Origin of the sequence: Corynebacterium faecale, assembly GCF_030408735.1 — a bacterium.
Lineage (GTDB): Bacteria > Actinomycetota > Actinomycetes > Mycobacteriales > Mycobacteriaceae > Corynebacterium > Corynebacterium faecale.
The window spans coordinates 2,708,590-2,823,932 of the sequence record NZ_CP047204.1 but is presented as its reverse complement, the minus strand read 5'-3'; the positions used below and the strand labels follow the sequence as shown (position 1 = coordinate 2,823,932).

General features: G+C 60.5%; 97 protein-coding genes and 1 pseudogene (2 of these 98 only partly in view). 49 read left to right on the top strand and 49 right to left on the bottom strand.

What is annotated here, in order from left to right; all coding sequences use genetic code 11:
* A protein-coding gene (locus tag CFAEC_RS12770; protein ID WP_435384289.1) for a TM0106 family RecB-like putative nuclease crosses the window boundary here: on the top strand, positions 1-504 show its end. Its footprint begins 912 nt before the window's first position; 504 of the gene's 1,416 nt are visible here — the last part of the coding sequence; the start codon falls outside the window, past its left edge; it ends in the stop codon at positions 502-504.
* 74 nt (positions 505-578) lie between these two features.
* On the opposite strand, the gene CFAEC_RS12765 is transcribed toward CFAEC_RS12770, so the two are convergent.
* The 5 genes from CFAEC_RS12765 to CFAEC_RS12745 form a co-directional block, all read right to left on the bottom strand.
* Positions 579-872 carry a hypothetical protein gene (locus tag CFAEC_RS12765; RefSeq protein ID WP_290277406.1) on the bottom strand — a complete coding sequence of 98 codons (294 nt, stop codon included), beginning with the start codon at positions 870-872 and terminating at the stop codon, positions 579-581.
* A 145-nt stretch (positions 873-1,017) separates the two neighbouring features.
* Positions 1,018-1,818 carry a nucleotidyl transferase AbiEii/AbiGii toxin family protein gene (locus CFAEC_RS12760; protein ID WP_290277405.1) on the bottom strand — a complete coding sequence of 267 codons (801 nt, stop codon included), beginning with the start codon at positions 1,816-1,818 and terminating at the stop codon, positions 1,018-1,020.
* Positions 1,805-2,926, bottom strand: a complete 1,122-nt coding sequence (locus CFAEC_RS12755; RefSeq protein ID WP_290277404.1) for a type IV toxin-antitoxin system AbiEi family antitoxin — start codon at positions 2,924-2,926, stop codon at positions 1,805-1,807. The genes CFAEC_RS12760 and CFAEC_RS12755 overlap by 14 nt, the downstream gene beginning before the upstream one ends.
* A 71-nt stretch (positions 2,927-2,997) precedes the next feature.
* Positions 2,998-4,578, bottom strand: a complete 1,581-nt coding sequence (locus CFAEC_RS12750; RefSeq protein ID WP_353960133.1) for a cupredoxin domain-containing protein — start codon at positions 4,576-4,578, stop codon at positions 2,998-3,000.
* A gap of 236 nt (positions 4,579-4,814) precedes the next feature.
* Positions 4,815-6,050, bottom strand: coding sequence for an MFS transporter (locus CFAEC_RS12745; RefSeq protein WP_435384237.1), 1,236 nt, complete (start codon positions 6,048-6,050; stop codon positions 4,815-4,817).
* Between the two features lie 86 nt (positions 6,051-6,136).
* Between CFAEC_RS12745 and CFAEC_RS12740 the strand changes: the two genes are divergently transcribed.
* Both CFAEC_RS12740 and CFAEC_RS12735 read left to right on the top strand, forming a co-directional pair.
* Positions 6,137-7,051, top strand: coding sequence for a LysR family transcriptional regulator (locus CFAEC_RS12740; RefSeq protein WP_290277399.1), 915 nt, complete (start codon positions 6,137-6,139; stop codon positions 7,049-7,051).
* A gap of 269 nt (positions 7,052-7,320) precedes the next feature.
* Positions 7,321-9,300, top strand: a complete 1,980-nt coding sequence (locus CFAEC_RS12735) for a BCCT family transporter (protein ID WP_290277397.1) — start codon at positions 7,321-7,323, stop codon at positions 9,298-9,300.
* Positions 9,301-9,405: 105 nt separating this feature from the next.
* On the opposite strand, the gene CFAEC_RS12730 is transcribed toward CFAEC_RS12735, so the two are convergent.
* Positions 9,406-10,008 carry a superoxide dismutase gene (locus CFAEC_RS12730; RefSeq protein WP_290277395.1) on the bottom strand — a complete coding sequence of 201 codons (603 nt, stop codon included), beginning with the start codon at positions 10,006-10,008 and terminating at the stop codon, positions 9,406-9,408.
* Positions 10,009-10,262: 254 nt separating this feature from the next.
* On the opposite strand from CFAEC_RS12730, the gene msrA reads away from it, so the two are divergent.
* Positions 10,263-10,916, top strand: coding sequence for a peptide-methionine (S)-S-oxide reductase MsrA (msrA, locus tag CFAEC_RS12725; protein WP_290277393.1), 654 nt, complete (start codon positions 10,263-10,265; stop codon positions 10,914-10,916).
* 129 nt (positions 10,917-11,045) lie between these two features.
* Here the strand turns inward: msrA and CFAEC_RS12720 are convergent, their stop codons facing one another.
* A complete protein-coding gene (locus CFAEC_RS12720) occupies positions 11,046-11,981 on the bottom strand; it encodes a LysR family transcriptional regulator (RefSeq protein ID WP_290277392.1) in 936 nt (311 codons plus the stop codon).
* A 176-nt stretch (positions 11,982-12,157) separates the two neighbouring features.
* Between CFAEC_RS12720 and CFAEC_RS12715 the strand changes: the two genes are divergently transcribed.
* Genes CFAEC_RS12715 through CFAEC_RS12700 form a run of 4 tightly spaced genes read left to right on the top strand, consistent with a single transcriptional unit; the run spans position 12,158 to position 16,428 of the window.
* A complete protein-coding gene (locus CFAEC_RS12715) occupies positions 12,158-13,366 on the top strand; it encodes a cytochrome P450 (protein ID WP_290277390.1) in 1,209 nt (402 codons plus the stop codon).
* A 59-nt stretch (positions 13,367-13,425) separates the two neighbouring features.
* On the top strand, positions 13,426-13,755 hold the full coding sequence (locus CFAEC_RS12710) for a 2Fe-2S iron-sulfur cluster-binding protein (RefSeq protein WP_290277389.1): 330 nt from the start codon (positions 13,426-13,428) through the stop codon (positions 13,753-13,755).
* 14 nt (positions 13,756-13,769) lie between these two features.
* The gene (locus CFAEC_RS12705; protein WP_290277388.1) at positions 13,770-15,023 is read left to right on the top strand and encodes an NAD(P)/FAD-dependent oxidoreductase; all 1,254 of its coding nucleotides are present in this window, start codon (positions 13,770-13,772) and stop codon (positions 15,021-15,023) included.
* A gap of 13 nt (positions 15,024-15,036) precedes the next feature.
* Positions 15,037-16,428 carry an MFS transporter gene (locus CFAEC_RS12700; protein ID WP_290277386.1) on the top strand — a complete coding sequence of 464 codons (1,392 nt, stop codon included), beginning with the start codon at positions 15,037-15,039 and terminating at the stop codon, positions 16,426-16,428.
* A gap of 89 nt (positions 16,429-16,517) precedes the next feature.
* Here CFAEC_RS12700 and CFAEC_RS12695 read toward each other — a convergent pair whose 3' ends face one another.
* The 6 genes from CFAEC_RS12695 to CFAEC_RS12670 all read right to left on the bottom strand — a co-directional run bounded on the left by CFAEC_RS12695 (position 16,518) and on the right by CFAEC_RS12670 (position 23,156).
* Complete coding sequence (locus CFAEC_RS12695) at positions 16,518-17,780, bottom strand: alpha-hydroxy acid oxidase (RefSeq protein WP_290277385.1); 1,263 nt, start codon at positions 17,778-17,780, stop codon at positions 16,518-16,520.
* A gap of 474 nt (positions 17,781-18,254) precedes the next feature.
* On the bottom strand, positions 18,255-19,043 hold the full coding sequence (locus CFAEC_RS12690) for a metallophosphoesterase family protein (protein WP_290277383.1): 789 nt from the start codon (positions 19,041-19,043) through the stop codon (positions 18,255-18,257).
* Positions 19,044-19,050: 7 nt separating this feature from the next.
* Positions 19,051-19,731: a FadR/GntR family transcriptional regulator gene (locus CFAEC_RS12685; RefSeq protein ID WP_290277381.1), complete on the bottom strand. Its 681-nt coding sequence runs from the start codon at positions 19,729-19,731 to the stop codon at positions 19,051-19,053.
* A 43-nt stretch (positions 19,732-19,774) separates the two neighbouring features.
* Positions 19,775-20,320 carry an NADPH-dependent FMN reductase gene (locus CFAEC_RS12680; protein ID WP_290277379.1) on the bottom strand — a complete coding sequence of 182 codons (546 nt, stop codon included), beginning with the start codon at positions 20,318-20,320 and terminating at the stop codon, positions 19,775-19,777.
* Between the two features lie 72 nt (positions 20,321-20,392).
* Positions 20,393-21,037, bottom strand: a complete 645-nt coding sequence (locus CFAEC_RS12675; protein WP_290277377.1) for an HAD family hydrolase — start codon at positions 21,035-21,037, stop codon at positions 20,393-20,395.
* A gap of 256 nt (positions 21,038-21,293) precedes the next feature.
* Positions 21,294-23,156 carry an alpha/beta-hydrolase family protein gene (locus CFAEC_RS12670; RefSeq protein ID WP_290277374.1) on the bottom strand — a complete coding sequence of 621 codons (1,863 nt, stop codon included), beginning with the start codon at positions 23,154-23,156 and terminating at the stop codon, positions 21,294-21,296.
* Positions 23,157-23,378: 222 nt separating this feature from the next.
* Here CFAEC_RS12670 and CFAEC_RS12665 point away from each other — a divergent pair, with 222 nt between their 5' ends.
* The 5 genes from CFAEC_RS12665 to CFAEC_RS12645 all read left to right on the top strand — a co-directional run bounded on the left by CFAEC_RS12665 (position 23,379) and on the right by CFAEC_RS12645 (position 29,912).
* Entirely contained in the window at positions 23,379-24,332 is a 954-nt protein-coding gene (locus CFAEC_RS12665) for an L-lactate dehydrogenase (RefSeq protein ID WP_290277373.1), read from the top strand.
* A gap of 122 nt (positions 24,333-24,454) precedes the next feature.
* Positions 24,455-26,341, top strand: coding sequence for a pyruvate kinase (locus CFAEC_RS12660; RefSeq protein WP_290277371.1), 1,887 nt, complete (start codon positions 24,455-24,457; stop codon positions 26,339-26,341).
* 509 nt (positions 26,342-26,850) lie between these two features.
* Entirely contained in the window at positions 26,851-27,915 is a 1,065-nt protein-coding gene (locus tag CFAEC_RS12655) for a GmrSD restriction endonuclease domain-containing protein (RefSeq protein WP_290277370.1), read from the top strand.
* 337 nt (positions 27,916-28,252) lie between these two features.
* Entirely contained in the window at positions 28,253-29,014 is a 762-nt protein-coding gene (locus tag CFAEC_RS12650; RefSeq protein WP_290277367.1) for a glycerophosphodiester phosphodiesterase, read from the top strand.
* Positions 28,998-29,912 carry a DUF5926 family protein gene (locus CFAEC_RS12645; protein ID WP_290277365.1) on the top strand — a complete coding sequence of 305 codons (915 nt, stop codon included), beginning with the start codon at positions 28,998-29,000 and terminating at the stop codon, positions 29,910-29,912. Before CFAEC_RS12650 ends, CFAEC_RS12645 begins: the two co-directional genes overlap by 17 nt.
* Before the next feature lie 82 nt (positions 29,913-29,994).
* Here CFAEC_RS12645 and CFAEC_RS12640 read toward each other — a convergent pair whose 3' ends face one another.
* The 3 genes from CFAEC_RS12640 to CFAEC_RS12630 form a co-directional block, all read right to left on the bottom strand.
* Positions 29,995-31,233, bottom strand: a complete 1,239-nt coding sequence (locus CFAEC_RS12640) for an LCP family protein (RefSeq protein ID WP_290277363.1) — start codon at positions 31,231-31,233, stop codon at positions 29,995-29,997.
* 86 nt (positions 31,234-31,319) lie between these two features.
* Positions 31,320-32,048 carry a CPBP family intramembrane glutamic endopeptidase gene (locus tag CFAEC_RS12635; RefSeq protein ID WP_290277362.1) on the bottom strand — a complete coding sequence of 243 codons (729 nt, stop codon included), beginning with the start codon at positions 32,046-32,048 and terminating at the stop codon, positions 31,320-31,322.
* The gene (locus tag CFAEC_RS12630; protein ID WP_290277360.1) at positions 32,045-33,202 is read right to left on the bottom strand and encodes an amidase family protein; all 1,158 of its coding nucleotides are present in this window, start codon (positions 33,200-33,202) and stop codon (positions 32,045-32,047) included. Before CFAEC_RS12630 ends, CFAEC_RS12635 begins: the two co-directional genes overlap by 4 nt.
* Positions 33,203-33,242: 40 nt before the next feature.
* On the opposite strand from CFAEC_RS12630, the gene pheA reads away from it, so the two are divergent.
* The 3 genes from pheA (at position 33,243) to CFAEC_RS12615 (ending at position 36,587) form a co-directional block, all read left to right on the top strand.
* Positions 33,243-34,190 (top strand): prephenate dehydratase, encoded by a 948-nt coding sequence (gene pheA / locus CFAEC_RS12625; protein ID WP_290277358.1) that lies wholly within the window; start codon positions 33,243-33,245, stop codon positions 34,188-34,190.
* A gap of 4 nt (positions 34,191-34,194) precedes the next feature.
* Positions 34,195-34,875 (top strand): histidine phosphatase family protein, encoded by a 681-nt coding sequence (locus CFAEC_RS12620; protein WP_290277357.1) that lies wholly within the window; start codon positions 34,195-34,197, stop codon positions 34,873-34,875.
* Positions 34,876-35,153: 278 nt separating this feature from the next.
* Entirely contained in the window at positions 35,154-36,587 is a 1,434-nt protein-coding gene (locus CFAEC_RS12615; protein WP_290277356.1) for a YeeE/YedE thiosulfate transporter family protein, read from the top strand.
* 101 nt (positions 36,588-36,688) lie between these two features.
* Here CFAEC_RS12615 and CFAEC_RS12610 read toward each other — a convergent pair whose 3' ends face one another.
* From CFAEC_RS12610 to CFAEC_RS12600, 3 genes are read right to left on the bottom strand one after another with little or no spacing between them, the layout of a single operon-like run.
* Positions 36,689-37,033, bottom strand: a complete 345-nt coding sequence (locus tag CFAEC_RS12610; RefSeq protein ID WP_290279927.1) for a metallopeptidase family protein — start codon at positions 37,031-37,033, stop codon at positions 36,689-36,691.
* A gap of 25 nt (positions 37,034-37,058) precedes the next feature.
* Positions 37,059-38,123: a septum formation family protein gene (locus CFAEC_RS12605; protein ID WP_290277353.1), complete on the bottom strand. Its 1,065-nt coding sequence runs from the start codon at positions 38,121-38,123 to the stop codon at positions 37,059-37,061.
* 20 nt (positions 38,124-38,143) lie between these two features.
* Positions 38,144-38,914: a GntR family transcriptional regulator gene (locus CFAEC_RS12600; RefSeq protein ID WP_290277351.1), complete on the bottom strand. Its 771-nt coding sequence runs from the start codon at positions 38,912-38,914 to the stop codon at positions 38,144-38,146.
* Between the two features lie 132 nt (positions 38,915-39,046).
* Here CFAEC_RS12600 and serS point away from each other — a divergent pair, with 132 nt between their 5' ends.
* The 4 genes from serS (at position 39,047) to glpK (ending at position 43,870) form a co-directional block, all read left to right on the top strand.
* Positions 39,047-40,306: a serine--tRNA ligase gene (gene serS, locus CFAEC_RS12595; RefSeq protein ID WP_290277350.1), complete on the top strand. Its 1,260-nt coding sequence runs from the start codon at positions 39,047-39,049 to the stop codon at positions 40,304-40,306.
* 11 nt (positions 40,307-40,317) lie between these two features.
* Positions 40,318-41,250 (top strand): lysophospholipid acyltransferase family protein, encoded by a 933-nt coding sequence (locus tag CFAEC_RS12590; protein WP_290279924.1) that lies wholly within the window; start codon positions 40,318-40,320, stop codon positions 41,248-41,250.
* A 5-nt stretch (positions 41,251-41,255) separates the two neighbouring features.
* Positions 41,256-42,095: an HAD family hydrolase gene (locus tag CFAEC_RS12585; RefSeq protein WP_290277347.1), complete on the top strand. Its 840-nt coding sequence runs from the start codon at positions 41,256-41,258 to the stop codon at positions 42,093-42,095.
* A gap of 248 nt (positions 42,096-42,343) precedes the next feature.
* Entirely contained in the window at positions 42,344-43,870 is a 1,527-nt protein-coding gene (gene glpK, locus CFAEC_RS12580) for a glycerol kinase GlpK (protein ID WP_290277345.1), read from the top strand.
* A gap of 433 nt (positions 43,871-44,303) precedes the next feature.
* On the opposite strand, the gene CFAEC_RS12575 is transcribed toward glpK, so the two are convergent.
* The 7 genes from CFAEC_RS12575 to chcC1 all read right to left on the bottom strand — a co-directional run bounded on the left by CFAEC_RS12575 (position 44,304) and on the right by chcC1 (position 51,709).
* Positions 44,304-44,615, bottom strand: a complete 312-nt coding sequence (locus CFAEC_RS12575) for a hypothetical protein (RefSeq protein ID WP_290277343.1) — start codon at positions 44,613-44,615, stop codon at positions 44,304-44,306.
* A gap of 406 nt (positions 44,616-45,021) precedes the next feature.
* Positions 45,022-45,348 carry a 2Fe-2S iron-sulfur cluster-binding protein gene (locus CFAEC_RS12570; RefSeq protein ID WP_290277341.1) on the bottom strand — a complete coding sequence of 109 codons (327 nt, stop codon included), beginning with the start codon at positions 45,346-45,348 and terminating at the stop codon, positions 45,022-45,024.
* A 20-nt stretch (positions 45,349-45,368) separates the two neighbouring features.
* Positions 45,369-46,607, bottom strand: coding sequence for an NAD(P)/FAD-dependent oxidoreductase (locus tag CFAEC_RS12565; protein WP_290277337.1), 1,239 nt, complete (start codon positions 46,605-46,607; stop codon positions 45,369-45,371).
* 13 nt (positions 46,608-46,620) lie between these two features.
* Positions 46,621-47,874 carry a cytochrome P450 gene (locus CFAEC_RS12560; protein ID WP_290277335.1) on the bottom strand — a complete coding sequence of 418 codons (1,254 nt, stop codon included), beginning with the start codon at positions 47,872-47,874 and terminating at the stop codon, positions 46,621-46,623.
* Between the two features lie 49 nt (positions 47,875-47,923).
* Positions 47,924-49,672: a 4-oxocyclohex-2-ene-1-carboxylate 5-dehydrogenase gene (gene chcC2, locus CFAEC_RS12555; RefSeq protein ID WP_290277332.1), complete on the bottom strand. Its 1,749-nt coding sequence runs from the start codon at positions 49,670-49,672 to the stop codon at positions 47,924-47,926.
* A gap of 79 nt (positions 49,673-49,751) precedes the next feature.
* Positions 49,752-50,057 (bottom strand): Dabb family protein, encoded by a 306-nt coding sequence (locus CFAEC_RS12550; protein WP_290277330.1) that lies wholly within the window; start codon positions 50,055-50,057, stop codon positions 49,752-49,754.
* Complete coding sequence (gene chcC1, locus CFAEC_RS12545; RefSeq protein WP_290277328.1) at positions 50,054-51,709, bottom strand: 4-oxocyclohexanecarboxylate 2-dehydrogenase; 1,656 nt, start codon at positions 51,707-51,709, stop codon at positions 50,054-50,056. Before chcC1 ends, CFAEC_RS12550 begins: the two co-directional genes overlap by 4 nt.
* A 273-nt stretch (positions 51,710-51,982) precedes the next feature.
* On the opposite strand from chcC1, the gene chcB1 reads away from it, so the two are divergent.
* The gene (gene chcB1, locus CFAEC_RS12540; RefSeq protein ID WP_290277325.1) at positions 51,983-52,741 is read left to right on the top strand and encodes a trans-4-hydroxycyclohexanecarboxylate dehydrogenase; all 759 of its coding nucleotides are present in this window, start codon (positions 51,983-51,985) and stop codon (positions 52,739-52,741) included.
* Between the two features lie 24 nt (positions 52,742-52,765).
* On the opposite strand, the gene CFAEC_RS12535 is transcribed toward chcB1, so the two are convergent.
* Together CFAEC_RS12535 and CFAEC_RS12530 are read right to left on the bottom strand one after the other, a co-directional pair.
* Positions 52,766-53,566, bottom strand: coding sequence for an IclR family transcriptional regulator (locus CFAEC_RS12535; protein WP_290277322.1), 801 nt, complete (start codon positions 53,564-53,566; stop codon positions 52,766-52,768).
* A gap of 451 nt (positions 53,567-54,017) precedes the next feature.
* Positions 54,018-56,282 carry an N-acetylmuramoyl-L-alanine amidase gene (locus tag CFAEC_RS12530; protein WP_290277319.1) on the bottom strand — a complete coding sequence of 755 codons (2,265 nt, stop codon included), beginning with the start codon at positions 56,280-56,282 and terminating at the stop codon, positions 54,018-54,020.
* 323 nt (positions 56,283-56,605) lie between these two features.
* Between CFAEC_RS12530 and glf the strand changes: the two genes are divergently transcribed.
* Complete coding sequence (gene glf, locus CFAEC_RS12525) at positions 56,606-57,811, top strand: UDP-galactopyranose mutase (RefSeq protein WP_290277316.1); 1,206 nt, start codon at positions 56,606-56,608, stop codon at positions 57,809-57,811.
* Between the two features lie 9 nt (positions 57,812-57,820).
* On the opposite strand, the gene CFAEC_RS12520 is transcribed toward glf, so the two are convergent.
* Positions 57,821-58,210: a hypothetical protein gene (locus CFAEC_RS12520; protein WP_290277314.1), complete on the bottom strand. Its 390-nt coding sequence runs from the start codon at positions 58,208-58,210 to the stop codon at positions 57,821-57,823.
* Between the two features lie 25 nt (positions 58,211-58,235).
* Here CFAEC_RS12520 and CFAEC_RS12515 point away from each other — a divergent pair, with 25 nt between their 5' ends.
* The 3 genes and pseudogenes from CFAEC_RS12515 to CFAEC_RS12505 form a co-directional block, all read left to right on the top strand.
* A complete protein-coding gene (locus CFAEC_RS12515; protein WP_290277313.1) occupies positions 58,236-58,805 on the top strand; it encodes a phosphoesterase in 570 nt (189 codons plus the stop codon).
* Positions 58,802-59,311, top strand: coding sequence for a phosphatase PAP2 family protein (locus CFAEC_RS12510; protein WP_290277312.1), 510 nt, complete (start codon positions 58,802-58,804; stop codon positions 59,309-59,311). The genes CFAEC_RS12515 and CFAEC_RS12510 overlap by 4 nt, the downstream gene beginning before the upstream one ends.
* A 57-nt stretch (positions 59,312-59,368) precedes the next feature.
* Positions 59,369-59,464 (top strand): annotated as a pseudogene (locus tag CFAEC_RS12505) (F0F1 ATP synthase subunit B); the annotation flags it as partial.
* Between the two features lie 126 nt (positions 59,465-59,590).
* On the opposite strand, the gene CFAEC_RS12500 reads toward CFAEC_RS12505, so the two are convergent.
* Both CFAEC_RS12500 and CFAEC_RS12495 read right to left on the bottom strand, forming a co-directional pair.
* Positions 59,591-60,970, bottom strand: coding sequence for a DUF5129 domain-containing protein (locus CFAEC_RS12500; protein ID WP_290277310.1), 1,380 nt, complete (start codon positions 60,968-60,970; stop codon positions 59,591-59,593).
* A 54-nt stretch (positions 60,971-61,024) separates the two neighbouring features.
* Positions 61,025-62,353: an MFS transporter gene (locus CFAEC_RS12495; protein WP_290277308.1), complete on the bottom strand. Its 1,329-nt coding sequence runs from the start codon at positions 62,351-62,353 to the stop codon at positions 61,025-61,027.
* 335 nt (positions 62,354-62,688) lie between these two features.
* Between CFAEC_RS12495 and CFAEC_RS12490 the strand changes: the two genes are divergently transcribed.
* The 5 genes from CFAEC_RS12490 (at position 62,689) to CFAEC_RS12470 (ending at position 69,872) form a co-directional block, all read left to right on the top strand.
* Positions 62,689-64,659 carry a glycosyltransferase gene (locus CFAEC_RS12490; RefSeq protein ID WP_290277307.1) on the top strand — a complete coding sequence of 657 codons (1,971 nt, stop codon included), beginning with the start codon at positions 62,689-62,691 and terminating at the stop codon, positions 64,657-64,659.
* The gene (locus CFAEC_RS12485; RefSeq protein ID WP_290277305.1) at positions 64,649-65,155 is read left to right on the top strand and encodes a phosphatase PAP2 family protein; all 507 of its coding nucleotides are present in this window, start codon (positions 64,649-64,651) and stop codon (positions 65,153-65,155) included. The genes CFAEC_RS12490 and CFAEC_RS12485 overlap by 11 nt, the downstream gene beginning before the upstream one ends.
* On the top strand, positions 65,152-66,153 hold the full coding sequence (locus CFAEC_RS12480; protein ID WP_290277303.1) for a decaprenyl-phosphate phosphoribosyltransferase: 1,002 nt from the start codon (positions 65,152-65,154) through the stop codon (positions 66,151-66,153). Before CFAEC_RS12485 ends, CFAEC_RS12480 begins: the two co-directional genes overlap by 4 nt.
* A 554-nt stretch (positions 66,154-66,707) precedes the next feature.
* The gene (locus tag CFAEC_RS12475; protein ID WP_290277302.1) at positions 66,708-68,699 is read left to right on the top strand and encodes an arabinofuranosyltransferase AftB family protein; all 1,992 of its coding nucleotides are present in this window, start codon (positions 66,708-66,710) and stop codon (positions 68,697-68,699) included.
* Positions 68,700-68,846: 147 nt separating this feature from the next.
* A complete protein-coding gene (locus CFAEC_RS12470; protein ID WP_290277301.1) occupies positions 68,847-69,872 on the top strand; it encodes an alpha/beta hydrolase in 1,026 nt (341 codons plus the stop codon).
* Positions 69,873-69,968: 96 nt separating this feature from the next.
* On the opposite strand, the gene gntP is transcribed toward CFAEC_RS12470, so the two are convergent.
* On the bottom strand, positions 69,969-71,312 hold the full coding sequence (gene gntP, locus CFAEC_RS12465) for a gluconate permease GntP (protein WP_290277299.1): 1,344 nt from the start codon (positions 71,310-71,312) through the stop codon (positions 69,969-69,971).
* A gap of 577 nt (positions 71,313-71,889) precedes the next feature.
* Between gntP and CFAEC_RS12460 the strand changes: the two genes are divergently transcribed.
* The 3 genes from CFAEC_RS12460 to CFAEC_RS12450 are packed head-to-tail and all read left to right on the top strand — an operon-like array spanning position 71,890 to position 75,308.
* Entirely contained in the window at positions 71,890-73,851 is a 1,962-nt protein-coding gene (locus CFAEC_RS12460; RefSeq protein ID WP_290277297.1) for an alpha/beta hydrolase-fold protein, read from the top strand.
* A 2-nt stretch (positions 73,852-73,853) separates the two neighbouring features.
* Positions 73,854-74,384 (top strand): hypothetical protein, encoded by a 531-nt coding sequence (locus CFAEC_RS12455; RefSeq protein ID WP_290277296.1) that lies wholly within the window; start codon positions 73,854-73,856, stop codon positions 74,382-74,384.
* Positions 74,385-74,387: 3 nt separating this feature from the next.
* A complete protein-coding gene (locus CFAEC_RS12450; RefSeq protein WP_290277295.1) occupies positions 74,388-75,308 on the top strand; it encodes a cutinase family protein in 921 nt (306 codons plus the stop codon).
* A 499-nt stretch (positions 75,309-75,807) separates the two neighbouring features.
* Here CFAEC_RS12450 and CFAEC_RS12445 read toward each other — a convergent pair whose 3' ends face one another.
* Positions 75,808-76,089: a hypothetical protein gene (locus tag CFAEC_RS12445; RefSeq protein ID WP_290277294.1), complete on the bottom strand. Its 282-nt coding sequence runs from the start codon at positions 76,087-76,089 to the stop codon at positions 75,808-75,810.
* Positions 76,090-76,134: 45 nt separating this feature from the next.
* Here CFAEC_RS12445 and CFAEC_RS12440 point away from each other — a divergent pair, with 45 nt between their 5' ends.
* From CFAEC_RS12440 to CFAEC_RS12420, 5 genes are all read left to right on the top strand, one after another.
* Positions 76,135-78,408, top strand: coding sequence for a leucine-rich repeat domain-containing protein (locus CFAEC_RS12440; protein ID WP_290277292.1), 2,274 nt, complete (start codon positions 76,135-76,137; stop codon positions 78,406-78,408).
* 1,046 nt (positions 78,409-79,454) lie between these two features.
* Positions 79,455-81,308 (top strand): FadD32-like long-chain-fatty-acid--AMP ligase, encoded by a 1,854-nt coding sequence (locus tag CFAEC_RS12435; RefSeq protein ID WP_290277290.1) that lies wholly within the window; start codon positions 79,455-79,457, stop codon positions 81,306-81,308.
* A gap of 361 nt (positions 81,309-81,669) precedes the next feature.
* Complete coding sequence (gene pks13 / locus CFAEC_RS12430) at positions 81,670-86,577, top strand: polyketide synthase Pks13 (protein WP_290277289.1); 4,908 nt, start codon at positions 81,670-81,672, stop codon at positions 86,575-86,577.
* Between the two features lie 17 nt (positions 86,578-86,594).
* Complete coding sequence (locus CFAEC_RS12425) at positions 86,595-88,148, top strand: acyl-CoA carboxylase subunit beta (protein WP_290277287.1); 1,554 nt, start codon at positions 86,595-86,597, stop codon at positions 88,146-88,148.
* A 121-nt stretch (positions 88,149-88,269) separates the two neighbouring features.
* Positions 88,270-88,674, top strand: a complete 405-nt coding sequence (locus tag CFAEC_RS12420; RefSeq protein ID WP_290277285.1) for an META domain-containing protein — start codon at positions 88,270-88,272, stop codon at positions 88,672-88,674.
* A 399-nt stretch (positions 88,675-89,073) separates the two neighbouring features.
* Here CFAEC_RS12420 and CFAEC_RS12415 read toward each other — a convergent pair whose 3' ends face one another.
* From CFAEC_RS12415 to CFAEC_RS12390, 6 genes are all read right to left on the bottom strand, one after another.
* The gene (locus CFAEC_RS12415; protein WP_290277282.1) at positions 89,074-89,439 is read right to left on the bottom strand and encodes a DUF3054 domain-containing protein; all 366 of its coding nucleotides are present in this window, start codon (positions 89,437-89,439) and stop codon (positions 89,074-89,076) included.
* Positions 89,436-90,599 carry a lysylphosphatidylglycerol synthase transmembrane domain-containing protein gene (locus tag CFAEC_RS12410; RefSeq protein WP_290277279.1) on the bottom strand — a complete coding sequence of 388 codons (1,164 nt, stop codon included), beginning with the start codon at positions 90,597-90,599 and terminating at the stop codon, positions 89,436-89,438. Before CFAEC_RS12410 ends, CFAEC_RS12415 begins: the two co-directional genes overlap by 4 nt.
* Positions 90,600-90,607: 8 nt before the next feature.
* Positions 90,608-92,920: an MMPL family transporter gene (locus CFAEC_RS12405; protein WP_290277276.1), complete on the bottom strand. Its 2,313-nt coding sequence runs from the start codon at positions 92,918-92,920 to the stop codon at positions 90,608-90,610.
* 6 nt (positions 92,921-92,926) lie between these two features.
* Positions 92,927-93,613: an NYN domain-containing protein gene (locus CFAEC_RS12400; RefSeq protein WP_290277273.1), complete on the bottom strand. Its 687-nt coding sequence runs from the start codon at positions 93,611-93,613 to the stop codon at positions 92,927-92,929.
* Positions 93,613-94,377, bottom strand: coding sequence for a tRNA (guanosine(46)-N7)-methyltransferase TrmB (gene trmB / locus CFAEC_RS12395; RefSeq protein WP_290277271.1), 765 nt, complete (start codon positions 94,375-94,377; stop codon positions 93,613-93,615). Before trmB ends, CFAEC_RS12400 begins: the two co-directional genes overlap by 1 nt.
* An 85-nt stretch (positions 94,378-94,462) precedes the next feature.
* The gene (locus tag CFAEC_RS12390) at positions 94,463-95,551 is read right to left on the bottom strand and encodes a TDT family transporter (RefSeq protein ID WP_290277269.1); all 1,089 of its coding nucleotides are present in this window, start codon (positions 95,549-95,551) and stop codon (positions 94,463-94,465) included.
* Between the two features lie 148 nt (positions 95,552-95,699).
* On the opposite strand from CFAEC_RS12390, the gene CFAEC_RS12385 reads away from it, so the two are divergent.
* The 4 genes from CFAEC_RS12385 (at position 95,700) to CFAEC_RS12370 (ending at position 100,666) form a co-directional block, all read left to right on the top strand.
* Positions 95,700-96,860 (top strand): hypothetical protein, encoded by a 1,161-nt coding sequence (locus CFAEC_RS12385; RefSeq protein WP_290277253.1) that lies wholly within the window; start codon positions 95,700-95,702, stop codon positions 96,858-96,860.
* Positions 96,857-97,258, top strand: a complete 402-nt coding sequence (locus tag CFAEC_RS12380; RefSeq protein ID WP_290277252.1) for a hypothetical protein — start codon at positions 96,857-96,859, stop codon at positions 97,256-97,258. Before CFAEC_RS12385 ends, CFAEC_RS12380 begins: the two co-directional genes overlap by 4 nt.
* Positions 97,259-97,374: 116 nt before the next feature.
* On the top strand, positions 97,375-99,210 hold the full coding sequence (locus tag CFAEC_RS12375; protein ID WP_290277251.1) for a phosphoenolpyruvate carboxykinase (GTP): 1,836 nt from the start codon (positions 97,375-97,377) through the stop codon (positions 99,208-99,210).
* A gap of 496 nt (positions 99,211-99,706) precedes the next feature.
* Positions 99,707-100,666 carry a DUF2382 domain-containing protein gene (locus tag CFAEC_RS12370; protein WP_290277249.1) on the top strand — a complete coding sequence of 320 codons (960 nt, stop codon included), beginning with the start codon at positions 99,707-99,709 and terminating at the stop codon, positions 100,664-100,666.
* 63 nt (positions 100,667-100,729) lie between these two features.
* Here CFAEC_RS12370 and CFAEC_RS12365 read toward each other — a convergent pair whose 3' ends face one another.
* Positions 100,730-101,503 (bottom strand): class I SAM-dependent methyltransferase, encoded by a 774-nt coding sequence (locus CFAEC_RS12365; protein WP_290277248.1) that lies wholly within the window; start codon positions 101,501-101,503, stop codon positions 100,730-100,732.
* Positions 101,500-102,126: a hypothetical protein gene (locus CFAEC_RS12360; protein WP_290277247.1), complete on the bottom strand. Its 627-nt coding sequence runs from the start codon at positions 102,124-102,126 to the stop codon at positions 101,500-101,502. The genes CFAEC_RS12365 and CFAEC_RS12360 overlap by 4 nt, the downstream gene beginning before the upstream one ends.
* A 213-nt stretch (positions 102,127-102,339) precedes the next feature.
* Between CFAEC_RS12360 and CFAEC_RS12355 the strand changes: the two genes are divergently transcribed.
* Both CFAEC_RS12355 and CFAEC_RS12350 read left to right on the top strand, forming a co-directional pair.
* Positions 102,340-102,729, top strand: a complete 390-nt coding sequence (locus tag CFAEC_RS12355) for a hypothetical protein (RefSeq protein ID WP_290277246.1) — start codon at positions 102,340-102,342, stop codon at positions 102,727-102,729.
* Positions 102,730-103,229: 500 nt separating this feature from the next.
* Entirely contained in the window at positions 103,230-104,348 is a 1,119-nt protein-coding gene (locus CFAEC_RS12350; protein ID WP_290277245.1) for a glycosyltransferase family 4 protein, read from the top strand.
* A gap of 86 nt (positions 104,349-104,434) precedes the next feature.
* On the opposite strand, the gene CFAEC_RS12345 is transcribed toward CFAEC_RS12350, so the two are convergent.
* Both CFAEC_RS12345 and CFAEC_RS12340 read right to left on the bottom strand, forming a co-directional pair.
* Entirely contained in the window at positions 104,435-105,874 is a 1,440-nt protein-coding gene (locus CFAEC_RS12345; protein ID WP_290277244.1) for an MmpA family trehalose lipid delivery protein, read from the bottom strand.
* 2 nt (positions 105,875-105,876) lie between these two features.
* Positions 105,877-106,635: a porin PorA family protein gene (locus tag CFAEC_RS12340; protein ID WP_435384236.1), complete on the bottom strand. Its 759-nt coding sequence runs from the start codon at positions 106,633-106,635 to the stop codon at positions 105,877-105,879.
* Positions 106,636-106,724: 89 nt separating this feature from the next.
* Between CFAEC_RS12340 and CFAEC_RS12335 the strand changes: the two genes are divergently transcribed.
* Together CFAEC_RS12335 and CFAEC_RS12330 are read left to right on the top strand one after the other, a co-directional pair.
* A complete protein-coding gene (locus CFAEC_RS12335; RefSeq protein ID WP_290277240.1) occupies positions 106,725-107,795 on the top strand; it encodes an acyltransferase family protein in 1,071 nt (356 codons plus the stop codon).
* Positions 107,796-107,869: 74 nt separating this feature from the next.
* A complete protein-coding gene (locus CFAEC_RS12330) occupies positions 107,870-108,361 on the top strand; it encodes a Gmad2 immunoglobulin-like domain-containing protein (RefSeq protein WP_290277238.1) in 492 nt (163 codons plus the stop codon).
* A 29-nt stretch (positions 108,362-108,390) separates the two neighbouring features.
* Here CFAEC_RS12330 and CFAEC_RS12325 read toward each other — a convergent pair whose 3' ends face one another.
* Complete coding sequence (locus CFAEC_RS12325; RefSeq protein WP_290277236.1) at positions 108,391-108,705, bottom strand: ArsR/SmtB family transcription factor; 315 nt, start codon at positions 108,703-108,705, stop codon at positions 108,391-108,393.
* A gap of 104 nt (positions 108,706-108,809) precedes the next feature.
* Here CFAEC_RS12325 and CFAEC_RS12320 point away from each other — a divergent pair, with 104 nt between their 5' ends.
* From CFAEC_RS12320 to CFAEC_RS12310, 3 genes are all read left to right on the top strand, one after another.
* Positions 108,810-109,883: a FecCD family ABC transporter permease gene (locus CFAEC_RS12320; protein WP_290277235.1), complete on the top strand. Its 1,074-nt coding sequence runs from the start codon at positions 108,810-108,812 to the stop codon at positions 109,881-109,883.
* Between the two features lie 68 nt (positions 109,884-109,951).
* On the top strand, positions 109,952-110,965 hold the full coding sequence (locus tag CFAEC_RS12315; RefSeq protein WP_290277234.1) for an ABC transporter substrate-binding protein: 1,014 nt from the start codon (positions 109,952-109,954) through the stop codon (positions 110,963-110,965).
* On the top strand, positions 110,962-111,765 hold the full coding sequence (locus tag CFAEC_RS12310) for an ABC transporter ATP-binding protein (RefSeq protein ID WP_290277232.1): 804 nt from the start codon (positions 110,962-110,964) through the stop codon (positions 111,763-111,765). The genes CFAEC_RS12315 and CFAEC_RS12310 overlap by 4 nt, the downstream gene beginning before the upstream one ends.
* 102 nt (positions 111,766-111,867) lie before the next feature.
* On the opposite strand, the gene CFAEC_RS12305 is transcribed toward CFAEC_RS12310, so the two are convergent.
* From CFAEC_RS12305 to ureE, 5 genes are all read right to left on the bottom strand, one after another.
* The gene (locus tag CFAEC_RS12305; RefSeq protein WP_290277229.1) at positions 111,868-112,344 is read right to left on the bottom strand and encodes a GNAT family N-acetyltransferase; all 477 of its coding nucleotides are present in this window, start codon (positions 112,342-112,344) and stop codon (positions 111,868-111,870) included.
* 330 nt (positions 112,345-112,674) lie between these two features.
* On the bottom strand, positions 112,675-113,577 hold the full coding sequence (locus CFAEC_RS12300; RefSeq protein WP_290277227.1) for an urease accessory protein UreD: 903 nt from the start codon (positions 113,575-113,577) through the stop codon (positions 112,675-112,677).
* Positions 113,578-114,192, bottom strand: a complete 615-nt coding sequence (ureG, locus tag CFAEC_RS12295; protein ID WP_290277225.1) for an urease accessory protein UreG — start codon at positions 114,190-114,192, stop codon at positions 113,578-113,580. It lies immediately after the preceding gene.
* Positions 114,193-114,260: 68 nt separating this feature from the next.
* Positions 114,261-114,989, bottom strand: coding sequence for an urease accessory protein UreF (locus tag CFAEC_RS12290; RefSeq protein ID WP_290277223.1), 729 nt, complete (start codon positions 114,987-114,989; stop codon positions 114,261-114,263).
* Positions 114,970-115,343, bottom strand: the 3' portion of a protein-coding gene (ureE, locus tag CFAEC_RS12285) for an urease accessory protein UreE (protein ID WP_290277222.1). The gene runs 103 nt beyond the window's last position; the window shows 374 of its 477 coding nt (coding positions 104-477); its start codon lies off the right edge, out of view; the stop codon is at positions 114,970-114,972. Before ureE ends, CFAEC_RS12290 begins: the two co-directional genes overlap by 20 nt.

Below are 115,343 nucleotides of genomic sequence, written 5' to 3'. Positions count from 1 at the left end.
CTGGGCGAGGCAGCCGAGGGTAAGAATTTCGCCGAGTTCTGGCAGTGGCTGATGGCGCGCCGGGACAAGGCCCGACAACACGGCCAGAGTTTCGGGGCGTTTTGTTATGCCAGCAATGGCGAGAACCACTGGATGTTGTCCACCGCCCGCCGTTTCCACGGTGTGGTTCCCGGTGTGCCCAGCGAGGATGAGGTGCGTCAGTTCATCGGCTCAGATCAATGGGTGGACATGTTCGCCGTCGCCCGCGGGCAACTCGTGGGCCCCGGCGGATTGGGCTTGAAACAACTGGCCCCGGCTGCCGGATTCCACTGGGAGGAAGAAGACTTCGCCGGTGAAGACAGCCTGCATGCCTTCCTGGTGGCCGCGACCGGGCCTGCGGCGGCGGCTGAGGCGGCGCGTGCCCAGCTGCTCAGTTATAACGGCGATGACTGTCGCGCCACCGCTGCCGTGAGACAGTGGCTGCGCCAGGGCGCGAAGTCAGCTCCGGTGCTGGGGGAGGGTTAGTCAGTCGCGCTAGGTACATCTTCCGGACCTACTTCATCCGGGATGACTGAAGGCGAAGACGCTGCAGGGGACTCTTATTTGCCCAGCTTGGCCAGCACATCACTTTCGTACTCGGCCAGGCTGGCATCCATCATCTGGTAACCCTCGCAGCCATCCGCAGGGGTCTGGAAATCATTGGAGATCTCCCGGATGCGGGCCAGTTTGGTTTTAAGTTCCCCGCGCACAGGTTCGCTTGCTTCCGTCAGTCCCGGGTAGTGGCCGTTGACCTCATGGAAGAGGGTCTTGACCTCCGCCAGGTGAGGATGGTTGGGGCCGTGCACCTTGGATACAAGATCTACTAGTTTGACGGTCTGGGAGGTGTTACTCATGGTGAATCCTTTCTCGGTGTTTTCGTTATATTCTCAATGTAGAAAGGATTGCGCCGTTGTTCCTTGACCTGGATCAAGGAACGGACAAGATGGTGTTGAGGGAGTCTGGGCTGGTTTGCGCGCTCAGTGGCGGCTCAGTGGCGGCTCAGCCTAAAGTCGATTTCAGACCATCAATTAGTGCATTGACTTGTACTTTTCTTCTTTCCCATGGGTGGATATGTTCTGGTGGTGCGATGAGGTGGTCGATGAATAACTCCACATCAGATCTGGTTTCTGACACCAAGCGTTCGAATAGGAAGCTGGCTTCCTGCTTGCCGAAGACGCGTCCGATATCGGCCCCCAGAAGTTGCGCGGCCATTGCGTCTGGTTCTCCGATGTAGTCCTGGTCGTCAGAGGGCAGAAGCGGATACCGGTCCCAGAGCGCCTCATCATTTTCTTCATACCAGGACAGGATCAGGGCGAGATCGGTGGCATCTTTATATTGCCCTTGTGGGCCCCGGTCTAGCCATGCGTGGAGTTTTAAACCGGCGAAGCCTGGGACTGAGGGCAACTTCACCGAGATGTTGTCTTTCAGTTTGAAGTCTGTCGCATCCTGGAAAACCTGTTGGAAACCAGCGACATTCAAGACATGGTCTTTATCACCTGCCACTTCCCCAGGAGGATTCTCGACGTCTCCGAAGGGCACCAGATCAATAGGAATCTGATTGATCACCACTTGTTGCCACGCGTCTGTAGGGGATGGGAATTTTTTCTTTAACAACCGGAAATCATCCCATGACTCAATGGCTAAGGCGAAGTCGATATCCCGTGTGGTTCTACCAGCCGGGTGGTCCCGAAACCGCTGCTGATGTATATCTCTGCACCGTGCTCCAACCAGCATGATCCTGCCGGGTTCAATGAACTCTCCCAGTTTCTCCGCTACGTAGGCGATATCAGAATTGTCCATTGATGAGTTCTTCCTTGATCTTTCCGGCAATTTCCGCCAACCGTGGATCATTGACTGATAGAAGATCGGCATAAATCACCGCGCGCGGTGCACGTGGCCAAAGCTCGAAAACAGATTCCACCTTTGATGAGCGAAGCGTTTCATTCTTCTCAGCCTGGTGATTCATCAACGGCAACCAAAAGCTTGATCGGATCATCACTTCACCGTGATCGTCCTGTCTGAGTCGGGCAGCACCGATGATTTTTCGGGATTCTTCAACCCCGTCGACATAGAGGTGGGCAGTGTTTCCTCCCTGCACGAGCTCCGGAACCGCCTGTTCGCCGCTGATCCAGCCCAGGGGTTCCAAAGACCGTAATCTGTCTATGCCACCTGTGCCTCGGAAGATCTGTTGGCTGGTACCGAGCCCAGTTGGATAGGCATGCGCCCAGGCATCCAGAAATGATTCCACGTTTTCCATGCGGTAGTGGCCAGGGGAAGAGACACGCAGATACCCGGCCTCCCTAAGAAGGTCCAAGGTCTGTTTAGCTGTTCCGACAGAGACACCGGACTCGCGGGCGATGTCCCTGACTGATTTATTTAGCAGTTCAGGGCGTGACAATAGCAGCGCGGAGACCTGGGCACGACGAGGAGTGAACAATGATGCGGTCCGCGGTGCTTTCGAGACTCCTGCGTCTGGCCGGTCATTCCTGCGGAGCGTTTCCGTGTTTCCTATTCTTCCCCGAATATCGATGTACACCCCCGGCCACGCCACAAAGGCGTTACCGCGTTCATCGGCAAACATGATCCGGTTTCGGCGTAAGTCATCTGCGATTCGAGGCGTGATGGTTGGCACCAAGATGATGAGATCTTCCCTGCCCACATGCCGGGAGATGTGCTTAAGCAAGTTACGAAGCTCTTGTGGATCTTTAATCATCATAGCTCTGAGGGGGCGGGGCTGCGCTGCTGATGAGGATGCTTCCTCGGTCAACTCGAGCATTATCTTTCTCAGAATAAAGCCCTGTTGTTCTTGGCCATCCACGTCGGTGTTGTGCGGGTTAAGGTGAAGTTTGAAGGGAGTTTCTGTATTTTGCAGGCTGGAGTTCCAGTGGTCCAGGTCGCTGAATAACATAACTAAGACATTACAGGCGTTCATTAATGATGAACGTTCATCATCAGTGAACGTTCACTAATGTTGAACACTCATGGCTGCTGAACCAGCACCATCAGATCCATCCCCTGCGCACGGTGGCCGGCGATGGTGCACCACCCTTCCATGTCCTCGGTGATCGGCCCGACGGTGATGGTGGCTTCCTCATCCGGTGTCATGCGTCCGGTCTGTGCGCCATTGGCAAATTTCAGGTCATGAACCATGTCGTCGGTGTTGATCAGGGTGACTTCCAGGGTCTTTCCATAAGGAACCTCAATCACATCAGGGGTGAAGATCATGTCCCCGGCGTCAATGGTCACTGAGTAAACGTCTCCAACGCCGACTGGAGCGGCAGTACTGGAACCAGAAGTCCCCAACCCGCCGAACGCAGCCAGCACCAGTGCCAGTACTGCAATGCCCGCGGTGACCTGGTTGTATCTGGGTGCCGTGATGGGTTCCACGGGTTCACGCTTTTTCATCAGCACCTCCCGCTGCGCTTTCACACCCGCGCGCATCAGCGGCACAAACACCGCCAGCGCGCCTATGGAGAGCAGCGACGCCACCACCCGCAGCCAGCTGTTCTCAGTGAGCAGCCAGATCGCCAGGCCGCCATTGATGAGCACCCAGCGAAACAGTCCCGCGCGACCAAGCACATAGGTGCCGGTTCGCACCGGGCCGGGGCCACCACCCACTGTTGAAGGCAGCAGGAAACTCATCACGCCGATGAGCAGCTGTGCACCGAAACCCACCAGCACAGCATTGGTCGGCAGGTTGATCTGGTAAAGCTCTCCGTGGTGCATCACGGCCTGTGCGGTCAGGTATATCAGGGAACCCAGCAGCCACAGCGGTGCGGTGCCCACCGCCGCCGCGCTGAAGCCGACGCGGTCACGGGGTTGCGCTAATACGCTTATCGACGCCCTCATCCACGCCCCCATGGGAATAATCCATGCCAGTGTGTACAGTCCCAGACCACCTGCGGCGACATAACCGTTATCGGCCAATGCACCACCCAGGATCACCGGCAGGGAGACGATCATCAACCCCACCGAATATCTCGTGTAGTCATAGGGCAGGCGGGTGCGCCAGGCAGTGGCATAAAGCACTGAGAGTGAGCCCAGGGCCGCAAGGCCGAGAAATCCCAAAATATTGGACACGGTGTGGGCAAGCAGCACCCGTTCCTGCCAGGTGCCGGGAAGTTCCGCAGCCAGGAAACCACCGGCGAGCGCACCCACGGGCAGGAAACAGGCACTGGCCACATACGCCACCACCGCCGGGGCATAGGGCTGGCCCCGTTTAGCGGAGAGGAACTGCCCCGCCAGTGAGAAGGCATGCCAGACCAGGGTGGCGCTGACAATGGCTGCGCCAATACTGGTGACCACCCAATGACGATCCCATACATCGGACAGCAATTGCCCAACAATGGTGACGATGACACCGGCGTTGAGCACCCACACCTTGTACAGCTGGGCGGGGCGTTTGTCGTCGTCAAGCCGCTGGTGCAGTAACTTCTCCGTGAAGTGCTGCGACCACACCACAATGGAGTTGGTGATCGCGCCCAGGGTGAACAGGTGGATGAGCACCCAGCGGTATTCAGGCAGGATCGGGTGAATGATGCCGGCAACAATCAGTGCGATGAACCAATAGGTGACCGGTTTGGAGGCCCTGCGGTGCCATGACCTGCGGGTCCACTTCTTCTGGGTGGCGTCACTCATGGACTCAAGGGTAGACCCCTAAATTACTACGGGCAAAGCCGGTCTAATTGGGCCCGCCGGTGCTTTCCTCCCCAACCACGACATCGCATCACCGACACCAGTACTGATGTCGTGGTTGGGGGTACTGATGTCTGGAGAGCGATGTCGTGGTCGGGAAATTAGGAGACGGTGGCAGGCTGCTCCGCCCTGGCCAACCGGGCCAGTGCAACGGTGATGGCCAGCAGTCCACACAACAGCACCGTCAGATATCCCACGAACACCACCCAGCTGGCGTGGGTGAAGATGATCCCGGAGAACCAGCCCACCGCCGAAGATCCCACGTAATAACAGAACAGGTACATGCTGGATGCCTCCGCACGGTCCTTCGTGGCGATGATGCCGATCCACCCTGACGCGGAGGAATGGAGGGCAAAAAACGCGGCGGTGAAGAAGAAGAGTGCGACGATGGTGACCCAGAAACTATCCACCGCCATGGCGACCATGCTCACGATCATGGTGACTGCCAGGAAAATCACCGTTGGTCCGTTACCCAGCTTCTGACGAAGTGTCCCGGCCTGCGCAGAACTCCATGTTCCAGACAGATACATCAGGAACACCGCACCCACCAGCACCTCGCTGAGTCCGAACTGTTCAATCATGCGGAAGCCCAGGTAGTTGTACAGGGAGACAAACGTGCCCATCCCGACGAATGCCGTGGCGAACAGCAGTGCCAGGTGGGGGTTGCGCCAGTGGCTGGCCATCGCGGACAGCTCATAACGCAGGCTGATCTTCTTCGGCTTGAACAGCTTCTGTTTCGGAAGCAGCGCCACCATGATGATGGTGAAGATCAGGGTGGCGGCTGATGCGCCCAGCAGGGCGAACTGCCAGTGGGTGAACTCCAACAAACCAGCGGGGATGAGACGGCCCATGAGTCCGCCGACGGTGTTGCCGGCGATGTACAGGCCCATGGCGCGCCCGAGATCACGCGGGTGGATTTCCTCACTCAACCAGGTCATGGCCACCGCCGGGGCACCAGCCAACAGTGCGCCCTGAAGGCCACGCAACGCGATGAGTGCGACAACACCCGGGGCGAAGGGGATGATCAGCCCGACCACTGCAGCCAGGGCCAGGGAGGTGATCAGCACCCGTCCACGTCCGAACTTCTCAGAGAGAATGGATGCGGGGACGATGCACAGGGCGAGCATCCCGGTGGCCGCAGAGACCGTCAACGCGGACTCAAAAGGGGTGATTCCGAGCTCCGCGGTCATGGTGGGCAGCAGCGCCTGGGTGCAGTAGAGCGAGTTGAAGGTGGCCAGCCCGGCAGCGAGCATGGCCAGAACCGCGCGCAGGTAACTGCGGGATCCGCGTTCCATGCCACGGTAGGTCCCAGCATCCACGGTTGTGACATCACTCATGGGCACCATCATTGACCACCTGCGATAATTAGTAAAATGTTAGAAACAGCTGTTTTTCATGCACAATCTGCATAAGCTGGGTGAGCATGGAGAACATAGCCGGGGACCTGCGCATCGGAGACCTCCGTTGCTTCATCGAGGTTGCTGAATCAGGTCATCTCACCTCCACTGCGGATCGTCTGGGGATTCCACAGCCGACCTTGTCGCGCCGGATGGCGCGCGTGGAAAAGCACGTGGGAACGCCACTATTTGAACGCGCCGGGCGCCGGTTGTACCTCAACCCCCGCGGGCAGGCGTTTCTGTCGCATGCGCACAGGATTGCCGCTGAGATGGATGCCGCCACCGCCCAGATCGGACGTCTGATGGACCCGGAGCTGGGGACGATCCGGCTGGATTTCATGCATTCACTCGGCACGTGGATGGTGCCAGAACTGATCCGCACGTTCCGCGCCGACCATCCCCGCGTGGAGTTTGAGCTGCACCAGGGCTCCGCCAACAACCTGGTGGAGCGGGTGCTGGGTGATTCAGCTGACCTGGCGCTCGTGGGCCCGAAACCCGCTGCGGTGGGCACCGACCTGGGTTGGGCGCCGCTGCTGCGTCAGCGGCTCGCGCTCGCTGTGCCCGAGGGCCACCGGCTCGACGGTGAGGGGCCGGTGGCGCTGCAGGAGGCTGACGGTGAGCCGTTTGTGGCGATGTTGCCCGGGTTCGGCACCCGGATGCTTCTCGACGCCCTCTCCGCTTCCGTGGGCATCACCCCGGATATCGTCTTTGAATCAATGGAGCTGACCACCGTCGCGGGATTGATCAGCGCCGGATTGGGTGTGGGTGTGCTGCCTTTGGATGATCCCTACCTGCCCACGGTGGGGGTCAACCTCCGTCCACTCCAGCCAGCGAGTTTCCGGGAACTGGGCCTGGTCTGGCGCGTGGGTGCAGACCCCGCCCCGGCTGTCGAGGTGTTCCGGACCTTCGTGGGAGCTTCGCGTTTCGCGGCATCCGCATAGGTGATGTGCAGACACAGGGGCGGTGCCATTCGTATTTCTATTCTCCGGATGCGCTGCTAGGGTCTAACCCTTGCCATATCATCGTTCAATGCCACAGGGGGCGTGACACCATCACAGAGAGCGCACTCAGCTATGCCTGGGTGTAAGTTCTCCTCGGTGGCCTGTCTGGTCAAGGAACAGCCAACACATCCTCGAGGCTCGATGCCCCGATGGTTCCTCTCCCTGCTCTCTTAAAAAGCGAGTTCGTGAGGGATAAGAAAAGGAAAACCATGCCCAACACTCCCCGACAACAATCGGATGAGCACCCCACCACCTCGGAACGTTTCGTCCGACGTGTGAATGACCCTTCAGAAAAAGTCACTGGAAGCCGTTACCCCCATGACCTCCACCCCGGACTGGTTCCCGGCATCAGCGTGGACGAACAGCGCAACCGCTTCGGACTGGACCGCGTTGTGTTCTTCACCACGGCTGTCGTCATCATCGCCTTCATCATCTGGGGTGTGACCAATCCGGGATCAGTATCCTCGGTGTCCTCCACGGCCTATTCATGGGCAATGAGTAATGCAGCCTGGTTACTCAACCTCGTGATGAGCCTCGGTTTATTTGTCATGCTCTTTTTGGCTTTCTCCCGATTCGGCAATATCCCCCTGGGTAAAGATGCCGAAAAGCCGGAGTTCTCCCGGTTCTCCTGGATCGCCATGATGTTCGGCGCTGGAATCGGTGTGGGTATCTTCTTCTTCGGGCCTTCCGAACCGCTGGCGTATTTCCTGTCGCCGCCACCCAACACCGTGGAGGCCGGCACCCCGGAGGCATTACACCAGGCCATGGCGCAGTCCCACTTCCACTGGGGACTGTCCATCTGGGCCCTCTACGCACTGGTCGGTGGCGCGCTGGCGTATTCCACCTACCGTCGTGGCCGTGCGTCACTGATCAGTTCCGTATTCCGACCGTTCCTCGGGGCCAGGCATGCTGAAGGGCCGGTGGCGAGGATCATCGACATCCTGGCGATCATTGCCACGCTCTTCGGCACCGCTGCCACCCTTGGACTCTCCGCCCTGCAGATCGGCCGTGGTGTGGAGATCATCTCCGGAGCCGGCCCACTGACCAACAATGCGATCCTGGTGATCATCGGCCTACTGGGCGTGGCTTTCATCATCAGTGCGGTCTCTGGCGTCGCCCGTGGTATCCGCTACCTGTCCAATATCAACATCACGCTGACCCTGGGGTTGATCGCCTTCGTCTTCATCCTCGGACCCACTCTCTTCCTGCTCAATCTCATTCCGTCCGGAATTTTGACCTACCTGGATGAACTCCTGCCGATGATGGGCAAATCCCTGTCCTGGGGTGAGGACACGATCGAATTCCAAGGGTGGTGGACCGCCTTCTACTGGGCCTGGTGGATCGCGTGGACCCCCTTCGTGGGTATGTTCATCGCCCGCATTTCACGGGGTCGCACCATCAGGGAATTCGCCCTGGTCACCATCGCTGTTCCCAGTTTCATCCTGATCCTGGCCTTCACCATCTTCGGTGGCGCTGCAATCCACTTCCACCGTCAGGGTATCCAGGCATTCGACGGGACAGCTGAAAACGAACAGGTGCTCTTCGCCCTCTTCGACCAGCTTCCCCTCAACAACCTGACCCCGTTCATCCTCATCGCGGTGCTGGCGATCTTCTTCGTCACCTCAGCGGATTCTGCCTCCGTGGTGATGGGAACGATGTCCTCCAAGGGAGATCCCGCCCCGAACAAGATGGTCGTGGTCTTCTGGGGTCTGTGCATGATGGGTATCGCGGTGGTCATGCTTCTCGCTGGAGGCGAGACCACGCTGACTGCGCTGCAGAACCTCACGATTCTCATCGCCCTGCCCTTCTCCATCGTGTTGATCCTGATGACGGTGGCATTCCTCCGCGATCTCACGACTGACCCGGCTGCCATCCGTCGTAGCTATGCCACCGCGGCTGTGCGCAATGCCGTGGTTCGCGGTCTTGAGGAACACGGTGATGATTTTGAGTTGGCAGTCGCCGCATCCCCGGAGGGCAAGGGTGCCGGCGCCGGCTTCGATTCCACCGCAGACCGTGTCACCGGGTGGTATCAACGCACCGATGAGGATGGGAACAATATTGATTATGACTACACGACCGGTGAATGGGAGGACGGCTGGACACTTGAAGCCAGCGATGCTTCCAGAGCCACTGCAGATCAGGGGGATCAGGGGATGGAGGATATAACCTCCTCTGATAACGCCAGGTAATCAGGTGGCGCCGTGCGCATGATAAAAGGCTGGGTTCCAGGAGTTTTCCTCCTGGAACCCAGCCTTTTGTTCACCATGGCCCTCAGAGATCCGAGGGGTCAGTGGTTACTTGGATGCAGATGCGAAACGCTGTGCAACGTCGTCCCAGTTGAAGACGTTCCAGACTGCCTTGACGTAATCAGCCTTGACGTTCTTGTACTGCAGGTAGAAGGCGTGCTCCCACATGTCGAGCATCAGCAGTGGGGTGATGTCGATGGAGATGTTGCCCTGCTGATCGGTCAGCTGCTCGATGACGAGGCGACCTGCGATGTGGTCATAGCCCAGAACGGCCCAGCCGGAACCCTGCAGGCCGAGGGCGGCAGAGTTGAAGTGGTCCTGGAACTTGGCGAAAGAACCGAAGTCGCGGTTGATGGCCTCAGCCAGCTCACCGGTAGGCTCGCCGCCACCGTTCGGGGAAAGGTTCTTCCAGAAAACGGAGTGGTTGGTGTGTCCACCCAGGTTGAACGCAAGGTTCTTGGAGAGCGCGCGGATCTGGTCCGGGTTGGTGCCCTCCTCGCGTGCCTTCTCGAGTGCTTCGAGGGCGGCGTTTGCGCCACCTACGTAGGTTGCGTGGTGCTTGGAGTGGTGGAGCTCCATGATCTCAGCCGCGATGTGTGGCTCGAGAGCGTCGTATGCGTAATCAAGTTCTGGAAGTTCGTAAACAGCCATGTTGTTTCCTTTCATTGGGTTCGGCACCGAGCATATACAGATTTTGGCAACTCGTCAGCGAGTGCCCTCCACATGGGTGATGCCGCTAGCAAACAATTATAGGCGATTTTGTTGATAAAGCAACGACTTTTATGCAAATCCTATTTATTTATTGCAGTCAATGGATGCCACCAACAGGGAATAGCGCAGCGGAATTCATGGTTGTGGGGGAGTAGAGTCGCAACCACAAAACCCTCTATGGAAGGAACTTCACGATGGCATGGTTTTTCTCCCCCGAGCCGGTGATGGTGACGCCTGAGGAAGCCCTCAAGGGTGGACGGCATCCTGTCCTGGAATCACCGCAACCCCACACCGTTCTGGGTACCCCGGTGACCGGCCCCTGGAAAGAGGGGCAGAAGCGCGTCTGGATCGGTTTGGGCTGTTTCTGGGGTGTGGAGCAGATGTACTGGCAGGTGGACGGTGTGGAATCCACCTCCGCAGGTTATGCCGGTGGTTTCACCCCGAATCCGACCTACCGCGAGGTCTGCTCCGGGCGCACCGGCCACACCGAGATCGTGGAGGTGGTCTACGATCCGGAGAAGGTGAGTCTCGGTGAATTGGTTGCCATGGGTCTGGAGGCGCACGATCCCACACAGGGCTACCGCCAGGGCAACGATGTGGGCACCCAGTACCGCTCCGCCTACTTCGCGGAAACCGAGGAGGATGTGGACACCATCCGCAAGATTGTCTCCGCCTATGGTGAAGACCTGAAATCACACGGTTTCGGGGAGATCACCACTGAAATCGGCGTCATCGCACCGGAGGACTACTACCTCGCTGAGGACTATCACCAGCAGTACCTGGACAAGAACCCCGATGGTTACTGCCCGCATCACTCCACCGGTATTCCCTGTGGAGTGAGGGAGTAGTCTGCGCCTGTGATCGGCGGAAGCGGTCACCTTTCCTGCTGAAACTGCTGAAACTTCTGAATCTTCCGCTTCTGTCCAACAGGGGGCAGGTCCATCCGATCCCCGGACACTGCCTGCTCCCTCCGGTTGTTAATGCTGGTTCCCCGGTGAGGCGGCACTGAAACTCTTGAGGGTTTCAGTCACATAATCGATAAAAACCTGGATGCGGCGGGGCTCTCCGGAGGGGAGGGTGCGCCAGGCGAGAAAGATATCAATCGGGGTGGGTCGGGGAGACAGGGGAATGGATACCACCTCGGAGCCGTCTACGGTGAGGTTGTGTCCATAGGCCTGTAGCAGGATGGTGTATCCGAGTCCCGCGCCCACAAGAGCGCGGGCCAGGGCAGCCTCCTTTATCTCCCAGGCGGTTTTCGGGCTCACCCCGGCGTTTTCGAACCAGCTCAGGGTGTTTTCCCGGCTGGGGTTGACATCGAGCAGGATGAAATTATCCTCCGCCAGTTCCTTGAGCGTGATGGTGGCCTTGCGTGCCAGGGGGTGACCTTTGGCCAGCAGCACGTAGGGGTAGCGGCGCTGGATGGAGCGGAATTTCAGATCGGCGCTCAGGAACCGGTTGTAGGTGAGGGCGATGTCGATCTCGCCCTTGTCAAACATCTCATTGAGTTCGGACTGGCTGCCGCTTTGGAGCTTGAAATTCACGTGGGGGTGGGCTTTGGAAAAACGGGCCAGGATCATGGGGAGCAGGGCTGCAGAAAGCGATGAATAGCAGCCCAACCTGATGGTTCCATGGAGTTCCTGGGAGGTTTCCGAGACCGCAAGAACGGCGGCCTGGGCATCTTCCAGGAGGTGTAGTGCCTTGTCCCGTAGATGTTCTCCATGGGTGGTCAGCTGCATTCCCTTGGATCTTCTTCTTTCAAAGAGGGTTACACCCAGGCCTTTCTCCAATTCGGTGATGGCGGAGGAGACCGCAGAGGGGGAGCTCATCAGGTCAATGGCCCCGTTGGCGATACTGCCTGCCCGTGCGACGGCGATGAAGGCTTCCAGTTGGCGGTAGGTGAAGGGGACGGACATGGTTCCCACCTTTCATTCCACGATTTTATCGATGATCTTAGTCGGATTTATACGTTTGACCCGTGGTTGTGTGTTGCTTCACAATAGGTTCCAGTTGAAGTTCAGGACACTATTTCCAGAGTGGCTGACGGTATCCAGGCCACCACCATTCATCGATAAAAATCAGGGAGATTCTCATGACCACCAACACCGCAACCCCCGTCACCACAGGCACAACAGCACCTGTTGCAGATTGGGTCACCATTGCAGACCTCTACAACGATCCGTACCCCATCTACCGCCGACTCCGTGAGGAGGCACCCATCCACTGGGTGCCGGCAATCAACCGTTACCTGGTGGTCGGTTACTCCGCATGCCAGCACATTGATCACGACATGGAGAATTTCACCGCTGATGAGCAGGGCTCCCTGATGAAGCGCGCGATGGGGCATTCCATGTTGCGCAAGGATGACCCGGAGCATACCTATGACCGTCAAGGTTATGGCAACGTGCTCAAACCCAAGGCCATCAAGAGCACCTGGACGGACATTTTCGAACGCAACACCACCACCTACCTGGATCACTACCGTGCGCTGGGGCCGGGGGCGGATCTACACACCGAATTTGCTGCTCCCCTCGCAGCGGAAAATCTCCGCGCGATCCTGGGTTTTGAAAATATCACCCAGCAGGACCTGCAGCGCTGGTCTCAGGCACTGATCGACGGGACTGGCAACTATGCCGATGATCCCGAGGTCTGGGCACGCAGTGAACAAGCATTCAACGAGGTGGATGAGGCCATCTATGAGATGATGCCCCGCCTGAAGGAGAACCCGAACCACACTCTGTTGTCTCAGGTGTTCGCCTATGGAATGGAGATGACCAACCTGCGCGCCAATATCAAGATGACCATCGGTGGCGGACTCAATGAGCCCCGCGATGTGATTGGCACCTTGACCTGGGCCCTGCTCTCCAACCCGGAGCAGGCCGCAGCGGTCCGTGCAGATGAATCACTGTGGCTGCGTGCCTTTGATGAATCAGTGCGATGGGTTGCACCGATCGGAATGTACTCCCGGCAGGTGAAACAGGACGTCACCCTGGAAGGCATCCACCTGCCAGCCGGGGCGCGCCTGGGCATCAACGTGGGGGCCGCCAACCGGGATCCAGCCCAGTTCTCCAACCCGGAGAGCTTTGATATCCACCGCGAGAAGCTCCCACACCTTGGTTTCGGGTCCGGAATCCACTTCTGTGCCGGTGCCTGGATTGCCAAGACCATGGTCGCTCAGATCGCAGTGCCACGACTCTTCCGTGAATTCGACGGGCTGGCGCTGGACCCTGGGCAACCGGCACGTGAGGGCGGTTGGGTCTTCCGCGGAATGACCAGCCTGCCACTGACCTGGAATGCCTAACCCCTCCCATCTTTGACACCACCATCCGAAGCACCAGAGAAGTAAAGGAATCAACAGCCATGTCCACCATCACCTACACCCTTCCAAACGGCACCCAGAGGGATGTCGATGTCTCTACCGAAACCTCCGTCATGCAGGCCGCCCTGGCCAATAGCGTCCCCGGAATCGTCGGCGAATGTGGTGGTCAGGCTATGTGTGCCACGTGCCATGTCTACGTCGATGATGAGTTTTTGGACCAGCTTCCAGAAATGTCAGAGGACGAGGAGGAAATGCTGGAGGTGACCTCATCCGAACGCGATGAACAGCGCAGCCGGCTCGGTTGCCAGATCAAGGTTGGTCCTGGATACCTGGATTCCGTCCAGGTGACCCTGCCGGCCACGCAGGTATAGGGAAGGGATATGTCATGACTGATCAGAACCCGATTCTCATCATCGGTGCCGGCCAGGCCGGAGTGCAGGTTGCGGATTCCCTGCGCGCCGAAGGTTACCGCGGTCAGGTAGCTGTGCTTAACCCCGAGAAGATCCTCCCCTACCAACGTCCCCAGCTGTCGAAGGATTTTCTCACCGCTGATGAGAGCACACCGGTCCTGCCCCTGCGTGGTGAGGACTTCTACAGGGAAAACCAGATTGAACTCCTGCATAATGCCGCTGTATCGGGCATCGAACCTGCCACCCACACCGTCCACCTGGAGGAGGGTGGGCAGCTCCACTATTCCCAGCTGGTGATCGCCACCGGCACGCGGGCACGTGAAATGAACATCCCTGGCTCGCACCTGGAAGGCATCCACCACGTCCGGACCCTCGACGATGCCCGGGGTTTGAGAACCGAGCTGGCATCCGCACGCCGCATCGTGGTGGTCGGCGCCGGATTCATCGGACTGGAGGTGGCGGCGGCAGCTGTCAAACTCGGGATCGAGGTGACGGTGCTGTCCGGATGCCAGGCACCCATGGCCAGGTCGGTCAGTGCATCAGTCTCGGAATGGTTCAGCAGGTATCACCGCGACCGTGGGGTGCACCTGGTGGATGGGGCGTCCGCGTCCTCCTTTGAGGGTTCTGCAGGATGTGTGGATGTGGTGATCAGTGACACCGGTCAGCGCTATCCAGCTGATCTCGTGGTGGTGGGCATCGGTGCATTGCCCAATGTTGAATTTCTCGAAGGTTCCGGGTTGGAGCTCAATAACGGTGTCTGCGTGGATGACCACCTGCGCACCAACATCCCGGGTATCTGGGCCCTGGGGGATTGCGCTGTCCTCCCCTCCCGCCAGCGCCTTGAATCCGTACAGAATGCCACGGACCAGGGTCGACTTCTCGCCCGGAACCTGGTGGCGTCAAACAACCTCCTGCCGCTGGAAGGGTATGACGCACTGCCCTGGTTCTGGTCGCATCAGGGTGATGCCAAACTCCAGATCGCCGGTCTGCGTCCGCACAGTCATGGTGAACCGTTGCTGCTCGGTAGCCCGGAGAACAAGAAATTCTCAGTATTGATCTTCGATGACTTCGATGAGCTGGTGGCTGTCGAATCAGTGAATTCCCCGGCCGATCACATGGCGGCCCGCAAGATCCTCTCCCAACCCCTGCCACTGACCCGTGAAGTGGCCGGTGCCACCGGTTTCACCCTCAAAGCCCATTCCCGCGCTGTTCCTGCCATCTCCTCCTAAAAGGAAGTCTGTCATGACTGTTACATCCACCACGGCTAAGCCGACCTCTCAACGTCGCGTAGCGTTCGCCACCATTGCCGGTACCACTGTTGAGTGGTATGACTTTTTCATCTACGCACAGGCTGCAGGCCTGGTGTTCTCCCAAATCATGTTCCAACCCGCCGGACCGCAATTCGCCCTGATTCTCTCCTTCGTTTCCGTCGGCATCAGTTTCCTCTTCCGCCCCCTGGGCGCTTTCCTCGCAGGGCATCTCGGTGACCGTTATGGGCGCAGGGCGGTATTGGTGGGAACCCTGGTCCTCATGGGTGCAGCCACCACCTTGATCGGTCTTTTGCCCACCTACGCCATGGTCGGTATCGCGGCCCCGATCCTGTTGATTCTGCTGCGCATCATCCAGGGAATCTCCGCAGGTGGCGAATGGGGTGGAGCAGCCCTCATGGCTGTGGAACACTCCCCGGCCAAGAGTCGTGGCCTGGCAGGAACCTACCCCCAGCTTGGTGTGCCCCTGGGTATGCTGCTGGCATCTGGGGTTTTCGCCCTGATGACCGGTGTGATCGCGCCGGGCGACGCCTTCCTGGAATGGGGTTGGCGCGTCCCCTTCCTGATCAGCTTTGTTCTGGTGCTGATCGGTCACTTCATCCGACGTTCTGTGGATGAGTCCCCGGTCTTCCTGGAGATTGCTGACCGCAAGGAGCAGACCAAGGCGCCAGTGGCCACCCTGTTCAAGTATCACTGGCCACTGATCATCTGCGCGGCACTGCTGTTTGCCGGTAATAATGCGGGCGGTTACATGACCACCGGTGGATTCCTCACCGCCTATGCCACCAACCCCATCGGCCCACTGGCGCTGGATCCCACCCCGGTTCTGTTGGCGGTCACCGTCGCCTCCGGAGTCTGGTTCTTCGCCACCCTCGCAGGCGGGATCATCAGTGACCGCATCGGGCGACGCCCCACCTTCCTACTGGGTTATGCCTGGCTGGTGCTCATGGCCTTCCCGTTGTTCTTCCTCATCAACACCGGTGACATCCTCCTCGTGACTCTGGGTATGAGCCTTTTCGCAGTGGGGCTCGGATTCACCTACGGCCCCCAGGCATCCTGGTATGCAGAGCTCTTCCCCGCAAATGTCAGGTTCTCCGGTGTGGCCATCTCCTACGCCATCGGAGCCATCCTCGGCGGGGCTTTCGCACCCACGATCGCACAGGGTCTGCTCAGTGCAACCGGAACCACCCATTCGGTATCGATCTATCTCATCATCATGTTCCTCATCTCCTCCGCAGCGGCACTGTTGCTGCAGGACAAGCCCGGTCGTTCCCTCGGTATCTCCGAACAGGTGGATCAGGAACGTTATGCCTCCCTGCGGACCTCCAGGGCCTATCAGGAAAATAAGGTTACGGTCGAGGTCTGATCTTTTCCCCGGGTAGGAAAATCCCATCGTCATTACAGGCGATGGGATTTTTTCCGGTGGTGCTTGCTGTTGGGCGTCGACAAGCTCTTTTAAAGCTCAGCCGCCGCCGTCCGGGTGGTCTCGGAGACCGGAACCAGCCTGGTCAGCTGGGTGACGTGGTGGGGTTCCAGCTCGTCGAGCGTGGACACGCCGAGCAGCGCCATGGTGCGGGTGATCTCGGTGCGCAGGATCCCGATGGCGCGGTCCACGCCCTGACGTCCGCCGGCCATGAGGCCGTAGAGGTAGGCGCGGCCGATGAGGGTGAAATCAGCACCGAGGGCGACGGCGGCAACAATGTCCGCGCCGTTCATGATGCCGGTGTCGATCATCACGGTGGCATCCGGGCCGACCTCCTTACGCACCTTCGGAAGCAGGTGGAAGGGGACAGGTGCGCGGTCGAGCTGGCGGCCGCCGTGGTTGGAGAGGATGAGACCATCTACGCCCTCATCCAGCAGACGGACCGCGTCGGGGACGTTCTGCACCCCCTTGACCAGCAGTTTGCCGGGCCACAGTTCACGGATGATCTTGAGGTCCTCATAGGAGATGGTGGGATCCATCGCGGAGTTGAGCAGATCGCCCACGGTGCCGCCGGTGGAGGACAGGGAGGCGAATTCCAGGGTCGGGGTGGTGAGGAAATCGATCCACCACCACGGGCGGGGGAGTGCGTCCAGGATGGTGGCGGGGGTCAGCTGCGGTGGGATGGAGAAACCATTGCGGGTATCCCGGATGCGGTAACCGGCGATGGGGGTGTCCACGGTGAACATCAGGGTGTCAAAGCCGGCCGCTGCGGCACGTTCCACCAGGCCGTAGGAGATCTCACGGTCGCGCATGACATAGAGCTGGAACCAGTTGCGGCCATGCGGGTTGGTGGCTTTCACATCCTCAATGGAGGTGGTGCCCAGTGTGGACAGCGTGAAGGGGATGCCCGCTGCCCCTGCGGCACCGGCACCGGCGATCTCACCTTCGGTCTGCATGAGGCGGGTGAAACCGGTGGGGGCGATGCCGAACGGCAGTGCGGAATGGCCACCGAGGATCGGGGTGGAGGGATCCACATTTTCTGCCGGCTTGAGGATGTCCGGGTGGAACTCGATGTTCTCGAAAGCTTCACGCGCCCGTTTGATGGACAGCTCGGCTTCCGCGGCGCCATCGGTGTAGTCGAAGGCGGCGGCCGGGGTGCGCCGCTTGGCGATGCTGCGCAGATCGTAGATGGTCAGCGCGGAATCCAGACGGCGTTTCCTGCCGTTGAGCTCTGGTTTTTTGAACTTCATCAGTTCAAGCATTTCGGATGGGTTGGGCAGCTGGCGTTTGACCATGGGAGTGGGGGTCCTTCCTGGTGAGAGGCTTAGAAGCGATGGTAGTTGTGCTGGGACGGGTGTGAACCGGTGTGTGTGAAGATCGCACTGCCGTTGGGGAAGAAAATCTTGTTGAACACCAATGCGGACACTTCTGCTGAGGCTGCCGAAGAGCACCCGCTTGTCACGGTGGCCTCATTTCTTCCGGGAGGGGCCGCTTGGCCAGACCATGTGGTCTGACCACAAAAATGTAAGGCGGTTCACCTTTTAATGTCAATGGTTGCGCGGTGCGCAGGGGGTGCGCTTTCCTGTGGCACGGCTAAAGGCACTGCTTATCGACGATCGACTCACCCCCACACTTCTCACCTGGGGGCATTTCAGGTCGAGTGTGTGGGGTGAGAGCTATAGCCATCTTGGTTTTGCATATCTGTCACTTGCCCAATACTCCAGCGCCGGAGGGCCTCTTCAGTTCCATGGAGCGAACAACCTGGACTGTTAATTAATCTGCATCACGGGAAACGGCCATGGGCGCTGCACATGCGGTGGGTGCTCCTCAAAGGGGTAGCCGAGGGACACTTCGATGTGACTGATGCCATCCACACGCGTTTCTGCTGGGATATGCAGGTGACCATGGATGGCCATGATGGCGTTGTATTTCACGGCCCAGTCACGGGTGGCGGTGGTGCCACACCACAGGGCGATGTCTTGGAATCGGAGGCGGTGTGTGGGTTCGATGACCAGGGGCCAGTGGTTGACCAACACCTTTGGTCCCCTGATGGCATCGAGTCGGTCTTCGGTGTACTCGATTCTCCCGGCACACCATTGTTCGATGTTGACGTAGGGGGCGATGGCGAGCTCGTCGTCAAGCTTTACCTTGGCCTGCGCCACCGCCTGCTGGGCGGTGAGGCCCGGCAGGCGGAAAGAGTAGTCATAGAGGGTGAACAGTGGGCAGACGGTCACCCGGCCGAATACCGGATAGGGGTCTTCCGGCGTGATCACGCCGATGGCGCGCAGCTGACCGACCAGTGCCCGGTAGCGGGCCTTGCCATTGACGCGATCGGTCGTGCGGTTGAATAACTCGTGGTTGCCGGGAACCCAGATCACGGTGTGGAAACGCTGCTTCAGCGCGGTGAGGGTGCGCACCACATCAGGGATGCGCTCCGCCACATCACCCGCGACGATCAACCAGTCACCGAGATCCTGCGGGACAAGGCGATCCACCGTGGCCTGGTTCTCGGGGAAGGTGACGTGGAGATCACTGACCGCCCATAACGTGCGCACCATGGCCCACCTACCCCTGTGTTTCCTCGTAGTAGCCGGTGATGTGCCGATGGATCAGCTCTGCGGCCTCCTCGCGCCGGCCTTCCCGCAATGCTGAAAGGATGGCGCGGTGCTCGACCTGGAGCCTGGCCGCGGTGGTGGACCAATCCGGTAACGCCTGCGCGCGGGTCACGGTGTGATCAGCAACAGATGTGCGCAGGGCATCCATGAGTGTGCTGATCAGCGGATTCGATGCGGACTTGGATAGCACCACATGAAACTGGGCATCGAACGCCAGAAACTCCGCTAATGGCAGCGCGGGATCATCCATGATGTCGAGGAGTTTTTCCGCTGAGGTCCAATCACCACGCTCCGGCACGGAGTGGAGAGCCGCCCACCCCTCCAGGAGATGGCGGGTTTCATAGACATCATGGTGCCCGACCTGGCTCGTGGCCAGCTGCAGGGTCAGAGATAACGACAAAGCCTGCTCCGGGGCGGCGGTGATGATGGTGCCCGCGCGTGGCCCGGAACCGGTGGCGCTGGAAATGCTGCCCAGCGCCTCCAGGACGCGGAGGGCCTCCCGGAGCGAACTCCGGGACACCCCGAGGGTGTCCGCGAGGGTGCGTTCACTGGGAAGGTGATCCCCAATGCTGAGCCGACCGCTCTTCATTTCCTCGGTGACCCAGTTCATGACGATTTCGTGCGCTTTCATTACCGCTCAGTATCGCACGGGCCGGGAGTGGAAAGTGGAATTATCAGCGCTTGCCCGCCTCCAGCAGTGCCTCCACCACCCCTTCCAGCTCGCCGGGGCGACGCTCATTCGGGGTGAAGGCGCCATCTTTATTTTCAGTGAAGGTGGAGAAAGTGACCTGGGCGCGGACATCGTACATGTTGAAATTGCCCACGACCTGACGCCACTGTTCCACGGCACGCACGCCCTCAGCGGCGCCGTAGGACGCGAATCCCACCGGCTTGCCCCACCACTCCATGCCCAGGACATCGAAGGCATTCTTGAACGCACCGGGGACCCCGTGGTTGTACTCAGGGGTGATGAACAAGAACGCATCACAGGAATCAATGGCCTGAGACCACCGGGTGACGTTCTCATCGTCGTACTTCTTATCGGCTGCACCCGGAACTGTTTCAGCCTCCAGGAGGGGAACGTTGAATTCCTGGAGATCCAGCAGTTCATACTGCACGCCGTCATCAGTGCGGGCCTGAACCTGATCCATGATCCAGTCAGCGACCCCCTCACCGAATCGTCCCTTGCGGATACTGCCGAGAATGATGCCGATTTTCATGCTGTGCTCCTTCAGTGGATTGTGTGCGGTTTCCTGCCATAGTAGGGGCGCTATTGCGAGCCGGCAGGGAAGTCAGCCGAAGGTGACCTGATCCAGGGATGTGGCATCGGTTCTGGGGTCGGTTCCGCTGCGGTCGATGTACCAGGCTGTCCAACCCAGTTCGCGGGGTTTTTCCACATCGTTGATCCAGTCATCGCCGATGATGGTGGCGGTGGTGGCCTCAAGGCGTGCGAGGGCGCGTGAATACATCTCCGGGCGGGGTTTTGCTGAATCCAGGGTGGTGGCGGCCAACATGACCAACCCGGGGAGGTTCAAACCGGTGCGGTCTAGTTTCTCCTGCTGCATTTCTTCACCACCGTTGGTGAGGATTCCCACCGGATTGCCGGTGGCCAGGGCCCGTTCCAGACAGGACAGGGCATCGTCGTAGGCGGTCCAGTTCTCTTCGTAGGCCCGAAGATAACCGGTGTAGATCTCATCGCAGGCAGCATCGTCCATCTCCCGGCCGGTGTAGGCGCGGACACGGTCCCGGCGCTGCCCGAGGTGGGTGGTTTCGCCGCGCTCGAAACGGGCGAAACCCCATTTATCCAATTCGATCCACCGCTCGAAATCCGGCTCCAGACCGATGGTGGGGGACCACACCGTCAACGCCGCATGGGCTGCGCTGGTGTGGTCCACGAGGGTGCCGTCCAGATCAAAGAGAATCGCCTGCTGGTTCATGAGTCTGATTTTAGGGGGTTCCCGGTGGGTGGGAGCTCTTGGAGAGCCAAAGTGCTTGCTGCCACCTGCATAACGTCACAAGAATTGCCGGAGAACCACTCGTTTTTGCTCGAATCTTGTGACGTTATGCATGGAAAAGCCGACAAAGCCGACAAAGCCGGAAAAGCTCATTCGACCCCCGGTACAACCCATGCGCAGCCGCGCCTCATGCAGCCCCCCTCATACAGCCCCCTTATGGAACCCCCGTTCAGCGCCGTCACCGCTTCACTGAGTTCTCCCGGATCCACGCCTCAGCCCGCTCCTTCACCGCCGGAGTCAGCGGAACTTCCAGCACCGCCGCCCAGTAATCCAGGAACTCCCCGTGGTAGTTGTGTCCATGACCGCCGGGAACATCCACCGACACGGCTAAATCCAGTGCCAGTTGCCAGCCGGTGACAAAAGGAACCCATCGTAATCTCTGGAATACATCCAGATTCTGGGCGGATGGTGCTTTTACTCCCCGGGTGCCGGGTTCCCGGAGCCATTCCGGGCGGCGGATGAATAGTGGCAGGTCCCACCATACGATCGGGTCGGAGGCGTGTTGGGCGATGATCATCCGGGGTGCCTCCCATTTGTCAGGGTAGGGATCGCCCCGGTGGTCATGGTTCAGGTGATCCGGTTCCGCCACGAATCTGATGTGGCGTCCATTGTCTATGGTGGGCAGGCGCTCCGGTGTTCCCGGGGCACGTGAGTCAATGAGCGATCTCATCTCATCGCTGAACCTGGGTGTGCCGGACAGGATCACTCCGTCGGCTTTGTTCAGCAGTTCGGTCACATCCCCGTAGGCACCGGCTGTTCCATAGGCGCCGAGTGATTCCCCCGCCAGGTAGAGGCTGGGGCGGTGTGGCGCGGGGATCATGTCCAGGTGGGTGCGGATGGCATCGGTGAGGTCTCGTGCGGCCAGGATCGGGGCGCGGGTGTCCCGGTACCAACTCAGGGCACTCGGGAGATAGCTGTACTGCATGGATACGGTCGCGCAGTTGCCTCCGGTGAGGAATTCGGTGGCTGCCACGGACCAGTCGGTGATCCACCCGGTGCCGGTGGAGGTGTTGATCACGATGGTGTCGCGGCGGAAGGCGCCCGTGCGGTGCATTTCGCGCAGCAGCAGATCCACCTGCATCGCACGGGTGTGGCCTGGCACCAGTCCGGCGAAAAGGCGGATCGGTTCCCGCACATCACGTGGGTCCAGGCCTGTCACCGTGGCGATGTCGGCACGCCGTGGGCCACCTGACAACACCGCCCGCCCCTGTGATCCAACCGCGCCCCATCGTTCATGGGACCACGGGCTGCCGGAGCGTTCGGGTTCCCACGGTTGGGAGGTTCCGGGGAAGACCAGCCTGTTGAGGTGTTCAGCGTTGCGGGCAGCATGGCCCAGCAGGCGGCGCAGCACCACGCGGTCGCCGAGCAACACCACACCTGCACTGAGGAGGCCGATGGACATGGGCCAGCTCAGCCATCTGATCCAGCTGGGCAGCATCCGGGCCGCCAACAACCGGAGATGGCCCACCGAATGTTGGAAGAGTCCACCGAGCACCAACAGTGCGCCATAACCGGCGGTACCCACCGCCACACCTGCCGCGGTTTCCATCGGCCCGCGGTTCCTGATTCCCATGAGATCGGTCTGGTGGCGTTGCCTGCGCATCCCTACGAGTACCGTGACCAGCGTGATCGATCCGACCGCGCCGTGCGCCGGACTGCTCAGGCGCGGCATCCAGGGTGTGACGGTGTGCACCGCGGTCGCCACTGCGTGCCCGACTGCCTGGCATACCGCCAGGTTGGCGGCGGTTACCCACCACGGTCGCGGTAGAAGTGAGGGGGACAGCGCCCACCAGGTGGCGATCTCTGCGCCGAGGAAGCCTGCCCGCATGGTGTTTGGCAGGCTTCGGTGCCGCCGGGTTGGTGCCATCCGCAGCGCGGGGACCAGCTCCAGGCCTGCGCCGAGGCCGCGTGCGGCCCAGGAAAGAGCTTGTCGACGCCCCCGTGTCACCCGTTCCCCTCCCGCCGACGTGACTGGTTGTGCACCTCCACCGGTTTCCCGGCGGGAATGCCACAGGGCCACTATTCTTGGTGCCAATGCCATACAACGAATAATGGCAGATGCCGTCCACTCCCGCGCACCACCAAAAGGTGTGATCTTAAACCCCAAAAGTCTGGACGGACACCTTTCCCCCACAAAATCGGGCATAATTAAAGCAGTAGTCAAGGTTCCTGGGCATGCCACGGAAGCGGTTCCTTTCTCTGGCCACCCGGGTTGAACTTTTATGAGTCAACAGGCTTCAACAGAGGAATGAGGACGGGCACCATGCGTTTTGTCGGTAGCAGAGTGGTTCTGATCGGGGCGGGCGATGTCGGGGTCGCCTACGCCTACGCGCTGGTTAATCAGGGAATTGCAGATGAGCTGTGCATCATCGATATTGATGAAAAGAAGCTCGAAGGAAATGTCATGGACCTCAGCCACGGTGTGGTGTGGGCGGGCAAGCGCACCAAGGTGAGGAAGGGAACCTACGCAGACTGTGCCGATGCCGCCATGGTGGTCATCTGTGCCGGCGCCGCCCAGAAACCGGGTGAGACCCGCCTGCAACTGGTGGACAAGAACGTGAAGATCATGAAGTCCATCGTGGATGAGGTCATGGCCAACAGCTTTGATGGGCTTTTCCTGGTGGCCTCCAACCCGGTGGATATCCTCTCCTATGCCGTGTGGAAGTTCTCCGGGCTGCACCAGGATCGTGTGATCGGTTCCGGCACGGTCCTGGACACCGCCCGCTTCAGGTACATGCTGGGTGAGCTTTATGATGTCTCCCCGAAGTCCATCCACGCCTACATCATCGGTGAACACGGCGACACGGAACTGCCCGTGCTCTCCTCCGCCACCATCGCGGGTGTGTCCATGCGCAAGATGCTGGAGAAGGATCCCGGTCTGGAGGACCGCCTGGAGAAGATCTTCGAGGAGACCCGCGACGCCGCCTACCGCATCATCGACGCTAAGGGATCCACCTCCTATGGCATCGGCATGGGATTGGCCCGCATCACCCGCGCGATCCTCAACAACCAGGATGTCGCCCTCCCCGTCAGCGCCCTACTTGAAGGGGAGTACGGCGAGGAGGATATATACATCGGAACCCCAGCCATCATTGACCGCAGCGGAATCCACCGGGTGGTGGAATTGGAGATCTCCGATCATGAGATGGCCCGTTTCAAACATTCCGCAGATACGCTGCGTGCTATCAAAGATGAGATCTTCCCGCCGGAGCGGTAGGGGTTTTAAAGCTTTTCGTCGATAAGCAGGAAGCAGGTTGTTGTTTCAACATGCCGGATGCCTGAAACAGGTGCACAATGGGGATATTGAGAGCCGGTAAACCACGGGTTTGAGGAGTAAAAATGGGAACGTTCAGCCACGATCATCTGCAGGAACTACGCCATGAGATGGATGAGCTTCTCACCGAGCTCGCGCATGTCACCGAAGCCAACAAGGCGGAGATCGATAAGGTTGCCCCGACCCATTACAACGGCGCGATCAACCTGCTGCACTACCTGCACCTGCGCACCCGTGATCTCCGCTCCCTGCAGAGCGCACTGGCCTCGATCGGCTCCACCCGACTGACCACCACCGAACCCAGCGTGAAGGCGCGTCTGAAATCCGCCCGCAATGTGATCGGCGCCTACTTAGGTGAAGGCCCGCTCTACCCCGGTTCCGATGTGGCCGATGCCTTCTCCGATGCCGATGAGATCTTGGATGAGCACGCTGACATCCTCCTGGGCGCCCCGATCGAGGGCACCCCGTCCTGCATCATGGTCACCCTGCCCACCGAGGCTGCCACCGACATCGAACTGGTCCGTGGTTTTGCCAAGAGCGGCATGGACCTGGCCCGCATCAACTGCGCCCACGATGATGAAACCGCGTGGAAGCAGATGATTGACAATATCCACACCGTCGCCGCTGAAGCTGGCCGTGAGATCCGCGTGGCCATGGACCTGGCAGGCCCGAAGGTGCGCACCGGCGAGATCGCGCCGGGCCCGGAGGTGGGTCGCGCGCGTGTCACCCGCCTGGACACCGGCCGCGTGCTCACCCCGTCCAAGCTGTGGATCACCCCGATTTCTGAAGACGACGTGGAACCGGCACCGGTTCCAGAGAGCCTGCCCGGCCGCCCCGCGCTCCCCATCCAGGTGGATCCGACCTGGTTTGCCAAGCTTCACACCGGCAGCGTCATCGGCTTGACCGACAACCGTGACTCCCGCCGCTCCTTCACCGTGGTGCGCACCTTCGACGGCGCGGTGCTCGCCGAGGGCTACCAGAACGCCTACCTCACCAACGGCACCTTGCTCCAGCATGACTATGAACGCACCCCGGTGCGCGGCATCCCGCCGGTGCTGCAGCGCATCAACCTCAAGGTGGGCAACCGCCTGTTCCTCACCTCCGAAGATGTGATTTATAACCCCTCGGTCGGCCTCGGCCGCACCCCGATGCTGAGCTGCACCCTCCCGGAGGCGGTCGGTGCCGTCAAGGTCGGTCACCGGGTGCTTTTCGACGACGGCAGCATCGCCGCTGTCTGCATCGACAAAAAGGAAATGAACGGTCATCATGTCCTCGAATTGGAAGTCACCCGCGCCCGCCCACAGGGTGTGAACCTGGCAGCCTACAAGGGCATCAACCTGCCTGACTCCGAACTCCCCCTGCCCAGCCTCACCGAAGAAGACCTCCAGCACCTGCGCTTCGTGGCCGAACACGCCGATATTGTCAACGTCTCCTTCATCCGCGACACCGGCGATGTGGACTACGTCCTCCAGGCGATGAAGAACATCGCCGAGGAAACCGGCCAGCATGACAAGGTCCGCGAACTCGGCCTGGTGTTGAAAATCGAAACCATCCCCGGTTATGAAAACCTGGCGCAGATCATGCTCACCGGCATGCAACATGAAAACTTCGGTGTCATGATCGCCCGCGGTGACCTCGCCGTGGAACTCGGCTTCGACCGCATGGCTGAAGTCCCACAGCTGATCATGGCGCTTGCCGAAGCCGCCCACATCCCCACCATCTTCGCCACCCAGGTCTTGGAGAACATGGCCAAGAACGGCCTGCCGTCGCGTGCAGAAATCACCGACGCCGCCCTGGCCCTGCGCTGCGAATGCGTCATGCTCAACAAGGGCCCCCACATCAATGACGCCATCAAGGTCCTGGCACGCATGAGCAGGAAACTCGGCGCCTCCCAGCGTAAGAGCCGCATGCTGCTGCGCCGCATCCGCAGCTGGGAGGAGCCGGAAGCATAGAAAGTTGGGGCCCCACCTAGAAGTACTACTGGAAGTATGTTTCCGTGGCTGAGAGTGGCAGGCTGCGAGCCGGTGCTCTCAGAATGTCCTGACTCCCCGGTCAGCCATCACAACATTCGGAGGCGGGGGGATCAAGTTCCACACACAAAAATCACTTGATGCTGGTAATGGGCGTACCACCGCACCGCTCACAGAATGATCTCGCGGGAAAATAGCGACCCGAGAAGATGCCCATGGCCTTAATTATTCACGCCGGTCTTCTTACTGCCTCAACTTTGCACCAACACCCGCTGGTCTTCGTAGTTACGTGCGCTCGCACAGTGTGCCTGTAACTATCTGTAGGTCACCCGGGAAAGAAAAGCCGACCACTAGCGACAACCTGTCGAATCAGCTCCTGCCTTTCCTCGAAAGGGAGTATGGATAAACCCGGTTGCCATGTGGGTGTGAACAACACATGTACTCTAAAGAAACAATTATTGAATTACTGTTTCGAATAAGAGGTGCCACCCATGCGGGCTCAACGCCGCCTGGCCATTGCCGGATCCGCCCTGACCGTCCTCCTTGCTCTCACTGGTTGTCAGCTTCCGGATTCAGAACAACCCACCAGCTCGCCGGTGAGTACATCGGCCACCTCCCCGGCCCCCACCTCGGAGCAGACTTCCGCAGCGCCGAGCTCCACCACGGACCTTTCGACGTCGACGTCCGGCACCAACACGGCAGACCCCAACAGCACCCTCGCGGTAGATGTACTCAGCGCACTGGAGGTCAAGGGCCGTGCGCCCAAGACCGGCTACAGCCGCGATGAATTTGGTCCTGCCTGGGCGGATGTGGACCGTAATGGTTGTGACACCCGCAATGACATCCTCAATCGGGACTTGGAACAGGTCGCCTATCGGGATAACACCCAGAACTGCGTGGTGGTCACTGGTGTACTCAATGATCCCTACACCGCCACCCAGATCAACTTCCAGCGCGGGCAGGACACCTCCACTGCCGTCCAGATTGATCACGTGGTCGCGCTATCGGATGCCTGGCAAAAAGGTGCACAACAGCTCACCGCAGAGCAACGCAGAATGTTCTCCAACGATCCCTTGAACCTGCTTGCGGTTGACGGCCCAGCGAACCAGCAGAAAAGTGATAGTGACGCGGCTTCCTGGTTGCCCGGCAACAGGGCGTTCCGCTGTGATTATGTCTCCCGTCAGATCGTGGTGAAGCATCGCTATGATCTGTGGGTTACTGCTGCGGAGAAGGATGCAATGGCCCGGGTGCTTGATGCCTGCCCTGGTCAGGAAGTACCCACTGATGACACGGTCTACACCATCGCCGCAACTGCCACGACCACCGTGGAGCAGCCCCCGGTAGCGCCGCCGGTAGAGCAACCAGCACCAGTACAACCAGCACCAGTACAACCAGCAGCGGTGGCTCCTGCACCTGCACCAGCAGGAACTGACCCGCGGTTCCCCAACTGCAAACAGGCCATTGCCGCCGGATACGGCAACTATGTCCAAGGTATGAACCCGGAATATGACTGGTACCGCGACGGTGACAATGATGGCGTTAACTGCGAACACTAGAACTTCAACCCCGGATGATGTTTCAGATGCAGCACCAGCAAGAAACAATCAGCTTGGGAGAAGTCGGCAACGGCCAGATTAAGCCAGGCACCGGGCATCCTGGCGAGGGGTCTTTTCGGCCCGTATCTGATGTGTGGCTTATTTTGACTGTGCGCCAAGCTGGCTGACATCTATGCCACCCATTTGTTGATTTCCAGCAACGCACAGCCCCTGTGTGCTGTGATAATTCATGTCGACTTCATTCACAGGTGGCATCAAGGCTCTGCAAAGTTCACCACCTGGGTGGATACTGGGAAAGGCGTTACCTCCCTCATACCGGCGTAGGAGAATGTGAATTATGAAGATCATCGCGCACCGGGGTTTATCCTCCCAGTACCCGGAGCTCACTGCATCCGCTTTCAAAGGTGCGCTTGAGTTGCCCATCCACGGGGTGGAAACAGATGTCCGCCTGACCAGGTGTGGTGAGGTGGTGTGCATCCATGATCCGGTGATCAGCAGGGTCTCTAATGGCTTCGGGCGGGTGTCGGCGATGCGGCTGGAACAGCTGCTGGAACTGAACTTCGGTACCGAGGAAGCCCCGGAGAAGGTACTCACCCTGAACAACCTCCTGGACATCATGGAGGATTATCCGGATAAACACCTCTATATAGAGTCCAAGCACCCGATGAGGTATTCCATCATGTTGGAGGAGGAGATCGTGAAGATCCTGCGCTACCGCGGCCTCACCGAGGATCCTCGCATCCACTTCATCTCCTTTTCGCTGCCCGCCATTCACTTGATGAATAAGCTCGCTCCTGAGATTGACCGCATCCACCTGCGTCGTTCCTGGGAACGCTGGCTCAATCCGACGGACCGTCGCCTCAGCAACCCCACCGGCCTGGGGTTGTCCATTGAGCGTGCGAAACGCAATCCCCATCTCATCGGGCGCAAGGGGCTGCCCACCTACCTGTTCACCGTGGATAAGGAAAAGGACTGGCAGTGGGCCCTTGAGCGTGGTGTGGAGATGCTCACCACCAATTTCCCTGGCGAGGCTGCGGAGTATCTGAACGACGACCCCGTAACCGCCCTGTACGCTAATGCGCATGGCAAAGAAGAATAAGAAGAATGAAGTGCTGCCTGAGGGCATGAGCCGTCGTCAAGCAAAACTGGCGGCCCGCGCCGCAGAGCGCGAGGCCTTGGTAGGAGAGCCACGCCCGTTTGAGGGCCTGGCCATGGAAGCCCAGCTCGTCGCGCTGCAGGAATTCATTCCTTCCGCAACGGCACCGGTTACCGTCACCGGCACTGACCGCAAGGTCACCCTCTGCACCGTCCTCCCGGGAGCTGCAGCAGCACTCATCCGCGATGAGGAGCACGGCGGCGAGGCCTTCGTGGCGCTCCAGCAGGCGACCCGTTCCAACACCCCGGGCAAGGATCTCGCCTTTGCGTTGAACTGGGTCCGTGGTGCTGAAGCCGGCCAGTCGCTGACCAGTGCGAAACACGACGGCTCCGAGCCGCCGTTGGCGGAGCTTCTCAGCGCGACCGCCACCCTCGACATCACCCCACAGCAGGACTTCAACTGGTGGCTGGCCGATGAGGACAACCTCTCCCCGGAGGTGGCCCAGCACATGCAGATGGCCAATGAATCCATCCTGCCGTCCCACCCCGTTGAAGCTGATGTCCCGGGTGCTGTCTGGTGGGTCAACCCAGGTGGCAAGGCCCATATCCGTTGGGTACGCACCGACGAGGAGAACGCACTTCTGGCAGCCCTGGCACGTATCGCCGCCCGCGGTGAACTGATCCTGGGCGAAGAGACCAAGTTCGCCGGTGCCTTCCGCACCCACGGCATCACCGTCCCGGTCTGGGATCTCGATCCTGAGCGCTCCCACACGGATTATGGCGCTGAGCTCAAGGCCCTCGACGAGAAGATCTCCGCCGAGCTGTCCAATGATGCGCAGCTCACCCCGGATGAGCGTCGTCAGCTGGAGAACATCAAGTCCCGTCAGGTGACCATCCGCTAAGTCAATTACACAAAATGCCCCAGCCCCTTTTAGTTCCATAAGCCTCAGGGGGCTGGGGCATTCATGCTGTTCGGAAGGGGGTCTACTTCAGGGAATCGAAGAGCTCCCGGGCGGCCAGGTCATCCCAAATGACAACATTGCCCACCGCATAATCAGCGAAGGTGGCAATGGGCACGGTCTCGTTCTGAATGCCACCACGCATGGCCAGTGCCAGGCGAGCCAGGTGCCACATGTGGTCACCCTCACCGACGGTGAAGGTGCCCACCGCATCTCCCACCATCGGGATGACGCGGAAGGGGTTGAGCAGTGTGCCGGGTGAGGTGGCGGTACTCAGCAGCGCAGAGAAGAACTCCCGTTGGCGCACCACACGGTCAAGATCACCCATGGCAGTGGCACGGGTGCGCACATAACCCAAGGCGGTGGCACCGTCGAACTCCTGACACCCTGCCTGGATGTCCAGATTGGCCAGCGGATCCTGGATGGGCACGTCTGGGCACATCTCCACGCCACCGATGGCGTCAACCATGTTGGCCAACCCACCCATGCCAATCTCTGCATAGTGATCCACCCGCAGTCCGGTGGCTTCCTCCACCGTCTGTGCCAAGAGCTGTGGGCCACCGACGGTGAAGGCGGCATTGATCTTGTTCATGCCCCACCCGGGGATGTTCACATAGGAATCGCGCGGGATCGACAGCAGCGTGGGTTCGCCACTCCTCGGGATATTCAACAGCATGATGGTGTCGGTGCGGCCCACACCGATATCGCCGCCCGTGCCCAGGCGCGCGATGTCCTCTTCAGTCAGGCCCTCGCGGGAATCAGAGCCCACCAACAGCCAGTTGGTGCCCGCGGTATTGGAGACGCGAACATCCGGGGTTGCCTCCACCCGATTGAGCTGCGAATCCGCCCAGAGGGTGCCAGCCCCCAGAAGTACCAGGATCACTGCCAGGATGCTGAACAGGGATCCAAGACAACCCCGTGGGCGCAGGCGGATCTTGGGTAGATTGCGACGCTTGCGCTGCCTCGGCGCCGGGGTGTTGACCACATGCGGAAGTTCCTGGGGGATATGCCCAATGCGGCCCGGCTGCTGATGGGCCTGCTGGCGGGGTTGGTTCTGCGGCAGTGGCTGATACTGCTGGCGCGGGGGCACAGGTCGCCTCGGCTGCTGCGGGAACACGCGCGTGGAATCAGCCGGTGGCGGCGTTGGGCGTTGAGCCGGTTGCCGGGGTGCTTGCCGACGCGCCCGCACGGGCCTGCCGTAGCGATCGAGGATGGGACGGCCCTGACTGTCGCGGGCGTAATCCCCCTGTCCACGTGAATCCATGGTTATACAGTAGCCCTAGTGCCACCGGATCTCTGAAGCGTGACCCAGCGCATCAGACCAAGCAGCGCTTCGGGCGAAGTGCTGCCTTATAGCCCCAGCCAGCTCAGGTTTCCGCCAAGTGCCGTATAGCCGACGAAGGCGACGGCATCGATGAGGAAGTGGGCGATCACCAGTGGCCACACCTTGCCGGTCCGGTGGTAGAACCAGGCGAAGACCACACCCATGATGATGTTGCCGAAACCAGCGGATACCCCCTGGTAGAGGTGGTAGGAACCACGCAATAGCGAGGATACGATGATCATTGCCGGCACGCTCCACCCCAGGCCCCGCAGGCGGGTGAGCAACCAGAAGACCACCACGATCTCCTCCCCGAAGGCATTGGCACCTGACCACAACAACAGGATCGGCACCTCCCACCAGGGGCTGTCCAGGGTGGTGGGGATGACCTGTTTGGATAATCCCAGGTGCACCGCGGTGGCGTAGAAGATCAACCCGGGCAGTCCGATCAAGGCGGCCAACCCCGCGCCCCAACCCAGATCATTCCACCGGATATGCCCGATCCGGACACCATCACCGGAGAGTAGATACAGCGCCAGGCCACCCCAGGAGAACAGCACTCCCGCGGACACCAGCTGCAAACCCAGGTCCAGCCACACGCTGGTTGCCTGGGGAGTGGTCAGCGAGACGGCCTGGTCATTGAGGGCGACGGGGGAGAGGAGGTCGTCGATAAGCCTGAGCAGGGAGCGCAGACCGCTTGCACCGAAGGTGATGGCCAGAACCAGCAGGATCTCTTTTTTGATGCGGGCACGTGTCACAGCAGCTGACCTCCCAGGCCGAGGATCTCCGCGTTGCCCACGCGCACCGCACCGAGATGCACGCCGACACCGTCCACCGGCAGGCTGATCGCGGCGCCGCCAGTCATGTTGTAGGTGGTTGCCCACGGTGTCCACCGGGTCTGTTCCATAAAATCAGCCTCCGGGCTGAGCGAGGAGAAGTGCCCGAGGGCCGGGGGCGGAGAAGCCAGGGTGGGGCTGAGCACCACGTCCACATCCCAGGCCTCCAGAACCACATCAGCCACCGAGTCGAAAGCGCGCACCGCCTGGGCACGGTGCAGCGGGGTCTGTGCGCGGCCCAGTTCGCGCAGCCAACTGACAATCGCGCTGGCCTCACCGTCCTCGGGATCCTCTATGGAACGCGAGCGCATGGCCAACACCTCCGTGAAGGCCTCGAACGCCCAATCCCCATAGGGGCGGACAACTGGCACCACCTCATGCCCGAAACGTTCCAACCGATGAGCCACCGCTTCCACCGTGTGCACAAACTGATCATCCACAGTTGTCTCCGCGTGTACCGGTTCCAGGAGCACACCGATGCGCAGGGGGCGCGTCACCGGTGCCACCGCGTGCAGAAGTGACTGGGTGTTGATGTCCCGGGTGATGAACCCCTGGGTGGCCGGACTGCCACCGCTGGAATCGTGGGAGGGTTTGAAACCCACCACGCCGCAGGCTGCGGCCGGCACCCGGATGGAACCGCCACCGTCGGAGGCGTGGGCGGCGTCGACAAGCAAACGGGCCACCGCCACCGCCGCACCACCGGAGGAACCGCCGGTGGTGTGACCGGGGAACCGGGGATTATCGGGGGCGGGCATGCGGACAGGTTCGCAGTAGGCAGTCAGGCCCAGTTCGCTGGTCTGGGTCTTGCCCGCGATGATCGCACCGCGGTTGATGAGGCTCTGCAGAAATGGGTCGGTCTCCGTGGCCATCATTCGCCGTCCATGCGCACCGAAGGAGGTGGGCATTCCAGCTACGTGGTGCAGGTCCTTGGCCGGGATGATCATGCCGTGCAACGGGCCGCGGCCATCACCTGCGGTGACCTCCGGATTGAACCAGGAGAATCCGTGTTCAGCCGGCGACATGGTGGAGATGCGCGCGGACAGCGTGGATAGCGCGGACGGGGAGGCAACTGACATGAACAACCACACTAGTGAACACCGGTTAAGGTAAGTAGCTATGAGTGACGCACAGACAGTCGTGTCCTATCTGGGGCCCGCAGGAACATTCACCGAAGCCGCGCTGATCCGCCTCGCGGAACGTGGCGAATTCGGCCCCGGGGCAATCACGCAGATGCCGGTGAACTCACCGCAGCAGGCGGTTGATGCCGTGCGCGAGGGCAGGGCTGATTTTGCGGTCGTGGCCATTGAGAACTTTGTCGACGGCTTTGTCACCCCCACCTACGACGCCCTGGATCAGGGCTCCGATGCGCAGATTTTCGCCGAGGAGGAAATCGAGGTCTCCTTCACCATCATGGCCCGCCCCGGCACCACCCTCGCCGACATCCAGACCCTGGCCACCCACCCCGTTGCACACCAGCAGATCAAGAATTGGATGGCGGATAATGTGCCGGGCGCGCGGTTCGTCTCCGCATCCTCCAACGCCGCCGCAGCACAGCTGGTCTCTGAAAACGGCGCCGACGCCGCAGCCGCCCCAGAGCGTGCGGCCACGCTTTTTGGCCTGGAGAAGCTTGTCGACGACGTGGCTGACGTCCGTGGCGCCCGCACCCGTTTCGTGGCTGTGCGCAACCGCATCGCCCCGCCCGCGCGCACCGGACATGACCACACCTCCGTGGTATTCGCGCTGCCGAATACTCCCGGCAGCCTGGTGCGGGCACTCAATGAATTCGCCCTGCGCGGTGTGGATCTGGCCCGGATCGAATCACGCCCGACGCGGAAGAAATTCGGCACCTACCGTTTCCACCTGGATTTCCTCGGCCACATCGAGGACCTCCCCGTCCGTGAGGCACTGCGCGCCCTACACATGCAGGCCGAAGACCTGGTATTCCTGGGTTCGTGGCCGGCGCCCCGCAAGGATGACCATAAGGACACCTGGGCGGATGACATCGCCCGGCTGGAGAAGGCGGACGACTGGGTCCGCGCGGCACTGGAAGGCAGGGAGTACTAACACAATGGCTGGCAGAATCATCCTGGTCAGGCACGGACAGACCCACAACAATGTCCGGCACCTCCTGGATACCCGTCCCCCGGGAGCAGAACTCACCGAACAGGGCCGCAGGCAGGCACTCGAGGTCGGTCATGAACTGGCCGGTTACAGCGGCGACCGCCTGGCGCATGTGTACAGCTCCATCGTGTTGCGCGCCCAGCAGACCGCCGTGCTGGCCACCTCCACCATTGAAAAGGCCCGTGATCTTGTCGAAGGCGCGGTGCCACTGGATGTGGTTCAGGGCATCCATGAGATCGACGCCGGTGACTTTGAGATGCGCGGTGACGCCGAAGCCCACATGACCTACTCCGCTGCGCTCAGCGGTTGGCTCCACGGTGATCCCACGGCAGCCCTGCCCGGAGGTGAGACCTACAAGGACGTACTGAACCGGTACCAGCCCACCCTGGATCAAATCATGGACAGCCATGACCTGGATGATGACCGTGATGTGGCGATCGTCAGCCACGGCGCCGTGATCCGCATCGTGGCCACCCACGCATCAGGTGTGGATCCGAACTTCGCTTTCAGCACCTACCTGGGCAACTGCCGTTATGTGGTGCTGGAACCCAACGGCAAGAGCTTCGGCAAATGGGATGTGGTTCATTGGACCGGCAGCCCGCTGCCATGGCAGGAAGTGCAGGCGTAAGTTAAGGCATCACCGGTGGGGGCCGGTGGGGGCCGGTGGACGGAGGTGCCCGCAATCTCAAGGGAGGTTGCGGGTGCCTTCTTTTCGGGTCTTCTTTTCGTGGGGCATGCGTGTGGCCTGCGTGCTTTTGTGGCCCAGGGGTGTCGGTTCTGCATGACAGCCCAGCTCAGGAATAAATTCGGACAGCTCTGTCTATAGGGGCTAGACAAAGGTGTACCGAGGGGTCTATATTAAGTCGGACTTAAGATAAACCCCTGAACCTCAGAAAGCTGGTTCCCATGATCCTCACCGGACTCGCCGTCGGTACCGCGCTCGGTATCGTGATGCAACGGGGAAGGTTCTGCGTCACCGGAATGCTGCGCGATATCTTCCTCCAGCGCTCCTGGCGAACCTTCGTTGGCCTTCTCATCGTCATCGCCGTCCACGCCGTGGGCATCGCAGCGCTGACCTCTGCGGGTGTGATCACCCCGACCTATAACAACTTCGCTCCGGCCGCCGTGATCCTGGGTGGCTTCATCTTCGGGTTCGGCATCATCCTCTCCGGTGGTTGTGCCTCCGGAACGTGGTACCGCTCGGGTGAGGGACTGGTTGGTTCCTGGATCGCCCTGGCCACCTATGCCATCTCCACGGCGGCCATGAAGGACGGCGCCCTCAGCGGTTTCACTGATGTCATGTTCTCCTGGGAGACCGAACTCACCACCCTCCCTGCCCTGCTGGGTGTCTCCATCTGGTGGTTTGTTGTTCCTTTCGCCGCGTTGACCGCCTACCTGGTCCGTCACTTCCGCCTGCTGGAGGCCAAGCGCCCCAAGATCGCCCGCCTGGGCAATCAGCCGGCATGGAAGCGACCACTGCACGTCTATACCGCGGGTGCCCTGGTCGGTCTGATCGGTGTTATCGCCTGGCCACTGTCCGCAGCGGCTGGCCGCAACTCCGGTCTGGGTATCACCACCCCGACCTCACACACTCTGCAGTACGCCACCACCGGCGATGACAGCTACCTCAACTGGGGCGTCATGCTGGTGCTCGGCATCCTGGTCGGTTCCTTCATCGCAGCGAAGGCGAGCGGTGAGTTCCGTGTCCGCGTCGCCGATGCCAGCACCTCCGTGCGCGCCGTCATCGGTGGCACCATGATGGGTGTCGGCGCTTCCCTGGCCGGTGGCTGCACCGTGGGTAACGGCATGGTCCAGACCAGCCTCTTCAGCTTCCAGGGCTGGATCGCCCTGCTGTTCATCGCCATCGGTGTCGGTGTGGCAGCCAAGATCTTCCTCAAGCCCGCAGCAGTGGCCCAGCAGAAGGCAGATGCCACCCAGGCCTACTCCACCGAGGAGAGCCTGGACCACGCCACCCCGACCTCCGCTGAGGACCGCGTCCTGCCGGTGAACACCGACTCCGCCGTCACCCCAGCACCGCTGGGTGGTGTGAAGGTCGCAACCGGACTCATCAGCCTCAAGCCCGCGGTCAGCCAGAAACTGCGTGACCTGGGCAGTGGCTACTACGCCCTGGATTCCCTCGGCGCGGTGTGCCCGTTCCCACTCATTGAAGCCAAGGACGTGATGAAGACCCTGCAGTCCGGTGATCACCTGGTCATTGATTTCGACTGCACCCAGGCCACCGACGCCATCCCGCAGTGGTGCGCCACCGATGGCCACGAGGTCACCGACTTCCGCGAAGTCGGAGATGCCTCCTGGCAGATCACGGTGAAGAAAGGCTAGGGGACAGCCCCTCCCGAACCTGAGCACACAACAACCGGCAGGTGCACAACAGCGATGAGATGCTGTTGTGCACCTGCCGGTTTTCTCATGTCACGATCACGCTAGGCGTACCCCAGCCTGTGCAGGTCATGTTCCTCCAGCCCGAAGTAGTGGCCCACCTCGTGCAGGACAGTCACCCGGACCTGCTCCGCCAGATGCTCCTCTGAATGGCAGTGCCGCTGGAGGGCACCTTTGTAAATGGTGATGGTGTCGGGCAGACCACCGTGGGCGAACATCCGGTTGGTCAGCGCCACCCCGGTGTAGAGGCCCAGGATGTTGGGTGATTCGGGGTGAAAGTCATCAACAAGCACCACCACATTGCGCATGTTGTCCAGAAACTTCTGGGGGACCTGGTCGAAGGCATCATCGACCATTTCTTCGAAGCGTTCATCGCTGACGTCGATCAAGATCATCTCTCCCGGAGAATTCACACTAGAGCGGAACCGAGGCGCCGGGACGGAGTGGATCCCGTTCCGGCTGCGGTGGTGGTACCTCACCGTTGATGGTGAACCCGGTGAGTGCAGAGCCATTGAGGATGTTGAAGGTGGAATCCCCCTCGGTGGACGGGGACATGAGATAACAGTTCACGCTGTGTGAACCACCGAGCCAGGAATTGGCGGTGATGGTGGGCCAGAAAGTCTGCAGGGAGGACTGGTAGAGCCGTTCCTCATCACCCATGTAGTCGATGGCGGCCTGGGTGCAGGTGCTGCCGAGGAAGTTGTTCTGGTCATCGGTGCTGGGGACGCCCTGCGGGAATGGAACACCGAGATTGACCGTGGACACTGTTTCCAGGTGGTGGTCCTCAGCGCAGTCAACCTCACGGAATTCCGCAGAGGATTCCACCCGGACGCACGCACCGGTTTCAAACACACGTGCCTGGTCATTGGTGGCCACTGGGCCCACAGTCAGCTGGGGGATGCCGTTGGAGTCGGTGGCCTGCAGGCCGCACAGCATAGTGCGGTCCCCCGCGGCCCACGCCTCGGCTGGTGGCAGGATCGGTGCGATGGTGTAGCGCCCTGCCGGATCAAAACGGCCGTTGAGGTATGCCAGGGTCGGGGACTGGCACAGCTCCTCGCGTAGTTGCGCCTGACGTGTGAGATTGGGTGGTTCAGCCGCGGGGCCGAACTCGGAGCTGGGGTAGGTTGCCAGGTCCTCCCGTTTGGAGATCTCGAAGCGGTGTTCGCCTTCGCAGCTTGTCTGTTCAAAGCCTGAGACCTGGCCGTCATTATTGACGTCCCACGTGGCACACATTCCCACGTCGGCGGTGGTGAACGATGCGACCGGTGCAGGTGCCGGTGTGCTTGTCGACGTCTCCCCAGTCGCGACCGTGTCCTGTCCCTCATCGTTGGAACTGACCCCGTAGGAATACATGCCGACAGCAGCCGAAGCCGCGAGTGCTGCAACGAGCATTGTCTGCACCGCGGCGCCGGAACGAAAACCCTTGCGCTGTGTGCGTGCTGAGGATTCAGTGGATGTACTCATGATTGTCACCATCATGCCACGCAAAGGGCAGTTTCTCAGAGATCCTCTGAACGGGTAACCATAGTTTTCAGGGAATATCGATCAGTTCGGTACAACGACACACACCACTCCACGGGTTTTCCGCTGGATAGTGACTGCCTCAGGATCCGCAACAGGGGTGCGCCCGGGGAGACATCGAGAAGCCTGGCGGTATCCTCGTCGGCGGCCACCGCCGTCACGGTCTGCTCCGCCTGGGTCACGGGGACGTTGTACACGCGGTCCAGGATGGAATAGACAGAGTTATAAACATCATTTTCCAGAAGATCAGGGGCAACGTCCGCGTTGTACCAGCCATGATCGATGGCATAGGGCCTGCCGTTGCCCAGTCGGAGACGGCGGAGCGTGATGTGCTGGGTGCCGCGGTTGGTGCCGAAGAAGTCAGAGATCTCATCCGGGGCCGGCCCGCGGGAGGAGGACAGGATGCGGCTGGTGGCCACCAGGTTCTGGGCGGCCATCTCCGCGGAGAAAGACGCCAGATGCAGGCGGGAGACCAACGGTGAGTGCGCCACGAAAGTGCCTTTGCCGCGGGCTCGTTTAAGACGGCCAGAGGCCACCAGATCACCGATGGCACGTCGGACGGTGATCCGGCTGACACCGTATTTCTCTTCCAGGACACGTTCGCCTGGCAGCATGTCACCCGGTTGCAGCTGGGTGGTGCACAGGTCCTCGAGTATTTCCCGCAGCTGCTGGTGTTTAGGTTTGGGGCCGTCAGTCAAGACACGGTGGGGCAGGGCGGATCCATCATCCGCAAGGTCAGCAGCAGACATAGACTCAACTTTAGCGCACCTGGTCATAACCAGGAGGTGGTTTAGGTCATGGCCGGTGGGCAAAGGGGCGGATCGGGGTTGTGTCTCCACCTAACGCCTCCAAGATGAGATGGGCACGGTAGATTGAATTCCATGATTGATCTGAAATTCCTCCGTGACAATTCTGACGTTGTCCGCACCTCCCAGATCACCCGTGGTGAGGATCCCGCCCTTGTTGATGAGCTGATCAGTGCTGACGAGACCCGTCGACAGGCGATCCAGGCCGCTGATGATCTCCGCTCTGAACACAAGGCGTTCGGAAAGAAGATCGGCCAGGCCTCCCCGGAGGACCGCCCAGCACTGCTGGAGGGCTCCAATGAACTCAAGACCAAGGTCAAGGAGGCGGAAGCTGCACAGGAAGCCGCGGAACAGCGCGTGCATGAGCTGCAGATGAAGCTGTCTAACGTGGTGGAAGGCGCCCCTGCCGGCGGCGAGGAGGACTTCGTGGTCCTCGAGCATGTCGGTGAGCCACGTACCTTCGACTTCGAGCCCAAGGATCACCTTGAGCTGGGTGAGTCCCTCGGCCTCATCGATATGAAGCGTGGCACCAAGGTCTCCGGTGCCCGGTTCTATTACCTCACCGGCGATGGTGCCATGCTGCAGCTCGGCATGCTCACCCTCGCGGCGCAGAAGGCCACCGCAGCTGGTTTCAAGATGATGATCCCACCGGTGCTGGTCCGCCCAGAGATCATGGCCGGCACCGGTTTCCTCGGTGATCACGCCGAAGAGATCTACTACCTCGAGCGCGATGACATGTACCTGGTGGGCACCTCTGAGGTGGCCCTGGCCGGTTATCACAAGGATGAGATCATCGATCTCAATGACGGCCCCATGAAGTACGCGGGCTGGTCCTCCTGCTTCCGCCGTGAAGCCGGATCCTATGGAAAGGACACCCGGGGCATCCTGCGTGTCCACCAGTTCGACAAGGTGGAGATGTTCGTATTCTGCAAGCCTGAGGAGGCCGAGGAGCAGCACCAGAAGCTGTTGCAGATGGAAAAGGACATGCTCGCAGCCGTCCAGGTTCCCTACCGCGTCATCGATGTCGCCGGTGGAGACCTGGGTGCATCCGCTGCCCGCAAGTTCGACACCGAGGCCTGGGTCCCCACCCAGGAGACCTACCGCGAGCTGACCTCCACCTCCAACTGCACCACCTTCCAGGGACGTCGTCTGCAGACCCGTTACCGCGATGCCAACGGCAAGCCACAGATCGCCGCCACCCTCAACGGCACCCTGGCCACCACCCGCTGGTTGGTCGCCATCCTGGAAAACAACCAGCAGGCCGATGGTTCCGTCATCGTTCCCGAGGCGCTGCGCCCATTCGTGGGCAAGGATGTCCTCGAACCCATCAAATAAGGCACGTGGCAATGCACAACATGGTTAAAAAGCAGGGGTTCTTCGTGCCGGAAGGCACCCCGGAGGTGCCACTGCACCCGAAGGAATCCAGGGAACCCCTGTACAACGGCATCATCATCCGATTCATTAAAACGGTGATGAAGGCCCAGGGCCTGAAGCTCTATGTCTACGGATCGGAAAACGTCCCCACCAGCGGGGGTGCGCTTCTGGCGGTCAACCACACCGGTTATTATGACTTCATCCTCGGCGGTCTCCCGGCACATCTGCGGGGCAAGCGCCTGGTGCGGTTCATGGCGAAGAAGGAGATCTTTGATACTCCCGGCGTGGGCCAGCTGATGAAGGGGATGCACCACATCCCGGTCAACCGCGATAAAGGCAAAGGCGCGGGTTCCCTGGAGAATGCCGTAACCCGTCTCAAACAGGGGCAGTTGGTGGGGATCTTCCCGGAGGCCACCATCTCCCGCAGCTTCGAGATCAAAAACCTCAAGACCGGTGCGGTCCGTATCGCCGAGGCCGCAGGCGCCCCACTGTTGCCCCTGATCATCTGGGGTGGCCAGCGGATCATCACCAAGGACATCGACCGCAATATGGGTCGCACCCACTTCCCGATAATCATCAAAGTCGGCGAGCCGGTTGACTCGAGCGGCACCCCGGAAGAGGCCACCGAGCGCCTCTCCCGGGCGATGAAAGAGCTTCTCGACGACGTGCGGACAGAGTACGAGACCACCTTCGGCCCCTTCGAAGGCGGGGAACTCTGGCGGTCGGAATCCCTCGGTGGGGGAGCCCCTTCGCTGGAGAGGGCGTCCCTGTTGGAGATGGCGGAAAAGGAGCGTCGACAAGCAAAACGCGAGGCCAAGCAGGCCGCGCACGCTGACAAGAAACCGCTCCCCAAGCGGCTGTTCAACAAGGCCAGGGGCCTTGTTGGAAAAATCAGACGAAAGTAGGAGACATGAGCAGTCCTGGTCCCGCCCCCAAGCTAGTGGCCAGCGACGTCGATGGAACGTTGATCGACAGCGCCGAACGCGTGCCCGCCCGACTCCGTGAGGTGATCACACGCATGACGGCGCAAGGTGCGGTCATGGCGTTGTCCACCGGCAGGCCGGCACGGTGGATCTTCAACGTCCTGGAGCAGCTGCCCGTGCGCCCTGTCTGTGTCTGCGCGAATGGGGCGGTGATCTACGATTCCGCAGAGGACAGGATCCTCAAGGCCCATACGCTGGCGCCGGAGGTGATGGTGTCCGTGGTGGGCCTCGCCCGCGCCGCCCTGGCTGAACACGGTGGCGTGAGTTTTGCCGTGGAACGTGCGGGCACCTCCGCCTTCGACAATGTGGATGAACTCTTCCTGGTGACCCCGGAATACAGCCATGCCTGGCCCACACTGGATGATCACGGCGTGGTGTCCCTGGACACGCTGATCTCCGAACCGGCGACGAAACTACTGCTGCGCAGTGATTTCCTGGAATCCAAGGAGATGTTCGACCTGATCCGCCCGGCGATCCCGGAGGAGATGGCCCACGTGACTTTCTCCATGTCCGGTGGCCTGCTCGAGGTGGCTGCACCTGGGGTGACCAAGGCGCTCGGTGTTGCCTACCTGGCGGAACTGCTGGGGGTGGAGCAATCTGATGTGATCACGTTTGGTGACATGCCCAATGACATTGAAATGCTCCAGTGGGCCGGCAGGGGAGTGGCCATGGGCAACGCCCGCCCGGAAGTGAAGGCAGTGTCCGACCACGTGACCACCACCAATGATGAGGCCGGGGTGGCTGAGGTGTTGGAGTGGTGGTTCTAACTCAGGGATAGGGTGGAGCCGCTAAAACCGTGAATTAAATTCCGGGTCAGCTTCCGCCAGGACGCGGAAAATGGGATTTAATTATCAGCAAATCCCACACAGTGAGTCCTTTCCGCCAAGCTGGTGTTATATATCCTGACCACCGGTTATGTCCTGGGTGTGCGCTGCGGGGGTGGTAACCGGGCGCAGGCATAACCCTTTCATTTTTGGCTATACCGTACTTGGGTCCGCATGCAAAAATAGGGGCCATGAGATCCTCAAAAGCCAATTCTTATGTGGCTGGCATCGACCAGGGCACCACGTCCACCCGTTGCATCATCATCGATAAAAACGGTGAAGTGGTTTCGGTGGCCACCAAAGAACACTCACAAATCTTCCCTGAGCAGGGCTGGGTCGAGCACAATGCCCTGGAGATCTGGGACAATGTCCGTGCCGTGGTCAGCCAGGCCATGGTGGCAATCGACATCACCCCCTATGAAATCGCCTCCGTCGGTGTGACCAACCAGCGTGAAACCACCGTCGTCTGGGACCCCGCCACCGGTGAACCTGTGTATAACGCCATTGTCTGGCAGGACACCCGCACCAATGAGATCTGCAGGGAACTCGCCGGTGCAGAAGGGCAACAGAAGTGGCTGGACCGCACCGGTCTGCTCCTCAACTCCTACCCGGCAGGGCCCAAGCTCAAATGGATCCTGGATAACGTGGAAGGTGTTCGGGAACGCGCGGAAAAGGGCGAACTGCTCTTTGGCACCATGGACACCTGGCTGCTTTGGAACCTCACCGGTGGTGTCCGCGGTGATGACGGTGCAGAAGCCATCCACGCCACCGACGTCACCAACGCTTCCCGCACCCTGCTCATGGACATCAACACCCAACAGTGGGATCCGGAACTCTGTGAAGCACTGGACATTCCCATGAGCATGCTCCCGGAGATCAAATCATCCATTGGTGATTACCGCTCCGTACGCCACCGCGGTATCCTCGCCGATGTTCCGATCACCGGCGTGCTGGGGGATCAGCAGGCAGCACTATTTGGTCAGGGTGGATTCAAGGAGGGCGATGCCAAGAACACCTATGGCACCGGCCTCTTCCTCCTGATGAACACCGGCAAGGAACTGAGCATCTCCAAGCACGGACTGCTCTCCACCATCGCCTATCAGATCCAAGGCCAGGAACCTGTCTATGCACTCGAGGGTTCCGTATCCATGGGTGGTTCCCTGGTGCAGTGGCTCCGTGACTCCCTGCAGATGATCCCGACCGCTCCTGCAATCGAGGAGCTGGCACTCCAGGTTCCCGATAACGGCGGTGTGCACGTGGTTCCGGCCTTTTCCGGCCTCTTCGCACCACGCTGGCGTTCTGATGCCCTCGGTGTGATCACCGGACTCACCCGTTATGCCAACCGCAACCACATCTGCCGTGCCGTGTTGGAAGCCAACGCCTTCCAGACCCGTGAGGTTGTGGAAGCCATGGCACTTGATGCCGGCAAGGAATTGGAATCACTGCGCGTGGATGGCGCCATGGTGGAAAATGAACTGCTCATGCAGATGCAGTCCAATATCCTGGGCATCGACGTGATCCGTCCCCATAACATTGAGACCACCGCCCTGGGAGCTGCCTTTGCAGCAGGCCTGGGGTCGGGCTTCTTCCAGAGCCTGGATCAGATCGCTGAACTGATCTCCATCAAGCAGACCTGGACTCCGGAAATGAGTGAAGGTGAGCGCGAGGACGCCTACGAGGAATGGAATAAGGCGGTCGAACAGTCTTATCGTGATTAGTTCTGCGTCAGGTAACCTTTGCCCTTTTGATGAGATGCTGCCTTGCGTGATGACTTTGCGAAGCTTTGGGTCAGCGGTGTGATGATTACGCCAGGCACTATAACGCCGGACCATCCGGGCCCGTTCCCGATGACTGGGATGATCGGTGCCATCCAGAGCGAAGTATCGCAAGCCAGTGAACTGTGCCCCAATTCGTTTCAATCACGAGACGTAAAATGGTACCTAGGCGAATTCAACGTTATTGGTCACCGCTCAATCCCCCCCGGCCCGACCATCAGTCTTAACTGAACGGTGGGGGAGAAAATATCTAATACAATTGCGATCCGCACCTGTAGTGGATGCAGTCACCGCAGGTAGCGACAAAAACGCCAGGAACTGGGTCCTTTTTAGAAGTCTTGATATACCCGTAAACGCGGTCAGTGGATAAATCAAATCAAGCCAGCAGATGTTGGACCCCGTGCAGGTGTTTATAAGTCGCGCGTCGTCGTCGGCGTGGATCATCAGTATCGCTCTTAGCGACTGTTTTCGACATCCACTGTTTGCCTGGGCGGGGTTGAAGATTGAGGGGACCGAATTCATCCATGCAGATGACTACTTCGGGATCTTCTAGCCCAGATATGGTTATGCCATCGGCGATGGCATAAAGATTTAGCACTCGATTCTTTTTGGCTTCATGCTCAGGGCCAGTTGAGGTTTTCCAGGTTTTAATACCTGGAAACGAGAAGCCTTCCTCATGAAGGAGCATGCGTAGTCCTTCGTGGGAGATGTCGTCGACCACCCCCTGGTTAAGCAGATGATCGGTTAGTTTCAATAGACTCCAGGTCGAAAACGCTAGGTTATGATCGCCTGAGTGGTTCTCATCCCGCGCTCCCATTATCAGCGTCTGATAGCGTGGTATATCTGTAACTGCCGGTAGTAACCCCATCAACAAATGAGGCGACCACCGCAAATACCTTTCGAATCAACCCCTACATCTCCTCGAGAGGGACAGTCACGATGGCCGCTGGCCCTTAACTCTCTGCTCACGGCAACATATTTATTTTTTCACCGAACAATGGTTTGCTGTCACCGACCCACAAGCCCAGTCGGTGATCAGCCAGCTCTTGGGTGTTGCCCGCATTGCAGGCTCGCACCCATCTAATGAAGTACTGCTAGTCGTCTTCTGGCGCCAGGGTCACCGTCTTGCCGAGGAAATCAGGACGCTGCGGGACCTGACAGGACAGGCGTGAACATCCGGGTTCAAAGCCTTCGGCATCCTCCAGCAGTTCAATCTCGTCTTCACTACGGGGATCAAGTTGCTCGATAATATCCTCCGGGAGGTAGACATGGCAGGTGGCGCAGGATTCGGTGCCACCGCAGGAGGCGAGGATCGGGAGGTCATTGTCGCGGAGGGCTTCCATGAGGGACTGGTCGGATTCCCATTCGATGGTGTGGGTGGATCCTTCGCGGTCGATGACGTTGATGTTCTGGTCAGACATGATTTAGCTCCTTAGGTAGGTTAAGCGGTAACGAGATCGCGGATGGAATCGGAGAGCGGACGGTTGGCGTCGGCCACGATGATGGGGTCAATGATGTGGCGGGCGGAGATCAGCTTCTTGCCCTGTCGGAAATCGGCGAGTCGGCCGACGGTATCAATGGCGGCAAGACGACCTTCGCGCAGGTAGAGGACTGAGAATTTGCCCGCTGCAGGATTTCCACGCAGGACGAGTTCATCATCCGGGTGACGCACGCCTGCTGTCTGTAGGCGCTTGTCGTGCTGGACGGTCCAGAACCAGGCGATCTCGGGTTCCGCAGGGTCAGCACCCATGATGCTGCGGGCCGCCTGAGTGGCCTGGTGTGTGGCATTCTGGATGCATTCGAGACGCCGGTCGACGTTCTCAAACTGGCATATGGAGCGTGAGACATCACCGATGGCATAAATGTGGGGATCGGAGGTGCGTGCCTCAGCATCGACGATGATCCCGTCATCGCAGAGCAATCCGGCCTGTTCCGCTAGATCCTGGTTGGGGATCACACCGATGCCGACGACGACCACATCTGCTTTATGGACTTCACCTGTGTTGGTGAGTACGCGCTCAACCCTGCCCTCACCTTGGATTTCGGAGGCTCCGGTGCTGAAGCGAAAATTGGCACCTGCCTGCGTATGAAGATTTTCGAAGAAGTGCGAGATGGGTTCGGAGGTCACCCGGGACATGATGCGGTCTTGGAATTCGATGACTGTAGTGCGGCAACCGGCTGCGGTTGCCGCCGCGGCCACCTCCATACCAATGTATCCGGCTCCGATGACCACAATGCGCTTCTGCTGCTGTAGCGCTTCCCGGAGCTGAACCGCATCCTCGTGGGTCTTGAGCATCTGGACCCCGGGGAGATCAGCTCCCGGCACTGGGAGTGCCCGGGCGGTGGCACCGGTGGCGATGATCAGGCGGTGGTACTGCTGCTGGTGACCATCCGAGAGATGGACGACCTGGGAATCCCGGTCGATACCGGTGGCGGAGCGTCCGCTGAGGAACCGGATACCGCGCTCCTCAAACCACCCCGCCTTGCGCAGCCGCTGGGCGCGGCCGTCGGAATCAGTTTTCAGCAGGTCTTTGGACAGTGGTGGTCGTTCATAGGGGTCGGTGGACTGCTGGTCGACCATGATGATCCCACCGGACCAATTGAGTTCCTTGAGGCGGGCTGCCGCGGTGACTCCGGCGTGGCCGGCACCAATGATGACAATAGGGTGGGTAGCAGACATTGTTCTTTCCTTTCTAACTGACGAGGGAACGGTCACGGGAATGTAGACGGACGTGGAGAACGTTGGGGCCGTTGCTGATGTTGTTGCCCTTCATATATTCGATCGCATGATCAGGGTCGAGTTCGATTCTCTCTAGCATGGTGGTGAGCAGTTCGACGGTAATGGTGGTTTCCAGACGTGCCAGTGGGGCGCCGACGCAACTGTGCACACCGTGGCCGAAACCGAGGTGTCCGGAGCTGTCCCGGTCCATGTCGAAGGTGTCACCGTCGGGGAATTTGGTGTGGTCGCGGTTCGCGGAGGCGATCATCAGGCGGACAATGGAACCCTCCGGGATGGTGACACCGTGGAGCTCCACGGGTTCGGTGGTTTTGCGTACGGTGCGGTGGATGGGGCCCCGGAATCGTGCGAGTTCCTCCACGAACGGCTCGATGTCTGCGGGATTTTCACGGAGTCGGTGCAGCAGTTCCGGGGTTTCGCTGAACTGTTGGAACGCGCCGGCCATAAGCAGGGTCGTGGTGTCATGTCCGGCGACAAACATGAAGGAACATAGCTCGGAGGCCTCCTTGTCATTGAGGAGTCCCTCCTTCCACATGCGTGCAATATGTCCACCGACAGCTTCGCTTTCCTCGCGGTAGAGTCGCTCCAGGTTGTTGAGCAGGTAGGCCAGGAAGTCCCTGGTGCTCTCCGCGGCGGTGTCGTTGCCGGGGGCATTGCGGGCCAGCTGGGCGAAGTAGGTAAAGATCTCATCAGACCAGAACTTCATCTTCTCCACATCTTCAGCGGGCACATCCAGGATTCCGCTGATGGTGGCCATGCTCAGTTGGAGCGTGTAATCACTGACAGCATCACCACCGCCGTTCTCAATCATCTTCTCCAGGAGGTCCGTGCCGATGGTACGGACCCGGTCTTCCATGATTCCCACGGATTTCGGGGTGAAAGCTCGGGCCACGACTTTGCGCAGTCGGGCGTGGTTCGGGGCGTCGAAAAGCGTTAAGAAGGTGATCGGCACCGGGGTGACCACCTCGGAGGAGAAGATCTTGGGGGCGCGCAGGGCTTTGCGGACATCCTCGTAGCGGGTCAGGAACCAGACATCGGCGCCCGGGGTGGCGGCCCGCATGACCGGGGCGTTCTCGCGCATCCAGGCGTAGTGCGGGTAGGGGTAGCCCTGTGAACCATCCTCATCAATGACCTTGAATGGGACAAGGTTCTCCGGCCAGTTCAGCTCGTGAGAGTACGGGGGAAGAGCGGTGGTGGTGTGATCAGACATGATTGTTCCTTCCGGTTGGTGATGGATTGTTCGTTGCTATCGGATGGGGTCAGGAGAGGATGTCGGCCTGGGCCTGGGAGGCTGCGCGCTGGGCAAGCGTCGCGATGTCGCGGCCCATGCGGTAGCCGAAGACCAGGGCAGGGCCGATGTGGGAGCCATAGCCTGGGTAGCCACCACCGAATACCGATGTGGCGGACGCACCGACGGCGAACAGACCGGGGATGGCATTGCCCTTGGAATCGATGACCGCGGAGTGCCCGTCGACGTCGATGCCGGCGAAGGATCCGAGGTCACCGACGTGGATCTTGGCGGCGTAGTATGGGGCCTTTTCCAGCGTGGCCAGGTTGGGATTGGGGGTGTGGGAGGGATCGCCACGGAAGTGGTTGTAGGCGGTTGACCCCCGACCGAAGTCCTTGTCCTCGCCGTTACGGGCGAACTCGTTGAAACGATCAAGGGTGTTTTCCAGGGTGATGGGATCTGCGCCGATCTTTTCCGCCAGTTCCCCGAGGGTGCGTGCCTTGACCAGGAAACCAATATCGAAGAAGTACTTGCGTGGGATCGGCCAGGGCTTGGCATAACCGATGCCGTAAGTATGCATGCACGCCTCGTCCGCAATGATCCAGGCGTAGGTGTCCTCGTGCTCACGGTCATGTTCAATCAGCTGACGGCCGAAGTCGTGGTAGCTCAGGGCTTCGTTGCCAAAGCGCTTACCGGTGCGATCCACGGTGATCATGCCGGGCAGACCGATCTGACGCAGGTGCGGGAAGAGGCGCTGCTTACCGTTGCGAAGCCGCTTGAACGTAGTGATCGGCGCCCAGGAGCCGGGTGCGAAGACATCGTCGTTGATACGACCACCTGCTGCGATAGCCATCTCGGCACTCGAACCGTCATGGCCGATCGTGGGGGTGATGTGGTTGGTACCGGAGTGGTCATGCGGGAAGAACTCCCGGCGCAGGGTAGTGTTACCGGTGAAGCCACCACCAGCCAACACCACACCCAGGCGGGCACGGACGAGTCCAGCGTGCTCGCCTCCGAGGACCGCCCCGGTGATGGCACCATCCTCATCCTGTTCCAGGGACTCCACCGGGGTGGAGGTCCAGATGCTCACACCCTCATCGAGCGCGGAACGAACCATCCTGGTGATCAGTGCGGAACCGTTGGTCCGCTTGAGGGGCTGGCCACGCACGACGGTGTCGAACCAGGTCCGGGTGAGTTTCCGCGCCACATAAACGAAGGATTTCAGGGAACGGTTGGCGTTGAGGACCTGGTTGAGGTCAGGACCAACCTGAGGCATATATCCGAAGACCGTATAGGTGCTCAGATACGGCTGCAGCTCATGGCGCCGGTCACCGAGCATGCGGGCATCGGCATCATCGGGCAGGATCGCCCGTCCACCGATCCGTGCGCCCGGCAGGTCCATCTGATAATCGGGGGCCTTCTCCGGGTAGACGAAGTTGACCTCGGTGTTCTCCTCGAAAAAGTTGATGGCCTCAGGAACAGTGTCCAGGAATGCCTTCACTCCATCCTCGTTGTAGGTGTCCGGCGCGAGTGACTTGAGGTAGGTTTCCACCTCTTCGCGGGTGTCGCCGGTGGCGGCGGTTCCCTTGGGGTTGCCCGGTACCCAGGCCCAACCCGCAGAGATGGCGGTGGTGCCACCGAAGTGGCTTTCCTTCTCCGCCACGAGCACATCAAGTCCCTGGTGGGCTGCCGCAAGGGCGGTGGCCAGTCCGGATGCTCCGGATCCGACCACGAGCACATCGCAGGTACGGACGGGGGAAGGGGTGTGGTTGTTGCTCATGAAAATCTGCTCCTATCGCAGGTGGGAAATGGTGGTTCAGTGGGTGGAGGTTGCGCTTATGGTTGGATCTGCACCCCAGTCACAGGGCCCCGTCGGGGACCTCGAAGTCCACGTAGGCCAACTCAGCGGCATTGGGTAATGAGTAGGGTTTGATGGCTTCGTGCAGCGGGTGGGTGTTGTAGGTCTGGATATCCTCGACGGTGTCAAAGTCCACGATGATCACGTGGTCCCAGGACCTGTCGGTGTGGAGGACATCGCGACCATGGATCAGGTTCACCATGCCGGGGATGTTGCCCCGCATCTTCTCCAGGCCTGCGACCCACTTCTCGCGGATTTCATCGGTGAAGGAGTCTTTCCACCGGATCATCAGGACATGGCGGATCATGCGGACCCCACTGACATGGCCAGGTGATCGGAGGAGTCGGTGACAATGGTGCGTCCTGCCTGGAAAGCCATGGTCATCAATGGCCCGAGGGTTGCCCCCGCACCTGGATAACCTGCGGCGCAGGGGGATTCGGCGACATTGCCGGCGGCGAAAAGACCACGGATGGGTACCCCGTCGACATCGATGACCTGACCGTTGCCGTCAGTGGCCACACCACCGGAAGTGCCGAATGCGCCGTTGACCACCTCGAGGGCGTAGTAGGGGCCGTATTGCAGGGGGCCGAGGGAGGGATTCGGCCAGGGGCAGTCGCTGTCACCCCAGTAGCGGTCATATTCGGATTCCCCGCGGCAGAAGTCCTTGTCCACACCACTCACCGCCATCTCATTGAAACGGTCAACGGTGGTGGTGAGGTTGATGGACGGAACCTGGATCTTCTCCGCCAACTCCTCAAGGGTCGGGGCTGCAATGAGGTAGTCGGGGGTTGGCTGGCCGGCGCGGTGGTCGAGGATGCCGTAGCGCTCCAGGTAGGACTGGTCGAAGACAACATGGGCAGGGGTGTTGAGGGTCTGGTTGTTGGGGGAATCCCAGGACTGCAGACATCGGGCGAGGTCATTGTAATTCTGCGCCTCGTTGGCAAAGCGCTGGCCGTGACGGTTAATCATGATTGATCCCGGGCCCTGGCGTTCGAAGCGGAGCAGGGAACCGATCGGGGAACCATCACGCATACCACCGGTCAGGGACATCGGCGCCCACCATGCTTCACGGGTGCCCTTGGTTGCGGCACCCACGCGCTGTGCCATCTTCAGCCCATCGCCGGTATTGGAGGGAGGAGAACACATGGCGTACAGACGGGAGGCGAGGAGGGAATCAGCCAGTGCGTGGTCCCATTCGAAGCCACCGGAGGCCAGCATGACTGCTCCTGCGGATACCCGGGTTCCATCCTCGATGGTGATTCCGGTGATGCCATCGGCATCACCTGCCAGGTGGGTGACCCGGGCGTTGACTGCGAAGGTGACATCGAGTCGTCGGCAGGCGGCCAGGAGCATCGCGACGAGTGCATGACCCTTGGCGGCGATACCATCGGCCATACGCTGGTTCATCTCATCCCAGGGGAATTTGGTGAAGGCACCCCAGGTTTCGTATTCCTGCATTGTGTAGGGATGGCGACCATCGGTGCGAAGGTAATCTGCAAGTTCGCCGAGTGCCTCACGGTAATTGAACAGCTGGGGTTCGATGGTGCGCCCGCCGGTGATGGCACCTGGCAGGTCCTGACGGTAATCCGGGAAATTATCCAGGAAGAGGAACTCCACATTGAGTTCATCTGCGATGAAACGCAGCATGTCGGGGCCATGCTCAATGGCGGAATCGAGAAGTTCGGTGCGGCCGCGGCCCCGGGCGACCGCTTCAACATAAGCACGACCGGCTGTTTTTGAATCTGCGATGCCGGACTCACGGGCATAATGGTTATCAACGACCCAGAGCATGCCACCCGAGACTGCGGAGGTTCCGCCGAGCAGACTGGACTTCTCCGCCACCAGGACATTCAGGCCTGCGTGGGCGGCGGTGGCGGCGGCCGTGAGGCCAGCGGCTCCGGAGCCGACGACGACCAGGTCGTAGTGCTCACGTTGGGATGCATTATCCAGAATTTTCATAATTCACCGTGCTCCTCATCACTAGATTTCATTGGTGTGACTCACAGCATGTCTGGTGGGGACAGGGAGGGATACCGTTAAACCATTCAACGGTACGGAAGGTACCGTTGAATGGGGGCATGATTGCTAGTTGTTGATGAACACTCAAGGGGTCGCCCGCATGGGGGCGTGAAAATAACGCCCCAATCATCCTCACGCCAGGGCATTCCCATTGAATGGCACGAAGTGAATTTTCTGGCGTTTTCCCCGGAATCGCTGGGTAGTCTTCGCCCCATGACACATCACCATGAACGAACCGCAGGAAAAGTAGCACTGATCACCGGAGCAGCCTCAGGCATGGGAGCCTCCCACGCCCGCATGCTCGCTGTCCACGGTGCCCGGGTGGTGATCACGGATGTCGCCGATGAGGCGGGACAGGATCTGGTCCGTGAGATCGGCGAGGACCGTGCGTATTTCATCCACCTGGATGTCACCGATTACCAGGCCTGGGAACAGGCGGTGGAAGCCACCCTTGAACGCTTCGGCAAGCTGGATGTGCTGGTCAACAATGCTGGCATCTTCACCGCGGGCAGCATCGAGGATGCTACCCTGGACGACTGGGATAAGACCTTGGACATCGACCTGAATGGCACCTTCTACGGCATGAAGGCAGCACTACCGGCGCTGAAGAAGAATGCCACCGCATCAATCATCAATATCTCTTCCATCGCCGGGGTCACCGGTTTCAAGAACCGCGCCGCCTACTCCACTGCCAAGTGGGCGGTCCAGGGCCTGACCAAAACCTCCGCCCTGGACCTGGCCAAATACAATATCCGCGTGAACTCTGTCCATCCGGGCAGCGTGGAAACCCCACTGACAGCCAACCTCCAACGTGGGCTTGGCCAGGTACCGCTGGGCAGAGCCGCGCAGGTAAAGGAGATTTCCAGCATGATCATCCACCTGGCCTCCGATGAATCCACCTTCACCACCGGAGCCAGCTTCATCATCGACGGTGGCGAAACCGCTGGCAACAACCTCCGCGACGACCAGTAGGCCACCGCGCCAGATACTCCCCTGTCAGTCCAGCGGGCTCGGATTCGTCTCATAGATCACACCCGGGAGTTTTGTCGGGATGCTTCCGAGCCTGCGCTGCACCGCACGGGCGGCGAAGCGAAGCTGTGGAACCGTCAGCTCAAACCTCTCCTGACCGACCGGAACAATCACGGTCAGGGCAGCGATGGCCTGCTCAGAACCGTCGAAGATCGGGACGGAGATGCCTGTGGACTCGGAAATGATGGCACCCGCCGACGCGGCGAAACCCTCACGCCTGATCTGATTGAGCATCCGACGTAGGTGGTCGGGATCCGTCACGGTGCTGTCCGTGTATTTGGGAAGCTTACGACGCAACATCAACTGCTGGTTCTCCGCGGGGCCGAACGCTGTCATCACCAACCCGGCGGAGGTGGCATGCGCGGGGAGCCGCAGCGCCACCGAGATGATGTTGACCGTGTAGTCGTTCGGGGTCATGCGCTCGATGTAGAGCACCTCATTGCGGTCCATGATGGCCAAGGACACATGGGTTTTCAGCTCTGTGACAAGATCCTCCATGGGGGGAAGCGCTGCGCCACGGAGGGTTTCCGCATGTGATCCACGGGAAGCCAATTCCCAGAGGCGGTTGCCACGACGCCAGCCACCATCATCACGTTTAACCAGGTCCTCTGACTCCAATTCACGGAGCAGCCGGTGTGCTGTGGAGACCGGCAATGATGCCTCAGCAGCGATTTCCCGCACACTGAGGGCACGGTTGTGGGCCGGAAATACTTCCAGGATACGGACGACGCGGGTGATCAACGATTCACCTGAAGGGGAGTTCGCCATGCATTGAAGCCTAGAGGAGACGGTGTGGTCACGGGGTAATTTTATCCGGAGAGGGGGTCCGGTGGCGCGCTTTGAAGTGCAGCGGTTACCAGCTTATCGACGGCACGGTGATTTCCGGTGAGGATATGCGAAATATGGAAACAGCAAGGATCCACGCCAGAACATGCCCAGAATCAGGGCACTTCGGGTTTTGTAGACAACCGGACACCTAACTGATCATGTATTCCCTGCCCTCAATACCCGCCTGGGTGAAGCGAGGTTCAGCACCGTCAGCGCCGACGCAACCGCCAATCCGACAAGCCCGCCGAGGATGGCAAGGTTACCTGATGCGGTACTACTAGTTCCGCTTAAGGTTTTTCACCTTCTGAAGGGATAAGAGCTGGGCCCCGCTGCTTCAGGGAAAGCAGCGGGGTCCAGCTCTTATTTCAAGGTTCTTAGGGCCGTGCGGCGGCTAGGTGAGCTGGATGTCCACCTTGGCGGTTGCTGGATCGAAGGTGATATAACCACCCTGGAAGTCCACCCGCAGCAGATTGCCATCACGGTATTCGTGGTTGAGCGGCAGGCCGAGCGGGCCGAGGTCTGCGCCCTGCTGAGCCCAGGTGTCACCGATGACACCCCACAGGCCATGGGTTCCTGCCTCCGGGGAGGAGACCATGATGCCGTTCTCGAAGGGCATAAAGGACACCTCGGAATTACGGGCACCGGTGTACTGCACGGTGGTCGCACCACCCGTGGCAGCACCCAGGACCGGGCCGAGCGCATTGTTCAGGTCATTCCAGGTGCGTGAATACTCATTGTCACCTGTTAGATCAGCAACGGTGTTGCCCACGGCGACCACATCATTCAAGGCCACGTTGTCCAAGGTCGGGACACCGTTGAGGTTTCCGACATTACCCAGAAGGTCACCCAAATCACCATCAACGGCTGCGATACCGATGATGGCAGCCAGGATTGATCCGAGGCCGGTGAGCAGCTGGGAGGTGTTCGCTCCATTGAGCAGTGTGCTGCCCTCTGAGGATCCACCAGTGATCACAGAGTTGAGGATATCAAGATCACTGGAACCGCTGGAAGGCTGTGGTTCTGGTTCTGGTTCTGCGGTAACGGTGACGGTGACCTCCGCGCCTTCAGAATCAGTTGTCTCCGCGGGGTCAGTTGTCTCTGTGGGATCCGTGGGATCCGTGGGGTCCGCGGGCTCCGGGGTGCTCGTGGCAGTGGTATCCGGAGCAGTGGTGGTCGTGGTGGTTGTCTCCGTTGTGGTGCCGTCCGAAGCCCCGAGCTGGATCGAGGTGTACTTCGCCTGGGCGATGTCGCGGATCGCATCCATCTGGGCATAACCCGCATCACCTGGGCAGGCTGTACTTCCTACGTTACGATGAGCGAAGATATTGGGCAGGGTGACGGCCTGACCAGCGCGGTAGAAGGTGTAGCTGGAACCCTCGGAGTAATGGGTGTCCTGGCCCTTCGGCTCAAAACCGGCGACCTTTGCACGCCAACCGGCAAGCTCACCCACGGACTGGATGGTTGCTGCGGGAGGGGTGACATTCTGGTAGTTGCCCATCATGGAGATAGCCCAGGTGTTCTGGTTGAAACCGCCGGCGTGTGCACCACGGACAGCACGGTTCAAGCCACCGAAGCGGCCTTCATAAATGGTGCCGTACTTGTCCACGAGAGCCTGGTACCCGATATCGCACCAACCCAGGGTGACTGCATGGTAGTTGTAATAACCACGCATCCGGGCGGCACTCTCCGCGCGGGTGTAGTTATTGCTACCAGCGGTGTGGTGGATGGTGATGGCGGAGACATCGTCATCGATGGTGGGGTTACTGCAGCGACTGGCCTCATTGGCTCCCCAGCCTGCACGGGAGATCACGCGTGGCATTCCGTCCGAGTCCGCCATGAGATCGACTCCACCGACACCTGCGTCGGCGTTGCCGTCAATGAACACGGCATCCAGATCGCTGGCCACCTCAGCCACCGGCTGGATGTCACCGTAGTTGGATGGCAGTGGTGCCAGGCCACCGGTCCCCGGGGCTGGCGCTTCAGCCGGAGCTGGTGCTTCCTGCACAACTTCTTCCTGTGCAGCCTCTTCAGGGGCCTCCGCGACCTGGGCCTCGATTGCCGGGGCCGGTTCCTCTATGGGGGCTGACTCGACAGGCTCAGCGGCGTAGTCGGCGACGGGAGCTGCCTCAGGGATGGCGTTACCTGCTCCGTCGTTGGCTGCCGCGGCGGCGTCGTCGCCAAAGAGATCAACGTTGAGTGTGGATACCTGAATCCTGTTAGTGGATCCGTGGAAGATCAGATCGGTGCCACGGGTGCCATTCGATTCAGGGGATTCCGCAGAGATGGGTTCCATGTCAAACCACTCGGTCCAGGAACCATCAGCCATTTCGGCGCGGACGAATGCGGTGATATCGCGGTCACCGGTCCAGGTCAGGGCGAACATGGAGAAAGGTTCTTCGCGCTGGAATTCCTTCACAGTGCGGGGGCCGGGCTCCTCGCCCTGGGCGGTAATGGCGGGGTCGTCGACCACGATATTGGCCCCACTGGCGAAGTTGGCGGACTGGTTCATCACGTCGACGGGGCCGATGCCCTCGTTCTGCGTGCGGAGGATCTGACTATTGGCGGCTGCGAGCCCGGAGGCGACAAGCGCAATAGACAGCAGGATAGCGAGTGTCGGCCTGTGCCGGACTGCGCTGATGCGGCGTCGTTGCTGCACGGTAATTCTCCCTGATGATGGTGGTGCGGCTGAGACTGTTAGAAACAATTGGCTAGCTTAGTCAACTTATGGGGTTAATGGTACTTGTGGGACTGATGTTTTTCTTGGTGAGGTTGTGCCTTGAAAGTAGCTGTGAACTCCCCGAATGTGGCTGAATTCATGGTTAGACCACCAATGATTCCTTAATGGCGCAGGTCATTACCGGCTCCGTGAGTGCTGTTTTCCGTAGGGCCTTCGTTGCATGGCCGGCCAATCATCGGTAGATGACAGAAACAGGAGTGTTCAAGATTCTTATGGAGCGGTCGTGGGTTAGTGTCAAAGCCATGACGGATTCGAAGAAATATGACCTGATTGTCGTAGGCTCCGGTCTTTTTGGCCTGACCGTGGCAGAACGTGCAGCATCCCAGCTGGGCAAGCGGGTGCTCATTGTTGAGCGTCGCGCACACCTGGGCGGTAACGCCTACTCCGAAGCTGACCCGGAGACCGGCATCGAGGTGCACAAGTATGGTGCGCACCTCTTCCACACCTCCAATGAGCGCGTGTGGAACTACGTCAGCCAGTTCACCGAGTTCACGGATTACCAGCACCGTGTCTTCGCCATGCATGACGGCACCGCCTACCAGTTCCCGATGGGCCTGGGTCTGATCAACCAGTTCTTCGGCAAGTACTACAGCCCGGAAGAAGCGCGCGCCCTGATCAAGGAGCAGGCTGCTGAGATCAGCACCGAGGATGCCACCAACCTGGAGGAAAAGGCGATCTCCCTGATCGGCCGTCCCCTCTACGAGGCCTTCATCCGTGACTACACCGCCAAGCAGTGGCAGACGGACCCGAAGAACCTGCCCGCCGGCAATATCACCCGCCTGCCGGTGCGCTACACCTTCAACAACCGCTACTTCAACGACACCTACGAGGGCCTGCCGGTCGATGGCTACACCGCCTGGCTGGAGCGCATGGCTGAGCATGAGCTTATCGACGTCCGCCTCGACACCGACTGGTTCGACGTCCGCGAGGACCTGCGCGCAGCAAACCCGGAGGCCCCTGTCGTCTACACCGGCCCACTGGACCACTACTTCGACTACGCCGAAGGTGAGCTCGGCTGGCGCACCCTTGACTTCGACGCCGAGGTCCTAGAAATCGGTGACTTCCAGGGCACCTCCGTGATGAACTACAACGACGCGGATGTCCCCTACACCCGTATCCACGAATTCCGTCACTTCCACCCGGAGCGCGAGGACCGCTACCCGAAGAACAAGACGGTGATCATGCGTGAGTTCTCCCGCTTCGCCGAAGAGGGGGATGAGCCGTATTACCCGATCAACACCCCTGATGACCGCGAGATGCTCAAGAAGTACCGCGAGCGCGCCGCAGCCGAGGCCCGCGAGAACAATGTTCTCTTTGGTGGTCGCCTGGGTACCTACCAGTACCTGGACATGCACATGGCCATCGGTGCAGCCCTGGTGCTTTTCGACAACAAGCTCACCCCGTTCTTCACCGCCGGCACTCCACTTGAGCAGGAGCGTGGACACTAGAACGGCTTTTTATGTCGGGCGGTTGATGGTTCTCACCATCATGACAAAGGTGATGACCAACCACACCAGGTTGAAAAACTGCAGTGCAATCGATGGATGGAAGATCACCGGTTCACCACTGACCGGAATGAGCCAGAGATAGGCCGAGAGTCCGAACAGGGCTGCAATCACGATTGTGGTGGTAACCAACGTCCAGGTCGGAGCAAGATCACTGACTCTGATGCAGAACATCACCGTCCCGATGGTCAAGAGCAGGCAACCGAGCAGGTAGACAACCCAGGCGAAAAGGCCCATGGGCGCGGTGATGAGATCAATGACCCAGGCCGCAATGCTCATGCTGACCGCTCCTGCAAAGAGCGGGAGGAAAGTTAGATAGCCGATCTCCCGGAGTTGGTTCATGATGGCCACCCTAGACTCATCTGATGTGAATGCTGAACAACTGGCCCGGGTGCTCAGTGAGGCCATGGCGCCCTGGGTACTGAATATCGGATTCTTTGTGGTGTTGGGAGCGCATACAAGCTCCTGGACACCAGCGCTGGTGGCGGCGATCGGCACCGGGGTGGTGCCCATGCTGCTCATCCTGGTGCTCATGCGGATGGGACGCGTGGGCAACCACCATGTCACGGCCCGGAGTCAGCGCAGCCTGGTTTACATGGGGATCCTGATCTGCGTGGTGGGCCTCATTGCAGTGCTCTCCTGGCTGGACACCCCACGCCTGATCTGGGTGGGGGTGCTCTCTGCTCTGGTGTTCCTGGTGGTGTTCGGTCTGCTAACCCTCAAGATCAAGGCGTCGGTGCATGTCGGCCTGTGGGTGTGTCTGATCGTATTTTTGGGGCTCGCGGTCAGCCCCTGGTGGTTTGCGGGCCTGCTGCTGACGCCGGTGACGGCCTGGGCGCGGATCAGAATCAGGCATCACACCATCCCGGAGATCACCGCAGGTGCCGTGGCAGGCATTGTGGTCACCACGATCTGCTACCTGGGTTTTCTTATATGAGCACTCTTGATCAGAGCATCCTGGAGTTTTTCATCGATCACCGCGTGGAGGCACTGACTCCGGTGATCATCATCCTCACCCTGCTGACCGGTCCGACGCTGGTGTGGTTCTACTCCATCGTGGTGGCGGTGGTGGTGCGGAAACTCTGGCCACCCATCGCGGTGGGTGTGGCGAATCTGACCAGCCACGTGGCCAAGCGCCTCATCGACCGTCCGCGCCCCGATTCGGCGTACCACCTGGTGGAGGAAACCAATGCCGCCATGCCCTCGGGACATAGTGTCGGGGCTGCGGCCTTTGCCATGGCCATCACCCTGTTAGCGCGTAGGTGGTGGACTCTGTTGCTCTGGGTGCTGGCGATGCTCATCGGATTGTCCAGGCTCTATGTGGGTGTGCACTGGCCCAGTGACCTACTCGTCGGCTGGCTTATGGGCGCGGTCATTGTCCTGGCCATCCACACAGCGTTTCACAGAATCAGCTGGTATCCCCCCCGACCGGTGTTAGCGTAGCGGGAGCCCAACACCAACTAAAAGGATGATGACGTGTTTGCTTCTGCTGCGCTGCCTATGGAATATAGCGACTCCATACTGATGCCGAAAACCTATGACATTGTCTGGTCCTTGATCCCGCTGGTTGTGATTCTCTTTTACTGGGCGCTGATCACGGTCATTGAACGCAAACGCGGTTCCAGCTGGCTCACTGTGATCCTCTGGTGTCTCCTCGCCCTGGTGGTACCGATTGCCGGATTCTTCATCTGGCTGATATTTGTTGCCCGCAACTACCCCGCATCACCAGCCGGAACTGCCACCCGCCCCGGAGAACCCACTGCTGAATGAGGTATTGGAAGACCCAGCGGATGAGGCAGCCGAGGCCGCACTCACATCCGCTGCATGCCAGGTGCTGATCATGTAGAAGGGCACAAAGGAGTTATAGCCGGTGCCCACGCGCCAGTCATTGTCATAGATGGCCGGAGTTGAGTGCTCAGTGCGTTCAACCTCCTCCATGTGCTTCTCCACCCCGGTCAGGGCGGCGGAATAATCACGGATCACGCGGGCATACTCATCCATGAAGGTGGGCGAGGCCGTGGACATTCCCTCGATGCGGTTGATCAATTCCTGCAGGGTGTCATCCAGGACGGAGTCCTTGTCATTGATCTCCAGGCGGGCCTCCTGGATATCTTCCCGCAGGCGGGTCAGTTCCCGGCGGCGCACACCTTCATCTCCATGTTCCATGTCATAGAGGGTGTCAATGTTCTTCTGGGCAGTCTCCATCTGGGTCACCGTGGTGCGGGCCGTCTCCAGGGCAGCTGCATGGGCGAGGAAGGCCTTGTCCTCAGAGGCGGCAGACAGATCGCCGAAGGTGCCGAAGGTGTCATTGACCTCCAGGAAGCGGGTATTCACATCGTCCCACTGGCGTCGTAATTCATCATCGGCCAGGGGAGAGGTCAGTGAATGGGCGCGGATGTTGATCCCATCCAGCTGCTGTGCCGTCTCGCCATAGTGTTTCTGGGCATAATCGAAGTTCTCGCGTGCCTTCTTGGCCTTGTTCTTCCTGCTGGCCACTACACCCATTCCCACTGCGCCAGCTCCGACCACTCCGATCCCACCCACGATGCCTCCGACGACCCACCAGTTGGTTTCTGAAGGTTCATTGATCACGGTGGGATCAGCTACTGATTGGGAGCCTTCGAACATAGCCAGTGCAGTTCTACCGTCTTGCAGCAGTGGTTTCATGGAATCATTGATGGCATCCAGCCGGTCCTGTTCAGCAAGTCTGGTGGCAGCTGCAACATCATTTCCGGCGTAGGTGCCCACCTGGTTTGGGTCGAAACCAACCGCGATGATCAGCTCACCCGGGGCGAAGGAATCCTCCTGGATCCATTCCGGATACTCGGCGCGCAGCAGCTCCTCAATATCATCATTGAGATTGGAGGAGTTCTCGCTGAAGGTGATGTAGCGAACGCTGCGGACCGCGTCAGGGAAATCAATCCCCGGGGTGTCGGTGATCAACCACTGTTCATCCTCCGCGGAGATCTCCTCAGCGCCATCCACCACGGTGACCTGAAGGTCCGTGATGGTGGTTTGGGCGCCGGCGAGGGGAACTGAGAAAAGCAGCAGTACGCCCGCAGCTAATCCGGCGGAAGCTTTGATCAATGTTCGTGGGGCCATATCGCCAGACTAGGCCCAGGCCACCATCGGCTCAATGGGTTCGCAGGATTGTGATCATTTCTCCACCAGGACAGGCTCCGGAACAACCACATGAATCTCACGGTGGAGGGTGATGCCCCGCAGGGTGGTGGCACCCAGCAGCATGATGCACCCGACGATGAGATAGATATGGAAGGGGGTGATGCCGGCGTCGATAAGCACACCGACGCCGAGCGGCGCCAGGATCGCACCGATCCGGCCCACGCCCAACGCCATGCCCACGCCCGTGGTGCGCATGCCCGCGGAGTAGACCTGAGGCGCGATGGAGTAGAGGCCCGCGATGCAGCCGTTGAGCAGCATGCCCGTGATCACGCCGAGGCTGAAGGCGATCGTGGCCACCGCGATGCTGGAGATGAACCCCACCAACAACACCGCGGAACCGATACTGAAGACGATGAGCACGCGCTGGGCGGAGAATCGTGTGGTCAGCCACCCATAGAGAAGCGAACCGAGGGAACCGCCCAGGGTGAGCAGCAAACCGCCCACGATGGATTGCTGTGCTGACATGCCGGCATCTTCCAGCAGCTTCGGAGTCCAGGATGATGCCACCTGGAAACCGATGGTGATCAGGGCGAACGCACCCCAGAGTTTGAGGGTGTTGCGCTTGAACGCTGGGCTGAGCACCGCGGTGATGCCGCTGCGGGGTTGGGAACCTGCGGACAGCGGAGGGTTCAGGGTGAATTTTTCCCTGATTCCCAACCGACCTGCGATCTGTTTTGCCCGGGCCTGGTCATCACGGTGGCGCAGGTAGTCGAAAGATTCCGGGATGAACGCCCAGACGGCCGCGAGGCCGACAGCACTGAGGGCCGCACCGGCCAGGAACACCACGCGCCAGCCCACGGTGGGGATCAGTTGCGCGGCGAGTAGACCACCCAGGGTGGCACCCACCCCGTATCCGGCGGCGTAGATGCTGATCGCCATGCCGCGGTTGCGTTTATTGGAGTATTCACTGGTGATCACGGTGACCACGGTTAGTACACCACCCACGCCGATGCCGGTGAGGAGGCGGGCCATACCCAGTTCGGTGGCGGAACCGGCCACACCGGACCACAGCAGGCCGATGCCGTCCAGGGTCAGGGCAGCCAGGAGGATCGGCCGGCGCCCCAGACGATCGCCCAGGGGCCCGAAGGTGAGGGAACCGATGCCCATGCCGATGAAGCCGAGGCTGATCAGGAACCCGAGCTGGGATCCGCTCAAACCGAATTCAGCTGCCACGGAGTTGGCGGTGAAGGCCATGGCGAGGATGTCATATCCATCCATGGCGTTGAGAAATGTAGCTATTGCAATGATGAACCACTGATACCGGGTCATCGCCCGGGTATCAATGAGGGTTCGGATATCCATGTTGATGCGTGCCTTTCAAGCGGAAGTACTGCATTAAAGGGGCACGCTTGCCTGCGATAAACCGGGGCTCCGGTAGTTGGAAGCGCAAGAAACCTGTGAGTTCAGGTTGGGTCTGAACGTAGTGCACGACCTCGTGGGCAACCAAAGCCACTTTGAATTAAATTCGTTCTACCGGCTGGTGGGGGTCCGCTGTTGTGGGTCGGTGTGGTGATTCCCTGCATCCTCCCATGGAGTTTCCAGGGTTGGTGCGGCGCGTAAGTTCTGTGAACCGGGGGAGTGGATACTACGCTTGAGATCGGATAATTCTGAGTTCAATGAAGGGTGAAGATACGTCAATGAGCACAACGAACCTGGCGGTTGAGCAGCTACAGCGCGTGCTCCTGCCGAGGCGAGGCGAGCCAGCAGATGTCAGGTCCCTGTACCTGCTCGAGGCGGATATCAATAAGGAGCGCCTGGAATGGGAGGACCGTTTCAGCGTTTCCGTGCCTGCCGGTGCGGAAGTATCTTTCCAGACCTACTTCAATGCTTTCCCCGCCAGCTACTGGCGTCGCTGGTCACAGCTTGATTCCGTGATCCTCAAACTGGAGATCAAGGGCGAGGCCCGCGTGGATCTCTACCGCTCCAAGATCGACGGTGCCCGCATCGGCGTTGACGGCGCAGTGGTCCGGGATGAGACCATCGAGTTCGAGGTCTCCCTCGCCCCCTTCGAAGACGGTGGCTGGATCTGGTTCGACCTCACCGCAGAAACCGACGCGGAAATCATCGAAGCCGGTTGGTACGCACCCTTCGCCCCGAAGGCACAGATTATGCCTGATGGCACCGAAGTCGGACCGTTCGAGGCCCGCGCCACCATCGGCATCCCCACTTTCAACCGCCCCGCTGATGCTGTGGCGGCTCTGGAGGCACTCGCCTCCGACCCGGCTGTGGACGCAGTGATTGATACCGTGATCATGCCGGACCAGGGCAACAAGCATCCTGCTGATGAGCCCGGCTACAAGGCAGCCACGGAACACTTCGGTGATCGCTTCTTCGAGTTCCGTCAGGGCAACCTCGGTGGCTCCGGTGGTTATTCCCGCATCATGTTCGAGGCCCTCGGCGGTGTCGATGGCACCGGTGAAGCTGGCGCCAAGAAGAGCCCCTATATCCTCTACATGGACGATGACATCGCCATCGAGCCGGACTCTGTCCTGCGTGCCCTGCAGGTCGCCCGTTATGCCAAGTCGCCCATGCTGGTGGGTGGGCAGATGCTCAACCTCCAGGAACGCAGCCATCTGCATTCCATGGGCGAGGTTGTCGGCGGCCATGATTTCATGTGGACCTCCGCACCGCATGTCCACTATGACCACGACTTCTCCAAACACCCGCTGTCCGATCGCGGTGATTATGACGACGATCCGGACGCCCCGAACTCCCGGGATCTGCACCGCCGCATCGATGTTGATTACAACGGCTGGTGGATGTGCATGATCCCCCGCGTTGTCGCAGAGAAGATCGGCCAGCCCCTGCCACTCTTTATCAAGTGGGATGACGCTGAATACGGACTGCGCGCAGGTGCCAACGGTTTCCCCACCGCCACCTGGCCGGGCGTCGCCATCTGGCACATGGCCTGGTCCGACAAAGACGACGCGATTGACTGGCAGGCTTACTTCCACCTGCGCAACCGCCTCATCGTGGCAGCCATGAACCATGAGGGTTCCGTCGACGGCATCGTCCGCTCCATGCAGAAGGCCACCTTCAAGCACCTGCTCTGCCTGGAATACTCCACCGTGGCCATCCAGAATGAGGCCATGAAGGACTTCCTCGCAGGCCCTGAGCAGCTTTTCGACATCCTCGAGACCTCCCTGCCTCGCATCGCTGCGATCCGCAAGACCTACCCGGATGCGGTGGTGGTCCCGACTGCCGCCGAACTACCCCATGCCACCGGCGCGCCGGGTGTGCCCACCAAGGACATCGGTGGCCGTCTCGCCCCGATCAAGAAGGCTGTGTGGCTGGCCAAGGGCCTCAAGCATTCCCTGTCCAAGGAAAACAAGGAACACCACGATGTTCCACAGGCCAACTTCGCGCCGATCGAGGCCCGCTGGTTCAGCCTCTCCCGCGTCGACGGTGCCACCGTCACCACCGCGGACGGCCGTGGCGTTGTCTATCGCAAACGCGACCGTGACAAGGCGAAGGAACTGGGCAAGGAGGCCCTGCACCTGCAGAAGCAGGTCGCAGAGCGTTTCGACGAACTACGCGCCCGCTACCGCAGTGCACATCCTGAACTGATCAGCCGCGAGTCATGGGGCAAGGTTTTCAATGAGCAATAAAGAAGTCCAGATCCTGGTTGATATCCAGAAGAATCTTCTGGCGCAGCCTGCTGTGCTCCCCACCGCAAAGGGGCTCAGCCTCCTCGGTGAACATGCCGCCGGCTGGTTGGCACTCGGGACAGTCGGAGTGGTCGCGGATAAGCGTCGCCGTCGCTCCTGGGCTGGCCTCTTTGTTGCGGCGCTGGCCAGTCATGCGGCCTCGGTGATCATCAAGCGCATCGTACGGCGCCCGCGCCCGAATGACGTGCTGATCCAGATCGGTGTGGGAACACCATCGAAGCTCAGCTTCCCGTCCTCCCACGCCACATCGACCACCGCCACCATGGTGTACCTGGCACGCATCACCAAGTCACCCCTGCCGCTGTTGGGCATTCCCGTGATGGCTTTATCGCGTATGGTTCTCGGAGTCCACTACCCGACGGATGTGCTCGCGGGCACGATTCTGGGCGCGGCCACCGCCGAAGCCGTCCACAAGTTTGAAAGGGCAACCGCGTGAGCGACAAGACAGTTGAGAATCAGGAACATCAACACGAATACCTGGGGTCAGAGCCGCACACCTCGGCGCTGGTGAACGACGGTAAGAAACGTCAACCACCGAAGAACCTCCCCGATGCGATGATCAAGGCCCTGCGCCCCAAGCAGTGGGTCAAAAACGTCCTGGTGCTCGCGGCCCCGCTCGCGGCCGGCGCCGACGCGATCTTCAACCAACGCACGCTTCTCGACGTAGCCCTCGCCTTCGTTGTCTTCTGCTTCGCGGCCTCCGCGGTCTACCTTGTCAACGATGCCCGCGACGTGGACGCCGACCGAGCCCACCCCACCAAGCGTTTCCGCCCCATCGCCGCTGGCGTCCTGCCGATCAACCTCGCCTATGCGATGTCTGTTGTGCTCATCGTCGCCGCCGTCGGGCTGTCCTTCCTGGCCACCGACGGCATCGCCCTGGCAGCAGTGGTCGGTGTATACATCCTGCTTCAGCTGGGATATTGCTTCGGATGGAAACACCAGCCGGTGATCGATATCGCCCTGGTTTCCTCCGGCTTCATGCTGCGTGCCATGGCCGGTGGTGTGGCCGCGGGTATCGAACTGTCCCAATGGTTCCTCCTGGTCGCCGCCTTCGGTTCCCTCTTCATGGCCTCTGGAAAGCGCTACTCCGAGATCCTCCTCGCCGAGCGCACCGGCGCCAAGATCCGTAAATCCCTGGAAAGCTACACCCCGACCTACCTGCGTTTTGTGTGGACACTGTCCGCCACCGCCGTGGTCATGGCCTACGCGCTGTGGGGTTTCGATCTCTCCCAGGCATCTTCTGACGCGGGCCCGTGGTACCAGATCTCCATGGTGCCCTTCACCGTGGCCATCCTCCGTTATGCAGCTGGTGTGGATACCGGCGACGGCGGTGCCCCAGACGAAGTTGCCCTGAGCGACCGGACCCTCCAGGTGCTGGCACTGGCCTGGCTGTTCTGCATCGTGATGGCTGTCTACATCATGCCGGCCTTGTAACTGGTTGGATCTGGTGGAAGTTGGTCTGTGAGCGAGATGCTGCTCACAGGCCAACTTTTTGTTTGGCGGAGCCTGGCGGGCAAAACCGTACGGACTCGGCTCCGCGCAGGCCCTGTTGTCGGGGTAGTTCGTACCCTTTTGCACACCCAGCCCTCCGTACCCAGACCAGCGGGGGTCCAGCGGGCAGAACCGTACGGACTGGGCCACGAACAGGCCCTGTTGCCGACCTAACTTGTACCCTTTTGCACACCCAGCCCTCCGCACCCAGGCCAGCGGGGGTCCAGCGCAGGCCCGCGGGCAAAACCGTACGGACTGGGCCACGAACAGGCCCTGTTGCCGACCTAACTTGTACCCTTTTGCACACCCAGCCCCTCGCATCCAGGCCAGCGCGGGCCCAGCGCGGGCCGGCGGGCAAAACCGTGCGCCCCACATGAGCTGATCACCCCCAGCAGGTGAGAAAAACCGAAGTCACACAGGAAAGTTGCTGGGCAATGGCCTCTGACCAGCATGTCCATTAACTATGGAGGCACCCTGCGGTGCTAGCATGTGGCCTCATGACGTTAACCACCCCACGTCCAGAACCCGGGGCCTCCACGGCAGTGACCGAACCTTCGCAGAAGTCCCCGAAGGGCGCTCCGAACATCACCTTGATCACCGCGATTCTTGCTGCGTTGACCGCGGGTGTCTTTGCGTTCTGGGCGGGATGGACCCGCAGGTGGATCAGTGATGATGGGCTGATCGTTCTGCGTACTGTCCGTAATCTCCTGGCGGGCAATGGTCCGGTATTCAATGCGGGTGAGCGGGTGGAGGCCAACACTTCCACGCTGTGGCAGTACCTGATCTACTTGTGGGCGTTGGTCTCCGATATGCGTCTGGAGGATATCGCCCTGTGGTTGGCCATCCTGTTCACCACGGCTGCGGCGGTGATTGGTGTGCTGGGTACCGCGCATCTGCACCGACACAGGTTGGTGGTGCTGCTCCCGGCGGGTGTGATCGGTTATTTCAGTCTGTCGCCGGCACGGGATTTTGCCACGTCGGGTCTTGAGTGGGGCCTGGCTCTGTTCTGGATCGCGGTGTGGTGGTTGCTGCTGGTCCTCTGGGCAACCTCCGGCCCGGCGTCGAAGGGGCGTCGGGCCACTGATCGTCTCAACGCGGGTGCCGTTACCTATGCGTTGGCGTTCTGGGCGGGCATCAGTTGGTTGGTTCGCCCCGAGTTGGCGCTCTATGGAGGGCTCACGGGTATTCTGCTGCTGGTTTCCGCCCCTTCGTGGAAGGTGATGCTGGGGATCATCGCCGTGGCTCTGCCGGTGCCGGCCGGGTACCAGATCTTCCGGATGGGTTTTTACGGTCTGATCGTGCCGCACACGGCGGTGGCTAAGTCGGCGTCGGATTCGATGTGGGGCACGGGTTGGGATTATGTCCTCAATTTCACGGGCCCGTATAACCTCTGGCTGGGGTTGGCGTTGCTGATCGCCGCAGGTCTGGTGACGGTGACCCGTGGTCACCGTGATGCTTTTCGACGCCCCACCCGTCTCCACCTCCGCACTCCCGCGATGGTCATCGCCCTGGTGGTCATCTGTGCCTTCATCCACTTCCTCTATGTGATCCGCGTGGGTGGTGATTTCATGCACGCCCGCATGCTGTTGCCTCCGCTGTTCGCTTTGTTGCTGCCGATGGCTGTCATTCCGATCAGCGTGGTGGACCGCACCTGGCAGGATCTGGTGTCGGGTGTGTTGGTGGTGGCGGTGTGGATCTGGTCCACGGTCATCTTCGTCAATGGGCACAACTGGGAGGACCAGGGGGGTGATGTCGTGGATGAGCGTGAGTTCTGGATCGACTTCACCAACCGCGATCACGACAATCCGCCTCTCTATGCCGAGGATTTCCTGACCGTGCGATCCATGACGGATTACGTGGAGGTCATGCAGGAGCAGACTCTGGTGGAGCCGACCGGCCAGCAACTGGCTATCAGGACCATGGAGGGCAATGGTAATACGTGGATCACCACGCCCCGCATGGACGATGCTCAGGCTGGCGATCTGGGTAATCTCCCACCGACGGTGTTCATGGTGAACCTGGGGATGACGTCGATGAATGCACCTCTTGATGTCCGCGTGACTGACCTCATTGGCCTGGCGACCCCGTTGGCGGCCCGCCAGCCGCGTATTGAGGGCGGTCGCATCGGCCACGATAAATTGATGGCCCTGGAATGGCAGGTGGCTGATTCAGCCACGCCTCTGGAGAACACCCCAGGCTGGCTCGATCCGGAGATGGCCGAGCAGGCGCGTCAGGCACTGAGGCACCCCGATCTGGTGGAGCTGTTCCAGGTTTACCGCGAGCCGATGTCCTTCAGCCGTTTCATGGACAATATGAAATATTCCCTCACTGGTGGGCGAACCTTAGAAATTTCTGATGATCCGGCTGATCTTCTGAAAGAATTTGATGCCCCTCCGGCTGATACCTTGTCAGGACTTCCGCTGATCGCCTGGCCAGTGGAAATACACCTTGACGAGCCCCGCGGGGAACCTCTCTACCCTTCACAGTGACTGTTGAAACCACGGTCAGGGATTCTTCATGACTACCCAACATTGTCACGTATTGGTAACGTGTCGGTGGTTAATCGAGATAGGCCCACAAGATGCTCGGCATAGCTGACGCCGAATTCTCAAAACTATTTCTGCCGGAGGAGAAACATGTCCGTATTTTCGCGTGCCGGCGTGGTGAGCCAGAAGCTCATCGCCCTGTTGGTAGCGCTCATCACGGCGGCTGGTCTCATGGTCGTTGGCACCGGCACAGCCGAAGCCAACAACCGTGGCTGGCTGCGCCCCGACGCGACAGGCTTCTGTGACTGGGATGGCGCAGGCAATGGGGTGCAGCGTTGTGATGTCTATTCACCAGCGATGGGCCGTAATATTACTGTCCAGATCCAGCCGTCACAGCGTGGTGGCAACGCAGGTTTCTACCTGTTGGATGGCATGCGTGCCACCAACTGGTCCAACGCCTGGCTGGTCGACACCAATGCTGCTGCACTCTACGATCCCCACAACATCACCCTGGTGATGCCCGTTGGCGGAGCCGGTTCTTTCTACGCGGACTGGAACAACCCTGCCACCATGTCCTCTGCTGAGCCGGTCATCTACATGTGGGAGACCTTCCTCACCGCTGAGCTGCCCACCTATCTCGAGCAGCACTTCGGTGTTGCCCGTAACAATAACTCCATCGCTGGCCTGTCCATGGGTGGTACCGCGGCCCTGAACCTGGCTGCTAAGCACCCGGGCCAGTTCCGTCAGGCACTGTCCTACTCGGGATACCTCAACACCACGGCACCTGGCATGCAGACCATGCTGCGCCTGGCCATGCTGGACACCGGCGGATTCAACGTCAATGCCATGTATGGATCGATCATCAACCCGCGTCGCTTCGAAAATGATCCCTTCTGGAACATGGGCGGCCTGCGTGGCAAGGATGTCTACGTCTCTGCGGCATCCGGTCTGTGGGGACCCCAGGATAACGGCACCCGCGTGGATCATCGCATCAATGGATCCGTCCTCGAATTCATTTCCATGACCTCCACCCGCGTCTGGGAGGCCAAGGCCCGCCTGGAGGGGCTCAACGTCACTGCTGATTACCCCAACACCGGAATCCACAGCTGGACTGAGTTCAACTCCCAGCTACACAAGACCAGGGACCGTGTCCTCAACGTCATGAATGCCTGGTAAGTCCACACCATGAAAATGTCCGGCTCCCCACCTGGGGAGCCGGACATTTTTCGTTGCCGCAACCACCTGAGGGGTGGGGCGTGGATAAGCGGTGTGTTAACCGATGAACACGCTGAGCAGCATCACCACGCCCAGGCCGACGAGGGAGTTACACAGCTGGAGCAGGCCCCAGGTCTTGAGAGTGTCTTTGACCGAGAGGTCGAAATAGCCCTTGAACAGCCAGAAGGAGGCATCGTTGACGTGGGTGAGGGTGTTGGAACCCGCGGCGGTGGCCAGCACCAGCAGGGCGGGGTTCACACCGATGAGAACGCCCGTCGGATCCATGAGGGCGCCGGAGATGATGCCTGCTGCGGTGATCGCGGAGACCACACCCTGGCCTGTGGCCAAACGGATGAGCACCGTGATGAGCCAGGCCATGAGATACGGGGAGAGCGACGAGGCGCTCATGAGGGAACCGATGTAGTCGCCGATGCCGGTATCGATGATCACCTGCTTGAGGGCCCCACCCGCACCGATGATGAGCACCACCATGGCGATGGACTTGATGGCACCCTCGAAATTCTCCATGGCCCAGTCAATGCCACGTTTGGGGCGGATTGCGTAGAAGTAGAAGGCCGCGATCATGGCCACGGACACCGACACCACGGAGGAACCGAAGAAGTTCACGATGGAGTGGGTCAGGGACCCTTCGGTGAGCCAGATGTTGAGGATCGTGGCACCGATCATGAGGAGAGCGGGAATCAGTGGGACGAACAGCGAGATGCCGAAGGAGGGGCGATCCTCCACCGCGACAGGCTCTTCGGCGCGCAGCAGCTTCGGAACGGGGTAGTCGAGGTTGCCGAGGAATTTCGGCAGGATCCAACCGGTGACGAACACCGTCGGGATGGCGACCACAATGCCGAGGATGTAGACCATGCCGATATCGGCACCATAGGCATCCACCAGGGCGACCGGGCCGGGCTGCGGTGGGAAGAGCGAGTGGGCGGTGGTGGTGGCTGCGACCGCCGGGATGGCGATCTTCATGAATGGGACCTTCGCCTCAACCGCCACGGCGATGACAAGTGGTGCCAGGATGATGAAGGCGACCTCGTAGAACATGGCCAGGCCGAAGACGGTGCCGGCGATGACCATGGCCACCTTGACTTTGCCCACACCCATTTTGGCGATGAGGGTGTCTGCGATCTGGGCTGCGGCGCCCGAGTCGACCATTAATTTACCGATGACGGCACCGAAAACGACGATGATGGCCAGGGAGCCGAGGGTTGAGCCGAATCCAGCTTGGATTGTATTGAGTAGATCCATGAGGGGGAAGCCCTCGAGAACACCAATGAGAAGAGCAGCGACCAACAGCGCGAGCATCGCGTTGATCTTCCATTTGATGTTCAGCAGCAGCATGACGCCGATGCCGAGGACAACCCAGACAAGGTGCAGAAAGTCCATGGGGGTTCCTTCGCGTCCTAGAAGTGGGTATTAAGTATTATCTAAGAATCCTAATGGTCACATTTAAAAGGCGTAAGTTTGCTTCTCAGGGTTGGGAGCGGGGGCGGGTGCCGTGCTGGGGCAATGCCGCCACAACACCCCCAGCTATGGCCTATTTCACCTATAGGTAGTCACTTTTGGGGCTCTGCTGATTGGCCGGAGCCTCGCCCGTTCGTCTTGTTGCGTGATGTGCCGCCCCTTTGAACCCTGAATGGGGGGCGGTTTCGGCTGACGGATTGGCAAACAACCAGTATTCTTCGGTGTGTCATTGTAAAAAGTCTCAAGTTGAACTTAAACTTGAGGGCAATCTGGAGTCCGGTCAGGATTTTTTATGAAGTGCTCACACCCCACAGGTGTAACCCTTCTGTCCCGGCTGGCGACAAACAGTGAAGAACTGAACATTCTCAAATCAGGCAGACATTTCCTCATTCACTTAAGGTCCGGTCGGGGAGCGGGGAACTCCCGGATCGGGCCAGGGTGAAGTAAGTTGGACAGTCTGTGAAGGCCGCAAACGAAAAATAACGAGAAGGACAACTTCATGCGCGACACCGCATCACGTTCACCTAAGTCCAGGCGCCGTTCCCTCTGGATCGCAGCTGGCGCTGTGCCGACGGCAATCGCACTGAGCCTTTCACTGGCATCCCCGGCGGCGGCGCAGTCCTCCTTCGGATCCTCCGAGCTCATTGACAGTGGTGTGATCGGTGGCATCGCCGATGGGCTCACTGATTACCTCCGCCCACGCGATGAGGCACTGCCTCAGGGTGAGGTCACCTACCCGGCCATCGAGAACCTGCCTGAAGGCGTCCGCGTCAACAGCGCTGAGTGGGTCACCTCCCACCACGTGGTCTTAAGCATCCAATCCGCGGCCATGCCGGAGAGCCCGATCAAGGTGCAGCTGCTGCTGCCCCGCGACTGGTACTCATCCCCGGATCGTCAGTTCCCGGAGATCTGGGCACTGGATGGTCTGCGTGCCATCGAGAAGCAGTCGGGTTGGACCATCGAGACCAACATCGAGCAGTTCTTCGCAGATAAGAATGCGATCATTGTGCTGCCCGTCGGTGGTGAGAGCTCTTTCTACACCGACTGGAATGAGCCCAACAATGGAAAGAACTACCAGTGGGAGACCTTCCTCATTGAGGAACTCACCCCGATTCTGACCAACGGCTTCCGTTCCAACGGTGAACGCGCCATCAATGGTATCTCCATGGGTGGCACCGCCGCGGCCAACCTGGCCACCCACCACCCGGAGATGTTCAGCTTCGTCGGTTCCTACTCCGGTTACCTGGACACCACCTCCTCCGCCATGCCGGCTGCCATCGGTGCTGCACTTGCCGATGCCGGTGGATACAACGTCAACGCCATGTGGGGCGAGGCCGGTTCTGAGCGCTGGCTGGAAAATGACCCGAAGCGCAATGTTGCTGCCCTCCGTGGCATGTCGGTCTATGTTTCCGCCGGTTCCGGTACTGATGATTACGGTCAGGACGGATCCCCTGCCACCGGTCCGGCCAATGCCGCCGGTGTGGGCCTGGAGCTCATCTCCCGCATGACCAGCCAGACCTTCGTTGATGCCGCCAGGCGTGCAGGCGTGGAGGTCAATGAGAGCTTCCGTCCGTCCGGCGTCCACGCCTGGCCGTACTGGCAGTTCGAGCTGACCCAGGCATGGCCATACATGGCTGATTCCCTCGGTATGTCCACCGAGGATCGCGGTGCGGACTGCGTCGCCAGCGGTGCCATCGCCGATGCCACCGCAGACGGAGCCCTCGGTTCCTGCCTGAACGATGAGTACGCGGTTGCAGGTGGCCAGGTCCAGGACTTCGCCAACGGCCGTGCCTACTGGTCCGCTGAGACCGGTGCCTATGGACTGGTCGGACGGATCAACGCCCGCTACTCCGAACTGGGTGGACCTGACTCCTGGCTGGGCTTCCCCACCACCACCGAGCTGAGGACCCCGGACGGAGTTGGCCGCTATGTCCACTTCCAGAACGGATCCATCTACTGGTCCCCATCCACCGGCCCGTGGGAGATCCCGGGTGACATGCTCGCTGCATGGGGCACCCAGGGTTTTGAGCGTGGCGGCCTCGGCTACCCGGTCGGCCCTGCAGAGGAATTTAATGGCGGACTGGCCCAGGAGTTCCAGGGCGGTTATGTCATCCGCTCCAACAATGACGAGGCCTACTGGGTCCGTGGTGCCATCGCAGCCAAGTACATGGACGGCGATACCGCATCCACCCTCGGCATGCCCACGGGCAATGAGCGCCTGATCGCCGGTGGTGCCTTCCAGGAGTTCACCAACGGCAACATCTACTGGTCCGCAGCGTCCGGTGCCCACTTCATCCGTTACGGCGCGCTTTTCGACGCCTGGGGCGCCAAGGGCTACGAGCAGGGCGAGTACGGCTGGCCCACCACCGACCAGTCCCGCATCGCAGCGGGAGGTGAGACCATCACCTTCCAGAATGGGACCATCCGTCAGGTCAACGGTCGCATCGAGGAGAGCCGTTAGTGGTGAAGTTTTCCACACTGGTTCCCATGAAGGTCAGGCGCAGAACCGTCTCGGTTGCTGTCCTGGCCTTCGGGTCCGTCCTGCTCACCGCATGCGGTGGTGTCACCGTCGAGGGGAACTCCGGTTCCACCGAGACCACCACCTCCGTCGCGCGGGATACCGCAACGCGGGAGACAACGACGACCACCGAGTCGTCGAGAAGCGCTTCCGGCAGCCCGGCCTCGCCGGCACCGCGGGACCAACCTGCGGCAGAGATGACGGAGGCGCCGTCAACAGAGGCGCAGCGCACCCCGCAGGAGCTTGATCTGCTGGATGGGCTGCGGGAGGGCGGCATCGATGTTGAGGGTGTGGAGGAGCCGTTGATCGCCACGGCCGGCACCGTCTGTCGTGCGCTGGAGGGAGGCGATGACAACGTCACCGTCGATGCCATCGCCGGGCAGCTGATCACGCAGGGACGCGTGGATGTGCCGGAGGAACGGGCGGACGAGGTTGCCACCCTGATTCGGGAAACGGCCGAACGGACGTATTGTTAACCGATGAGGAAAATCCTTACCGTCATCGCTGTCCTGATCATTCTCACCCTGATCGGTGTGGGTATCGCGCAATATGTGACCACATCGGATGAGACCGATCTGCAGGAGGAACCGGGTGTCACCGGAACCTCTGCGGCCCCGGAGCAGCCCGATTGGTGCCCAGCCGTGGAGTTCATCTCTGCGCCGGGCACCTGGGAATCAGCACCCAACGATGACCCGGTTAACCCCACGGCCAACCCGTGGTCCTTCATGCTGTCGGTCACGCAGCCGCTCCAGGAGCGGTACTACGCCGACACCGTGAAAGTGTGGACCCTGCCGTACACCGCGCAGTTCCGCAACATCAACGCGCAGAATGAGATGACCTACGACGAATCCCGCTCCGAAGGTCTGTCCAAGATGACCAACGAGCTGGTCAGCATGCACAATGATTGCCCACTCACCGAGTTTGTCATCGTCGGTTTCTCCCAGGGCGCGGTGATCGCCGGTGACCTGGCGGCCCAGCTCGGTTCAGGTCAGGGCGCGATCCCGGCTGAACGCATCAGGGGTGTCGCCCTGGTTGCGGACGGTCGCCGCGAACCTGGCGTGGGCCAGACCGTGGGCAACCCGGTCGCCGGCGTGGGCGCTGAAGTGGCCCTGCAGCCTCTCAACCTCCTCGTGCAGCCAATCGTCCCCGGTGCCACCATGCGTGGCCCCCGCGTGGGTGGTTTCGGTGAACTCAATGACCGCGTCTTCGACATCTGCGCAGCCAATGACTCCATCTGCGATGCCCCCCGGGATATCGGCAATGCCCTGGACCGCGCCCTGGAGATGGTGGCTGCCAACGGCATCCACGCCCAGTACGCCTCCAACCCCAACGTGGTCCCCGGGACCACCACCAACGCCTGGTTGGTGGATTGGGCGGTTGACTTGATTGAAAACGGTTAGGTGCTTGGTGCTTGTCGACGAAAACCCCCGCAAAGCAACTTGCCAGCACTGTGCAATTTATCTCACATGATTTTCCCAGCATTTAGATAAGTGCAGTTAGTGCCTGCTTTTTCGGGAAAAGCCCCTGAATTTAGGGGCGCCAGTTTCTGTGGCACCTGCAGGGGTGGGAGCTTCTGAACCTTGCTGAGGTTGCCATTCCGAGTGTTAATTTTTGGGTGTGAAACTTTTCAAACCACTTTCCCTAACCCTCGCCCTGGTGCTTTCAGTATCACTGGTGATGAGCGAGGTTCGCCCTGCAAATGGGCCTGATCACCCTGTCCATGTGGCTGCGGAACAAGCAGCCCTTAAACAAGTCGATTTCTCTGACATCACTCCCGTAGCTGCGCAGGCGGGTTGGCCCACTGTAGACGGAGATTCTCTGGTTATCGGCAACACCAGATTCCCGATCATCGGTGTGGTCGCCGGTGTTGTCGTAGCAGTTCTTGCAGGCATTTTCGCACTACTGGGTGGCAGTGGTAGTTCCAGCAAGAGCGACCCGAAGCCAACGACGACGAAACCAACCACGACGGCCCCAACCACGGAACCAACCACGACGGCCCCAACCACGGAACCAACCACGACGGCCCCAACCACGGAACCAACCACGACGGCCCCAACCACGGAACCAACCACGACGGCCCCAACCACGGAACCAACCACGACGGCCCCAACCACGGAACCAACCACGACGGCCCCAACCACGACCGTAGTTCCAGAACCTGTAGTTGAGGACCCGATTCATCCGGATGAAGCAGATATTCCTACGGCATCAATCGATGACATCGTAGTGAACGACCGGATCGACAATGCTGATGAAAATCTGATCGAGTCTATTTTTGGTACTGGAATCTCTGCTGCAAATCTTTTCGGTGATCATCTTATTCCAGCGGACCAAGTGGGTGATCACAACCTCGTCGAGGGAATGATTCTTGCGATTGAACCATCGGTCAATTTCCCAGAGGGTGCGTTGCTCGTCATCGATAGCATTAGTGTCAACCACACTGCCGAGATGGCGATGGTGACAACCCGGCAAGGTGAACTTAGCGATGTGATTGTTGACACCAAGGGGTTGGTCGACCTCTCCGGTCAAGTGGAGAATGTCGAGATCATTCCTGCCGAAGGCGTAGAGGTAGGTAATTATCTATCAGGCGATGAGGTTATTGCAGCCCGGCCGGATTGGATGGACGGGGAAGGGATCGCCGATCCGGAAGATCAGGCAGCCATCGCGAGGTATATGTCAGGTGCGTCCTACAGCAAGAAGTTAGGCGGTGTTCCATTCAAGATGGACTTGGCAGAAAAGTTACCTGCCATTGATGCTGCAGAAATCAATGGTGCACTTGAATTCTATGGTGAGGCGTACGCTGACGTTTCCTTAAAGAAAGTTAACCAACTTACTTTAAAGTCGAAGTCCGTCGCATGGTTTGATGCCGATTTTGAAGCACGCAGGGCATTTTCGGCCTCCGTTGAGCAAAAAATTGCAGACATCAGGTTTGATTTCGCGGTGCCCGGAACCCCGATTTCTGTCACTTACACCTCTGATGTGGTTCTGAAGGCATCACTATCCGCCTCTGGCAGTTTCAGATATGAGTATAAATTCAATGCAGGAAATACTACAGGTATTCAGTACAAAAACGACACGGTTAGCCCGCTTGAGCATTCTTGGAATTCCACTTCCGCGAGTAAGAATCTTCGCGGTGATCTTAATGTTGAAGCTTCCGTAGAAGCGGGTGCCGAAGTCGCGCTAAATATCGGGTTTATAGTTCCTATTCGTGGCAAGCTCGGTATCAAGACCGTCCTGCGCTCACGATTTGATGCGCAATTGCGGAATGAATCCCTTAGTTGCTCTCTCAAGGGAGATGTCAAAGTATCTATCAACTACTCTCTTCTCCTCTGGTCTGACAGTCTGGGCGGCGATTGGTTGACCATCCAAGAAGAAAATGACCTATGCGCTGGTTTGAGTGTGGATCCCGAGGACGTGGAGTTTGATCCGGCAAACGTCGTTCCTCGAGGAGCTTTCAGGACCTACCTGAACCAGGAACACTTTAATCGAGGTGAGGATCTGAACCATCAGATTTCTCAAGCTGAGATGGAAACGATCCAAGCTATAAATTTTGACCCTCGGTCTGGTGGAGAGGCCAGACTTGAAGGGCTTCAATTTGCTTTAAATCTCGAGAGCCTAAATGTTTCCAATCTCAAATCAATTCCTGATCTTTCCGGACTTCCGCGTTTAAGGCGGATGGACATAAATTGGTCGTGGGATTGGGAAGGTTTTCCGCAACCAGCTGGAGTATTCCCAAGCTTGGAGGTTTTAGATTTTTATTCGATAGGCTCCGTTGAATCGTTACCGGAGGAATTGTTCCTTGGTGGAAGGTTAGTAAGGGTTGACATCATGCAGGCTGATGCGCTCAAAACTCTTCCAGATTCATTGGCGCATAATCCAAACCTGGCGACCCTCCAGCTGGATTCAACTGGAATCACTTCTCTTCCTGATGCTTTCGGGGGGCTCACAAAGTTGGAACAATTGAGCTTGAGTGGGAATGATTGGCTGAAAACTCTTCCTCCATCACTGGGGCAAGCAAATATGCTTAAATCTCTCAGCGTATGGGGAAATTCTTTTGAATCACTCCCACCGACGGTGGGTGATCTCTACTCCCTTGAGGAACTAGTGATCGATTCACCACGCTTGACCACTATCCCGGATAGCATTAACCGTTTAAGTAATCTCAAATCTCTGAGAATTTATGGTCCTTCGTCATTTGCACTGCCCTTGGAGTTGTCGGGGATGAGGTCGCTACGAGTACTCGGCTTGGAAAATGCGGCGCTTACTCAAGTGCCAGAAGGAATTCAGACCTTGCCAGCTTTGGAAATTCTTAGCCTTAGATCCAACAGCATCCGTACTTTGCCAGAGTTTCTCGTACCGATGACGGATCGCGAAGTAAATCCCCTCAAATACGTTTTTACTGCTGGAAATCCCTTGGATTCACAGGACCCGGTGTATGTCGAACTGCAGATGGTGGAGGTTCTGAGCACTGACTATCAAGGATCTCTTGCAAATTGGTAGAAACGGAGACCGTCGCTCTCGTTCTTCTTCCTAACTGATCACTATGAGATGTGGATGGCTACCAAGGCTAACTCTGGAAACATTATTTTCCGGAGTTGGTTATTAGTAGTCACCACAAAAAGAACGGTGGGCTGCTCAAAGTGGCTGGGCCGAATTTGGCTCCCCACGTCACAACCATGTTTCATCGGATTGGTGATCTCGGTGGCGAGGCATAGGTGGTTCACTTCTGGTTCCGACTGGGTTCCATAGAAGAATTGAAAATTAACCATCTACTACCTCTCGTGGGGGAAGGTTGTATCTGTGGGACTTGCCACCGTTTAAACCCAACGGAATAGAGTTTTGGAATGGCTAAGCTGTGAGTCCGGCTCCAGTTCCGCACCGAGTTCTCTCAACGCATTGCCTTGATCGTCATCAAATCTGATTGCAGCAGAAGTCTTGAGACTAAACTCTGAGACTGTGAAGCCCTGGCTATTAGGGGCCAGGGCCTACTAAAAGATGGATGAATACACCTGTCAGTGACGCTTCAGTTTCTCCTCTCGAACCAGTTCGTTGGCTAGAATTATCAAGAGCTCTTTCGTCCATGGCGACCCTTATCTGGTGAAGCGGTATCACGCCTAATACTTCTGGCTTGGTCGGATGTGCGGAAAACTGGGTTGAAAGCGGATAAGTCATTCAGCGGTGGCTCCTGTAGTTGAACTACAGCTTGATGAGTGGCTAGGAAATTCAGCATGTGGCTGCCTAATTAGGTTTGGGCTTCCCATTTATCGCGGTTTGTGCCACCAGGTCACAAGGAAGTACAGCTAGTCACGGTGGAGCTACAACAGTGGGATTGTGGTGGCAAACTCCCAACTTCCGATGAATGTAAAATCAGCTGTATTTCCTGGGAGTTGGGGGACACCCCCGGTGCTCGACTAATATTATTTCCAAAAGTAATGAATCAGAGTTCCCGGGCGATGGGCAAGGTGACCATTGGTCTGCCGCGCATCCCCCGGGGGATGTGTCTGAATGACTCAGTGAACTGTTAGCGACAAAGTTAAAGGGACATTATGGATCTGGATAAAGCGATCGGCTCATTCTTCGACGAGGACGGTGGGCTGAACCTGCCTCCATTCATGACCCTCGCCGCGATGGCTGAGTTCATGTACCAGGCGGACATCGCTGAAGGTGGCGGCGACAAGGTGCGCATGCGCTTCTGGGACTACACCGATTCCCGTGAGGGCAAGGCGGTGGAGTACACCCGCGAGCAGATCAACACCCGCATCAAGGCCGTCGCAGGGCGTTTGCAGCAGGTGGCCACCATCGGTGACCGCGCCGCGATCCTGGCGAATAACAGCCCCGAGTACATCTTCAGCTTCCTGGGTGCTATCTACGCAGGTGTGGTTCCGGTGCCGCTCTATGACCCGACCGAACCCGGCCACGCTGATCACCTCACCGCTGTCTTCGCTGACTGCGAGCCGGTGGTTGTGCTCACCAACTCCCACTCCGCAGGTGCGGTGCGCAAGCACTTCTCCGCCCTCCCAGCAGCTGAGCGTCCCCGTATCCTCGCGGTGGATTCCCTGCCGGATTCCCTGGCGGACTCCTATGAGAACCCGATGATGTCCGAGGCAGGTAAGCGCCTGTCCGCCATGCGTCAGGTCGCCCCGATCGATCTCACCGCATTCCTGCAGTACACCTCGGGTTCCACCCGCACCCCGGCAGGTGTGGTGCTGACCAACCGCTCCATCCTCACCAACGTGCTGCAGATTTTCTCCGCGGTGAAGATCCAGACCCCGCTGCGCCTGGTGTTCTGGCTGCCACTGCACCATGACATGGGCATCATCCTCGCGGCGTTTGTCACCATGCTCGGCCTGGACAATGAGTTCATGAGCCCGCGTGACTTCGTCCAGCAGCCATCCCGGTGGATCAAGCAGCTCCACCGTCGCGAAGGTGACAACAACGTGTACACCGTGGTGCCGAACTTCGCACTCGAGCTGGCTGCACGCTACGCCAAGCCTGCCGAGGGCGAGGAGCTTGACCTCTCCGCACTTGATGCCATCGTCATCGGTTCCGAGCCTGTCACTGAGAAGGCCATCACCACCTTCCGCGAGGCTTTCGAGCCCTACGGTCTGCCGGTACAGTCCCTGCGTCCGTCCTATGGTCTGGCGGAGGCCTCCCTGCTGGTGACCACCCCGCAGACGGAGAACCGCCCACTGATCTCCTACTTCGACCGCGAGGCTCTCACCGAGAACCGCGTGGAGCTGGTGGAGAAGGATCACCCGGAAGCGGTGTCGTTCATCTCCAATGGTCAGGTGGCCACCCCCCAGAACCTGGTGATCGTTGATCCGGAGACCGCCACTGAGCTGGAGGATAGCCAGATCGGTGAGATCTGGACCCACGGTGAGAACACCGCCGCTGGTTACCTCGACCGCGAGGAGGACACCGCAGAGACCTTCCGCAACCGTCTGAAGACCCCCCTGGCGGAGAACTCCCGTGCCGCCGGCGCACCTGATGACAACTACTGGATGGCCACCGGTGACCTCGGAGTGATCGTGGACAATGAGCTCTACATCACGGGTCGCATCAAGGACCTGATCGTGGTCGCCGGCCGGAACCATTACCCGCAGGACATCGAGTACACCGTCCAGCGTGCCTCCGCCCACATCCGTGCGGATTCCGTGGCTGCCTTCGCGGTCCCAGGCGATGACGTGGAAAAGCTCATCATCTTCGCCGAGCGTGACAGCTCCGCCGATGATTCCGGTGACGCCGCCGCCATTGAGGCCATCCGTGCTGAGGTCAGCAATGCTCACGGTGTGGTCCCTGAGGATATCCGTATCCTCGCCGCTGATGAGATCGCGCGTTCCTCCTCCGGCAAGATTGCCCGCAAGGTGAATCAGCGCAATTACATCGCTGAGGGCAAGTAGGACTGGGGGAGCAGCCACCGCGCTGCGGTGACACACCGGAAGTGGTGACTGCTCCCTTTTTGCCAGGTGCCTCAACCCACGGGCAAACCAGGATGATTCACAGGCCAACTGTCGCAGATTCCCATCAGGGGCTTTGGTTTTGCTAAGCTTTACCCTTTGTTAATTTCAGAAATTAATCATGCTGTGAGCTGTGGATGAAACATTTGTGGCGCATGGGGCGATAAGGTTCTGGATAAGCATCTTTCAGGCCGAGGAATATATGGCCACGGCGGCAGGCAGCTCCATGAGCCCTGCCGCCTATGGAAGATGGATGCAGATGAGTGTTAAGAATCAATCGATGTGAAAGGCTGAGGCCATCCATATGGGACAGAGCCAATCGTCGGATCAGAAGATGACCGCTGAACAGGTCCGCACCTGGCTTCGGGACTGGGTGGTCCGCACCACCGGGCTTCCGCAGGAAGAAGTAACGGATGACAAGGCGATGGAGACCTTCGGTCTCTCATCCCGCGATGTTGTCGTGCTCTCCGGTGAACTGGAGAACCTCCTGGATGTCACCCTGGATGCCACCATCGCTTATGAGTACCCGACGATCCGTGGTCTGGCCCAGCGCCTGATCGACGGCGAGCCGGAACGCACCAATGTCAAGCGTGAACTCAACTTCACCGCGATTGATTCCGCACCCGGCAACCACGACATCGCTGTGGTTGGCATGGCGGCCCGCTACCCGGGTGCCGGCAACACCGAGGAGATGTGGAAGCTCCTGGTGGAGGGCCGCGATGGCATCGGAGAACTCCCGATCGGTCGCTGGTCCGAGTACGCCGGTGATGAGGTCATGGCCCGCAAGATGGAGGAATTCTCCACCATCGGTGGTTACCTGCCGGATATCGCCAGCTTCGATGCTGAGTTCTTCGGGCTGTCCCCACTTGAGGCAGCCAACATGGATCCGCAGCAGCGCATCCTCCTGGAGCTGACCTGGGAGGCACTGGAAAGTGCCCGCATCGCACCGAACACCCTGCGCGGTGAGTCGGTGGGTGTGTTCATCGGATCCTCCAACAATGACTACGGCATGATGATCGCCGCCGACCCGGCCGAGGCGCACCCCTATGCCCTGACCGGTACCTCCAGTGCGATCGTGGCCAACCGCATCAACTACGCCTTCGATTTCCGTGGACCGTCCGTCAACGTGGACACTGCATGTTCCTCCTCCCTGGTGGCGATCCACCAGGCGGTGCGTGCACTCCGCTCAGGCGATGCCGACCACGCCATCGCCGGCGGTGTGAACATCCTGGCTTCACCGTTCGTGACCACCGCCTTCGCTGAGCTGGGTGTGATCAGCCCGACCGGTAAGATCCATGCATTCTCCGATGATGCTGACGGCTTCGTGCGTTCTGACGGTGCCGGTGTGCTCGTGCTCAAGCGTGTCAGTGATGCCATCGCCGATAACGATGAGATTCTCGCTGTGATCAAGGGTTCCGCCGTGAACTCCGATGGCCACTCCAACGGACTGACCGCCCCGAACCCCGAGGCGCAGATCGACGTGCTGCAGCGCGCCTATGTGGATGCCCGCGTTGATCCCACCACCGTGGATTATGTGGAGGCCCACGGCACCGGAACCATTCTCGGTGATCCGATCGAGGCCACCGCACTGGGTGCTGTGCTGGGGCAGGGCCGTGACTCGGACACCCCGACGCTGCTGGGTTCTGCCAAGACAAACTTCGGCCACACCGAGTCCGCCGCGGGTGCCGCGGGCATCATCAAGGTGGTGCTGGCCATGCAGAACAAGACCCTGCCACCGTCTGTTAACTACGCCGGCCCCAACCGTTATATCGACTTCGATGCCGAGCGCCTCGAAGTGGTGGAGGACCCACGGGAATGGCCGCAGTACAGTGGCCACGCCATCGCCGGAGTCTCCGGTTTCGGTTTCGGTGGTACCAACGCCCACGTGGTGGTCTCCGAGTTCAATGCGGAGAATTACGCCACGGAGCTTGAGGCGACTAAGCCACAGGCCGCACAACTCGCCGACGCCATGGTCGCGCTGCCGGTGTCGGGACACCTGCCGTCGCGGCGTCGACAAGCAGCCGCCGATCTCGCGGACTTCCTGGAGGGGCGCTCCGACGCCGACCTCACCCCGGTCGCCCGCGCTCTGGCGCGTCGCAACCACGGCCGCTCCCGCGCCGTGGTGCTCGCCAGCACCGTCGAAGAAGCCGTCAAGCGCCTGCGCCAGGTCTCCGAGGGCAAGGTCAGCGTGGGTATCTCCGCAGCCGACTCCCCGGCCCCCAACGGCCCCGTCTTCGTCTACTCCGGCTTCGGTTCCCAGCACCGCAAGATGATCAAGGATCTCTGCTCGCTGTCCCCGCAGTTCCGCGAGCGCATTGAAGAACTGGATGAGATGGTCCAGTTCGAATCCGGCTGGTCCATCATGGACATCGTCGTGGATGATGAGCAGACCTATGACACCGAGACCGCACAGGTGGCCATCACCGCCATCCAGATCGCACTGACCGACCTGCTGGCCAGCTTCGGCATCCGCCCGGCGGCCGTCATGGGTATGTCCATGGGTGAGATCGCCGCAGCGTACGCCGCAGGTGGTTTATCCGACCGCGACACCATGCTCATCGCCAGCCACCGTTCCCGCCTCATGGGCGAGGGTGAGAAGTCCCTGCCTGAGGATCAGCTCGGCGCGATGGCCGTGGTGGAACTGTCCACCGAGGACCTGGAGAAGTTCAACGCCGGTCACACGGACCTCGCTGACATCGAGCCGGCCGTGTACGCCGCACCGGGCATGACCACCGTCGGTGGTGACCGCCAGGCCGTGATCAAGCTCGTGGAGATCCTGGAGGAACAGGGCAAATTCGCCCGCCTCCTCAACGTCAAGGGCGCCGGCCACACCAGCGCCGTCGAACCGTTGCTGGGTGAACTCGCGGGCGAGATCGCCGGCATTGAGCCACAGCCACTGACCATCCCACTGTTCAGCTCCGTGGATCAGGGTGTCACCTACCAGCCGGGCAATGTTGTCCACGACCCGGAGTACCTGGTGCGCTGCACCCGTAACTCCGTGTACTTCCAGGACGCCACCGAAGCCGCCTTCGGTGCCGGTTACACCACCCTGGTGGAAATTTCCCCGAACCCGGTCGCGTTGATGGGCATGATGAACACCGCGTTCACCGTAGGCAAGCCTGATACACAGCTGCTGTTCACCCTCAAGCGCAAGGTCTCCGACGCCGAGGCGCTGCGTGACCTGATGGCCAAGATGTACGTCAACGGCGCGGCTATTGATTTCGGCCAGCTCTACGGCGCCGGTGAGATCATTGACCCACCGCACATCACCTGGAAGCACCAGCGTTTCTGGACCTCCGCCCGTCCGAGCAGCGGTTCCACCCCGGATCTGCCGGGCATCCGTGTGACCCTGCCGAACAACAACGTTGCCTTCACCACCGTGGCGGAGCTGGCTCCATCCGCAATCGCGGTCATGGAGACCGCCGCTGATGCTGTGCTTCCGGGCGCGTCCCTGGTGGCCGTGGATGAGCGCGACATGCTCCCACCGAGCGGCGAGATCACCACCATGGTCTCCCGCAACCTCGGGGGCCTGAGCCTGTCCGTGTACAAGGTCATCGGTGAGAACACCATTCTGGTTGCTGAAGGCTTCGCCGCCGCCCCGGGTTTCGGTGTGACCTCCGAGCCGATCGAGTCGGAGCTGCCTGAGCCACCTGCCCAGCTCTCTGACCTGCCGCTGGATTTCGAGGCTGTCCGTTGGGATCCCGCCACCGAGACGGTGGAGGAGCGCATGCGTGCGATTGTCTCTGAGGCCATGGGCTATGACGTGGATGACCTCCCACGCGAACTCCCGCTGATTGATCTCGGCCTGGATTCCCTCATGGGCATGCGCATCAAGAACCGCATTGAAAACGATTTCCAGATCCCGCCCCTGCAGGTCCAGGTGCTGCGCGACGCTTCTGTGGCCGACGCGGTCACCCTGGTCGAGGAGCTGGTGGCCGACCGCACCAAGGAGGCGCCTGCCGGCCCGGTGCTTAGCGACGGCCCGATCGGTGCGCTCACCACTGAGGTTGCCGGCGAAGCGGCCGCAGAGGCCGCCACGGAGATCTCCGAGGCACCAGCGGCACTCGCTGATCCGGCAGGTGCTGCGGGTGTATCGGCACCGGTGGCTGATGAGACCCCAGCCGGCGTGGGCGTGGCCCCACGTGATGCCTCCGAGCGCATGGTGTTCGGCACCTGGGCCGGTCTGACCGGCAAGGCCGCCGCGGGTATCACGAGCCCCCTGGCGGAAATCGACGTGGATACCGCCACCCGCATCGCCGAGCGCCTCACCGAGCGTTCCGGTGTGGAGATCACCACCGAACAGGTCCTGGCGGCAGAAACCCTGGAACCACTGTCCGACCTGGTCCGTGAGGGCCTGGAGACAGAGGTGGAGGGCAATATCCGTGTCCTGCGTGCCCGCGGGGAGGGATCCACAGCGCCGGCCGTGTTCATGTTCCACCCGGCCGGTGGTTCCTCCGTGGTGTACCAGCCACTGATGCGCCGTCTGCCAGCCGATGTCCCCGTCTACGGTGTGGAGCGACTCGAGGGCAGCCTCGAGGACCGCTGTGCCGAGTATGTCGATGACATTGTGAAGTATTCCGAGGGACTGCCGGTCATTCTCGGTGGTTGGAGCTTCGGTGGCGCGCTCGCCTTCGAGGTCGCCCATAAGCTGCAGGAGACGGACGTGGATGTGGTCACCATCGCGCTGATGGATACGGTCCGCCCATCCCAGCCGATCCCGGACACCCCTGAAGAGACCCGTGCCCGTTGGGAGCGCTATGCCTCCTTCGCGCAGAAGACCTACGGTCTGGAGTTCGAGGTGCCCTATGAGTTCCTGGAAACCGCCGGCGAGGATGGTCTGCTGAGCATGCTGGGCGAGTTCCTGGCCACCACGGATGCCTCCGCCCACGGATTGTCCGCCGGTGTGCTTGAGCACCAGCGTGCCTCCTTCGTGGATAACCGCATCCTGGACAAGCTGGACTTCACCCGCTGGGCAGAGGTGGATGTGCCGGTGTTGTTGTTCCGTGCCGAACGCATGCATGATGGAGCTATTGAGCTCGAACCCAACTATGCCCATATTGATCTGGACGGTGGTTGGTCGGCTATCGTTGAGGAATTGGAGATCATCCAGCTCAACGGTGACCACCTGGCCATCGTGGATGAGCCGGAGATCGGCAAGGTCGGTGCTCACATGAGCCGCCGAATCGAAGAGATTTCCCGGAAGAAGAACTGACGGAGAGCTGACGGAAGTTGAGTAACACCACCACTGCAGAGAAGCTTGCGGACCTGCGCGCCCGACTGGGCCAGGCGCAGGATCCGGGAAGTGAACGCGCCCGGCAGAAGCGCGATGAAGAGGGACGTACCACTCCCCGGCAGCGCATCAACACGCTCCTTGATGCAGGTTCCTTCGTGGAGATCGGCGCACTCGGCCGGACCCCCGATGAACCCGACGCCCCCTACTCTGATGGTGTGGTCACCGGATACGGCCGCATCGAGGGCCGTCCCGTCGCCGTCTACGCCCATGACAAGACCGTCTACGGCGGTTCCGTCGGGCAGACATTCGGCCGCAAGGTCAGTGAAGTCATGGACATGGCCATCCGCATCGGATGTCCCGTCATCGGTATCCAGGATTCCGGTGGTGCCCGCATCCAGGACGCCGTGACCTCCCTGGCCATGTACTCCGAGATCGCGCGTCGTCAGCTGCCCCTGTCAGGCCGCAGCCCGCAGATCTCCATCATGCTGGGCAAGTCCGCCGGTGGTGCGGTGTACGCCCCGGTGACCACTGACTTCGTCATCGCCGTTGACGGTGAGACCGAAATGTATGTGACCGGACCAGCCGTGATCAAGGAGGTCACCGGCGAGGTGATCACCTCCGCTGATCTCGGTGGTGCGGCACAGCAGATGCAGAACGGCAACGTCTCCTATATCGCGCCGAACGAGGAGGAGGCCTTCAACATGGTCAAGGACCTCCTCGACTACCTGCCGCTCACCTGCGATGACCCCGCCCCGGTGTATCAGGCTCCGTCGGATGGGGAGATCGCTCACGACGAATCCCTCAACACCTTCATGCCCGATGACACCAACCAGGGTTATGACATGAATGACCTCCTGGCCAAACTCTTCGACGATGCTGATCTGCTGGAGATCCAGGCGGAGTTCGCCCCCAACCTCATCACCGCCTTCGCCCGCGTGGACGGCAAGAGCGTGGGCATCGTGGCCAACCAGCCGATTGAGAAGGCCGGCTGCATTGACGCCGACGCAGCTGACAAGGGTGCCCGGTTCATCCGCATCTGCGATGCCTACAACATCCCCGTTGTCTTCGTCGTGGACACCCCCGGATACCTGCCCGGTGTGGAACAGGAACGCGCCGGCCTCATCCACCGTGGAGCCAAACTGGCCTTCGCCGTGGTGGAAGCCACCGTTCCCAAGATCTCCCTCATCGTGCGCAAGGCCTACGGCGGCGCCTACGCCGTGATGGGATCCAAGAACCTCACCGGTGACCTCAACTTCGCCTGGCCCACCGCACAGATCGCCGTCATGGGTGCCGCCGCAGCCGTGGTGATGATCCAGGGCAAGCAGCTGGAGGCCATCGAGGACCCAACCCAGCGTGCGTACATGAAGAAGGTCTTCATGGACTTCTACGATGAAAACATGACCAGCCCCTATGTCGCTGCTGAGCGTGGCTATATCGATGCCATGATCGAACCCGCCGACACCCGTCTGGTGCTGCGTCAGGCACTCCGACAGCTGGAGACCAAGGTGGAGAAGGACCTGCCGAAGAAGCACACCATCCTCCCGATGTAACATGCAGCTTCCATAAGCGGCGCACCGAGGGCAGAGTCTATGCCCCCGGTGCGCTTTTCTTATCCAAGTTGTCATCCTTCTGTGCTGGGACATCCCGCACAGGCCTGTTATCGTGCGGACTATGGCCATACTCACTCCCCTGGAGATCCTGGGTGCGCTTGGTTCAGCAGTGGTGACCAGCGTTGCCATTCCTCCGCTGGTGCTGGGGTCTCTCACCCTGGCGTTCCCAGACTCCCCAGGCCCGCCTGTGCATTCCGAGGTCTGGGGCGCGGACATTCCCGCTGATACCCGCCTCCATCTCCATGGTGACGGCAGTTTTGGTGCCAATGATGGCTGCAATACAGGTTCCGGTACCTGGGAGAGGAATGGCTCTGACTACACCCTCACCCAGGGGGCCTACACTCAACGCTGGTGCGAGGGCATGAATCCGTGGCTGAGTCACGCGGAGACCGCCACCCTGGACGGTGCTGTGTTGGTGGTATTCGATGATACCGGAGAACATATCGGCACCATGACACGCCAGTAGCACTCCCTCTGTGGGAATCAGGAGTACCATCGGGCGGAGCGAAATTTCGGCTTAGATGAGCGTCGAAATGTAACGCAATCAGCTGGGAACGATATATGCACAACTAGCGCCGATCCGATATTCCAACCTGCAAGGAGCCCAACCATCATGACTGTTCTGGCAATTCTCTCCGGAATCGATATCCTGAGTACCTTATTCTCCTATCTGATGGGGTTCACCAGCTCCTAGCAGCCACCGTGGGGGCTCGCTGAGCACGTGGTCCGGCCCTCCCTTTTCGTCCAGGCTTCCCCGCGCATAAGCGGGGCGGGCCGGGGCTGAGAGGGAGGGCCGGATCCTATTTTTGTAACCAACCTCCACTGAAGCCGGGTCACACCTGCCCCAGTGGTTTCGCTTATGGAGTTATTTGCAGATCACGCGGTAGAGAGCTCTCCACCCGAGGACCAGGATCGCCGAAGCCGTGGTGGCCACGATCATGAAGGACCAGTGGGGGATCCCACCGTTGTTGAAGCCCCACACGCTCAGGCCGATCACCACGGCGAATACCCACACTGAGAGGCCGGCTGGTCGGATGGAATCCACGTGGACCTTCAAGGGGAGGATGACCACCAGATAGGCGAGGAAGACCCCGGCGAGGAAGGGGAGCATGGTGGAGAACCAGCCGCTGACGCTGAGGGGCATGTCGTCGCTCTGGTGGGCGACGCGCGCGAAGAGTGCGAAGAGGGCGATGGCGAGGGCGTCGAAAAGCAGGGCTAACCAGCGGTTCACTTCTTGGACCTTTCCGGAGCTGTATCGGAGGCGGGAGGTGGTGCGGTGCCGGTGGCTGGCCGTGCCACGTCAGGTGGGACATCTCCCATGCTAACTGCTGGGGTGTCCGCTATTTCCCTGACCTCGCGTGCTTTGAGGCCCCGAGGGGTGAAATAGATAAAATAGATGACCCATCCGATGAGTGCCATGAGGATGAAGGAGATGAGCCGGTAGATGATCACGGCGCCGGCGGCGTCCACGGCGGTCATGCCGGTGGCGACCAGGGCAGCGATATAGGAGGCCTCGACGGGGCCGATTCCTCCGGGGGTGGCCTGGATTGATCCGACGATCTTGGCGGTGGTGTAGGCGAGTGCGACTCCGGCGAGGGTGGTGTTGTCGGGTGCTGCCTCCAACCAGGGAAGCTCGCCCGTGACGGCCCAGATGCAGAACCAGAGGGATGCGGCGTCGAAAAGCCGGTTGAACAGTGACCACGTGGCGGCCGCAAAGAAGTTGCGCGCCGTGAGCGTCACGGTGCGCAGTTGGCTGAGGTGTTCAACGAGCTTGTCGACGCCTGTCTGCTCCGGTCTTCTCATCACCCGGTTGATCCTGGGTAGGAGGGATCTGCCCAAGGCCTCCATCCGGTCGGGGTTGTTGGCAGCCCAGTAGACCAGTCCGGCGAGCACCGCCATGAGGATGAGGCTGAACAACAGTGACCACAGGCTCAGCGACGCCCCCATGAAGAACACAGCGGAGACGCCCAGGGCCACCAACCACATGGTGGACAGCGCGCTGGAGAGCACAAAGAACCAGGAGCACAGGATCACGCTCGCACCCCAGCTGCGCTGAACCTGGAAGGTGAGGATGGCGGACAGGGCGGGGCCACCGGGGAACGTGACCGACCAGGAGTTGGAGGCGAAGGTCAGTGCAGCGGTGGCGGTGCGTTTCGGGTTGAGTCCGCCGGCGCGCAGGAGGATCCGCATGACTTCACCCATGGCGAGGAATGACAACACCAACATGAGGATGGTGAGACCGACCCCGGAGAGGTTGGCGTTGCGGATCTCCCGGATGCCGGTGCGGAGGAACTCAAGGTGCTCCCGGAGGAAGAAAAGGATCGCCCCCAGGACCACCAGGGACAATGCCCAGCGGACCCAGGGGTTGGAGAGTACTCCTCGTACGGTCACGCGGCCGCCTAGTCGAGATCTTTGGAAGGTCGGTTGTCCAGGCGCGCCTTCAGTTCCGCAAAAGACACCAGTTGCCCGTCGTCTGAGGTGCTCCGGCCACTCCGCGAGGCGACCATCCCTGCCGCCGGTACCGCTTCGTGGACCGTGACCTCTTCGCCCTCATCCAGCGGCCTGGTGGGCACGGCTGGCTCATCAGGTTCGGAGCCATGCCCCATGACGGCGTAGGCCTTCTTGATGAACCCGGGAGCCCACCAGTTGTCCTCGCGCAGCAGATGCATCACCGCGGGGACCAGCAGCATGCGGATGATGGTGGCATCCAGGATCAGCGCTGCGATCATGCCGAAGGCGATGTACTTCATCATGACGATCTCGGAGAAACCGAAGGCACCACAGACCACGATCATGATCAGGGCTGCCGCGGTGATGATGGAGCCGGTCTGGGCGGTGCCGTAGCGGATCGCGTCGTCGGTGGTCTGGCCCTTGTCGCGGGCCTCCACCATGCGCGATACCAGGAACACCTCATAGTCGGTGGAGAGCCCGTAGATGATGGCCATGATCAGGACCAGGACCGGACTCATCAGTGGGCCGGGGGAGAAGTTGAACAGATCCGCACCCACACCGTCGACGAACATCAACGTGAGGATACCCAGTGTGGCACCCATACCCAGGACGGTCATGATGATCGCCTTGGCGGGGATGATCAGGGAACCGAACACCAGGGCCATGAGGATGAAGGTGGCCACCACGATGTAGATCGCCATCCAGGGGAGCTTCTCAAAGAGAGCTTCGATGGATTCGATCTCCATGGCCGGGGTGCCGCCGATGTAGACCTCCACACCGTCAGGCACGTCGATATCGCGGAGCTGGCTCACCACGGAATCATTGAGGGAGCGGTCCACGATGCCCGCTGAGAGCACGGTGGTGCCGTCTGTGGTGGCTCCGGCGCTGAATCGGTCAGTGAGGCCCTCCACCTCATTGGCCTGGACATAAATGTCGATGAGCTGGGCGTTGTCCGCATTGGTCACCACCAGCTTCACCGGTTCGGTGCGGAAGCTGGCGAAGGACTCATCGAAATCCTCCTGGGCCGCACGGGTGTCATTGACCGGGGGCAGATAGGTTTCGTTGATGCCACCGAATTTCACACCGGCGAGCGGCACGGTGAGCGCGATGAGCAGCAACACGATGGCCACGGTGACGGCCTTGGCGTTCTTCATGGCCCAGGTGGGTACCTTGAACCAGATGGTGTCCTCGAGGCGGCGTGCGGTACGGGCGGTGCGGCGCAGGCTCCACCTGTCGATGTTCTTGCCCAACATACCGAAGATTGATGGCAATACGGTCACCGACATCAGTGCCGCAAGCCCCACCGCGGAGATTGCACCGAAGGCCACGGATTTGAGGAAGGCCTGCGGGAACACGAACAGCCCGGACAGGGCGACGGCCACCATGGCGGCAGAGAACACCACGGTCTTGCCGGCCGTGGCCGTGGTGGTGGCCACCGCCTGCGGCACCGGGGAACCCTTGTCCATCTCCTCACGGAAACGGGAGACCATGAACAGGCCGTAGTCGATGGCCAGACCCAGACCCAGCAGGGTGACCACGGACTGGGCGAACACGTTGACCTGGGTGACATCCGCCAGGATGGACAGGATGCCCAGGGAACCCATGATGGACAGCAGCCCCACGATCAACGGCATGCCTGCGGCGACCACGGAACCGAAAACGAAGAGCAGCAGGATCGCCACGGCGGGCAGGGCGTAGACCTCGGCGCGTCGGATATCACCGGCCATGCCGTCATCCAGGGCATCGGCCACCGCCGTTGCGCCGGCCACCTGGGTGGTGACACCACCGGGCAGCGACTCCGGAACCAGCTGATCCTCGATGGTGCGGAAATCCCTCAGCGTCTGTTCGCCATCACCCTGCAGGCCCAGGGCGGCGAAGGCACGGGTGCCATCCTCGCTGAGCAGGGAGGGGTTCCTGGTATCGAAGTAGCTGTTGATGTGGCTGACTTCATCCGGGTTGGAGGTGGCCACTCCGGTGAGGTGATCGGAGACAGCGGAGAACACCTCCGGGTCATCAAAGGATGTACCCGCAGGTGCGGTGAACAGCAGGACAACATCGCCGTTGTTGTCACGGCCGAAGGTCTCCATCTCGATCTGCGCTGCGGCAGTCGAGGAGGAACCGGGGTCATCCCAGCCTTCCTGGCTCATCCGCTCGCCCAGCTTGGTGCCGAGGCCGAAGTAGAGCGCCAGGATCGCGGCGACGATGATCAGCGGGACGATGCGCCTGTGGTTGTAGGCGAAGTGGCCCCATCTCGAGAACACGGGTGGTTACTCCTGGGATTGAGTGCGGTTGGATAACAGGGCGGACAGCGGCCTGAACGGTTGCAGCCAGGCGCCGTCATCAGGCAGGTGATCCAGGCTGACACGTGGCAGTGGCTCACGGAAGACCCCGGGGATCTCCTCGAGGTCAACGAATTCGATGTCCGGGTTGGCTACGGCCCAGGAGGCGTGCTCATGGAAGCCGATGACGGTGGCGGGGATGCCCTCGGCGACCAGTTCCTCGAGGATCTCGCGGAAGTTCTGGCCGTCGGCGCTGGCCACGACCACCCCGCGGAGAATACCCTCCGCATGGCGACGCCGGATGTGGTCGATCATGTCGGAGTCCACATCGGAATCCTCGCTCAGCTTGGGCTTGGCGAAGACGGCGAAACCCACATTGCGCAGGGCCTCAACCCAGGGTCGCACCACATCGGCACCACCGGGCGCGATGTTGGTGAACACGGTGGCCTCGGGTTCGATGCGGCGGCCCAGTTCATGGGCACGCTTACCGGCACGGGCAAGCAGCCACCGGCCGATGGCATCAAAGCGTGGACGGTAGGCGGCGGTGGGTCGGCCACCCAGGATGGCACCCAGGCCCATGTCCAGGTTGGGGGCATCCCAGACCAACAGGAGGTTCTCCGGACCAGACTGGTCGGAGGGTGCGTAGCTGTGGACGGTGTCGTGTACGTCGTTCATCAGTGCCTCTTCTGCCACAGGTACTCGTTGATCACATGATCCTTGTCCAGGCCCTTGCCCTCGAACTTGGTGATCACCTGGCGGTCGGTCAGTTGTGGGCACTCCGGCCATGGCCAGCCCTTGTACTCGAGCAGTGGCTCCACCTCCACCAGCTCATTGATCCACTCGGCGTAGTCCGCGTGGTCGGTGGCCACGTGCAGCACACCACCGGGCTTGAGCTTCTTGGCGATCAGGTTGAGGGGACCGGACTGGATGATGCGACGTTTGTTGTGACGCGCCTTGGGCCAGGGGTCCGGGAAGTAGATGCGCACACCATCGAGTGACTCATCAGCGAACATGCGGTTGAGCACCTCGATGCCATCACCACGCACCATGCGGATGTTGTCGATGCCGCCGCGCACCACGGAGCCCATGAGTTTGGCCAGGCCCGGCTTGTACAGTTCCACGGCCACGATGTTGGTAGCAGCCTCCAGCGGGGCCATCGCGGCGGTGGAGGTTCCGGTGCCGGAACCGATCTCCACGATGGTTCTGGCACCGGTGCGGCCGAACCAGGCATCGATGTCAATGAGCTCATCGCCCAGGAGGCGACCCAGTTCAGGCCACTTCTCATTCCACATCGTCTGCTGGTTGTCCGTGAGGGTGCCACGGCGGAAGGTCACGCTACCCAGGCGTGGGTAATCGAGATCATTATCGAATTCGGATTGGAGGGGACGGCCGGCTGGCAGTTCACCCAGTTCTTCTCTGGAATTATCAGTAATAGACATTAAGAATCATTTTTCCTGTTCAGTCGAGAAACTTCAATCCGCGCACAGTCGTCCATGGCGGACTGGCGCGGCGTCGATAAGCATCTCAGCGGTGACCACCGGTCACCGCACGCAGCCTGCGCACCATTTTGCGCATGAGGGCAATGGTACCGCCGAGTGTGGCCACACCGGCGTGAAAGAGTAGAATGACCAGCAAAAACAGGCTGACCCAGTTCAGCCATTCGAGCCCCGTTGATGCCGATAACCACCACGTGCCCAGGCTGAGGGTGCTCACCGGGAAGGTGCTGGCCCACCAGGTCGGGCTGTAACTGATGCCGCGCAATGCGGCCTGGTAATGCACCGTCGCGGCCAGTAATGCGACGGGTACCGCCACCGCGCACATGACAAAACCATAAAAGTTTCCCAGCCCTCCCTGGCCGGAAGCGGCGGTGAGAAGCTGAGCGCAGGCCGTCGACTGGCCGATGATGCCGAGCGGAATCCACATCGTGGGCGCGGCCATCGGCTCCAGGCGGTTCTGCGCCGACCGGTGGGTCCGCGGCCCGAAGTAGAAGTAGTAGACCCGTGCGAACACCACCGGTGCCAGCACCAGACTGAGGGTGAATGCGCCCAGGGACAGCCACCAGATGAAGGTGGTGTACCCATCGTCCACATTGATGCTGTCCAACCAGCCATGCACACGCATGCCGGAGGTGGCGGTCACCATGGGCGTGACCAGCGGCAGGCCCCAGGAGAACGTCGGCGATCCGGCGCGGCCGGTGATCAGGAGTCTCAAATAGACCAGGCAGGTGACCAGCCCCAGGGCGCCGCCGACAACGCAGCAACCGAAGAGGAACCACCATGTAGCCGGGTGGTGCTGCTCATCCAGCACCGTGATGACGGCGGTGCCCATGGACACCACACCCATGGACACCATCGCCCATGCGGGCATGACCTGGGGTGTGAAACCCGGGGTGCGGTACACCAACCACCCCACGGTGATGATCACCGTGACGGCTATCGCGATCGCCAGCATCGCACCGGCTGCAGTATCAAATCCATGCAGACCCAGCAGCGATGCGGTGGATGCCGTTCCCATCAGCGAACCCGCCCATGCCGGACCCGCCGGAGGCAGCACAGCTGTGTACCTGCGACGGTTTTTGACAAAGGTGGGCAGGGTGAGAGGGAATCGGGACACGCCCCACACAGTAGGACCGACGTCTGACAAACGGTAGTTATGGGGCGGTTTGTGATCATGGCGTCCGATCTGCGCCGCGTACCTGTTGCGGGCGCGCGCCGGCTGGGGTGTGATGGGGTGAGGGGTGTGATGAGGGGAAGGGGAGGCGATGACTTCAGTACCGGCGATTTTCCGGGCGGTGGCCGCGTGGGCGGAGGGGCGCCCTTTCGGTGATCCCGCGGGCATGGCCGTGCGGGAGCTGCTCCATGAGCTCACCGGCCCGCCGCGGATCGGCGTGTGCACGGTGGATGCGCCGGTGCAGGTGGTGATCCCGGGCGCGATCATGGTGCGGACCACCTGGCCGGCAGTGGGTTCAGGCGCTGATGTGATCCTGCTCGTACACCCCGGCGACCTCCCCGGGAGGGTGCGCTCCCGCATGCGCACCGGGCCCCAGAAATTTGTGCACATAGAAGATAAGGAACAAGCCGAGAATTACACGATTGGGGTTTCTGAGTTGGTGGAGGTCCGTGAGCAGCTGCTCTCCGGTGGGATCCGGGCGCTGGCCACGAGGTTTCCCCAGCTCACGGCATTGGTTCCTGCGATGGGGCCGGCGGAGACACCTCTGCCCCGTGTGGTGGTGATCGGCCCGGACCCGGGGCAGGTGGATGATGTGCGTGCCCGCCTGCGTCCCCATGTCACGGTGGTGGAGTCGGCGGATGCTGATGTGGTGGTCGCGGTTCCCGGTGGCCGGGGTTTCATGCTTATCGACGCCCCCATCATCCAGGACGCCTGGCACCGCGTGGGGCGTCTGGTTGTCCTGTCGCCCCTGCCTGCGGGCATGTGCCCGCAGGCGGTTCCCGCCGGCAGTGATCTGGTGGACACCATCGCCCGGGTGGCCGGCCACCCCGCCGGGTGGGAGATCCCGGTTGTACCAACCGGGAAATGGATCCAGGCCCATGACCGGATGCGGTTGGCGCGGCAGGCGCAGATCCACCAGCTGCACCGGTCAGGCGACCGGCGGGGCATGCGCGAACTGGCGAAGCTCCACGGGGAGGTGCTGCCTCCGGAACCGAGGCTTCCCACCGGGTATCTGGCTGCAGCGGCGGGACTGATCGTCGGAGTGTGCGTGATCCGGGTGGATCTGCTGCCTGTTGTGCTGGGGATCGTGGGGATGCACGTGTTCAGGCATCACCAGCGACGGGTCCGCACATGGTGGGATCAGGCAGCCCACATGCTCTCACTGGATACAACCAGTGAGGGCGTTGGTCATCGCCGGGGTCCGTTCGGATGGGTGCATGAGCAGTCCCGACAGAGTGGGAGAGTGACATGAGTTCTGCGGAGTCCGCGTGGTTGTTTGGTATCAGAGAGTTTGTCGCAGCCGCCGCCGGAGTCGCCGGGGGACTTGCCCTGGAGATCGACGGGGAGTTGGTGGAAATAGGCGGCGTGGGCGAGGAGAGTGTGACCATTCCCGGCAGCAATGGGATGACCATTCTCGCTGATCTGGATGGGGATGGCGTTGTCGACCACGTCGCCGCCCATGATTATTCCGGAGGATTTGAGGTGTGGTCGCGGACGTCCGGCGAGACTGGATGGGGGATCCCCGCCGGGGAGGCGGAGAAACCCGCAGCCGGATGGGGTCTGGAGTCCGAAGTCACCCCCGTAAAGGGGCGCGAAACGCACATCGACACTTTCGGGCGGGGGCGGTGGATATGCATTGATAGGGGGTAATGCCACTGGTAATGACAAATGTGGCCCGTGTCTCATGAATCTTATTAACTTGTTCCAACTATCAACGCTAATCTAGTTGCGAGTACTCAGTGAGTGACAAATTATCTGGAGAAGTGATGACTACAGCTGCAATCCCGGGCCTGCAGGGCGAGGCACCAACCAAAAATCAGGAACTGCTGAACTGGATCGCCGAAGCGGTCGAGCTGTTTCAGCCTGAGGCAGTTGTATTCGCTGACGGATCCCAGCAGGAATGGGACCGCATGGCGGAGGAGCTCGTCGAAGCGGGTACCCTCATCCGACTGAATGAGGAGAAGCGTCCCAACAGCTTCCTCGCACGTTCCAACCCATCGGATGTCGCCCGCGTTGAGTCGCGCACCTTCATCTGCTCGGAAAAGGAAGAGGATGCGGGCCCAACCAACAACTGGGCACCACCTCAGGCCATGAAGGACGAGATGACCGAGGTCTATCGTGGATCCATGAAGGGCCGCACCATGTATGTGGTTCCTTTCTGCATGGGCCCGATCACCGACCCGGAGCCAAAGCTCGGTGTCCAGCTCACCGACTCCGCTTATGTCGTCATGTCCATGCGCATCATGACCCGCATGGGTCAGGACGCGCTGGACAAGATCGGCGAGAACGGCAGCTTCGTCCGCTGCCTCCACTCCGTTGGTGCTCCACTGGAGGAGGGTCAGGAAGATGTTGCATGGCCATGCAGCGACACCAAGTACATCACCCAGTTCCCTGACACCAAGGAGATCTGGTCCTACGGTTCCGGTTACGGCGGAAACGCCATCCTGGCCAAGAAGTGCTACGCACTGCGTATCGCCTCCGTCATGGCACGCGAGGAAGGCTGGATGGCTGAGCACATGCTCATCCTGAAGCTGACCAACCCGGAAGGCCAGTCCTATAACATCGCGGCAGCGTTCCCATCTGCCTGCGGTAAGACCAACCTCGCCATGATCACCCCGACCATCCCCGGCTGGAAGGCCGAGGTTGTCGGCGATGACATCGCATGGCTGAAGTTCCGCGAAGACGGACACCTCTACGCGGTCAACCCGGAGAACGGCTTCTTCGGCGTGGCTCCAGGCACCAACTACGCCTCCAACCCGATCGCCATGGAGACCATGGAGCCGGGCAACACCCTGTTCACCAACGTCGCACTCACCGACGACGGCGATATCTGGTGGGAGGGCATGGACGGCGAGAAGCCAGCCCACCTCATCGACTGGAAGGGCAACGACTGGACCCCGGAGTCCAACGAGCCTGCAGCCCACCCGAACTCCCGCTACTGCGTGGCCATCGACCAGTGCCCAACCGCGGCACCGGAGTTCAACGACTGGAAGGGTGTCAAGGTCGACGCGATCCTCTTCGGTGGACGTCGTCCCGACACCGTGCCACTGGTCACCCAGACCTACGACTGGGAGCACGGCACCATGGTCGGTTCCCTCCTGGCCTCCGGTCAGACCGCAGCATCTGTTGAGGCCACCGTCGGTGCACTGCGCCACGACCCAATGGCAATGCTCCCCTTCATGGGCTACAATGCCGGTGAATACCTCCAGAACTGGATCGACATGGGCAACAAGGGCGGCGACAAGATGCCATCCATCTTCCTGGTCAACTGGTTCCGTCGTGGCGAAGACGGTCGCTTCCTGTGGCCTGGCTTCGGCGAGAACTCCCGCGTGCTGAAGTGGGTCATCGACCGCATCGAAGGCCGCGTCGAGGCCGATGAAACCGTCGTTGGTTACACCGCCCGCGCAGAGGACCTCGACCTCGAGGGCATGGACACCCCGATCGAGGATGTCCGCGAAGCCCTGACCGCCCCAGCCGAGCAGTGGGCACGCGATGTCGAGGACAACGCCGAGTACCTCACCTTCCTGGGACCAAAGGTTCCTAACGAGGTCCACGAGCAGTTCGAGGCACTGAAGAAGCGCATCCAGGCTGCCCAGGCATAAGTAACGCCTGTTGGCCGTGTGCTGACTGAACAACAACCCCATATCCACCTTCCATAAGCGGGAGGGTGGATATGGGGTTGTTTCGTTCCTCGTTCTGTGGGGCCGGGAGGGGGAAATCCGACAAGGCCGCGATTCTTAACTGGAAATCTTCTCCTGTGTACATATTCAGGAAGTAATTCGGTGTGGGATTGGGGGTCGAGGGTTCGGGTGGAGGGGTGGCGCGGGTTTGACCGGCGGATTCGGGGGCCGCAGGTTGCTTGTCCTGTGGTGGGTGATCCCGGGGCCTGGGGGCCGGGACTGGCAATCGCCTGGATGTGAACTGCGCAAGCATCTAGAAGATACTGTTTATGTGTTGTGCGTCATACTTGCATCGGTGCTTATCCATACACTGGGCGGTGTCAGCATCTCGGGTTGAGAAACAGACGTTCACGGTTCACAACACCGCCAATGCAGGATCCGGGATGAATGAAAAACATCTAGAAAAAGGGAGAATTTCATGAACACCCGCAACATCAACGACCTTTTCAACGCCACCGCTTATGACAGCAATGGCGACAAGCTTGGATCCGTCAAGGAGGTCTACGTCAATGACACCTCCGATCAGCCAGAGTTTGTTGAGGTCGGCCACGGCCTTTTCGGAATGAGCTCCAGCCTGGTACCACTGCGTGGCCACCAGCTTGCGGGTGAAGAACTGCGACTGGCCTTCACCAAGGACCGCATCTCCGATGCCCCAGACTTTGATTCCGACGCGCATCTCTCCAACGATGACCAGGCGACCATTTACCGCCACTACGGCCTGGAGGGCACCGAGAACGTGGAAACCTACGGTTCGGATCTCCGCGATCACGATCGTGGTGCCCGCGATACCGCCGGTGTGACCGACGGAGCCGCACATGACCGTGACCGCGATGCTGCAGGTCTTGCGGGTGGAGCGGGTCTTGCAGGTGGAGCCGGTCTCGCCGGTGGCGCTCTGCACGACCGTGACCGCGACGTTCATGACCGCGACCACGATCAGGCGGAGGTGGATGTCTCACCAGCTGCACACGAGGCGGATTCCCTCACCCTGTCCGAGGAGCGACTCAACGTGGACAAGCAGCGGGTGGAAACCGGCGAGGTACGTCTGCGCAAGCACGTTGTCCACGACACCGAGACCGTCGAGGTTCCGGTACAGCGTGAAGAGGTCCGCATCGAGCGCACCCCAGTTGATGCAGACCGCGCCGATACTCTCCGGGGCGAGGGTCTGCACGACGAAGAGGCATCCGTGACCCTCTCTGAGGAGCGCGTCAATGTGACCAAGGAAACGGTGCCGGTTGAGGAGGTCAGCCTGCAGAAGGAGACCGTCCGTGGCACTGAGACCGTCAGCGAAGATGTCGCTCACGAGGAAGTGGACATCGACGGAGCAGTCGACCATGATCTTGACCGCGATATCGACGGCGGCACTGCCCCTCGTCGTTAAGCATCTTTGTTAACCGCACCCCTGTCAGACCTACCTGTAGGTCTGACAGGGGTTGTTGGTGTTTTATTCCCTCACCAGGACGAGCACCAGATTGCTCACCAGGAATTCCCGCAGGAGCGGTACCTTCACCATCCACCAGGCCCAAGACGGGTGGTAGCGGGGGAAAGCCACTGCAAGACGGGCGCCTTCGACCTGCCGGGCCCAGTCCAGGCCCTCAGTGCAGGAGACTTCGAACAGGGACTCCCCGAAGACATTCTTCGGTGGGTGTCCGTGTTTCTTCTCGTAGCGTCGACGGGCGAAATGGCCGCCCACATAGTGCTCCCACAACCCGGTCTCGTGACCGCCGAAGGGCCCCAGCCAGATGGTATAACTCAGGATCACCACGCCACCGGGACGGGTGACGCGCAACATCTCCTCACCCATCCGCCAAGGATCGGGCACGTGTTCAGCCACATTGCTGGAATACACCACATCGAAGGCATCGTCGCGGAAGGGAAGATCCAACCCGGAGCCCCGCACCGAACCGGTGACATCGATGCCCGCTGCTGACATCTCACCCACATCGGGTTCCACCGAAAGGTAGGTGGCGCCCCGCTTATGGAAGGCATCAGCGAAATAGCCGGGTCCACCACCGACATCGAGGATCAACTGCCCATCCAGGGCAGGGCTGCCCGTGGAGGGTTTAAGGTCAGCGATCAGGGCGGCCACGAGCTCAGCGGTGTCCGTGGCAAGGTTGCCGTAGAAGATGTCGGGCCGGGTCTGCTCGAAGCGGAAATCGCGGAGCAAACCGATAGCACGGCGGAGCGTGGCGAAATTGCGCGTGCGGGGAAAACTCAACTGCGGGCCCAGCCGAGATCACTGATGTCCTCGCCGTTCATCCACCGAAGGATGGCGTTGATGGCCTGCTCGATATCGGCCACAATTGTCTTATGCTCGGTGCCACCAGCGCCGTATTCCATGGTCCAGCCGTCGAGTTCGGTGAAGCTGCGGGCCTGGATGAAATGGGATTCATCTGCTGGATCATCGAGGTCGAAGCGGGTGATCACGATGAAGTCCTCGTCATCGCGCATGGCTTTCATCAGGGGTTCCAGGCCGAGGCGGGAGGCGCCGAGGCGGGCATCATCATCCCCGCGCATCTTGATGGTGAAAGCCACATCCTCATCACCGAAACGCAGGGACTGATCCTCATGGCGCATGCCCAGCCCCTCTGCGAGTGCCACATCATCCAGCCAGCTCAGGGCATCATTGATCAGGTTCTCATCCACCGTGACCGTGACGTTGGACGCGGTGGTAACAAAGGCGGACTCAATGTCATCGACAAACGTGATCCCATCCTCCTCCGCCAGCTCCACCAGGGTGGCGCGCACCTGGTCAGGGCTTGAGCCGGTGGGGGAGAACAGCGTGATCGTGCTCGGTGGCGCATCATGGGGCATGGGGGAAGAAGAGCCTGCGGAAGTCATGCACCCTATTATGGCGCGGGCTTCCAGTGTGGGGCGAATTCCGATGGAGAGTTGTTTATATGAAACGGGAAAAGTTCATATGAACTCGGTTTAGCTATCCGGAAAATGATCCTCGTATAACCGGTGGAGGTGGTGCCTGTGCCGTGTGGCGTTGTTTCCCGGTTTTCAAGCTAGGCCCGGTTTGAAACAGCAGCATCCCTTATAGTTGGGGCCATGACTGATAAGCGGCCTGGTGGGCGGGTGACCTATGTGACCTGGAATCTCGTGGCCACAGGCGTCTTCGGAGCATTGGCCCTGGGAGATATCATTCCTGCCCTGGTGGATTCCCCTCGGTCCCTGGCCTTGTGGGCTATTAGCGCAGCTGTCACAGCGGCCCTGGGGTGGGCGGTGTGGGAACGCCACCGTCGACCAACGTGGCTTCTTCCACGCCTCTACCTGTTGAGCGCGGTTCCAGTGGGACTTAGTTTGCTGGTCACTAACGCGATGACTGCGTTCTGGATAGGTGCCATCTGGTTGGTGATCATTCCAGTCATCCTGAGTGGTGACTGGCTTGACCGATGGCTAGGCGCTCCTGCTCAATCGTCAGCAACGCGGCATCCTTAACCTCAGTTCTCATAGGTGAGACCGAGCACCACGGCAGATCCCGCACAGGGGTGAAAAATCCTGCCGGGCACCTCAGCCCACCATCTTGTGGTGAAATAGGCCCATGGGACTGTGGTGGGGAGTATGTGCAGGGATGGTGGGCGCTGTCCTTTATGCAGTTAGTTTTCAGCAGCTGACCAAGGTCAATCCGGATCATGAGATCCCGCAGTTTGTCGGATGGCCACCACACCGGACGGGAAGAATCTTCTTCCTTCAGTGGTTGGGGCTCTGCCTCATGATTCAGTTCATTTTTCCGTTGTTCCACGTCATGGGTTATTGGTCGTGGATAGCGGTACTTCCAGGAGTTATTCCGGCTGTTCTTATCGTCCGTCGGCATAACCGTCAGGTTCGAGGATTAGCTGCAGATCGGTGACAGGCACCGATACCTGTGGGCCAACCTGAACACTCACCACACCACAATTTCCCACCCCAACCGCAGCATAACTAAGCTGGGTAACCCTATGAAGATCCTTCTGTTGTGCTGGCGTGAATCCACCCACCCCCAGGGTGGCGGTAGTGAACGCTACCTGGAAAGGGTGGGCGAGTACCTGGCCAGGCAGGGCCATGAGGTGGTCTACCGCACCGCCGGCCACACAGATGCGCCCCGGCGCGCCATGCGTGGTGGGGTGCGTTATTCACTCAGCGGTGGGAAGTTCAGCGTGTACCCGAAGGCCTGGGCTGCGATGCTGTTGGGCCGTATGGGTCTGGGGACCTTCCGTGGGGTGGATGTGGTGGTGGATACCCAGAATGGCATCCCGTTTTTCGGGAGGTTCTTCTCCGGGAAACCGACGGTGTTGCTCACCCACCATTGTCATCGGGAGCAGTGGCCGGTCGTCGGCAAGCTCTTGGCGCCGGTGGGCTGGTTCTTAGAGAGCCGCGTCGCACCGCGGGCCTACCGCGCGGCACCGTATGTGACGGTGTCTGCGCCCAGCCGTGATGAGCTGGTGGAGCTCGGCGTGGATGCCCCGCGCATCCACCTCATCCGCAATGGGCTGGATCCGGTGCCGGCGCATATCCCCCGCCTGGATGAGGACGGTATCCACCTGGTCACGCTGTCGCGCCTGGTGCCCCATAAGCAGATTGAGCATGCTATGGACGTGGTGGCCGCCATTGAAGGCGTGCACCTTGATGTGGTGGGTAGCGGCTGGTGGGATGAGCAGCTCCGTGACTATGCCCGTGACCTCGGTGTATCGGATCGTGTGACCTTCCACGGGCAGGTGGCGGAAGATCATAAACATGCCCTGCTGCGCCGCGCCGCCGTCCATCTCATGCCCTCCCGCAAGGAAGGGTGGGGCCTGGCGGTGGTCGAGGCCGCGCAACACGGAGTGCCCACCATCGGCTACCGCAGCTCCGGTGGCCTGCGGGATTCCATCATTGACGGCCAGACGGGTGTGCTGGTTGATTCCAAGGCTGAGCTGATCGCCGGGGTACGTACCCTGCTTATCGACGCCCCCTCCCGCACCCTTCTGGGCCAGCGCGCCGCCGAGCGGGCACGGTCCTACTCCTGGGATATTGCCGGAGAGCAGTTCGAGGAGCTTTTGGCATCGCTGGCACCGGCGGATTCCTCCCGCCTTCCCTAACTACGACATCGCATTACAGACACCAGTACTGATGTCGTAGTTGGACGGGGTGATGTCTGCAATGCGATGTCGGCGTAAGGGATGTGCTACCTGGTTCGGTCCCGGAAACGCGCCCCGAACAGTCCCAGGGGCAGCACCACCCAGAACACCGTGAGCCCTAGCCCCATCCAGAAACGCCATCCGCCTTGCGGCCCGGCACCGGTTTCCACGATGGTGTCCCCGTCGATGACAACACCCACCCCGAGTTGCTCCAGATGTTCCAGATCCTGCGCCCGCCAGGCAAGTACCGCCTCGGTCCACCGGCGGCTGGGTGCATCGGTGATGAGACCATCCACCCGCAGTTCCCCGGATTCCACGAGGGAGACCGCCTTGGAGCGGGGATCCACGATGGGGAGGGCGTCGCTACGCGTGGTCAGCGTCGGGGCTCCGACGATGAGCACGTCGCGCCCGGCGGCCAGCTCAACAAGCTCAGTCCGTTCAACAGACACACTGGATTCCGGGCGCAGCACCTGGGCCTCCCGGGGTGCGTCCGGGATCTGCAGCAGGGACAAGGCCACCGCCGCCCACTCCATGGGCCGGTTCAACCCGGCGGCCATGGCCACATAGGCGGGGACCGCCAGCATCAGCAACTTCTGCGAATCACGCACCAACCCCGCGCCGGGAATATAGGACACCGCCCAGCCGAACAGCTCCGGTAGGAGCCAGGACACCAGGCACCCGCCGATGCCGATCACCGCCAGCAGGATCAGTACCGGAGGACAGTTCCGCACCCCGGCCAGCAGCACCACGAACAACACCACGCCAGCGACTGCGAAACCGGCTTCGCGTGATGCCGGGACAGCCCCCGCGTTCCAGATCCCGCCCAGGCCCAGGACGGTGCCCAGGGTGCCCACGTAGGCTTCCGCGCGCACCATGAAAGCCTGTGCACCACCGGAGGTGGGTGTGGTCAACAGCGCGGGCACCAGCCACGGCAACCACGCCAGCAGCGCAAAAACAGTGGTCAGAACCCGTCGGCTGGAGGTAGACACCGCCACCACCGCGGCCACCACCGCTCCCGTCGGGGTGAGGGATGCCGCCCACATCGCCACGATCTGTGCCCGCGGATTATGCCTCAGTGCCACGATCAAGGGCAATAACCACACCGCCATCACCAGTGACCAGTGCCCCTGCAGGAGACGCTCCACCACCAACGGGTTGTAGATGGCTATGGTGACCGCAGCGAACTGTGCCCTGCCCAGCTGCATGGCACCCCATGCCCCTGCCACGCCCGCCGCCACCAGCAGGACCCGGACCACCCAGCTCACGGGGATCAGACCGGGCAGGGCCAGCAGCGCGAGCACCCCATCCTGCGGTGCATTCCGGGAGGGGAGGTCACCAAAACCCAGGGCGCCCAGTGAGAGCGCGGGATCATCCACCACCACCATGTCCCGCAGCAACAGTTCACCCGGCGCGGCCAGGGGCCACAGGAGGGAACCCAACAACAAGGTCACCCACGCCCACAACACGGCCCGCCTGGTGGTGCTCATGGTCAACGGGTTCTTCTGAAGATCCCGGTCTGGAACAGGCCGATGCCGATGAGGAGCAACCCGAGGAACTTGGCGGTGAAATCCAGGATCTTCGCCGTGCGCAGCGTGGCGGTGATGTCCCCGGCATGCTCAGTCAGGTTCGCACGGGTAGCGGCGGTGAAGGAGAATTCCACCTCGCGGTCGCCGTCAGGTTCGTGGAAGGTGATCAGCTCATGTTTGTCCACGATCATCCCGGAGCGGTGCTCCACGTCCAGTGTGCGTTCCACCGAGTAGCTGGTGTCCTCATCAATGGGCTGATACCGGCGGTGCTGGTAGAAGGTGTACACATCCCCATCGCGGTCCAGATAGTCCACAGGTTCGGTGTCGCCGAGAGTGATGTCGTAGTAATGGTAGGAGTTGCGCATGGTGTTGGCGGGGAAGAAATATTGGAGTCCTTCCCTGGCCTCACCGGAATGATCAGCCCTGGATCCCGTCATGGAGGCGCTGGGTTCCGGCACGGGGAAACGGGAGTGGCCGATCAAAGTCACCTCATCGATGATCATGCCCTCAGAAAAGACTTCATCGCCCGGGCCCTCGGTGGTGTGCTCCACCCGGACGGCGATCTCGTCATCCTCCTGGGTGGGGGAGGTGGTCAGATGCTCTGTCCTGGTGAAACCCTGAGGGCTCTCACTGACCATGGTGAGCTCCAGATCGGTGGAGATCGACTTGGCAGCGCCCTGCACGAAGGGCGGTACGGTGAAGGCGAACACGAGAAGAACCACACCGATTACCATCAGTATGGTGGCCGACTTCTTCACCGGCAGACCCAATGTAGTCCCCTCTTATCCGCTAGGCTTCCCACTCACAAACAATGTCTCATCAATCCTACGCAGCCCCCGGAACGGTCGGCTTCATCAGCTCACTCGAGGGGCTCCGCGCGATTGCGGCCCTCGGGGTGTTGGCCACGCATGCAGCCTTCCAGACAGGAATGGACCCTGCGGGCACCCTGGGGAGTCTCCTCGCGCGGTTTGATTTCTTCGTGGCGGTGTTCTTCGCCCTGTCGGCTTTTGTGCTGTGGCGGCGACGCGACAGCAATGCGCCAGGTGTGTATTACCTGAAGCGGATGGCCAGGATCCTGCCGGCCTATTGGCTGACGGTGGCAACGGTCCTGTTGTTCATTCCCGCGGGTCCGTGGCTGGCTAATCTGACCATGACGCAGATCTATGTGGTCGGTGGCCTCATGACCGGCCTGACCCACCTGTGGTCCCTGTGTGTGGAAATGGCCTTCTATCTGGTGGTGCCGCTGCTGGCGGTGGTGTTGGGGCGGTTCGGGCGGCGCGCCCGCATCGGGTTGATTGTGGCGGGTGCGGTGCTCAGCCTGGGGTGGGCCTATTTGCCTATGGTGGAAAACTCCATCGCCAACGGGTGGCCCAACCTGCAGATCTGGCCGCCAGCCTATGCCTGCTGGTTCGCCGTGGGCATGCTCGCCGCAGAGTTCGAGGGCGTGCGCTTTCCGCGCGTGCCCAGCGTGGTCTGGTGGTTTTTAAGCTTATCGACGGCGTGGATCGCCGGGCAGGAATGGTTTGGCCCCCTCGGGCTCATCCATCCCTCCCCGGGGGAATTCGTGATGAGGATCCTCGCAGGCACAGCCTTCGCCGCATTCATCGTGGTTCCCTATGCCCTGGGCACACCCTCACGCCTGCTCAACACCGGGATCATGAGGGCGATGGGAAAGTGGTCTTATTCCATCTTCCTGTGGCACCTGCCGGTGTTGACCATCGTGTTCCCACTGCTGGGGCTCAACCTGTTCAGTGGGGATTTTCTGCTCGTCCTCATCACGACGACGGTGATCACCGTGCCCGTGGCTGCAGCCAGTTACACCCTCGTGGAAGAACCCGTGCTGCGCTGGGTCCGGGAGAGGACATCCCAGAAGGTCGCTTGAGTGATGTGGATCTCATAAGGGGCGTAGGATGGTTTCTACCAGTCGGTTCCGTTTCGCCTCCAGGAGGGCACGCCATGAGTATCGACATCCAACAACCCCAACCATTCGACATCGTCGGAGACACCATCCACATCGCAGGTGTCGCCGGTGGAGCATTTGAAGCCGGGTACAACTATGTGATCACCGAAGGACATGATGAGGTGATCGGGCACTTCATTGCTGGCGATGGTATCGGGGGACATGGACAGTTCCAGGTCACCGCCGATGTGTCCGGCGCGGCCTTCACCCATGTGGTGGCCTATGTGGAGGTGTTCCACCCCTCAGCAAAAGATGGTTCCCGCCTTGATCTGGTGGTGGTGCCTGTGATTCTCGGATCATCCATCGTCCCCGGTTATGCAACATATCTGGAGCATGTGGTGAAGGGCGGCGAGACCCTCTGGGCGATTGCGGCCCAGCACTACGGTGCCGGAAATCTCTACCACCGCCTGTTGGCGGCCAACCCGAAGATCACCGACGCCAATCTCATCCGCCCCGGCGATGTGATCAGGGTGCCACGGGCTGAGTGAGGAGGAGGGGGTTCGTCGAAAAGCAGTTTTTAGTGGTCGTGTGAATGGGTGCCACCGAGGTGGTGCAGGAGTTCGTGGATGCGAGGATCGCTGAGCCGGTAGCGGACCTCGCGGCCCACCTTATGGGGAGTGATGGTGTCGGCCTCGGTGAGGTGGATCAGCGCGGCTGAGGCGGTGGGGATGCGCACGCCCACGGTGTCGGCGAGCTCGGACACCGTGGCTTCGCCCGGGCCCCGATAATGCATGGCCAGCAGCAGGCGGAGGCGGGTGGGATCGCCCAGCACCTTGAATATCGGCGCCCATTCCTCTGCAAGGTTGACCGGGGTGTCCTGATCCTGGCTCACAGCATTATCCCCTTCGGTGTCCAACTCAATTTCCCATTCCGATAGTCAAGCGAACGATTGAGTGTTACCATCGCTTCATGCTACCAATGTTACGGGGTCGGCCTATGAATGCCAAGGGCGATGATGACGCTCTGGGCTTCGCAGCCCGTCGACACCGCACCGCTGCCTGGTGTGGGGCCCTGACCATTGCTCTGGTGTTCACCATGGGCGCAGGCATCATCGCCGGCCCGGTAGATATCTCGATTGCAGACTCCATCCGGATCCTCGCCCACCACCTGCTGGGCACCAGCCTGGCGGAGGGAACCCAGGTCACCCAGAACGCCATCGTGTGGGACATCCGGGTGCCCCGCGTGCTCCTGGGCGCTGCGGTCGGAGCGGGGCTGGCACTGGCGGGTGTGATCCTGCAGGCGCTGGTCCGGAACATGCTCGCTGACCCTTATATCCTCGGCGTCAACTCCGGGGCCAGCGTGGGTGCCGCAGCCGCGGTGCTCTTCGGTGCCGGTGCAGGTTTCGGGGATTATGCGCTGCAGGGGAGTGCTTTCCTCGGGGCGCTGACGGCATCGCTGCTGGTGTTCTTCATCGCCCGCGGTGCAGGTCGTCTCACCTCCATCCGCCTACTCATGTCCGGTGTGGCAGTGGGATATGCCCTGTCCGCGGCCACCAGCTTTTTGATCTTCGCCTCTGATTCGGCTGAAGGCGCACGCTCTGTGATGTTCTGGCTGCTCGGCTCCCTCGGGCTGGCCGGATGGAACGGCCCGCTGGCTGTGATCATCGTGGTGGTCACTTCGGTGGCGGCGGTCCTGATGATCTGGGGACGCCAACTCGATGCACTGACCGCCGGAGATGAAACCGCCCTGACCCTGGGGATCAACCCTGAACGTTTCCGTCTGATTCTCCTGGTGGTCTCCTGTCTCCTGGTGGGTGTGATCGTCGCGATGGCCGGCTCCATCGGTTTCATCGGCCTCGTGGTCCCCCACCTCGCCCGCCGCATCGTTGGCGGGGCTCACCGCTCAGTCCTGCCGGTGTCCGCCCTCATCGGCTCAATCCTGCTTATCTGGGCGGATATCCTCGCCCGCACCATCGTCGCCCCCCAGGAGATGCCCATCGGCATCATCACCGCTCTGGTGGGTGCACCATTCCTACTCATCCTCGTCCGGCGCATGCGGGCGACCGGGTAGTTGTCACTCTTAACCGTTACCTGTAGTTGCCACCCGTAGTTGTCACCGAAACCCACAAGGAATCAGTCATGAACAGTCGTATCCGAATCATCACCGCCACCCTCGCCCTGGGCGCGTTGCTTCCGATCACCGCCTGCGCGGGTTCCGATGACACCGCGGACGGGGAGAACGGTGGCGCTGGTGGCACTGACGGCACTGATGCTGCGATCAGCGTGGAGAACTGCGGGGACACCGTCACCTTTGACGCGGCCCCGCAACGCGTGACCCTCCTGGACAATCCTTCCGTGTCCACCCTGGCTGCACTCGGTGTGCTTGACCGGGTAACCGCCAAGGCCGGGCTGTATCCCACCGAGTACTACAGCGATGATGTGGCCGCCCAGCTGGAGGAGATCCACACCCTGACAGATCAGGTGGACGCAACGGGGCATCTCCAGATCTCGCGGGAAACCGTCGTGGAGACCAGACCGGATGTGGTCATCGGATCCTCGGATACCGTCAACCGCCAGACCCTCGGAAGCAACGGCATCCCCCTCCTGGATGAACCCGCCTTCTGTGGCTCCCTGGAAGGCGAAGTCACCTTCGATGATGTCTATGACCAGGTTGACCTCTACGGCACCGTCTTTGACCGGGAGGCCGAGGCAACGGCCTTTATCGACGAGTTGAAGAACCGGGTAGCCGAGGTGGCGGATACGGTACCGGACAGCGAGGATCGCACCGTTGCTGTCCTCTTCCCCACACCCGGATCCTCAGTCATCTACGCCTATGGAACCGGATCCATGTCCTACCCACTCGTGGACGCCGCGGGCCTGGACAACGTCTTCGGCGATGAAACCGAGCGGATCTTCGAAGTAACCGCAGAGGAACTGATCAACCGCAACCCCGACATCATCATCACCCTGCATACCGATGACAACGTGGACGCCATCATCAACACAATCAAAGACCTACCCGGCGCCAATGCCATGACCGCAGTCCAAAATGACACGATTCACCCCATGCTGCTCAGCTTCGCAGAACCACCGAGCCCACTGACCGTCGACGGCCTGGAGAACCTGGCCACCTACCTTGAGGAGACCCGATGATCCACGGTGACAACATCAGCTACGCCTACGGACGCAACGTCGTGGTGGACGGCATCACCATCACCATCCCCGAACACGGCACCGTGGGGCTCGTAGGCCCCAACGGATGCGGCAAAACCACCCTGCTGCGAACCCTGTACGGATCTCTGCAACCCGATGGAGGTGAAGTGACCGTGAATGACAAACCCCTCCATAAGGTACCCCGCAAAGCATTGTCACGAACCCTGGCCGTCGTGGCACAGGAACAAGCCTCCGACCTGCCCATGGTGGTTGCCGATCTGGTCATGCTCGGACGCATGCCACACCAGGGACTGGCCTCGCGCCCATCCAAAGAGGACGAACGCATCGTGGGAGAAGTGCTGGAACAGGTGGGCGTCCTGAACCTGGCGGACCGTGACTTCACCGACCTCTCCGGTGGCGAACGCCAACGCGTCCTCATCGCCCGCGCCCTGGCACAGGAAGCCACCCACATCCTCCTGGATGAACCCACCAACCACCTGGACATCCGATACCAACACGAGGTGCTCAGCCTGCTCGCGGAACTCCCCACCAGCTGCGCGGTGGTCCTCCACGACCTCAACCTGGCAGCCCGCTACTGCGATCACGTCCTGGTCATGCAAGACGGCCGTGTAGTCGCCCAGGGAGCCCCCACCGAAGTGTTCACCCCTGAGATCCTCGAACCCATCTACGGCATCCAGGTGCGACGCTTCGACTTCGACGGTGAGATGAATCTGGTATTCCGTCAACTCTCCCACCAGCCGCTTGCCAAGCAGTACCGCGTGCTCACCAGTGCGGCCTGACCTTCCATAGGCGGGGCGCTGGGACTATTGGTGTGTTGGAGGCGGCAGGTGTGTTGGAGGCGGCAAGCCCGGGCGTGGCAAGCCGGGGCGTGGCAAGCCGCGCTATAGATCCTTCAGGTACCAGGCATCCATCGCGGAATGTCCGGAACCGGGCAGCGGTTCGGAGAGAAGTCTGAAACCATATTTCCGGTACAGGATGCAGGCAGTTGTCAGCGAGTGCATGGTCTCCAGATAACACTGCTCATAATGCCTGGCGGCAAAGATGAGGGCTTCATCCATGAGCTTCCGGGACAGTCCCCGACCTTGGGCCTTGGGTCGCAGATACAATTTCTGAAGCTCACACACCCCTCCAATATCACCGAACGGGGCTATCCCCACCCCACCGACAACCACGTCCTCCATCTCCACGACCCAATAATGAGCACCGGGCAGTCTGTCATAGAACTGGAACAACTCTCCGAGCTGGGGATCGAAATACGCAGATCCCGGAATGTCGAGACCATGCGCCTCCAGCGAATCCTGGATGATCTCTTTCATCGCAGCATTATCTTGTTGGGTGATCTCCCGAATGATGATCATGATGGTTCCCGGAGCCTTCCCCTCATATCTGTACTGAGAGCGTACCCAGGCGCGCCGGGCTGGTTGGACCGAGGCGGCCAAAAAGGTTGCACAAAAGGGGTTGTAGGGCAGGCTGCAGGAAGACAGCGACACGGCACGGCAAGACAACAGCACGGCACGGCAAGACAACCGGATGATCCTGTCCAGATGAGAGGTGCAGCTGGCGGCGGGAGCGGCCCTCACCGCGCCCGCCAAGGAAACCACCCGCACCGGTTGCTTACCCAGATCACACCGGAACCTTTCGCCCCGCCTGTTTCGCTTATGGAAGGGCTTGCCGGGCGTGTGGTGCTTCTAGTACTTACGCAACTCCAGGGGACCCTGGCCACGGAAACGACGCCGCAGCTCATTGGCCACCATGATGATGAGGCTGTACAGGTCCTCGGTGTAGGTGCCGATCGCACGGACTGCCAGGCCAGGCCCATCGGTGAGGGTGATGGCATCCAGTACCTTGTGGGTGTAGGTTGCCTGGTGTTCCTCCATCAGGGCACGGATTTCCTTGACCAGGTCGCCGTCGATGCGCTGATCCACGGCGATGAGGGTGGCAAAGTGGGTCTGGTCCTCCAGGAACAACAGGGAATCATCGCTGAAGGAACCGTCACCGGGACGCACCAGTAGGTTATCCACCAGTGCCAGGTCGTCGCCGACCTGGACTGCGGTACGCATGCGCACCTCATCGAATTTGAACAGGGAGCCGTCAGGTGCCCAACCCGGTGTGACTATCTCTGCGGTGAGCAGTGATGCCGTGGGGTCCATCTGCACGTTCATGTGCTGGGCGTAGGTGGCGTCCTCGTAGGCGATGAGCTGGTCGGGGATGTACTCGAAAACCGCGCCGGGCCCGAGGTTCACCTCAAAGTCCTGCAGTGAGTAGTTGTCAGGGGTTTTGTACACCTTGGTGGCGGACTGGCCGGTCAGCAGGAGGGAGGAGTTCTCTTCCAGCTGGATTTTGAAGTGGTAGTCATCCCCACCGAAGTAGGCGCCACCTGGGTTGATGATGGTGTAGTAGACCTGCCCGGAATCATCCAGGTAGTGCGCCCGCATGAGGCGCAGTGCGCCTTCATGGTAACGACGGCCCGCCACCGAACGACCATCCTGATTGGTGATCTGGAGGTCCAGTACCCCTACCGGGTCGCGGAGGGTGTGGAACCGTGGCAGACGGCTGCCTGCCTGGGTGTGTGGGAGCGTGTCGGTGGGCATTTAGTCAACCAGGTCTTTCATCAGGACGTCCTTGCGGAGCCATTCGAGGACCTTGTCCAGGCCGTCATCGGTCTTGAGGTTGGTGAACACGAATGGCTTTTCACCACGGAAGTGCTTGGAGTCGGATTCCATCACGGACAGATCCGCGCCCACATGGGGTGCGAGGTCGGTCTTGTTGATGATGAAGAGATCGGACTTGATCATGCCCTGACCGGCCTTGCGGGGGATCTTCTCACCCTGGGCGACGTCGATGATGTAGACGGAGAAATCAACCAGCTCCGGGGAGAAGGTGGCAGAGAGATTGTCGCCACCGGATTCGATGAAGACAACTTCCAGGTCCGGGTTGTTTTTCACCAATTCTGTGTAGGCGGCATCGTTCATGGAGGTGTCTTCACGGATGGCGGTGTGGGGGCAGCCACCGGTTTCCACACCGATGATGCGGCTCTCGGGGAGCACGGATTCACGGGCCAGGATCTTGGCATCTTCGAGGGTGTAAATGTCGTTGGTGATGGCAGCCATTGACACCTTGCCGTTCAGGGCGCGGGTGATGCGCTCGATCAACTGGGTCTTGCCTGATCCGACGGGTCCGCCGATACCAATCTTGATGGGTTCCATGGTGGTGTTCCTTTCAGAGCTTTTCATTGAAAATTGTGCGCGTTAAGAATTATGCGTGTGGGCGCGTTTTAAGACATGAACATTCGCGAGCGGAGGGATTCGTGCTGCATCTGTGCAATTTCCAGCCCGGGGGCCGCGGCACCGAGATCCAGGTAACCGTGTCCCATGGTGGTGGCCACGGCTTCCTCGATCACAGGGTAGGACCCGACGAGGACCTTCTGACCTGCATTTTGTCCGATGGGGATACCGCGGATGGTGTTCTGGGTGAGTGATGCGGTGGTCTGCATCAGGTAGCTCCGCACCACCATCTCGGTATCCAGACCAACCGCGCTCAGCGCCAAACCATGCGCCAGCGCCGGGCAGCCGTAGGCATGTCCGTCGCGGACCGCTTCGGCGTACCACTGGACCAGCGGGTGATCAGGAACCGCCACCTCGATGATCTTGACCATCCGCCCACCCATCGACGCGTTCGCGTCGCGGATCTGGCGCGGCACCAACGTGGTGTGCGCCAGCGCATCCAATTGCGCGAGTTCCTTGACGGCGTCGGCATGCGGTTGCCTTACGGCCTCCGCAGTGAGCTTTGCGACGAGTGCGTCATTGAAACTCGCCTGTCGGATATAGGCATACATCCAGCGGGAAAACGTGTCGGGTGAGTTGACAATGTCACGCTGCAGATAGTTCTCCAGTCCCAGGGAGTGGCTGAACCCGCCGGTGGGGAGCGCGGAATCTGTCAGGTGGAGCATGGTCAGCAGCGCCTGGGGGCTGCCGACCTGCGTGTCAGTGGGAGTGCTCGGCATGGCGGAAAGCCTCGGGCATGACGCGCTGCTCGCGGGTGTACGGAGCCTTGGCATGGTCGAGGAAGTGCTCAACGGTGTGGTCATACTGAACCACCATGACTGCCTGGCCATATTCAGAATCGGCATCGAAGAACTGTGCCTGGAGGTGGCGGTTGCCCAGGGAGTGCGCGACAAAGGCCATCTCATAGATGGACTCGGCGCGGATGACCAGGACATCGGAGGGTTCAACAGCCACGGTGATCAGCGCGTCATCCTCGTTGGAGAGAATATCGCCATCACGGAGCTCACGGAATGTACTGGGGAGGCGGAGGCCGATTTCCCGGCCCGCGTCGGTGGTGCCACGCTGGATCCGCT

What these genes read in the sequence shown, in the direction of transcription:
- CFAEC_RS12765 (WP_290277406.1), bottom strand. Translation starts at nt 872, where the DNA reads ATGAGTAACACCTCCCAGACCGTCAAACTAGTAGATCTTGTATCCAAG.
- CFAEC_RS12760 (WP_290277405.1), bottom strand. Translation starts at nt 1,818, where the DNA reads ATGGACAATTCTGATATCGCCTACGTAGCGGAGAAACTGGGAGAGTTC.
- CFAEC_RS12755 (WP_290277404.1), bottom strand. Translation starts at nt 2,926, where the DNA reads ATGTTATTCAGCGACCTGGACCACTGGAACTCCAGCCTGCAAAATACA.
- CFAEC_RS12745 (WP_435384237.1), bottom strand. Translation starts at nt 6,050, where the DNA reads ATGAGTGATGTCACAACCGTGGATGCTGGGACCTACCGTGGCATGGAA.
- CFAEC_RS12740 (WP_290277399.1), top strand. Translation starts at nt 6,137, where the DNA reads ATGGAGAACATAGCCGGGGACCTGCGCATCGGAGACCTCCGTTGCTTC.
- CFAEC_RS12735 (WP_290277397.1), top strand. Translation starts at nt 7,321, where the DNA reads ATGCCCAACACTCCCCGACAACAATCGGATGAGCACCCCACCACCTCG.
- CFAEC_RS12730 (WP_290277395.1), bottom strand. Translation starts at nt 10,008, where the DNA reads ATGGCTGTTTACGAACTTCCAGAACTTGATTACGCATACGACGCTCTC.
- msrA (WP_290277393.1), top strand. Translation starts at nt 10,263, where the DNA reads ATGGCATGGTTTTTCTCCCCCGAGCCGGTGATGGTGACGCCTGAGGAA.
- CFAEC_RS12720 (WP_290277392.1), bottom strand. Translation starts at nt 11,981, where the DNA reads ATGTCCGTCCCCTTCACCTACCGCCAACTGGAAGCCTTCATCGCCGTC.
- CFAEC_RS12715 (WP_290277390.1), top strand. Translation starts at nt 12,158, where the DNA reads ATGACCACCAACACCGCAACCCCCGTCACCACAGGCACAACAGCACCT.
- CFAEC_RS12710 (WP_290277389.1), top strand. Translation starts at nt 13,426, where the DNA reads ATGTCCACCATCACCTACACCCTTCCAAACGGCACCCAGAGGGATGTC.
- CFAEC_RS12705 (WP_290277388.1), top strand. Translation starts at nt 13,770, where the DNA reads ATGACTGATCAGAACCCGATTCTCATCATCGGTGCCGGCCAGGCCGGA.
- CFAEC_RS12700 (WP_290277386.1), top strand. Translation starts at nt 15,037, where the DNA reads ATGACTGTTACATCCACCACGGCTAAGCCGACCTCTCAACGTCGCGTA.
- CFAEC_RS12695 (WP_290277385.1), bottom strand. Translation starts at nt 17,780, where the DNA reads ATGGTCAAACGCCAGCTGCCCAACCCATCCGAAATGCTTGAACTGATG.
- CFAEC_RS12690 (WP_290277383.1), bottom strand. Translation starts at nt 19,043, where the DNA reads ATGGTGCGCACGTTATGGGCGGTCAGTGATCTCCACGTCACCTTCCCC.
- CFAEC_RS12685 (WP_290277381.1), bottom strand. Translation starts at nt 19,731, where the DNA reads ATGAAAGCGCACGAAATCGTCATGAACTGGGTCACCGAGGAAATGAAG.
- CFAEC_RS12680 (WP_290277379.1), bottom strand. Translation starts at nt 20,320, where the DNA reads ATGAAAATCGGCATCATTCTCGGCAGTATCCGCAAGGGACGATTCGGT.
- CFAEC_RS12675 (WP_290277377.1), bottom strand. Translation starts at nt 21,037, where the DNA reads ATGAACCAGCAGGCGATTCTCTTTGATCTGGACGGCACCCTCGTGGAC.
- CFAEC_RS12670 (WP_290277374.1), bottom strand. Translation starts at nt 23,156, where the DNA reads ATGGCATTGGCACCAAGAATAGTGGCCCTGTGGCATTCCCGCCGGGAA.
- CFAEC_RS12665 (WP_290277373.1), top strand. Translation starts at nt 23,379, where the DNA reads ATGCGTTTTGTCGGTAGCAGAGTGGTTCTGATCGGGGCGGGCGATGTC.
- CFAEC_RS12660 (WP_290277371.1), top strand. Translation starts at nt 24,455, where the DNA reads ATGGGAACGTTCAGCCACGATCATCTGCAGGAACTACGCCATGAGATG.
- CFAEC_RS12655 (WP_290277370.1), top strand. Translation starts at nt 26,851, where the DNA reads ATGCGGGCTCAACGCCGCCTGGCCATTGCCGGATCCGCCCTGACCGTC.
- CFAEC_RS12650 (WP_290277367.1), top strand. Translation starts at nt 28,253, where the DNA reads ATGAAGATCATCGCGCACCGGGGTTTATCCTCCCAGTACCCGGAGCTC.
- CFAEC_RS12645 (WP_290277365.1), top strand. Translation starts at nt 28,998, where the DNA reads ATGGCAAAGAAGAATAAGAAGAATGAAGTGCTGCCTGAGGGCATGAGC.
- CFAEC_RS12640 (WP_290277363.1), bottom strand. Translation starts at nt 31,233, where the DNA reads ATGGATTCACGTGGACAGGGGGATTACGCCCGCGACAGTCAGGGCCGT.
- CFAEC_RS12630 (WP_290277360.1), bottom strand. Translation starts at nt 33,202, where the DNA reads ATGTCAGTTGCCTCCCCGTCCGCGCTATCCACGCTGTCCGCGCGCATC.
- pheA (WP_290277358.1), top strand. Translation starts at nt 33,243, where the DNA reads ATGAGTGACGCACAGACAGTCGTGTCCTATCTGGGGCCCGCAGGAACA.
- CFAEC_RS12620 (WP_290277357.1), top strand. Translation starts at nt 34,195, where the DNA reads ATGGCTGGCAGAATCATCCTGGTCAGGCACGGACAGACCCACAACAAT.
- CFAEC_RS12615 (WP_290277356.1), top strand. Translation starts at nt 35,154, where the DNA reads ATGATCCTCACCGGACTCGCCGTCGGTACCGCGCTCGGTATCGTGATG.
- CFAEC_RS12605 (WP_290277353.1), bottom strand. Translation starts at nt 38,123, where the DNA reads ATGATGGTGACAATCATGAGTACATCCACTGAATCCTCAGCACGCACA.
- CFAEC_RS12600 (WP_290277351.1), bottom strand. Translation starts at nt 38,914, where the DNA reads ATGTCTGCTGCTGACCTTGCGGATGATGGATCCGCCCTGCCCCACCGT.
- serS (WP_290277350.1), top strand. Translation starts at nt 39,047, where the DNA reads ATGATTGATCTGAAATTCCTCCGTGACAATTCTGACGTTGTCCGCACC.
- CFAEC_RS12590 (WP_290279924.1), top strand. Translation starts at nt 40,318, where the DNA reads ATGCACAACATGGTTAAAAAGCAGGGGTTCTTCGTGCCGGAAGGCACC.
- CFAEC_RS12585 (WP_290277347.1), top strand. Translation starts at nt 41,256, where the DNA reads ATGAGCAGTCCTGGTCCCGCCCCCAAGCTAGTGGCCAGCGACGTCGAT.
- glpK (WP_290277345.1), top strand. Translation starts at nt 42,344, where the DNA reads ATGAGATCCTCAAAAGCCAATTCTTATGTGGCTGGCATCGACCAGGGC.
- CFAEC_RS12575 (WP_290277343.1), bottom strand. Translation starts at nt 44,615, where the DNA reads ATGCTCCTTCATGAGGAAGGCTTCTCGTTTCCAGGTATTAAAACCTGG.
- CFAEC_RS12570 (WP_290277341.1), bottom strand. Translation starts at nt 45,348, where the DNA reads ATGTCTGACCAGAACATCAACGTCATCGACCGCGAAGGATCCACCCAC.
- CFAEC_RS12565 (WP_290277337.1), bottom strand. Translation starts at nt 46,607, where the DNA reads ATGTCTGCTACCCACCCTATTGTCATCATTGGTGCCGGCCACGCCGGA.
- CFAEC_RS12560 (WP_290277335.1), bottom strand. Translation starts at nt 47,874, where the DNA reads ATGTCTGATCACACCACCACCGCTCTTCCCCCGTACTCTCACGAGCTG.
- chcC2 (WP_290277332.1), bottom strand. Translation starts at nt 49,672, where the DNA reads ATGAGCAACAACCACACCCCTTCCCCCGTCCGTACCTGCGATGTGCTC.
- CFAEC_RS12550 (WP_290277330.1), bottom strand. Translation starts at nt 50,057, where the DNA reads ATGATCCGCCATGTCCTGATGATCCGGTGGAAAGACTCCTTCACCGAT.
- chcC1 (WP_290277328.1), bottom strand. Translation starts at nt 51,709, where the DNA reads ATGAAAATTCTGGATAATGCATCCCAACGTGAGCACTACGACCTGGTC.
- chcB1 (WP_290277325.1), top strand. Translation starts at nt 51,983, where the DNA reads ATGACACATCACCATGAACGAACCGCAGGAAAAGTAGCACTGATCACC.
- CFAEC_RS12535 (WP_290277322.1), bottom strand. Translation starts at nt 53,566, where the DNA reads ATGGCGAACTCCCCTTCAGGTGAATCGTTGATCACCCGCGTCGTCCGT.
- glf (WP_290277316.1), top strand. Translation starts at nt 56,606, where the DNA reads ATGACGGATTCGAAGAAATATGACCTGATTGTCGTAGGCTCCGGTCTT.
- CFAEC_RS12520 (WP_290277314.1), bottom strand. Translation starts at nt 58,210, where the DNA reads ATGAACCAACTCCGGGAGATCGGCTATCTAACTTTCCTCCCGCTCTTT.
- CFAEC_RS12510 (WP_290277312.1), top strand. Translation starts at nt 58,802, where the DNA reads ATGAGCACTCTTGATCAGAGCATCCTGGAGTTTTTCATCGATCACCGC.
- CFAEC_RS12500 (WP_290277310.1), bottom strand. Translation starts at nt 60,970, where the DNA reads ATGGCCCCACGAACATTGATCAAAGCTTCCGCCGGATTAGCTGCGGGC.
- CFAEC_RS12495 (WP_290277308.1), bottom strand. Translation starts at nt 62,353, where the DNA reads ATGGATATCCGAACCCTCATTGATACCCGGGCGATGACCCGGTATCAG.
- CFAEC_RS12490 (WP_290277307.1), top strand. Translation starts at nt 62,689, where the DNA reads ATGAGCACAACGAACCTGGCGGTTGAGCAGCTACAGCGCGTGCTCCTG.
- CFAEC_RS12485 (WP_290277305.1), top strand. Translation starts at nt 64,649, where the DNA reads ATGAGCAATAAAGAAGTCCAGATCCTGGTTGATATCCAGAAGAATCTT.
- CFAEC_RS12475 (WP_290277302.1), top strand. Translation starts at nt 66,708, where the DNA reads ATGACGTTAACCACCCCACGTCCAGAACCCGGGGCCTCCACGGCAGTG.
- CFAEC_RS12470 (WP_290277301.1), top strand. Translation starts at nt 68,847, where the DNA reads ATGTCCGTATTTTCGCGTGCCGGCGTGGTGAGCCAGAAGCTCATCGCC.
- gntP (WP_290277299.1), bottom strand. Translation starts at nt 71,312, where the DNA reads ATGGACTTTCTGCACCTTGTCTGGGTTGTCCTCGGCATCGGCGTCATG.
- CFAEC_RS12460 (WP_290277297.1), top strand. Translation starts at nt 71,890, where the DNA reads ATGCGCGACACCGCATCACGTTCACCTAAGTCCAGGCGCCGTTCCCTC.
- CFAEC_RS12450 (WP_290277295.1), top strand. Translation starts at nt 74,388, where the DNA reads ATGAGGAAAATCCTTACCGTCATCGCTGTCCTGATCATTCTCACCCTG.
- CFAEC_RS12445 (WP_290277294.1), bottom strand. Translation starts at nt 76,089, where the DNA reads ATGAATCGGGTCCTCAACTACAGGTTCTGGAACTACGGTCGTGGTTGG.
- CFAEC_RS12435 (WP_290277290.1), top strand. Translation starts at nt 79,455, where the DNA reads ATGGATCTGGATAAAGCGATCGGCTCATTCTTCGACGAGGACGGTGGG.
- pks13 (WP_290277289.1), top strand. Translation starts at nt 81,670, where the DNA reads ATGGGACAGAGCCAATCGTCGGATCAGAAGATGACCGCTGAACAGGTC.
- CFAEC_RS12420 (WP_290277285.1), top strand. Translation starts at nt 88,270, where the DNA reads ATGGCCATACTCACTCCCCTGGAGATCCTGGGTGCGCTTGGTTCAGCA.
- CFAEC_RS12400 (WP_290277273.1), bottom strand. Translation starts at nt 93,613, where the DNA reads ATGAACGACGTACACGACACCGTCCACAGCTACGCACCCTCCGACCAG.
- trmB (WP_290277271.1), bottom strand. Translation starts at nt 94,377, where the DNA reads ATGTCTATTACTGATAATTCCAGAGAAGAACTGGGTGAACTGCCAGCC.
- CFAEC_RS12385 (WP_290277253.1), top strand. Translation starts at nt 95,700, where the DNA reads ATGACTTCAGTACCGGCGATTTTCCGGGCGGTGGCCGCGTGGGCGGAG.
- CFAEC_RS12380 (WP_290277252.1), top strand. Translation starts at nt 96,857, where the DNA reads ATGAGTTCTGCGGAGTCCGCGTGGTTGTTTGGTATCAGAGAGTTTGTC.
- CFAEC_RS12375 (WP_290277251.1), top strand. Translation starts at nt 97,375, where the DNA reads ATGACTACAGCTGCAATCCCGGGCCTGCAGGGCGAGGCACCAACCAAA.
- CFAEC_RS12370 (WP_290277249.1), top strand. Translation starts at nt 99,707, where the DNA reads ATGAACACCCGCAACATCAACGACCTTTTCAACGCCACCGCTTATGAC.
- CFAEC_RS12360 (WP_290277247.1), bottom strand. Translation starts at nt 102,126, where the DNA reads ATGACTTCCGCAGGCTCTTCTTCCCCCATGCCCCATGATGCGCCACCG.
- CFAEC_RS12355 (WP_290277246.1), top strand. Translation starts at nt 102,340, where the DNA reads ATGACTGATAAGCGGCCTGGTGGGCGGGTGACCTATGTGACCTGGAAT.
- CFAEC_RS12350 (WP_290277245.1), top strand. Translation starts at nt 103,230, where the DNA reads ATGAAGATCCTTCTGTTGTGCTGGCGTGAATCCACCCACCCCCAGGGT.
- CFAEC_RS12345 (WP_290277244.1), bottom strand. Translation starts at nt 105,874, where the DNA reads ATGAGCACCACCAGGCGGGCCGTGTTGTGGGCGTGGGTGACCTTGTTG.
- CFAEC_RS12335 (WP_290277240.1), top strand. Translation starts at nt 106,725, where the DNA reads ATGTCTCATCAATCCTACGCAGCCCCCGGAACGGTCGGCTTCATCAGC.
- CFAEC_RS12330 (WP_290277238.1), top strand. Translation starts at nt 107,870, where the DNA reads ATGAGTATCGACATCCAACAACCCCAACCATTCGACATCGTCGGAGAC.
- CFAEC_RS12320 (WP_290277235.1), top strand. Translation starts at nt 108,810, where the DNA reads ATGAATGCCAAGGGCGATGATGACGCTCTGGGCTTCGCAGCCCGTCGA.
- CFAEC_RS12315 (WP_290277234.1), top strand. Translation starts at nt 109,952, where the DNA reads ATGAACAGTCGTATCCGAATCATCACCGCCACCCTCGCCCTGGGCGCG.
- CFAEC_RS12310 (WP_290277232.1), top strand. Translation starts at nt 110,962, where the DNA reads ATGATCCACGGTGACAACATCAGCTACGCCTACGGACGCAACGTCGTG.
- CFAEC_RS12305 (WP_290277229.1), bottom strand. Translation starts at nt 112,344, where the DNA reads ATGATCATCATTCGGGAGATCACCCAACAAGATAATGCTGCGATGAAA.
- CFAEC_RS12300 (WP_290277227.1), bottom strand. Translation starts at nt 113,577, where the DNA reads ATGCCCACCGACACGCTCCCACACACCCAGGCAGGCAGCCGTCTGCCA.
- ureG (WP_290277225.1), bottom strand. Translation starts at nt 114,192, where the DNA reads ATGGAACCCATCAAGATTGGTATCGGCGGACCCGTCGGATCAGGCAAG.
- CFAEC_RS12290 (WP_290277223.1), bottom strand. Translation starts at nt 114,989, where the DNA reads ATGCCGAGCACTCCCACTGACACGCAGGTCGGCAGCCCCCAGGCGCTG.